Raw genomic sequence first — 87,453 nt, 5'->3', positions numbered from 1 at the left:
CATGCAATATGCGGGCTAGCCGCCCCCTCCTTACCGATCTCAGGCCAGGGTGTCCGACCACGCCCTGGCCCCTTCACCTTCTCCTGGCTGCGGCTCGCCCTGGCTGATGCGAGCGATGTTTTCCGAAAATGACCACCCGGCCCAGAACAGCATGGCGGCCAGGGCCACCACGCCAAGGCAGTGGGCAAGGAACCGGATGACCGAAATGCGGACGCGCATGGGCGGTCTCCTGTCTGCAACGTGTCGCGACGACAGGAAGATCCTGCCGCACCCTGCCCAAATGCAAAGACCATGCTCATTTCCGGAGGAACATTGTCGGCCCGGGCTGGGCATTTGCAGACGGTTGTGGCAGAATGCAGGCATCCTTTCCGAGATTCACCCTTCAGGAGATCGCAACATGCCGACTTTGCTGTACTTGCAAGCATCCCCACGCAGGGAGCGTTCCTACTCCACCCAGGTGGCGAACACGTTCGTGGAAGCCTGGCAGGCGGCCAATCCCGGAGCCGCCATCATCGTCAAAAACCTGTTCGAAGAAGCGCTGATGCCCTTTGACGGGCATGCCTTGCAGGCCCGCTACCATGCCCGGCAGCCCGAGTTGCTCACCCCGCAGGAGCAGGAAGCCTGGGGCCAGGTGGCGCTCCTGGCCGAGGAATTCAAGGCGGCGGATCGCCTGGTCATCGCCTCGCCCATGTGGAATTTCATGATTCCCTACCGCCTCAAGCAGTATCTGGACATCATCATCCAGCCCGGCCTGACCTTCACCGTCACCCCGGACGGCCAGTACCAGGGCCTGGCCACGGGCACCAAGGCGCTGTGCGTGCTGGCCCGCGGCGGGGCATACCCTGCGGGCACGCCGGCGGAAGCCTACGACTTCCAAAGCAAATACCTGCGGTTCGCCCTGGGATTCATCGGGGTGACGGACGTGACGACCCTGTTCGTGGAGCCCACCCTGGCCGGCAAGGAACAGGCCGAGCAGGCGCGCGACGCCATGGCGGCCAAGGCACGGGAAATGGCGACTACATTCTAGGGCACGTTGTTTTTGAAAAGAACTCTCGGGGGAAACCCTTTCGCAAGAAAGGTTCTTCCCCCGCCCCCCTTTCCAAAGACTTTTATAGGGCGTTATATTTTCTTGACCCAGGCCCCGCCGGTATGGCTGAGGAACATGAGCTTGCGGCCCTGATTGCCGCCCACATCCTGTGCGGCCGGTGTGAGGCCTCGTTGCCTGAGCAGCCGGCGGGCCATCTCCACATTGCGCGCCCCCACCTGCAGGGCGGGCCGGCCGTGCAGGGCCGTGTCCCGGTTCATGATCTCCGCCCCGCCAAAGAGCTTGGTTTCCAGGCAGTCCAGTACGGCCCCGCCCTTGCCCATGATTTCCAGCAGGTGTTCCAGGGCGTCGTCCACAAATTTACAGGGCGCTTCGGTGTCGTCGGGATAGTCGGCGCGTGTGGGCAGGAAGGCGTGCGCCACGCCGCCGATCTGGCTGACGGGGTCGAAGATGGTGATGGCCACGCAGGACCCCAGAATGGTGCTCACCAGTGTGGGCGTGCGCGCCACATGGCACTGCTTGGGATCCAGATACAGCAGCGGGAAGTGGGCAGCCAGATGTTTCACGACGAGGTTGCATCCCGTTCGGTCGGGAAGCGATGCACCTGGAAGTGCTTGTCCAGGCGCATGGAATGAATGATATCGAACACCTCATCACGGACGTTGTAGAGTTCCAACGCCCCGCCAGCGCGCTGCAGGGACATGGAAATGCCGATGAGCACGGACAGGCCCACGGAATCCAGGTCCTGCACGCGCGCCAGATCCAGCTGCAGCCGGGTGGCGCCGGAGTCCATGGCCTGTTCCGCTGCCTGCCGCAGGGCCGATACCGTCGCTGCGACAATGTTTTCTGTCATCACCAAACGATGAGTCACCACATGTTGCCCCTGTTGGTGTTGCTGATGGTGCATCCGGACACGCACTACGGCGCAGGCAGGCGCTCCAGCATGTCCCGCATGGCCGCCTGCAACTGCTCCAGCCTGATCGTGAGGCCATGCAGCGCCTCGGCCATGGCAGCCTGATCCTGCTGTTTGGCGGCGTGCTCCAGGGCCAGCGCCGCAAGGCGGGCGGCCTCGGCATCCACCGTGGCGGCAGCTCCCTTGAGGGAATGGGCCTGTTTTTGGAGGGACGCGACGTCGCCGCGCTCAAAGGCGGCGTGGAAGTTGCCGATGCGTGTTTGCAGATCGTCCAGAAAGGTCTTGTATAACAAGGCCAGGAATTCTTCATCGCCATGAATGCGCGCCAGGGTCACCGCCGTATTGAGCACGGGCATGTCATCCCCGGGTGCTGGCTGCTGCTGTCCGTCGTTCATGTTTTCCCCCCCCTGCATCCGGACATCGGACGTAGGTTGTTGGTGCGCAGCGTGGAGCGGATCGGCAACTGGAGCAGACATAGCCGTCCCTGTCTGCGCATGTCGGGCGGATCTCCCCCCCGCCGGGCCATGCAGCCGCCCCTGGTTGCTCTGTCGCTGCGAAATCGCCCCTAGTATATTCAGAAGCTGCTGCCTGTCCAGGGGTTTGGAGATATAATCATCCATGCCGGCCTTGAGAAAGCGTTCCTTGTCCCCCTTCATGGCGTGGGCCGTGAGGGCAATGATGGGGATACTCCTGTCGAATCCCGGCCGGCTGGCAAAGGCGCCGGCGCCGGCGCGGATGCGGCGGGTGGCCTCGATGCCGTCCATGATCGGCATCTGGATGTCCATGAGAATGCAGTCGAAGGTGTGCGATTCCAGGAGTTGCAAGGCTTCCTGACCATTGGCCGCCGTGGCCACGGTGTGGCCTTGCCGCTCGATGAGGCGCGCCGCCAGCAGACTGTTGACCATGTGATCCTCGGCCAGCAGCACGGCCAGACGCCGGCCTGCGACGGGCGCGTGCCCGGCTGCATCCTGGGCCGGCGAGGTTGCCTCCGCCCGGCATGACGCGTCGTCTGCAGGGGCAGGCGGGGATTCCGGCTGTTCTTCCGGCGCGGTGGTCCCCACCAGCACCCGTGCGGAAAAGAGGCTGCCCTGCCCTACCCTGCTGGACACGACGATGTCTCCGCCCATAAGCACCGCCAGCTTGCGGCTGATGGTCAGCCCAAGACCGATCCCCTGATGCGTCCTGGCCAGGGAGGCATCCACCGGGGAGAAGGGGCGGAACAACTTGCCCATCACTTCTTCGGAAATGCCGATGCCCGTGTCCGCCACCTCCAGCACCAGGGGCAGCCGGTCGGCCTGCGGCGCACCGATGCGGATGCGCAGCTCCACCTGGCCGGCAGGGGTAAACTTGATGGCGTTGCCCACAAGATTGATGAGGATCTGCCGCAGCCGGATGGGGTCGCCCACAACGAGGGGGGGGAGGTCCGGCTGCAGATCGACAATGAGCTGCAGGCCCTTGCTGCAGGCCGAGAGCTCGAAGGTATGCCGGACCGTCTCCACGAGCTCGCGCAGGTTGAGGGGCTCCTCGCGAATCTCCAGCATGCCGGCTTCGATTTTGGAGAGATCCAGAATGTCGTTGAGCAGCACCAGCAGGCCCTGGGCGGACTGCTTGAGCAGGCCCATGTAGCCGCTCTGTTCGGCATCCAGCGGCCCGGAGAGCACCAGGTCGGCCATGCCGATGACGCCGCTCAGGGGGGTGCGGATCTCGTGGCTCATGTTGGCAAGAAATTCTGTCTTGGCCAGGGCGGCCTGTTCCGCCTGGCGCTTGGCCTGGGTCAACTCTTCTTCCATGCGTTTGCGCAGGGAGATATCGCGCACGGAGCAGAGCACGCCGGCCACCCGGCCGTCGGCATCGTGCATGGGGGCGCGCAGCAACTGCACCCAGCGCGCGGGCGTGAATTCCAGGTCTTCCACATCCTGCACCGCACCGCAGGTGTCCTGCGCAGCCGCGCCGGCCATGACGCGTTCGTCCGCCGCTTCCAGCAGCAGGGCGGCAGGCAGGGGGAAGAGGTCGCGGTCGGTCTTGCCGATGATCTCCACGTCCGGCCTGCCCAGCAATTCGCAGAAGGCCTTGTTCACCGCGTGGTAGACGAGATTCCTGTCCTTGAGGGCGATGCCGTCGGGGGCGGTGGCGAGGATGGTTTCCAGCAGGGCGCGCTGGGCCTGGGCCTCCTGCTGGGCGGCCTTTATTTCGGTGATGTCTGTCAGGGAAATCACGGCGCCGCCATGCTCCCAGGTCATGGGGGCGGCCTTGAGCAGGGTCCAGGTGCGACCAGAGCTGCCCGGCGCAAGGCAGGCCATCTCCCGGGACACGGTACCGCGCTGGCCGTCCAGCAGCTGGCGGATTTCCTGGGTCAGACTGACGGGGGCATCGTGCATCAGACAGGTTTGCGCAGTGGTCGTGTCCTGCCCGGGACATCCGTCCGTCTCCACTGCGGTCCAGCATTCCAGCACGTTGAGGCCGTGTCGGCCCAGGGTGGCGCACCAGCCGGCATCGCAGCAGGAGCGATCCGGATCCACGTTGGAGGCCAGCACCTGGCCGTGTTTGTCCAGCACGGCCAGATCCGCCGGCAGGGAGTGCAAAATTTCGCGCAGCAGTGCCTCCTGCTGGCGCAGGGTGGCGCAGGCGACATCCAGCTTGCGGGTCTGGGCCACCGCGCTTTCGTAGGTGGAAAGCAGCAGGGTGAACAGCCGGCGGGGATTCTCGGGCACGTCCAGCGTCCGGCCCTGGTAGACGGGCGGGGCCTGGACGCCGCCATGGAGCAGACGGGCGATCTGATCCAGCAGCTGCCCATCGTCATACGGCTTGGTGACGATGGCATCTGCACCGCATTCCATGCCGCGGACAATATCCTTGGGATCGCTCAGGGTGGTGAGCAACAGCACAGGCAGGCAGGCGGTGGCCGGATGCTCGCGCAAGGCCTTGGTGAGTTGATAGCCGTCCAACCAGGGCATGAGGATGTCTGTGATGACGAGTTGCGGCGGTTGCAGGGCTTGCGGATCCGTGGCCAGGCGCAAGGCCTGTTCGCCGTCACTGGCCAGGAGCACCGTGTATCCGGCGTCTTCCAGCAGGAATTGCAGCTTGAGCGCCTGGGTGGGGCTGTCTTCTGCCACCAGGACTACGGGGGTGGCCATTTCGGGCGCAGCGAGTGGGTTCGTATTCATACCGTGTGCCGTATCGCTTGCACGACTGTGCGCCCCGGGTCAAGCTGCGTGTGACGGTGTGGAGCGGCCCAGGGCCAGCCAGTTCAGAAAACCGGCGATCGACTGCAGGGGGAGAACCTTGGTGGCGGCGCCGAGTTTGACAGCCTGCCCCGGCATGCCGAAGACGATGCAGCTGGCCTCGTCCTGCACGATGGTCATGGCGCCGGAGCGCTTCATGGCCTGCAGGCCGGCGGCGCCATCGCGGCCCATGCCCGTCAGCAGCACGCCCACCCCGCGCCTGCCGAACACGGCGGCGCAGGAACGAAAGAGCTTGTTCACCGAGGGTTTGACGCTTTCTTCGGGCGGGGAATCCTCCAGGGCGATGCTCATGGATCGGGTGAGATTCATGTGCCGCTTGTCCGGGGCAAAATAGACCACTCCCTGCTGCAGGAGCTGCCCCGGCGTGGCGATGCGCACCGGCAGACGGGACGTCTGATTGAGCCAGGTCACCAGCCCTTGCAGAAAGCCGGAGGCGATGTGCTGCACCACCAGTACGGGCCAGGGGAAGGCCGGATCCAGCCCGGCGAGGAGCTGTTCCAGAGCCTGGGGACCACCGGTGGACGCACCGATGCATAGAATTTCGTAGGGCAGATGCGTCGCGGAGTCCTGGGCTGCCGCACCGGCAGCACCGCTCTTGCCCGCCGCGGCGGTTCCCGGGCTGCCTGCCTCCGACACGGGAGGCGTCAGGGGAGCGCGCCGGAGGCGTCGCACCACTTTCACTTCGCTCATCAGGCGCACGGTTTCCACCAGATGGGCAACGGACGCGTCGCAGCCGGCATTGCCCAGGCGCGGCTTTTCCAGCAGGGTCAGGGCTCCGGCATCCAGGGCCAGGAACAGGGTGGACGTCTCCTGCGGGTTGAGGACTGCGCTCACCAGGACGATGGGCGTGGGGCATTCCTCCATGATGCGCCGGGTGGCCTCGATACCGTTCATGTCCGGCATTTGAAAATCCATGGTCACCACATCCGGACGCAAGGCCTTGACCTGAGCCAGGGCCTCGATGCCGCTGGCAGCCTGACCCACCACCTTCATGCGCCTGTCGCGTTCCAGCATCTCGCACAGGGCCTCACGGACGCAGGCGGAGTCGTCCACCACCAGGACGCGGATGTCCTCGGGCTCGTCGGGCGGCGCTGCTGTATGCAAAGCGTTCATGGGCAGTGTCCTCGCGGGCTGGCTCAGGCAGTTGGCAGCAGCCTGGAAAGGGTTTGCAGCAGATCGCTTTGGTCGAAACGGCTTTTGACGATGTACGCATCTGCCCCGGCCTGCATGCCGGCCTCCTGATGGACAGGATCTGCCAGGGAGGTGACCAGCACCACCGGGAGCCGGGCCAGGGCGGCATCCGCCCGGATGCGGCGCACCAGCTCCAGGCCGTCCATGCGCGGCATTTCCACATCGCTCACCAGGGCGTCCAGCATGCCTTCCCCGGCATCGGCCGGCTGGCGGCCACGAGGTCCACGAGCATCATGCGCGGCGGCGTGCTGCAGTTTGACAAGGGCTTCCTGCCCGTCCACCGCGGTGAGCACCACATAGCCGGCGGTTTCCAGCACGTTTTTGAGCAGCATGCGGGAGGTGATGGAATCCTCGGCCACCAGGACGCGGCGCGGCCGTCGTGCTGCGCGGGACCGGCCGGATTCCGGCTTGGCTCTGGGACCGGCGGCAGCAGTGCGGGCCATCTGGCGCAAGTCCGCCACATCGAGCACGGGCACCAGTTCGCCATCTCCCAGGAGCACCACGCCGCGCACGCCGCGCAACCCGGTCAGCTGCGGCCCCAGGCTGCGCAGGGTCACGTCCGCCTCGCCCAGGATGGCATCCACCATCAGCCCCAGGGGGCCGGTCTCCGCGCTGCCCGTGGCGCTGGCGTCCGGCTCGCCTGTTTCCCCGGCAATGAGCACGGGACGGCGGATGGCGGCATCGTCCGTGCCTGCGGCAATGTCCAGCCCCAGCAGGCGGGCCATGGCCGCCACCTGGATGAAGGAGCCCTCGGTCACCAGCATGCCCCCTGCCCCAGACCCGCACACCGTGCCCGCCGCCTGCACCACGCGGTGCACCTCGCCCTTGCGCACGATGAATCGCCGGCCGCCGCAGGCCACCACCAAGCCTTCGAAGCGCATGAGGGAAAGCGGCAGATGCAGGGTGACCACGCTGCCCTGACCGGGCGTGGTGCGCAGCTGGGCATTGCCACCCACGCGTTCGAGCTTTTCCCTGACAATGTTCATGCCCAGCCCGCGGCCGGAAATGTGATCCACATGATCCCGGGTGCTGAACTCCGGCCGCCAGATGAGGTCCAGCAGGGCCGGCGTATCCAGCAGGGCGGCGTCTTCTGGCGTGTACATGCCGCGCTGCACGGCCTTGCGGCGCACGGCCTCGCAGTCCACGCCCCGGCCATCGTCAACGATGACGATGCGGGTGCGATCGCCGCCGAGGACCTCAATACGAATGTCGATGCGCCCCTGACCCGGCTTGCCTGCGGCCTCCCGTTCGGTGGGGGATTCGATGCCATGATCCACGGCGTTGCGCAGCAGATGCAAAAAGGCGTCGCCCAACTGCTCCAGGATGCGGCGGTCGATGGAGGCATCTGCCCCCTGCACCGTCAGCTGCACCTGCTTGCCCTGGGAGGCGGCGATATCCTGCACCATGCGCGGATAGCCTTCCAGCAGGGCATCCCACGGCAGCAGCAGGGTCTGGGTAATGGATTCCAACAGCTCATCCACCACGGTGGCGATGATGCGATGATGCCTCGCCAGGGACTTGGCCAGGGTCCGACTCTCCCGGACCAGGCCTTCCAGAACCATGGCGCTGTCGCCCTGCTGTGTGCGCAGGCAGGCGGCCAGGCCTTCCTGCAGGGCCCGCGCCTGGGTCGCATGCAATGCGGCAGCGTTCTTGGAGGTCAGCAATCCTTCCACCTGCCCCAGCAGGCCTTCCAGGGCCGCCGTGGGCAGGCGCACGGTATGCGACTCCAGCCCCGGGCACGACGGGGGCGGTTCCGGGCAGTTCGCTTCCGCAGGCGTGGATGAAGGAGGGGTCGCTGATGCCGGCGTGTCCGGGCGTTCGGCAGGCGGCGGGGCAGGTGACTGGGCAGGTGACTGGGCGGGCTCGCCGTCCAGGCGGCGCAAAAAGGTCTCCACCGTGCCAGCGGAAGGACCAGCCGTGCCGGCGGCCGCCGCAGCCGTCATGGTGCGGATGAGGACCACAGCCTCGCGCAGCAGCTGGATCAGCCGGAACTCCAACGGAGATTCGCCGCGTTTGATGCGCCAGACGCTGGATTCCAGCCCCTGGCACAGGGCCTCCAGCAGGGGCAGATCCACCGTCCGCCCCGCGCCCTTGAGGCTGTGCAGCTCCCGGTACATGCCATCCAGCCGCTGGACGGCCTCGGGATGCTGGCGGTAATCCGGCAAGGCCAGGGCTTCTTCCAGCACGTCCAGGGCCGCCTCCATGGCGACGATGCGCTCGGCGGCCTCCGCCTGAAATGCGGCCCGGAGTTTCTGGAAAAAGCGTGCGTCGTCCATATGGGGAGGTGTCCGCGCTCAGATTTTGTACAGGGACAGCAGGGCCGTCAGCTCGTTTGCCAGGGTTCCCAGGGCATGGAGGGACTGGTCGAGCTGGCGGGCGCTTTCCACATTCTGGTCCGAGGCCTGGCGGATGCTCTCCATGGCCTGGGCCACCTGCTCCATGCCGGCCAGTTCTTCCTGACTGGACGCGGCAATCTGCGCCGCGGCCTGGGCATCCTTGCTGGCCACTTCCACCAGTCCCTGGATGGACTGGGCCGCCTGGGCCACCTGGGTTTCCCCGCGGGCCACGGCCTTGCCGCCTTCCTCGGTGCTGAGCACGGCGGAGGTGGTGGCCTTGCGGATCTCTTCCAGAATGCCGCGGATTTCCGCCGTGGACTGCTTGGACTGCTCGGCAAGGCTGCGAATCTCGCGAGCCACCACGGCAAAGCCGCGGCCCTCTTCCCCGGCCCGGGAGGCCTCGATGGAAGCGTTCACGGCCAGCACGTTGGATTGATCCGCCAGATCGTTCACCGCCAGGATGATATCGCCGATACGCTGGCTTTTTTCCGAAAGCGCGATGATGCCCTGGGCAATGGAATCCATCTTCTCCCGAATCTGGGCCATGGCCTGGAACACGGCGTCCGTGGCAGCCTTGCCTTCCAGGGCCACGCGCACGGCCTCCTTGGAGCGTTCGGACACGCCGCGGGCTTTCTGGTTGGTGAGGGAGGCCGTCTGCCGGACCTCCTCCACCGTGGCGGTGGTTTCGCTCATGGCCGCGGCGGTTTCCGCGGCGCTGGAGGAGAGTTCCGCCGTGGTGACGGAAATCTGACTGATGGATGCCCCCAGGGTGTTCATGGCGTGCTGGATCTGTTCTGTCATCTCGCGCAGGTTGCGGCCCATAGTCCGCAGGCTGGCGCCGAACTCGTCCTTGTTGGAACGCACGGGCACTTCCTGCCGCAGGTCGCCCGCGGCAATGCCTTCCATGACGCCGGCCATCTGCTGCAGGGAGGTGATCATGCGCTGAAAGGCCTTGGCCAGCATGCCCACCTCGTCCTTGCGGACCGTATCCCCGATGGCGGGATGCAGGTCCCCGGTGGCGATGGCGTCCGCCGCCTGCACCACGTTGCTCAAGGGTCTGACGATGCCCCGCCCGATGCCCACGGCCATGAGGATGCCCAGCACCACCGCGGTCATGGCGCCGTACTGGATCATGAGCAGATCCTGGTGGGCAGTCTGGTCGGCCGCGCGGCGCACGGCCTGGGAGACGGCGCTCACCTGCCCTTCCAGCACCCGGAGGTTGCCGCGGAATTTTTCCAGGGCCACCAGGGTCTCGCCCATGAAAATCTGGCGCACCCGAGGCATGGCGGCAGCGCCATCGCGACGGTACAGCTCCTTCATTTCCGTCAGGGAATGATGCATGGCCTTGTGCGGCGCATCCAGGGAGGCAATGGAATCGACCAGCTCGGGATGCTCCGTTTCCAGGACCTTCCGCTCAGGACCGTAGTACCACTTGCCGAATTCACACTGGGTATGATCTGCCTGGGCCGCCACCTGCTCCATGTCTTCCAGGATCAGGCCCTGCGCGACCTCGGTGGACCATGCCAGGTGACTTGTCTCATTCACTTTCAGCAGGTAGATGTCCATGACGGCGTCGGTGACGGAGTGCATGCCTTCCAGCACTTCCTCCGTGCCGCGCACGGCCCGGAAGCCGAGCAGCACCAGCAGCAGCAGCACCGTACCGAAGCCCACCGCCAGTTTGGAGCCGATGGACAAATTTTTCCACTGCATCATGCGCTCTCCTTGCCAGATGGCATCATCGCGTTGCGGCGCCTCATGCGTGTGCCCCGGGTTGCAAGGCCGGGTCCGTCAGCAGGGCATGCATGTCCAAAAAAGTCGTCACCGACGGGGGGGAGGCCAGGTCTCGAACCATGGCGGCCTGCACCACGGCGCGCCGGCAGGTCCCGAGCCGGCCGGCGGCCGGAGGCGGCGCACGCCACAGCGCCCCCCCTGGGAGCGCCTCCCGCGCCAGACCACCCACGCCCAACAGGGCATCCACCTCGAACAACAGCTCCAGCCGGGGGGCCTCCACATCCGGCCCGTGCATGGCCACCACCAGCCGGCCGCGGTCCGACTCAATATCTGCCTCGGCGTCCGTGCCCGACTGCCCCGACTGCAGGCCCAAAAGCTGCGCCAGGCTGTTGACGGCCAGAATGCGGCCCTCCCAGAGCATGACCCCGGCGATGAACGCCGGCGTGCCGGGCAGGGGCAGCAGATGATGCACATGCCCCGCGCCAAGGACAAAGCGCGTATCCACGGCAAAGGCCTGATCCCCCAGGGCGAAAAACAACATTTCCTGGACCGCGACCCGGTCGCACTGTTCCCGGGAAACGGCCGGGCGGGCCAGCTCGCGGGCGCGCCGGGCCAGCACGGCATCGGCATCGGAAGTCAACAGGCAGAGTGTGGTGGACATGATTTGGAATTATTCCATAAACAGGACCTGCTCCACAAGCTCCCTGAGCCGCCCGGCCGAAAGTCCTTCGGCATTGGGGGCCAGGGCATCCGGCGGCAGGCCCTGGAGCTGGTCCAGGAGCACACGAGCGTGCGTGGCCACGGCGGCGACAGCGCCGGCATCGCGCTCCAGACACAGGAGCAGATACCGCGTCATGACCAGGGACGGATCCAGATACAATGCCTTGCGCCAGGCCTTGCGGGCGTCCTCCTCGTTGCCGGCGGCAGCGTGGATGACACCATCGAGATGATGCAGGGCGGGATCCAGCCGCGCCGTCTCCAGGGCCTTGGCCACCCAGCGGCCGGCTTCTTCCAGGCGGCCGGCATCGGCCAGCTGTCGGGCCAGGGATGCGGCACGGGCCGGCCAGTCGCCCTCCATGGCCGGCACGGCGGCGTCCAATCCGACAGGCTCCAGCTTCGCAGCGACCGGAAAGGCGGCCACTTCCGGCTCCGACCCACTCTCCGGCCATTCCCCGTCCGGCAAATATGGTCGCGTGTCCTGCTCCGCATCGGCCTGCTCCAGCATGTTCGCCGACGGCTGCACCTCCGGCAGCAGGCAGGACCACGGCGAACATTCTCCCCCCTTGCGGAACAGGAGGGCGCTTTCCAGCCGCACGGGTTCCAGCAGCTCCAGCTCCATCAAATGCGCCGCCTCGGCCGGGGCCGTGACCAGCCAGCCACCCTGGGCCATGCGGCCCGTGAACCGCGCCGTCACCTCGCGCATGCCGTCCTTGGTGAAATATAGCAGCACGTTGCGGCACAGGATCAGGTCGAATTCGCGGCACATGTCCCTGGGCCAACCCGGGCTGGCCAGGTTGAGCTGCTCGAAGCGGACCATCTTGCGGATGGCAGGGATGATGCGCCGAATCTGACTGGATTCCTGCACGAAATACTCCAGCAGCCAATCCGGGGACCCACGGAAGGACCATTGCCGGTATCCGCCTGCCTGGGCCTTGTGCAGAAACCGCGGATTCAGATCCGTGGCCAGCAGCAGATTCTCCCGCCCGCTGCGCCAGAGCCCGGCGCGGTGCAGCATGATGGCCAGGGTGTACGGCTCCTCCCCGGTGCAGCAGCCGGCGCTCCAGATGCGCAGCCCCCGCTGTTCGCGGTCTGCCTGCTGGGCCAGGGCCGGCAGCACATGGGCCTCCAGCATGGCCAGGGTGCGCATTTCGCGGAAAAAATACGTCTCCGCCACCGCCAGGTGATCGGCCAGCACATCCCACTGGGCGGCCGTGAGTCCGCCGGAGACGATGGCCGAGGCGAACACTCCCAGCTCCTGCCCAAGCTCCCTGGCAGCGGCGTCCAGGCGGCGCTCGAAATCCGTCTGCCGATCCGTCAAGTAGGCCATGCCCGTGCGATCGGCGATGCGCTGCGCCACCTGCCGGTACAGCAGGGGCGACAACACATGGGGCGGCGATGCCGGCGGCGGTTCCTCGCGGGACATGCCTTCCCGCTAGCACAGGCATACCCGGAAGGCCAGCCAAGACATTGGCTTATCCCTGTGGCTCGCCCCGCTTCTCCAGGGCGGCCCGCAGGGCTTCTTCCTCGTCGGGCAAAAAGAAGCGGTCCGGATCATGCAACATGATCATTTCCTCTCCCAGGTGCGCCACGCCGGCCACCAGCTCCAGCCCGGGCCACAAGGGCGCGGTCGCCGGCGAGACAACACCCGTCCACTGGAACACTTCCCCGGCGCCATCCACCTGCATGGCCATGCGCCGACGGGTCGTGCGCAGGATGACCAGCTGCTGATACGGCAACACGCGCATGGGCTGCATGCCGAACCGCACCCGCGGATCCACCACGGGCAGAAAATCCCCGGCCATATCGATGACGCCGCGGACCACGGCCGGCGCGCCCGGCAGGGGGGTGACGGCCACCATGCGCGTCACGCGCTCCACCGCTTCCAGGGGCAGGGCAAAGGTTCGATCATCCAGGAAGAACGGCAGGCAGGCCAGGGACGGCGAGGGAGTCGAAGGCGTGGCAAGGGTGGTCATGGCGTTCACTGCAGGGAGTCGTTGTCCGCGGCATCGCGGCGTTTGGCAAGGCCGTAGCGGGAAATTTTGTATTGCAAGGTGCGCCGGCTGATGCCCAGGGCCTGGGCCGTGCGTTCGCGGTGGCCGCGGTGGGCGTCCAGGGCCTTGACGATGGCCTCGCGCTCCGCCTCCTCCAGCAGGGCCGGGGAGATGACGGCCGCCATGTGCGCCCCGGCACCGGACACTGCGGGGCTGCGCGCCTCCAGCACCCGGGGCGGCAGCTGGGCGGGCTGGAGCATGTCTGTACTGGCGAGGATGAGGGCGCGTTCCAGCACGTTTTCCAGCTCCCGCACATTGCCGGGCCAGGGGTACGGGCGCAGGGCGTCCAGAAACAGGCCGGAGACGGCCGGGGCCGCGCGACGATTCTTCCGGGCCAGCTTGTCCAGCAGGTGACTGGCGAGCAGCGGCACATCCTCCAGGCGTTCCCGCAGGGGAGGCGCGGTGATTTCCAGAATGTTCAGACGGAAGTACAGATCTTCCCGGAATGTGCCCTCGGCAATGGCCTGGGCAAGATCCTTGTTGGTGGCGGCCAGCACCCGCACATCCACGGGCACGGGCTTCACGCCGCCCAGGGGCTCTATCACCCGTTCCTGCAGGGCGCGCAGCAGCTTGGCCTGCACGGCCATGGGCAGCTCGCCGATCTCGTCCAGAAACAGGGTGCCGCCATCGGCCAGGACAAATCGACCGGGCTTGTCTTTCACGGCGCCAGTGAACGCGCCTTTCTTGTAGCCGAAGAGTTCGCTTTCCAGCAGTTGTTCGGGCAGGGCGGCACAGTTGATCTTGATCATGGGCATGGCCGCCCGGCGGCTGGCGGCGTGCAGGGCCTCGGCGATGAGCTCCTTGCCCGTGCCGGACTCGCCCAGGATGAGAATGGTTGCCTCGCTGGGACCAGCCCGGGCGATGAGCTCCTTGACCTCGCGCATGGCCGGACTCTCGCCCACCAGGGTGCGGCAGGGTTCCAGATCCGCGGCCAGGGCGTCCGTGCTTCCCCGGGCCAGGGCGGCACTTTCCGCCAGAAGCCGGCCGTACTCGTGGGCCTTTTCCAGGGTGGCGAGCAGCTCTTCGTTGTCCGCGGGTTTGGTGAGAAAATCGAAGGCCCCGCGCTTCATGGCCTCCACGGCCACATCCACGCTGCCGTACGCCGTGAGCATGACCACGGGCAGCTCCGGCCGCAGGCGTTGCAGGGCGTGCAGGGTCTGGCGGCCGTCCATGCCGGGCATGCGCATGTCCAGCAGCACCACGCCGGACCGTTGCCCAGGCTCCGCGGCATGAAGCTCTTCGCGCAGCAGGCGCAGGCCATCCTCGCCGCTGCCGGCCTCGACCACGTCCCAGCCGGCGTCTTCCATGATGGCGCGAACCATCAAGCGGTGGCCGGGTTCATCGTCGATGATGCACAGACGCTTCATGCGGCTTCCTCTCCGGAGGGAAACGGAAACAGCAGCCGCACCGTGGTCCCCTGGCCCGGGGCGGATTCGATGCGCGCGCTGCCGCCGTGTTCCCGCATGGTTTTCTCCACCAGGGCCAGGCCCAGGCCCGCGCCCCTGGGTTTGGACGTGTAGAAGGGATCGAAGGCATGACGGCGCTCGCTTTCGCGCATGCCGGGGCCGTTGTCCTGCACAAACACTTCCACACCGCCTGCAGTGCCGGAAGTGCCAAAAACAGACACAGCCCCCAGCCGCACCGCCGGATGCGCCGCCGGGGCAGCCGCCTCCCTGCCCTCGCCCAGGGCCTGCAGGCTGTTGAGGATCAGATTGAGCAGGCACTGCTTGATGGCGTCCGCATCCGCATAGCACATCTGCGCCTGAAAATCAGTGGAAAAGACGGCGTCCACGGCGGCGATATCCTGCTCCAGCAGATGGCCCAGCTCCTCGCCCAGGGCCTGCAGATCCACCATCGCCGGCGAGAGCGCCCGGGGACGGGCCAGATTCAGCAGGTCCCCCACCACGCGGTTCAGGCGATCCGCCTCGCTGACCATGGTGTTGGCGTACTGCTCCTCGGGCTGCTTGCCGGCCAGTTTTTTGGCGAAAAACTGCGCAAAGCCGCGCAGGGCGCTCAGGGGGTTGCGGATTTCATGGGCCACGCCGGCGGCCAGCACGCCCACGGTAGCCAGACGGCGGGCGTCGGAAAGGTGTTCTTCCAGCTTCTTGAGTTCGGTACGGTCGCGCAGGAGCACCAGACGTTCACCGCAACCAGGGGAGGCCGTCACGGCACAGGGATGCCCATGAGCGCCGGCGGGGCCGGCCTCATCCATGGTCAGGGACAACACTTCCAAAAACCGCTCCCCGTGCTGCTGCTGCCGCCAGCGCACTGGCCGATGCGCGACGGCGTCGCTTTCGTCGGCCAGCAGGGCGGCGGCCTGGGAGCCAAGGGTCAGGGAATTGCGTCCCACCAGGGCCCCTTCCTCCACGCCCAGCAGGACATGCGCCGCGGGATTGGCGGCCAGCACGGCGCCGTGCCCGTCCAGATGCACAAGGCCGTCGGGGAGATTGTCCAGCAGGCGGGACTGCAGGCGTTCCAGCGTCACGGTTTTGCGGGCCAGCTCTCGCCGATTGAGCAGCACCACGCCCAGCACCCAGAGGCCGGCGGCGGCAAAGAACACCAGACTCGTCTGCAGCAAGGCCGTACGGACAAAGCTGCGGTATGTGGCCAGATGGGGGGACATGTCCAACCCCACCAGCAACACCCGGCGCGCCTGCAGCGGGGGCTGGCGCGGGGGCGGCCTGTCCGGTCCGGGGCGCTCAAAAGGCCCGGCAGACGGGGGCACAGGAAGGCCCGGCAGGCCAAGCCGGTCACGCAGCCTGGGCGGTCCCATATCCCGGCCGTAAACAAACAGTTGCAGGCCGCCGGCCAGTTCCACGCCCTTGAATTCCCCCTCCTCCTGCATCACCTGCACCATGCGCTTCGAGATCTGAAAACGCTGGGCGTCTTCGTCAAACAAGGGCGCAACCAGCCGCTCGCCTTCAGGACCATATACGCCCAGAAAATGGACGCCGCTCTCGGCCCGAAGCTCCTGCATGAAGGCCGCCGCACCGGGGATGAGGGGCAGTTCGCCATCCTGCAGGGGCCTGCGCCGAAGCGCCCCGGCCAGGGCGGCATGCACGGACCGGGCGGCCAGCAGCAGGTGACTGTCCAGGGAGCGGCGCTGCTCCCGCAGGGCCTGCAGGCTGGAGGCGGCCAGAGCCAGGGCGATGAGCAGCAGCGTGGCCAGGGCCAGCAGCAGAGGGCCTTTGTTCTTGGCGGGAAGAAACTGCATGGCGGCATGCTAGCAAATGTGCGGCCAAAGGGCGAGAGACCCCGTGGACACGGACAACCGGCACGGCGCCACCCTGCCCTGCGACGTCCTGGCGTGCAAGGCGTTGCACATGCTCGCAAAACCTGTGCAGTCCTCCCAACATCCTGAAATCAAATATCTTGTCCATCCGTGCCCTGCGGTTTTTCCATGGAGAGACGAAAGACGCAAGAGCTGTGGACAGTGATTCAATAGTGATTTCATATTCACAGCAGCAAAGTGCAGTCTGAGCCTTATGCATCATTTTTTTTGAGCATCATTCACTGTATGAAGAGTTTGCATGTCTTATCGTAGTACATTGATGAAGCATCAAAACATTTTTTTGATTGTCCTCATCATGTGCCGATCACCATGCAAACTATCAGTATCTGGCAACAGAGTTGACATGAATCGTCAGGATGCTATTCTCATGAAGTCAAAGACAGGCCATGCCACATGGCGCATTTCTGCTGCACCGGCACTGCATCCTAGCTTTTCGGTGCTGCGTGGCTCTTTTATTCACTGCTATTTTGGTGCATTGCGCGCCCCGAGCCGTCCTCCGCCCGCCTGATGTTGCGCCACAGGCCCGCGCCGCCGGCTCCCGAGACGAACCATGCACAAGTTGCACATCGAACATGTTTCCAAGGTGTTTGGGACCCATCCCGAACGCGGGCTGGCCCTGCTCAGGCAGGGTGCGTCCAAGGATGAAATTTTCCAGAAAACCCGTTGCGCCGTCGGCGTCCGCGATGCCAGCTTCCATGTGGACGCCGGCGAAATCGTGGTGGTCATGGGACTGTCCGGCAGCGGCAAGTCCACCCTGCTGCGCTGCCTCAACCGACTCATCGAGCCCAGCGCCGGCCGCATCTTCATCGATGGCGAAGACATCACCACCCTGGACCGCGAGGCCCTGCGCCGGGTGCGTCTGAGCAAGCTGGGCATGGTCTTCCAGCATTTCGCCCTCTTTCCTCACCGTACCGTGCGGCAGAACGCCGAATACGGCCTGGAGATTCAGGGCGTGCCACCATCCCGGCGGCGGGAGCTGGCCCAGGCCGCCCTGGAGCAGGTGGGACTGGCCACCCACGGCGATATGATGCCCCGCCAGCTCTCCGGCGGCATGCAGCAGCGCGTGGGCCTGGCCCGGGCCCTGGCTCTGAATCCGGACATCCTGCTCATGGACGAAGCCTTCAGTGCCCTGGATCCCCTCATCCGGCGGGACATGCAAGACGAGCTCATCGCCCTGCAGAAGTCCATGCAGAAGACCATCGTCTTCGTCAGCCACGATCTGGACGAGGCCCTCAAGCTGGGCGACCGCATCGTGCTCATGAAGGATGGCGCCATTGTGCAGGTGGGCACGCCCGAGGATATCCTCACCAATCCCTCCAATGAATATGTGGAGCGGTTTGTGGAGGGTGTGGACATCACCAAGGTGCTGACGGCCGAATCCGTCATGAAGAAAACCGAAGCCGTGGCCTACATTCACCACGATGGTCCCCGCAGCTGCCTGCGCAAGATGCGCCTTTCCGGCCTGTCCAATCTGTTTGTGCTGGACAAGGAACACCGCCTGATCGGCGTCATCAAGGCCGAGGACTGCGTCCGGCTGGTGGAGGACGGCAAGAAGGATCTGGGAGAAATCATCTGCATGGACTGCAAGCACGTGGCCCTTGGCACTCCGGCGTCCGAACTGATTCAGATTCTCTACAACCTGCCCTACCCTCTGGCCGTGGTGGATGACGACCGGCGGCTCAAGGGCGTCATCGTGCGCGGCACCCTGCTGGGGGCCATGGCCGAACGCGGGAGGGCCGCATGAGCTGGCGCGTACCGCTGGGAACGGGCATTGAAGCTCTGCTGGACTGGTTCTCCACCCATTTCGCCTTTGCCACCAAGGCCTTTTCCGTGGTGGCCGGCCAGGGCTTGTCCCTGCTGGAAGGCGGCCTCCTGTGGCTGCCGCCCTGGGCGTTCCTGACGCTGGCGGCGGCGGGCATCTGGCGGCTCACCCGGCGACCCCGGCTGGCCCTGGCCGCTGCCGCCGGGCTGGGGCTCATCTGGAATCTGGGGCTATGGACGGCCATGGTCTCCACCCTGGCCCTGGTGAGCGTGGCCACCTGCCTGGCCATCGGGCTGGGGATTCCCCTGGGTATTGCCGCGGCCATGTCCCGCGCGGCAAACAAGACCATCATGCCTGTGCTGGACATGATGCAGACCATGCCCGCCTTCGTTTATCTCATCCCGGCCATTCCGTTTTTCGGCCTGGGCAAGGTGGCGGCCATCTTTTCCACAGTCATCTTTTCCATGCCCCCGGCCATCCGCCTCACCTGCCTGGGCATCACCCAGACCCCGCGGGAACTGGTGGAATGCGCCGAGGCCTTCGGCTCCAGCCGCTGGCAGAAGCTCATCAAGCTGCAACTGCCCCTGGCTGCGCCCACCATCATGGCCGGCGTGAACCAGACCGTGATGCTGGCCCTGTCCATGGTGGTCATTGCAGCCATGATCGGCGCCAAGGGCCTGGGCGGCGAGGTGTGGAAGGCCATCCAGCGCCTGGAGATGGGCAACGGCTTCGAGGCCGGCATCTGCATCGTGGTGGTGGCCGTCATCCTGGACCGCATCCTCCAGCACGTGGGACGCCGCACCCAGGCATGACACCTTCTCAATTCCCTTCGCAACAACCCTGCAACACAGGAGATCGCATGCAACGACTCGTCTTCAAGCTGCTCATGGTCGCACTGGTGCTTGGCCTTTCGCTCCCCGGCATGGCCCAGGCGGCCAAGGCTCCCAAAGGCTCCGTCAATCTGGTGTATGTGGAATGGTCCTCGGAAGTCGCCTCCACCAACGTGGTCAAGGCGCTGCTGGAACAGGCCGGCTACACTGTGGAGATCACCCCCGTCAGCGCGGCGGCCATGTGGCAGGCCGTGGCCAGCGACAACACCGTGGACGGCATGGTGGCGGCCTGGCTGCCCACCACCCACGGCCACTACCTGGACAAGGTGAAAGACAAGGTGGAGGATCTGGGCCCCAACCTCACCGGCACGCGCATCGGTCTGGTCGTGCCGGAATACGTGACCATCCGCTCCATTGACGAGCTCAATGCCAACGCCGACAAGTTCAAGGGTCAGATCGTGGGCATCGACCCCGGCGCGGGGCTGATGTCCAAGACCGAGACCGCGATCAAGGAATACGCGCTCGACAAATTGACCGTGATGGAAGGCTCCGGCGCCACCATGACCGCAGCCCTGGCCGATGCCGTGAAGAACAAGCAGTGGGTGGTGGTTACCGGCTGGACACCCCATTGGAAGTTCGCCAAGTGGCCCCTGAAGTATCTGGAAGACCCCAAGAACGTCTTCGGCGGCGATGAGTTCATCAACACCATCGTGCGCAAGGACCTGAAGAAAGACAAGCCCGAGGTGCATGCCATCCTGGACCGCTTCGAGTGGACCCCCGAGGACATGGCTGCAGTGATGATCTCGATCGAAGACGGCATGGCCCCCGAGGCTGCCGCCAAGAAATGGCTGGCCGCCCACCCGGACAAGGTCAAGGCCTGGCTGGGCCAGTAGGGCCTGTTATTATTGAAAAGGCTCCCGGGGGAACACCTTTCTGAAGAAAGGCTCTTCCCCCGAACCCCAAAGACTTTTGTTGTGATGCAAGATCACTATGAAAGTTTTGGAAGGGGAGAGCGCGAGNAACCTTTTGCAAAAGGGTTCCCCTCTCGCAATGTTCTTTTCAAAAATTAAAATATTCTATTCCGCCAACAGCGTTTCCGCGTTGCGCCAATAGCGCTCCAGCGTGGCATCGTCCACGCCGGCCCTGGCCTGCAGCGCCTCCATGGACTCCACGGGATCGAACAGCGGATAATCGCTGCCGAAGAGGATTCGATCCGGATCGTGCTTGCGGAGGATGCGCTCCAGCGTCTCCTGCCTGATGAACGGCATGGAGGACGACGTGTCAAACCACACATCGCGCCCGGCCAGGTGCTCCACGGCCCAATCCCAGTGCCGGTAGCCCCCCAGATGCGCGGCCACCACCCGGGCGTCCGGGAATCTGTCCAATATCTTTCCCAGCTTGATGGGACAAGAGGGGTTCTGCTCCGGCGGCGCCGCATCTCCCACATGGAACATCCAGATGAAGTCCTGGCTGGCCTCCAGCAGCGGCAGCAGCATGGGGTCGTCCATCCAGAAGCCCTGGAACTCCGGATGAAATTTCAGCCCCTTGATGCCGGCGGCGCGCAGGCGGTCCAGCTCCTCTTCCCAGCCTGCGCCATGCGGATGCAGGGTGCCGAAGGCTGTGATCTGCGGATAGGTATTCTGCAGATGCATGGCGAAATCGTTGGCTGGCTGCACCTGGGCCGGCACGGTGGCGGCGCACAGGGCCACCACCTGCTCAATGCCCGCGGCCTCGGCCCGGGCCAGCAGATCGTCCACGGTGCCATCGCCCGAAGGCTTGGCGCCATAGTGCTGGTGCAATTGCTCGCACACCTTGGACGCAATCTTGGGATGAAACGCGTGGGTATGGAAATCGGTACGCATGCCCGCGGCCTACACCCGGTTGATTGGCGAGTCAACGCAGTGGGAGTTTGTGGCCGCGATCGTACACGGAGTCTACGGTGTGCGCCAAGTGGTGCGGCGTGAAACCGCCTTGTCACCAGCAGGCCTGCGCCCCTTGACGTCGAGATCAATAATATCTATCATTCATATGTAATTATCATAGTCTATTCAATCGATAGCTTTTGCTGGAGGACACCATGGCCACCGCGCGCATCACCATCTACGGCAAGGCAGGCTGACCCTACACGTCCAACGCCCGTGAGGCCTACAAGGACCATCAGTACGTGGACGTGAAGGCGGATCCGAAGCATCTTTCCAAACTGCTGGATGTGACCAAAGGCGTTCGGCAGGTTCCGGTGATTGTGGACGGCGGGACCATCACCGTCGGCTTTGGGGGGACGTGAGGCGTATAGCGCTTTGCCGGCCGTGCGCCGGCAGCTACCGTGCACTACAGTGCAATGAAAAACAGCCGGCAGGAACATACCATTCCTGCCGGCTGCTGCGTGTTCTGGTGTCGCAGGTCAGATGACTTTTTCCGGCGGCCGGCGCTCGGGCACGTACTGATGCTCGATCTTGTCCTCGTTCCAGGACTTGGAGACGTACAGCCAGCAGAAGCAGGCGCCATAGTCCCGCACATCGGCCTCGCGGTACACGCAGGGGCAGATGATGTCCTTGTCCTTCTCGTATTCCCCGGAAGCCAGGCGACACGGGCAGCTCATGTAGCCGTAGGTTTTCTTGTTTTCCAACAGGCTGTTCATCAAGGCCAGGGTCATTTCCGTGTCCTTGTTGAAGTAGTAGCCCTTGGGCTCCTGGAGCTTGCGCAGGGTTTCGAGCAGCGTTTCCGGAGTCATATGCCGAGCGCCTCCTTGAGCTCATCGCGCTTGAAGCCGATGATCACCCGCTCCCCGCCATCCAGAAGGATGGTGGGGAAGGAACAGGCGGAATTGTGCTTTTTGATTTCCTCAATGACGGCCTTGCGCTCGTCCCCCTCAAGCTTGTCCACATACAAGGATTCATATTCCACGCCGTTGTCTTCCAGATACTTTTTGGCGTTCTTGCAGTGGATGCAGGTGGACAAGGCGTAGAGCATGACCTTGTTTTGCATGGAGGCGCCTTCCTTCAGAGTTCGATTCGCAGCAGGTGGGAACGCCTGCGGCGCGTCTTGCGCAGACGGCTATTCCCTACCTCAGAACCCGCCGCCTGACAAATCCTCTCTTGCCGGCTGCCGGGGAAAAAGTTCATCGCCACCGGCCATTGGTCATGCGCCGTTCCAGGCGCTGGGCCAGCAGGGAAAACGGGTACGTCAGCAGCAGATACAGCACCGCCAGGGGCAGGTAGGCCTCAAAGGTCTTGTAGGTGGTGGCGTTCACCACCTCGGCGGCCTTGGTGAGTTCCCGCACGGCAATGACGGACAGCAGCGAGGAGTCCTTGATGAGGGACACGAACTGCCCCGTCACCGGCGGAATGATGCGCCGGAAGGCCTGCGGGAAGATCACATGGCGCATGGCCTGACTGTAGCGCATGCCTGTGGAGCGCGCTGCCTCCCACTGTCCGGCGTCGATGGACTCCACCCCCGCGCGGACCATCTCCGCAATATAAGCCCCGGAGAAGCAGGCCAGGCAGACCGTGCCGACCACCAGGGCGTTCTGGAGCCGGAGCACCGCCGCCAGGCAGAAGTAAAAGATATAAATCTGCACCAGCAGCGGCGTGCCGCGAAAACAGGCCACATACAGCCCGGCGAGCTCCTGCAGCAGCACATTGGGCCAGACCCGGGCCAGGCCGGCGGCAATGCCCACAGCCAGGCCCAGGCAGATGGCCGTCACAGACACCACCACCGTGTACGCCATACCCTGGAGGTACAGGGAGCGGTACCGCCAGGGCACCTCCCAGTTCCACACGTACTCGATGCCTCCCAGCATCTGCCACAGGACCAGCACCAACGTCGCGCCCAGCAGGGCGCGCACCAGCAGTCGCGTGCGCAAGGCGTTCACGAACGGTTCCCAATGCTCCGGCTAGTTGGCAGGCTTGGGCAGGCCGGCAAAATACTTGTCGTACAACGCATCGTACCGTCCGTCCGCCTTGATGGTCTGCAAGAACCGGTTGGTCCAGTGCCAGAAGTCGAAGTCTCCCTTGTGCATGGCAATGGAATACGGCTCGTAGGTGAAGGGCTTGAGGATGGCCCGGGTGGCGTCGGGGTTCTGCTGCTGGTGTTTGTGGATGGAAATCTGATCGTAGAAGAAGGCGTCGGCGTTGCCGGTCACCACTTCACGCACACAGGCGGTCTCGTCCTTGAAGCGGCGGATCTCGGCCTGGGGGAACATGGCCGTGGCTTTCAGGTCCGCGGTGGTCCCGGTCTTGACGGCCAGCACCTTGCCCTTGGCGTTGAGCTGCTTCACCTCGGCCACGTCGGGCGAACGCTTGACGGACACCAGGGCGCACAGGCCGGTGACGAAATATGGATCCGAGAACGTGATGGATTTGGCGCGTTCCAGGGTGCCGGTCATGCCGGAGATGACCATATCCACCTGCCCGCCCTGCAACGCGGGGATGAGGCCGGTCCACTCCATGTCCTTGATTTCCAGCTTCACGCCCAGTTCCTGGGCCATCAAGGTGGCAATATCCACGTCAAATCCGGTGGGGTTCCCCGTTTCGTCCGCAAATTCGAAGGGCCAGAACTCCACCTCCATGCCCACCACCAGCGTGCCGCGCTGCACCACCTGGTTGAGGGTGGACTGGGTGAAGATATCAAAGGGTTTGGCGGACTGGGCAAAGGCAGCCGCGGAAAAGACCATCGTCAACAGACACGCCAGCAGGGAAAAGAAACGGACGCACCGCATGCTCTACTCCTTGATACTATGGAAAGGGATGTTTGACCTATGCCCGCTTTCGCAACAATGGACAACCCTTTTTGCGAAAAAGCAGACCACTCATTCCGGCAAGGCAAACTGCGCCGTGAGCTGCACCGTGGTGCCCTGCCCTGGCTCGCTCGTCAAAACCACCTTGCCGCCCATGGCCTGGGCCAGTCGTCTGGCCAGCGCCAGCCCCAGGCCCACCCCGGCATGCCGGCGCGAAAAGGAGGCGTCGCCCTGGAAAAACGGCTCGAACAGCTTGCCCACCAACTCCTTGGAAATCCCGGGACCGGTATCCACCACGGTGAACGCCAAACACCGCAGGGCCTGATTCCCTTTGGCCAGCCGCTGCAACAGGGGAAACCGGCACGGTCGCACGGCCACCCGCAACTCCACGGCCCCGGATTCCGTGAACTTCACGGCATTGTCCAGCAACTGGGAAAGGGCCACCACCAGCATGTTCATGTCCCCCGTCAGCACGGGGGGCACATCCGGGGCCACCACCATGCGGAACGCCAACCCCTTTTCCAGGGCCCGGGCCTTGAGGTCGTGCCGCAGCACCTGCAGGCAGTCGTCCAGGGCAAAGGGCTCGCCCAGCCGGGTCTTGCGTTCCCGGGTGTCCAGCCGGGCATATTCCAGCATGAAGGTGAACAGCCGGTGCAGCCGCTCCGCAGACTGGCGGCTGGTGAGCAGGTATTCGCGCTGCTGATCGGAAAGCGCCTCGGCCAGGGCCAGATCCGTCAGGCCCAGGATGCCATTGAGGGGCGTGCGCAGTTCGTGGCTCATGGCGGCCAGAAAGTCGCTCTTGGCCCGCCCCGCCTCCAGCGCTGCCCGCCGGCTGCGCACCAGCAGCCACACCCCGGCCACCAGACCGGCCCCGCCCACGGCCCACACCGCGACAAACCAGCGCTGTACCCCGGCAATGGCCGCCAGGGTGCCGCCTTGCGCGGCATCTGCCGCCAGGGTGATGGCAATGCCGCCGCAAATGGCTCCGGGCTCGCAACGATGTTCCGCATGGCAACGGCCGCAACTCGGCTGGCCTACCAGGGGCGCCATGTATTGGAAGGTGGCGTTCATCCCGCCGTCAGCGTCGGCAGCCTCCGTCCAACGCTCCGTCGCGCCGGCCAGAAACATGCGGAGGGATTCCGTCTCCCAACCACTTGGGGAGTCGCCCCGGGACTCATCCACGGCATCGTCCGGCAACCCCACCATGCGGAACGAATGGTGATTGCCTTGCGCCTGCGCCAGGGCAGCGAATTGACGGGCCATGCAGGCAGGATCGATGCGGTGCAGCGTCTGCCCATCGGCCAGCACCAAGGGCGGCGGGGAGGCCGGGGTTGACGGACAGATGGCGGTGGCAGTGCGCACGAACACGCCGCCATGCTCGGCATTCCAAATCTGGGAAAGGACAATCTGTTCGAACAGCGCCCGGGCTTCCTGCAACAGTTGCTCGCGCGTGGCGCTGCGTTGGATGTCCACGAGCTGCATGCACGCAAAGGCGATGGCCAGGGTCCAAATCGTCAAGACGGCAAGGGGAGCAAGGGTGTCGCGTCGCAGCATAATTCCGTCCGGCACAGGTTGCAGCAGCAAACCTGTCCACATTATCACCGCGCACCGGCGAAAGCCACTGCTGCGAATGATTATTAGGTAGTGCGCATTTCTTCTTCCGTAATGATCTGAAATGCCTTGTTCGCCTTCACCGTGCCGCAGATGCCGTGGTACTTGAGCACGCCCTCGACTTCACCTTCGAGCAGGTCGTCCGTATCCGTGTCCAGCATGATGATGTCGCCGATGTCCAGGTTGAGCAGCTGGCGGCCGGTGAGCTTGGACCGGCCGAAGCGCACCACCATCTCCACCTGGGTTTCCAGAAGTCGTTCCTTGAGGCGCGCCACCCAGGCATGGTCAATCTCCAGGCGTTCCGTCTGAAAACTGGCGTGCAATTTGGAGCGGATGGGCTCCACCGTGGCGTACGGCAGGCACATGACCATGGAGCCGATGGCGTTTTCCAGCTCCACTTCGAACGTGATGACCACCACCACATCCGAGGGCGGCACAATGGCGGCGAACTGCGGGTTGATTTCGCTGCGGATCAGCTCCAGATGCACCTCGTGCACCGGCCGCCAGCTTTCTTCCATGTTTTCCAGGGCAATCTTGATGACCCGCTCAATGATGGCCTGTTCAATGCGTGTGAACTCCCGGCCCTCGATCTTCGGCTGGGAGCCCGCGCCGCCGAAAAAGTTCTCCACCAGGGCGAACACCAGCCGCGAATCCACCACCATGATGGCGTTGCCCCGCAGGGGTTCCATCTTGAAAATGTTGATGGAGGTGGGCACCGGCAGGGACCGCATGAAGTCCCCGAACTTGGTCATGTCGATGGAAATGGGGTTCAGCTCCACGCGCTTGCGCACGGAGTTGGAAAGCGCGTTGGTGCACAGCCGGGCAAAACGGTCGTTGACGATTTCCAGCACCGGCATACGGCCGCGGATGATGCGGTCCTGGTTGGCCAGGTCAAAGGGGACGATGCCGGAATCGTCCTCCACCACATCGGATTCCACCTCGATTTCTCCGCCGGAAAGTCCCCGCAGGAGAATATCCACCTCGTCCTGGGCCAGAATCTTGCTCATGCTCGTGCCTCTTGCTGCCTGCTAGTTGCCTGTCATCATCGTTCATGGAGCCGGGATAAGCAACGGCGACAATGCATTGAACACCACAAACGCCAGGCTGGCAATGATGACCAGCAGGATGATGTCCACCATGGTGATGGTGACGGGTTTCAGCGCAACTTTGGTGATGTAGCCGTCTTCGATGTGCCGGATTTCATAACGCCGGGTGGTGCGTCCGCGAATCTTGTTGCCGATGACCTTGCCCACGCGCAAATCCTTCCTGTCCAGATGGTACAGAAAGTCCTCAATGGTTTCGTGGTTGTCGTACCGATAAAAAAGGATGGTGTCTTCGGGACGCATGCCTGCTCCTGTGCATGATTGGTGCACCGCCACGCCGGCATCGTAGCTGCATCTTCCGGCCCTGGCAACGGCCTTGCGCGCTGCATCAGCACAATGCCACGCCCCATGCCGCCGCCACAAGGCCAAGGCTGCCAAGCCCCAGCGCCCAGCCCACGCCGGGCCGCCGGGTCCACTCGCCAGACCAATGCAGCACCCAGCCCAGCCCCACGCCCGCCGCAAAGCCGAACAGATGCGCCAGCACGTCCGTGCGTCCTGCGTCGTCCGGCTCGCCGCCGCCAGTGCCAAACAACCCCAGCAGAAAAATACCCGCCACCAGCGGGCCGAACACCCGGGCCCAGGCCAGGGCCGGCCGGTCCGCCACCGGGCCTTCCCCGGCCAGCAGCACCAGACTGCGATGCATGGTCAGCGCGCCCAGCAGGCCGAACACCGCCGTGGACGCGCCGATGCTCACATGCATGGAGTCATAAAACCAGGCGTTGAGCATGTTGCCCAGGGTGCCGGAAAGAACGGTCAGGCACAGGGCCACGCCCAGGCCCAGCTCCCGACCGGCCAGGGCCAGGAACACGCCGCCCAGGCAGGCGTTGCCGCCCAGGTGTCCGGGGCCGGCGTGCAGCGTCAACGCGGTGACTGCCCGATACCATTCGCCAAAATGCACCATCAGCCGGGCATCGGCGGCACCCAGACGCATCCAGACCTCATGGACGTCGCTCCCCGAAGGCGCCCCGGTCACCCGGCCCAGGGCACCACCCAGGGCACCACCCAGGGCGCCACCCAGGCCGCCGATGGTGAGGCCGTGCATGCAGATCAACCCCAGCACCACAGCCAGGGCCCCAGGCAGGGCCAGGGCAGACGGCGACCTCGGCGGCAGAAGGCGTCCCCTCCCATGGCGATTCTCGCGTTCAAAGGCGGCTATTTCCTCCTGCGCGTGCGCCGCAAGGGGATCCAGCACCTCCAGACGCCAGCCCAGGGGCACGTCTATGGCATCGCGCAGCCGATGCTCCACGCCGCGAGCCTCCAGCACCAGGGACCACAGGCGCAAGGATTCGCGCAACGGCCGAATGTGGCCGAGGCGTTCAAAAAGGACAGGGAGAATATCCACAAACTCGGGAGGACTTGCCGGCAGGGGGAGAGGGACTCGGGATGCGGATGCACGCCGTGGCGTCACGCGGCGTGGGCGCAAGAGAAACGGCATGGAGGGATCAGACGTCGATGTCGTACGGCGGCGGCTCCTTGGGGCGGCCCTGCTGGCCACGGTGCATGCCGCCATGCATCACATGCACCTGCCCGCGCTGCACGGCGCGCTCGAACCAGCGGACCAGCTGCACCTTGAGCAGCGTCCGGGCTGCCGGCACCAGAAGCGCCAGACCCAGGGCATCGGTGATAAAGCCCGGCGTCACCAGCAGCACGGCAGCCACCAGCACGCAGGCGCCGTCCATGAGCTCGGAGGCCGGCATCACGCCGCGGGCAAGCTGCTCGCGAATGCGCAGCACCACGTTCATGCCCTCACGCCGGGCCAGCCAGGCCCCGGCAAACCCGGACAGGAACACGATGGCCACCGTGGTGAACACGCCAATCTGCGTGCCCACCTTGACCAGCAGATACAGCTCCAGCACCGGAATGAGGGTGAAGGCGAGGAACAGTCGAAGCATCATGCCGGACACTCCCCGGGGAATCTTAGCAAAAAAGGGCCGTGAAGGCCCTTTTTGCACAATGACGATGCAGAAAAATCGTTAAACCTTGGCGCCAGGACCAGGCTTGACCACCACGCCCGTGCGCAGGCACTGGGTGCACACGCACACCTTGCGCACCGTGCCGCCGCTAAAAAGGGCGCGCACCTGCTGCAGGTTGGGCATGAACCGGCGACGGCTCTTGTTGTTGGCATGGCTCACATTGTTGCCCGTTGCGGGGCCTTTGCCGCAGTATTCGCACACCTTGCTCATGTATCTGCTCCTGGAGCGCTGGCTTTGCTTCAGATATAAGGATAGTGACGGAATGAGACGGCCATGCCGCCCGGCCCAGCAGCGCGACATCGACAGCAACAGCCGATGCCCGCCGCATGAAGAGCACGTTCTTTAGCCCCTTCGCCAGGAAAAGGCAAGGGCTTTTTTACAGAAGCAGAGCATTTTTGCTTGACAATGCCCGCCCACCGCGGGTACAGCATCCTCTCTTACGGGGTTGAATATGCGTTCCACTTGGTTGCCTCTTCATGACCTCCCGGCCGAAGGCCGGGACTTTTCTTTTCCAGACACCACCTTATGGTCGGACATCTGGGAGGATTTTGCCATGCCCTGCCGGATGGGTCAGCCTTTGCGGGCCGATCTGCATCTGACCGTGCATGACGCCCTCGCCGGCGGCGGCGTCCACATCCGCGGCAAGATGAGCGGCTCGGTACTTCTGACGTGCGATCGCTGCGCCGAAGATGCCGAGGCCGTTTTTGATGTGGCGCTGGACGACTACGAAGCCCTGGAGGGCGACGAAGAGGAAGTCCTGGGGGATGCTGGCGGCAAAAGCGCTCGCGCCCCGGAAGCGGCACAGGAGGATCCTGTCCCGGATCTGCTGCGGCAGGGACCGTCCGGGCTGGAGTTCGACGTGCAGGGCTACCTGTGGCAGCAATTCATGCTGGCGCTGCCCACCAAGCCGCTGTGCGCGCCCCAATGCAAGGGATTATGCCCGCACTGCGGGACAAACAGAAACGTGGAGCAGTGCCACTGCCAACGCGACGAAGGCGATTCGCGCCTGGCCGTGCTGCGGCAGTTGAAACGCTCCTGACAACATTGTATGGCATGCTCCGGGCATGGCACGGCGGTGGCCGGGCCTTCCCGAAGCGGCAAAACGCTCTGGCTCAAGAGAGGGAAGCATCATGGCTGTGCCCAAGAAACGCAAATCCAAGTCCCGCAAGGGCATGCGCCGCGCCAACCAGCGCGTGGCCATTCCTGCTGTTGTGTTCTGCTCCTGCGGCGAGCCCACCCGCCCGCATACGGTGTGTGCGGCCTGCGGCACGTACAAAGGACGGCAGTTTCTGCAGACCGGAGAGCGCGCTGCGTGACGAGCCTTCGTCGCAAGACCCAGCCCTGGAGCCGGGTGGCTGAGGAGACGCGCGACGGCGTCGTCCCCACCATCGCGGTGGACGCCATGGGCGGGGACTTCGGCCCTTCCGTGATTGTGCCCGGCGCCCTTGCAGCCAGCAAGGCGTGCAATGTGGAGCTCATTCTTGTGGGGGACGAAGTCAAGATTCAGGCAGAGCTCGCCAAATTCAACGGCGAGCTCGGTGCCATTTCTGTTGTCCACACCACGCAGGTGGCCGAGATGGGCGAAAAACCCTCCGAAATCCTGCGTCGGAAAAAGGACTCCTCCATCCAGGTGGCCTTCGAGCTGGTGCGCGAGGGGCGCGCCCATGGCGTGGTGAGCGCGGGACACTCCGGCACCACCGTGGCCTGCGGCATGTTCATCCTTGGCCGCATCGCCGGGGTGGAACGGCCGGCGCTGGCCTCCATCATCTTCACGGAAAAACAGCCCATCACCCTCATTGATGTGGGGGCCAATGTGGACTGCAAACCGTACCACCTCTTCCAATTCGGCCTGATGGCCGACGTGCTGGCCAAGCACGTGCTGGGCATCCCCACCCCCAGCGTGGGGCTGCTCTCCATCGGCGAGGAAGAAGGCAAGGGCAACCTGCAGGTCAAGGAAGCGTTCGAGCTTTTCAAGATGACGAACTCCTTGAACTTTGTTGGAAACATCGAAGGCCGGGACATCTTCACGGGCAACGTGAACGTGATTGTATGCGACGGCTTTGTGGGCAACATCGCCCTGAAGCTCTCCGAGGGCCTGGCCATGTCCATCGCCCGCATGATCAAGGCCGAACTCAAGCGCGACCTGATCTCCAAGATTGGCGGGCTGCTCATCAAAGACGCCATGCGCCGCCTCAAGCGCGTGGTGGATTATTCCGAATACGGCGGCGCGCCGCTGCTGGGGCTCAAGGAAATCGTGGTGGTTTGCCACGGCTCCTCCAGCGCGGGTGCCATCACCAGCGCCATCGACATGGCCGCCACCTTCATCCGCAAAAAAGCCAACGCGCACCTCATCGCGGAGTTGTCCGCCAACGAGGAGCTTTCCCGCTTCGGCAAGGCCGCGATGAAGCTGTAGCTCACGGTTCCGCCCTCGCCCGGTCCCTGCCGTGCCCTGCGCCGCACTGCCGGTTTCGTCCTGCGGACAAGCCCCCATCTGGATCGCCATGACACACAATTCCCGAGTTCCCGCCTCCTGCAGCATGGATATCGTCATTCGTGGCCTCGGCTTCAACGTCCCTTCCCGTGTGCTGACCAATGCGGAGCTGGAGATCATGGTCGAGACCAGCGACGAATGGATCCTCACCCGCACCGGCATCCGGGAGCGCCACATCATCGCCGAGGGAGAAGCCTCCTCCGATCTGGCCATCCCCGCCGTGGAACACGCCCTCAAGGAAGCCGGCTTCACCGCCAAGGACGTCACCCATGTGGTGGTGGCCACCTTCACGCCGGATTTCGTCTGCCCCAATTGCGCCACCACCCTGGCCAACAAAATGGGCATGAACGGGGTGATGGCCATCGACGTCAACGCCGCCTGCTCCGGCTATCTCAACGCCATGCAGGTGGGCCGCGGCCTGGTGTGCCTGGTGGAGAACGCCGTGGTGCTGGTGGTGGCCGTGGACGCGCTGACCAGCCGCACCAACTGGGAAGACCGCACCACCTGCGTGCTCTTTGGTGATGGCGCCGGCGCCGCCGTGCTCACCCGGACCACGGGCGCCGACGATGAAGGCCTCATCCTGGACATGGAATTCCGCTGCGACGGCAATGTGGGCGACCACCTCACCGTCATCGGCGGCGGCTCCAGGCACCCCTACCGGGCCGGGGACGTGGTGGGTCCTGAATATTTCGTGCAGATGAACGGGCGCGAGGTGTTCAAGCACGCCGTGCGCAACATGGACGCCATCTGCAGCAAGGTGCTGAGCAACTGCGGCAAGACCCTGGACGATGTGGATATCTTTATCCCCCATCAGGCCAACCTGCGCATCATCGAGGCCCTGGGCGACCGCATGGGCGTGCCGCGGGAAAAGGTGTTCGTCAATGTGGATCGCTACGGCAACACCTCCGCCGCCTCCGTGGCCATTGCCCTGGCAGAAGCCCGGCAGCTGGGCCGCATCAAGAGGGGCGACCTGGCCCTGCTGACCACCTTCGGCGGCGGCCTCACCTGGGGCGCAGGCCTGGTGCAGTTCTAGGCCCTGGTGCGCGAGCGCAGGCATTTTTTGTTTGCGAACCGCGAAGGTTTGAGGTAGGAGCAACGTGATTCCACGCTGCCAGACGGCACGCAGGGCTGTGGAGATCCCGCCTGCACCGTTTCCCGTATTTGGGAACTGCAACCCTCGCACCTTGCAGCCGGAACCCCCTCGAACTCGACAACCACTGGATAGCGCATGAGCGAATTGCCCAAGACCGCACTGGTGACCGGCGGATCCCGCGGCATTGGCAAGGCCGTGGCCCTGGCGCTGGCTGCTGCCGGACGTCAGGTGTATCTCACCTATGTCAGCCGCCCGGAGCTGGCCGAAGAAGTGGTGGCCACCATCGCCGCTGCCGGCGGCTCGGCCAGGGCCTTTGCCCTGGACGTGTCCGACCAGCCGGCCGTGGCTGCCTTCTTTGCCGAACACATCAAGGAAAAAGTCTTCCTCGACGTGCTGGTGAACAACGGCGGCATCACCAAGGACGGCCTCATCCTGCGCATGAAGCCAGAAGATTTCGAGCGCGTGCTGCAGGTGAATCTCATGGGCGCGTTCTGGTGTCTGCAGGAAGCGGCCAAAATCATGACCAAGCAGCGCGCCGGCAGCATCGTCAACATTGCGTCCGTGGTGGGGCAGACCGGCAACGCCGGCCAGGCCAACTACGTGGCAGCCAAGGCCGGGCTCATCGGCCTGACCAAAACCGCGGCCCAGGAGCTGGCCCCCCGCAACGTCACCGTAAACGCGGTGGCCCCGGGGTATATTGAGACAGACATGACCCACGTGCTTTCCGAGCAGGCCAAGGACGCGTTTTTGTCGCGTGTGCCGCTCAAGCGGGTGGGCACTCCGGACGACGTGGCCCAGGCCGTGGCCTTCCTGGCAAGCGACCAGGCCCGGTACATCACCGGGCAGGTGCTTGCTGTGAACGGCGGCCTGTTCATGTAACATCCCGGCCATTGGCCAAGTTTTTCACCCTCAAACGACGTGCGCAGCATGGAGAATCCTATGTCCGTAGCCGATAAAGTCAAAAAGATCATCGTTGACCAGCTTGGCGTCTCCGAAGATGAAGTCAAACCGGAAGCTGCCTTCGTGGAAGACCTCGGCGCCGACTCCCTGGACCTGACCGAGCTGATCATGGCCATGGAAGAAGAATTCGGCATCGAAATCGACGACGACGACGCCCAGAAGCTGCTCAAGGTTCAGGACGCCATCGACTACATCGGAAGCAAGCAATAGCCGGGGCTGCCTTCTTCGCCTTGGTATTGCCATTGATTCTGGAGACGCCCAGCCCCGGCGCGCCGCCTTGTGCAGGCCTGGCCGCCGGGAGCTGGACGTCATGCATCATGCCAACCCAGCGTTCCCTCGTTGCGCCGGTCTTTGCCAGTTTGCCTTGTTCCGCGGCGTCGAGGATGTTTTTTCATGAGGTGATTCGATGACACGCAGACGAGTCGTCGTCACCGGCCTTGCCGCCGTGACGCCCATTGGCAACGATCTGGAAACCAGCTGGAACAATCTCGTGGCCGGCGTCTCCGGCATCGCGCCCATCACAAGTTTTGACACCACGGACCACGCCACCACCATTGCCGGGGAAGTCAAAGGGTTCAACATGGACCCCTACATCCCGGCCAAAACCGCCAAGCGTCTGGAAAATTTCACCAAGTACGCCGTGGCCTGCTCCCAGATGTGCCTGGCCGATGCCGGCTGGGACATTGCCGAAGAAGAGCTGGACCGCGTGGGCTGTCTGCTGGGCTGCGGCCTGGGCGGACTCAAGTCCCTGGAAGCCTCCCAGACCAAGCTGCTGCAGGAAGGCCCCAAGCGCATCTCGCCGTTCTTCATCCCGGTGCTCATCTCCAACATGGCTCCCGGGCAGGTCTCCATCTTCACCAAGGTGCGCGGCCCCAACCTGGTCACCACCTCGGCCTGCGCCTCGGGACTGCACGGCATCGGCTACGCCTATTCGGACATCGTCCTGGGCCGCGCTGATGCCATGCTCACCGGCGGGACGGAATCCGTCGTCACCCCCCTGGGCGTGGCCGGCTTCAACGCCCTGAAGGCCCTTTCCACCCGCAACGACGACCCCACCAAGGCCTCCCGCCCCTTCGACAAGGACCGCGACGGCTTCGTCATGGGCGAAGGCTGCGGCATCCTGCTGCTGGAAGAGCTGGAACACGCCAAGGCGCGCGGCGCGAAGATCTATGCGGAACTCATCGGCTTCGGCGCCTCCGGCGATGCCTACCACATGACCGCCCCGCCCGAAGACGGCTCCGGTCTGGCCCTGGCCATGCAGGCAGCCCTGCGCGAAGCCGGGCTGCGCCCCGAGGACGTGGAGCACATCAACGCCCACGGCACTTCCACGCCCCTGAATGACCTGTGCGAAACCCGCGCCATCAAAAAGGTCTTCGGCCAGCACGCCTACAAGATGCCCATCACCAGCAACAAGAGCATGACCGGCCACCTTCTGGGCGCAGCCGGCGGGGTGGAAAGCGTCTTCAGCGTGTTGACCCTCAAGCATGAAATCATTCCGCCGACCATCAACCTGGACGCCCCCGACACCGAGTGCGACCTGGATTACACGCCCCACACCGCCCGCCCCCTGGCCGTGCAGAACGTGCTGTGCAACTCGGCCGGCTTCGGCGGCACCAATGCCTCCATCCTGTTCAAACGCTACGAAGGGTAAGGGTGCGCCATGGAAGAACTCTTTATTCAAGATCCCCAGGTCGCCCGCGCGGTGCAGCTGGAAGTCGAGCGCCAGACCGGCAAGCTGGAGCTCATCGCCTCCGAGAACTTCACCTCCCCGGCCGTGCGGCAGACCATGGGCAGCGTGCTCACCCATAAATATGCCGAAGGCTACCCCGGCAAGCGCTATTACGGCGGGTGCGAATACGTGGACGTGGCCGAGAACCTGGCCCGCGACCGCGTGAAGCAGCTCTTTGGCGCCGAATACGCCAACGTGCAGCCCCACGCCGGGTCCCAGGCCAACATGGCCGTGTATTTCGGGGCCCTGCAGCCCGGGGATACCATCCTCGGCATGGACCTCTCCCATGGCGGCCACCTGACCCACGGCAGCCCCGTGAACTTCTCCGGCAAGCTGTACAAGATCGTCTTCTACGGCGTGAAGAAGGAAACCGGCTGCATCGATTACGATCAGGTCCTGGAACTGGCCAAGCAGCACAAGCCCAAGCTCATCGTGGCCGGGGCCAGCGCCTACCCGCGGACTCTGGACTTCGCGCGCTTCCGCGCCATTGCCGACGAAGTCGGCGCGCAACTGATGGTGGACATGGCCCACATCGCCGGGCTGGTGGCTGCGGACCTGCACCCCTCCCCCATCCCGCATGCCCACTTCACCACCTCCACCACGCACAAGACCCTGCGCGGGCCGCGCGGCGGGTTGATCCTCTCCTCCGAAGAATTCGGCAAGGTGCTCAATTCGCAAATCTTCCCCGGCATCCAGGGCGGGCCGCTCATGCACGTCATCGCGGCCAAGGCCGTGGCGTTTGCCGAGGCCCTGCGGCCCGAGTTCAAGTGCTATCAGCAGCAGGTCCTCAAGAATGCCCAGGTGCTGGCCAAGGCCCTCACCGACGCCGGCTACTCTCTGTGCTCCGGCGGCACGGACAACCACCTGATGCTCATCGACCTGACCCAGAAAGACGTCACCGGCAAGGATGCCGAACATGCCCTGGATCTGGCCGGCATCACCGTGAACAAGAATACCGTGCCGTTTGAGACGCGTTCCCCCTTCGTCACCTCCGGCGTGCGCATCGGCCCTGCCGCCCTGACCACCCGCGGCATGAAGGAAGCGGAAATGGAAAAGGTGGCCAGCTGGATTGTGGACGTCCTGGCCAACACCACCAACGAAACGCGGCTGGAAGCCATTCGCAAGGACGTGGAAACCTTCGCCAGAGAATACCCGCTCTTCACCTGGTGCTGACCCATGCAGCCCCTCCCTGACGCCGCCCAGAAGGATCCGCGCCTGCCCTGGCCGGAATACTTTATGCGCATCTGCTTTCTGGTGGCGGAGCGCAGCACCTGCCTCAGGCGCAAGGTGGGGGCCATTGCGGTCAAAGACAAGCGCATCCTGGCCACGGGATACAACGGCGCGCCTTCGGGCACGCCCCACTGCCTGGATGTGGGTTGCCTGCGAGAACAGCTCGGCGTGCCTTCGGGCCAGCGGCATGAAATCTGCCGCGGCCTGCACGCCGAGCAAAACATTCTGGTGCAGGCGGCGGTGCACGGCGTTCCCATCCGGGGCGCGGAAATCTACTGCACCACGCAACCCTGCCTCATCTGCTCGAAATTACTAGCAAACTGCGGCGTGACGGCCATCTACTACGCCCAGCCGTACCCCGATCCCCTTGCCGAGGCCATGCTTCGCGAGGCCGGGGTCTGCTGCCACGTGCTGGCTGCGCATCCCGGCGCATAAGGGGGAGGCATGAACACCTGCGTTGCGGAAACCAGCCCCTGCATCCTGTACATGCGCGAGGCCCTGCGCCTGGGCCGGCGCGGCCGTTTTGTCACGGCGCCCAATCCCTGTGTGGGGGCGGTGCTGGTGCGCAGGGAGCAGATTGTGGGACGCGGCTGGCACACGGCCTACGGCAAGCCCCATGCCGAGGTGGAAGCCATCGCCGACGCCCGCCAGCACGGCGTGAACCTCGCCGAATGCACCTTGTACGTCACCCTGGAGCCATGCAACCACCACGGCAAGACCCCGCCCTGCACCGAGGCCATCCTGGAGGCCGGCATCCGGCGCGTGGTCATCGGCGTGCGGGATCCCAACCCCGTGGCCGCCGGCGGGCTGGAGTTCCTGCAGTCTCACGGCGTGACCGTGGAAACCGGCATCTGCGCCCAGGAATGTCTTGATCTGATTTCCGACTTCCTCGTCTGGCAGCAGCAGTCCCGGGCGGTGTGCCTGCTCAAGCTGGCGTCCACCCTGGATGGCCGCATCGCCACGCGCACCGGGCACTCCCAGTGGATCAGCAGCCCGCCGGCCCGTGAATACGTGCACCGGCTGCGCTCCCAGGTGCAGGCCATCATGATCGGCGGGCAGACCTTCCGGGTGGACAACCCCCTGCTCACCTGCCGGCTGGAAGGGCACGACATGTGCTGCCAGCCCTTTGCCGTGGTGGTGACCTCCTCCCTGCCGCCACCCTCCTCCGCCTGCCAGCTGCTGAATGCGCGCCCCAGCCAGACCATTTTCCTCACGCCCGAATCCATCGCCACCGGCCACGCTGCGACCCAACTGCGCGAATGCGGCGCCACGGTCTGGGGGCTGCCCCTGGCGCCGGGTTCCGTGGGCGGGCTGGATCTGCGCGCCGCCCTGACCCTGCTGCGCACGGAGCTGGGTTGTCATCATGTGCTGTGCGAAGGCGGCGGCAGCCTGGGCCGCTCCCTGCTGGAACAGGGCATGGCCGACGAACTCCTGCTCTTCCTGGCCCCCAAAGTGCTGGGAGACGCCAACGCCGCCCCCGTGCTTTCCGGCCGCGCGCCGCAACACATGGACGAAGCCCTGGCATTGCGGTATACGGATATCCGTCCCGTAGGCCCAGATCTGCTCATCACCTGCAAACCAGTGCTGCCCGGCACTGCCGCCGCACCTGCAACCGATTTGGACAACTCCTGATGTTCACCGGCCTTGTGCAAACTACCGGCCGCCTGCTCCAGGTGCAGGCCCGCGGCGACGAGCGACGCTTCGTCATCGAACCGGCCGCGCCCATGCCGACGCTTACCGTGGGCGAAAGCATCGCCGTGAACGGCGTCTGCCTCACCGTGGAAGCCGGCAGCATTGTGGGCGAACGGCGCTTCGGCCTGTACGCCTCGGGGCAGACCTTGTCCCTGACCACCCTGGGGCAGCTGCGCCAGGGCGACATGGTCAATCTGGAACGCGCCCTCGCCGTGGGCGACCGCCTGGGCGGCCATCTGGTGGCCGGGCATGTGGACTGCATCGCCACGGTGACCGATCGACGGCCCGACGGCGAATCCACCCGCTTCACCCTGGGCTTTCCGCAAGCCTTCGGCCCGCAGGTGGTGGACAAGGGATCCGTGGCCCTGGACGGCATCTCCCTGACCGTCACCGGCTGCGGCGACGACTGGCTTGCCGTGAACATCATCCCCGCCACCATTGCGGAAACCACCATCAGTCGCTGGACGCCGGGCTCCAAGGTGAATATGGAGACGGACGTCATCGCCAAATACGTGCAGAAAATGCTGGCCGCCTGGAACGGGGAGCCAGCCAAACCATCCATTACCGAGGACTTCCTGCGCAGCCACGGGTTTTGATCCCCGCCTGGTTCTTCCAGTCCGCCCGATCCACCCGCCCCAATTGGCCCGCCCAATTCGGCCGCCGCAGCCGCAGATCTCCGACCAGAAGGGAATTCCATGCCAGTTTGCACGCCAGAAGAGGCCATCGAAGAGTTCCGCCAAGGCCGCATGCTCATTTTGGTGGATGATGAAGACCGCGAAAACGAAGGCGATCTCGCCATCGCCGCGGAAAAAGTCACCCCCGAGATCATCAATTTCATGGCCACCCACGGCCGTGGCCTGATCTGCCTGGCCATGGGCCCCCAGCTGGTGGATCGCCTCAAGCTGCCCATGATGGCCACCACCAACTCCTCCAAGTTCGGCACGCCGTTCACCGTGTCCATTGAGGCGCGCGTGGGCGTCACCACGGGCATCTCGGCCTATGACCGCGCCACCACCATCCTCACCGCCGTGGCCGACGACGCCAAGGCCGAAGACATCGTCACCCCCGGCCACATCTTCCCCCTGAAGGCCCAGGCCGGCGGCGTGCTCACCCGCGCCGGCCAGACCGAAGGCAGCGTGGATCTGGCCCGCCTGGCCGGACTCAAGGCCGCCGGGGTGATTTGCGAAATCATGCGCGAAGACGGCAACATGGCCCGCATGCCGGACCTCATCGAATTCGCCAACAAGTGGAACCTCAAAATCGCCACCATCCGCGACCTCATCCGCTACCGCATGCGGCCCGGATCCCTGAGCGTGCGGCGCGTGGCCGAGGCCAATCTGCCCACCTGCTACGGCGGCGACTACAAGGCCATCGCCTTTGAATCCGACATCGACACCCGCACCCATCTGGCCGTGGTCAAGGGCGACATCAGCAGCGACGAACCCGTGCTGGTGCGCGTGCACTCCGAATGCCTTACCGGCGACGTGCTGGGCTCCATGCGCTGCGATTGCGGCGGCCAGCTCCAGCAGGCCATGCGCATGATCGGGCGCGAGGGCAAGGGCGTGCTCCTGTACATGCGCCAGGAAGGCCGGGGCATCGGGCTCTCCAACAAAATCAAGGCCTACGCCTTGCAGGATCAGGGGCTGGACACCGTGGAAGCCAACGAACGCCTGGGCTTCAAGGCAGACCTGCGCGAATACGGCCTGGGCGCCCAGATTCTGGTTGACCTGGGCGTGCGCAAGATGCGCCTGATGACCAACAACCCCAAGAAAATCGTGGGGCTGGAAGGCTACGGCCTGGAGGTGGTGGACCGGGTGCCCATCGAAATGAACGCCTGCGAGACAAATGCAGAATATCTGCTGACCAAAAAGGAAAAGATGGGGCACCTGCTGGATCTGCCCGGCAACGGGACCAATGGCACCTCGGGCGACAGCACGGGCGCGTAATCTTTCATCGAGCACAACAAGGGGACAACCATGTTGCATATCAAGACCGTGGAAGGCATGCTGGATGCCAAGGGCCTCAGGTTCGCCCTGGTGGCCAGCCGCTTCAACGATTTCATTGTGGACAAGCTGGTGGGCGGGGCTGTGGATTATCTGGTGCGCCACGGCGCAGCGCGGGAAGATTTGACCATCATCCGCATTCCCGGCGCTTTCGAAATGCCCCTGGTGACCCGCAAGGTCGCAGCCAGCGGCAAGTACGACGGCGTTGTCTGCCTGGGCGCGGTCATCCGCGGCGCCACACCGCACTTTGACTACGTGTCGGCGGAAGTCTCCAAAGGCATCGCCTCCGTGTCCCTGGATACGGGCGTGCCCGTGGGCTTCGGCGTGCTGACCGTGGACTCCCTGGAGCAGGCCATCGAGCGTGCCGGCTCCAAGGCTGGCAACAAAGGCGTGGAAGCGGCACATGCCGTGCTGGAAACCATTCGGGTGCTGGAGCAGTTGTAGGCAATGACCACCACGTCAGCAGGTCCCTCGGGTCATGCCGGGGGCGGCAAACAGGAATCGCGCAGGTTGGGCCGGCAGCGGGCCTTTCAGGTGTTGTATGGGCTCAATTTTGCCCCCGTCTCCAGCGAACTGGAACTCAAGCGACGCTACCTGAAGGCCCCCCTGGGCGAGCTGAACGCCGACGACCCGGCCGAAGAGTTGCTGCAGCTGGGTCCGCTTTCCCAGGAATTCGGCTGGGAGCTGACGTACGGCGTCTGGGCGCGCATGAAAGAGCTGGACGAAGAAATCGTCCGTCACTCCCAGCACTGGAAACTGGGACGAATTGCCAAGATAGAGTTGACCATCCTGCGCCTCGCGTTGCATGAGATACTCCATCGAAGCGACATTCCCAAGAAAGTCGCCATCAACGAAGCGGTGGAGCTGGCCAAGTCCTTTGGGGACGACAACTCCGGCGCATTCGTCAACGGCATCCTGGATGCTGCCGCAAAGGCGTGAGGCATGGCGAAAATCGGCTTCATCAAGGACGGGCTCCTTGCCCCTCCAGAATATCGGCGGGTGTATGTCAAGGCCATCCCGGGCCTGCGGCAGTTCAGCACCACGGGCTATTCCTCGCCCACGCCCAGGGGAGGGCAAACCTTCGAGCTGGCCTGCGAAGTCCCCCCGGAAATGGACTGCATCGAAGAATGGGCCCCCAAGATGGCCAACACGCTGCAGCACCTGGGCTGGACCCACTGGTGGCTGGACAGCCATACCCTGGGCCGGGCCCTGAACCGCTATATTGTGGAAGTCATGAAGCGCTGGGGCCTGGCCTTCTGGCCCCACTATCACCTGGACAGCGTGGTGCTGGTGCAGGTGGGCATTGAACGACAGGAAATCGCCAAGGGCGTGGCCTTCTGGGAACACCAGTGCGCCCACGTCCGTACGGCGACGGAATACGACTTCGACAAACGGGAACAGGAACTGCTGACCCAGCCCCAAAAGTCCGGCGGCATCCTCTCCTCCCTCTTCAAAAAAGACAAACGCGGACGCTAACGCGCCCGAGCAAAGGTCCCCGCTCATGCAGGAAGGCTACTCTCCAGAGTCCATCGAAGCCAAATGGCAAGGCATTTGGGAAGAACGCAAGGTCTTTCACTGCGAAACAGACCCCTCCAGGCCCAAGTATTACGTCCTGGAGATGTTCCCCTATCCCTCAGGCCGCATCCACATCGGCCATGCCCGGGTCTACTCCATCGGCGATGTCCTTGCCCGCTACAAGCGCATGCAAGGCTTCAACGTGCTGCACCCCATGGGCTGGGACGCCTTCGGCATGCCGGCGGAAAACGCCGCCATCAAGCACGGCGTACACCCCGCCGGCTGGACCTTCGAGAACATCGACACCATGCGCGTCCAGCTCCAGCGCATGGGCTACTCCCTGGACTGGCGGCGCGAGGTGACCACCTGCGTGCCCGAATACTACCGTTGGGAGCAGCTGTTCTTCCTCAAGTTTCTGGAAAAAGGCCTGGCCTACCGCAAGCAGGCGCCTCAAAACTGGTGCGAAACCTGCCACACCGTGCTGGCCAACGAACAGGTCATCGACGGGCAGTGCTGGCGCTGCGATTCGCAGGTGGTCCAGCGGGATCTGACCCAGTGGTTCCTGCGCATCACGGACTATGCCCAGGAATTGCTGGATGATCTGGACACCCTGGAACAGGGCTGGCCCGAGCGCGTGGTCTCCATGCAGCGCAACTGGATCGGCCGCTCCACCGGGGCGTACATCAGCTTTGATCTCGAACGCCCCGCCGAGGACGGTACCGCGAACATCCGCGTCTTCACCACCCGGCCGGACACGCTCTTCGGGGCCACGTTCATGTCCCTGGCGGCGGAACATCCCCTGGTGGAACAGCTCATCAAGGACTCCCCCAACGCCGAGGCCGTGCGCGCCTTCTGCACCAAAGTCAAGAATACCGACCGCCTGCAGCGCGGGGCCGAGGATCAGGAAAAGGAAGGCATCTTCACCGGGGCGTACTGCATCAACCCCCTCACCGGACGGCGCATGCCCATCTGGGTGGCCAACTTCGTGCTCATGGGCTACGGCACCGGTGCGGTGATGGCTGTGCCGGCGCATGATCAGCGCGATTTTGAATTCGCCACCAAGTACGATCTGCCCATGCAGGTGGTCATTCAGCCCGCCGGCGACACCCTGGACCCGGCCGCCATGACCGCGGCCTACGTGGATCCCGGCGTGCTGGTCAATTCCGGCGCCTTCGACGGCCAGCCCAACGAAGAGGCCAAAAAGGCCATCGTGGAGCATCTGCAGAGTCAGGACAAGGCCGAACCGGCCGTCACCTGGCGGCTTCGGGACTGGAACATCTCGCGTCAGCGGTACTGGGGCGCGCCCATCCCCGTACTGTACTGCGACGACTGCGGCGTGGTGCCCGAAAAAGAGGAAAACCTCCCTGTGGTGCTGCCCCTGGACGTCAAAACCCGCGAGGACGGCCGCTCCCCCCTGCCGGACTACGCGCCCTTTGTCCAGGCTCCCTGCCCCCGCTGCGGCAAGCCTGCCCGCCGCGAGACCGATACCATGGACACCTTTGTGGAGTCCTCCTGGTATTACATCCGCTACAGCGCGCCGTGGGAGCACGGCCGGCCCTTTGATCCCGAGGCCCTCAAATACTGGCTGCCCGTGGATCAGTACATCGGCGGCGTGGAGCATGCCATCCTCCACCTGCTGTACTCCCGGTTCTTCGTCAAAGCCCTGCGCGATCTGGGCTGGCTGGAGTTCGACGAGCCCTTCAAGGCCCTGCTGGCCCAGGGCATGGTGCTCAAGGACGGGACCAAGATGAGCAAGTCCAAGGGCAATGTCGTCTCTCCGGACGAGATGACCGCCCGCTACGGCGCCGACGCCGTGCGCTGTTTCCTGCTCTTCGCCGCGCCGCCCGAGCGCGATCTTGACTGGAGCGATACCGGCATTGAGGGCTCCTTCCGCTTCGTGCAGCGCGTCTGGCGGCTCATCGACGAACTCAGGCACTCGCTGCCCGCCCTGTCCGCCGCCGGCTCCACCACGGCCGACGTGGCCGAGGCCGGCCTGCCCGAGGCTGCCGAACTGCGTCACAAGGAACACGTGACCATCCAGAAGGTGGCGGAAGACATCGGGGAGAAGTTCCAGTTCAACACGGCCATTGCCGCCGTCATGGAGCTGGTGAACCAGATCTATCAGGGCAAGGATGCGCTGCTGGCGTCCCCTGCCGGGGCGCGGGTGCTCTCCTCGGCCGTGTCCACCATGCTCACGGTGCTGGCGCCCGTCACCCCGCACCTGTGCGAGGAGTGCTGGTCCCGCCTTGGGCATGCGGATCTGCTGGCCGCCGCCCCCTGGCCCACGGTGGATCCCGCGGCCCTGGTCAAGGACGCCATCACCGTGGTGGTCCAGGTGAACGGCAAGCTGCGCGCCCGCCTGGACGTGGCCCCGGACATCGCCGAAGACGTCATCAAGGCCCTGGCCCTGGCCGAACCCAACGTGCAAAAGCACCTGGACGGCAAGACCGTGCAGAAAGTGGTCTACGTGCCGGGCAAACTGGTCAGCGTGGTGGTGAAGTAGCACGCGCATCGCAATGCATTCGGAGGAGCCGTCCCGTCATGGCCGGCTCCTCCGTCCACCCTGTGGCAGGGGCCGCAAGGGCCGAGTCCTCACCCCATGGCCAAACCACGCCCGCCATATTTCTTCCTCGTCTGTCCGGACAGCCGGCTGCTGCAGGAGCGCATCGAGCAGTTGGCTGCCGGCAATGCCAGCGGCTGGGAGCGTCACGTCTTCTGGGGTGAAGAAGGCCTGGCCGACCGCTTCTGGAATCTCCTGACCCTGGAAAACATGCTCGGCGTGCCACGGCTGCTGGTGGTCCGGCATGCGGAAAAGCTGAAGGTGGACGCCTGGCAGCACCTCAACGCCGCGCTGAACCGCTGCTCCTCCCAGGCCTGGCCGTTCTTCTGCCTGGAAGGCGACTGGGATCGCGGCAAGCCCAAGCTGCCGGAGCCCCTCAAGGACTTCCGCGGCAAGCCGCCCCTGCCCTGCTGGAGCGCCGCTGTGGACCGCGGCTGGATCTGGCAATCCCCCGGACTGACCGCCGCCGACATCCGCCGCCGTCTGCAGGAGTGGGCGCGCGCCGAAGGCCTGACCCTGGACGCCGATGCCCTGCAGGCCCTGCAGGCCGTGCTGCCCCTGAACGCCTCGGCCCTGGAAGGCGAGCTGGAGAAGCTCCTGCTGGCCTCGCGGGAAACGGGCGTCATCACCCCGGCCATGGCGGCCCTGGTGAATGACACCTCCGATCTGGATCTGTTCGCCTTCCTGGAGATGGTCCAGCGCGGCGGCGGCGGCGATGCCGCCGGAGCCGTGACCTTGTGGAAAAAGGTCCTGGAAAACGCCCTGGGCGGGCAGCAATCCATCACCTTCGGGTTTTTGGCCGTGGCCGCGCGGGAACTGCGCATCCTCTGGCAAATCCGCCACGACGAGCCGGTGCAGCTGCCGCCGTTCATCCTCAATAAGAAACTGGCCCTGGCCCGCCGGCTGTCCGAGGCCGCCATTGCCCGGGGCCTGGAACTGCTGCTGGAGGCCGAACGCGGCATCAAAAGCGGCGAGAAGGACGACAGCCAGGCCCTTGAGCTGCTCATCGCCGGACTGGCCCAGGCCCTGGGACCGCCGGCGCGTCAGGCGTCCCCCCGGTCCGGAGGTCGTCCTTGAGCGATGCGCCGCATTATCATGGCCATCGCCAGCGGCTGCGGGAGCGCTTTCTCGCCGGCCCCACCAGCCTGGCCGACTATGAATTGCTGGAATTGCTGCTGACCTACGCCCTGCCCCGGCGGGACACCAAGCCCATCGCCAAGGCCATGCTCGCACGCCTGGGCAACATGGCCGACGTGCTGGCCGCCCAGCCCGAGGATCTGCGCCGCGTGGAAGGCCTGGGCCAGGGCACGGAACTGTTCTGGAAGCTCCTGCAGGAATGCCGCGCCCGGGCAGACCAGCAGCCGCCCAAGGCCCGCATTTCCCTGAGTCACCCTTCCGTGGTGGCAAACATGGCCATGAGCCGCCTGGGAGCCCTCAAGGCCGAGGAATTCTGGGTGGCCCTGGTGGACGCCAAGCTCCGGCTCATCAGTTGGGAGCAGGTGAGCAAGGGCACGGTGGGGCATGCGCCGGTCTATGTGCGGGAGGTGCTCAAGCTCGGCCTGGAGCGTCAGGCCCACGGCATTTTTCTGGTTCACAACCACCCCGGCGGCGATCCCCGGCCCTCGCGCGAAGATGTCGCCATCACCCAGGAGCTGATCCAGGGCGCCCAGGCCGTGGGCCTGCGGGTGCTGGATCACCTCATCGTCACCCAGAACGACTACAGCAGCCTGCAGCAGGAAGGGTTGCTGTAAAGGAGATTCCCATGCCCGCGCGCTATTGTCTCGTCTCCGGTCTGGTTCAGGGGGTGGCCTTCCGCTGGTTCACCAAAGAGACGGCGCTGCGCCTGGGCTTGGCGGGTTGGGTGCGCAATCTGCCCGACGGCCGCGTGGAAACCCTGCTGCAGGGTCCCGACGAGTCCCTGACCCTGGCCATGGACGCCCTGCAGGCCGGCCCGCCCCATGCCCGCGTGGCAACGATGGCCTGCAGCGACCGGCCTGAAGACCCCTCCCTGCGCGGATTTGTTGTCCTGCGCTGAGATTGCACGCCGTTTCCGGCGTTTTTTCGCTCCCCGCTATGGACAGATGCCCTTGTGATGCATACAAATGCCGTTGCATCGCTCTCCTTTTTCGGCAAACCGGGCCTGCTGCGCCCGGAAGTCCTTAAAAAGGCGCACTGCCCCACAGTTTTTTGAGACGGCGAGGAGCCAATCATGAGTCAGGACCATCCCATCACCACCAACGATCCCGATCTCTCCGAGCAGCCCCTGGGCGGCCTCCAGGAAGTGCCCCAGGAAATGCCGGTGCTGCCAGTGCGCGATATCGTCATTTTCACGTATATGATCCTGCCCCTGTTCGTGGGCCGGGACAAGAGCGTGGCCGCGGTGAACGAGGCGCTGAACACGCACCGCTATCTGCTCGTGATCTCCCAGCGTGACGAGCAGGTGGACGATCCCGCGCCGGAAGATCTGTACACCGTGGGCACGGTGTGCCAGATCATGCGCATGCTCAAGATGCCCGACGGCCGGCTCAAGGTGCTGGTGCAGGGCGTCACCCGGGCCACGGTGGAGGAGTTCCGGCAGTCGGAGACCTTCACCTCCGCACGCATTTCCCTGCTGGAAGAGCCAGACATCAAGGAACTTTCCCTGGAGCACGTGGCCCTCATGCGCGCGGCCCGTGAGCAGAGCGAAAAAATTCTCTCCCTGCGCGGCATCGCCCCCGGGGACATCATGGGCGTGCTCAACAGCGTCAACGAGCCCGGCCGCCTGGCCGATCTGGTGGCCTCCAACCTGCGCATGAAGGTGGACGAAGCCCAGCAGATCCTCGAAGCCCGCGATCCCCTGGACCGTCTGCACCTGGTGAACACCCAGCTGGCCCGGGAACTGGAGCTGGCGGCCATGCAGGCCAAGATCCAGACCAGCGCCCGCGAAGGCATGGACAAGGCCCAGAAGGACTACTTCCTGCGCGAACAGCTCAAGGCCATCCGCAAGGAACTGGGCGAGATGGAGGGCGAAAACGAGGAGCTGGAGGAACTGGCCCGGGCCCTGGACAAGGCCGGCCTGCCCAAGGAAGTGAAGGCCGAGGCGGAAAAACAGCTCAAGCGGCTCTCCGCCATGCACAGCGAATCGTCCGAGGCCTCCGTCATCCGCACCTACCTGGAATGGCTGGTGGAATTGCCCTGGAAAAAGCAGAGCCGGGACCGCCTGGACATCAAGGAAGCCAAGCGCATCCTTAACGAGGACCATTTCGGGCTGGACAAGGTCAAGGACCGCATCCTGGAATACCTCTCCGTGCGCAAGCTCAACCCCAAGATGAAGGGGCCCATCCTGTGCTTTGTGGGGCCTCCTGGCGTGGGCAAGACCTCCCTTGGCCGGTCCATTGCCCGGTCCCTGGGCCGGCAGTTCCACCGCATGTCCCTGGGTGGCATGCGGGACGAAGCGGAAATCCGCGGCCATCGCCGCACGTATATCGGAGCCATGCCCGGGCGCATCATCCAGGCCATCAAGCAGGCCAAGACCAAGAACCCGGTGATCATGCTCGATGAAATCGACAAGGTGGGGACGGACTTCCGCGGCGACCCCTCCTCCGCCCTGCTGGAGGTGCTGGACCCGGAACAGAACTTCAGCTTCCAGGACCATTACCTGAACGTGCCCTTCGACCTCTCCAAGGTCATGTTCATCTGCACGGCCAACCAGCTGGACACCATCCCTTCGGCCCTCATGGACCGCATGGAGATCATCCGCATCCCCGGCTACACCATGCAGGAAAAGATCAAGATTGCCCGCAAGTACCTCATCCCCCGTCAGGCCAAGGAAAACGGTCTCGGCGTGAAGGATGTGGAAATGTCCGACTCGGTGCTGCAGCAGGTCGTCAAGGAATACACCCGTGAAGCCGGGTTGCGAAACCTGGAGCGCGAGGTGGGCGCCGTCTTCCGCAAGCTGGCCCGCAAGAAGGCCGAGGGCGAGGGCGGTCCTTTCAAGGTCACCAGCCAGAGCGTGCGCAAGCTGCTGGGCATCCCCCGCTACACGGACGAGAAGGCGGAAACCGATCTGCCTCCCGGCGTGTCCCTGGGACTGGCCTGGACGCCCTACGGCGGCGAGATTCTGCACATCGAAGCCACCACCATGGCCGGCAAGGGCAAGCTGACCCTCACCGGCCAGCTGGGAGAGGTGATGAAGGAATCCGCCCAGGCCGCCCTGTCCTACGCTCGCGGCCATGCCAGGGAGCTGGGCATTGATCCCGAATTCCCGGACAAGGTGGACATCCACATCCACGTGCCGGCCGGGGCCACCCCCAAGGACGGCCCCTCCGCCGGCATCGCCCTGGTGGGCGCGCTGGTGAGTGCCCTTTCCAACCGGCCCCTGAACGGCAACATGGCCATGACCGGTGAAATCACCCTGCGCGGCCGGGTGCTGCCCGTGGGCGGCATCAAGGAAAAAATCCTCGCCGCCGTGGCCCAGGGTCTGGGGCACGTGGCCATCCCCAAGGAAAACGTCAAGGACCTGGAAGACATCCCCGCCGAATTGCGCCGCAAGATCACCGTGCATCCCCTGGAGCGCATCGGCGACGTCTGGCCCCTGGCCCTCACCGAACCCCCGGCGGCCCCTGCGCCGGAACAGGCCCCTGCCCTGGAACAAAGCCCTGCCTGATTCACCCCGGCCCGCGGGTTTCCTCCAGAAAATTTGGGGGAGCCCCGCGGGCCGGACCACCACTTGGGCCACACTCGCCATGCTCATCTACTCCAATGCCACGACCAGCCGCGACGAGACCGGCTTCCTCCTCGACGTGGATGTGAAGCTGGTCTGCAACTTCCGGCACGTCAGCCGGTTGACGGCCCGAAAGCGCGAGGGCGTCATCGACGCCATCGAATACTATGTGGAGGATGAGCGCCGGGAGCGTCGCACCTGGGGCCCGTTCTGCTTCATCGAGCAGACGCAGGAAGCAGAGATCCTGGACGGACCGGGGGTATACTTCTTTCTGGTCAACGCCAAGATCGCCTACTTTGGCCGCTGCGAGGACTTCGCCCAGCGTCTGCAGCACTACTGCGAGATCCCCAAGACCCTGTGCAACGCGCCGCAGCATCAGGCCATCTGCCGCATGAACACCATGCTGTACCGCGCCTTCCAGCGGCGGGACATGGTGCACTGCTTCTTTTATCCCTGCCCCACGACGGAAAACCCACTGGTGCATGCCATGTTGGTGGACATCGTCAAACCGTCCTGGAATCTATTGCAATGACGCCTTGGTGGAACGAATCCAGCCTCAAGCGGGCGCACCCGTTCTATGGCTGCGTCACCGGGCAGGCCCTGTTCTACCTGCTCCAGGAGCACGAGCTGCCAGAGGCGCGCATCCAGGCCCTGCTGGACCAGTTCGAGGCCGGGAAGGCGGTGCTCGTGGACTTGCTGAATGCAGCCCCCCCAACGGTGCGGCTGCGGGTGGCTGCCGGAGCCTGCGCGCAATGCGCCGCCCTGGACGGCATGACGCTGCCCGGCGACCATCCCGAGCTTGTCACCCTGCTCCCGCCGTACGGGCTGGGCTGCCGCGTGACGGCAGAAGCAGTGGACACAGCCGGCAAGGCCGCTTCCGTCATGTCACCCTGTCTCCCGACCATTCCTCGCCCGCATCCCCTGTGCTGCGTCCTGGATCTGCACGGCGCTCCCTGACACAGGGCGCGTAGGGGAACGCAGTTCTCCCTAAAAATTCCTTTTTTTTCTCTGGCTACATCGCGCCCATGGGCTTTTCGGCCATGCCGCAGTAGCCCAGGTCATCTTCCTGGCGATGCTCCGGGTGCTTCCAGCAGAACATCATGCACTGGCTGCCCAGGCAGAATTTCAGCTTGTTGTCCGAGGTGGTCAGCAACGGGCAATACTTGAAACGGGCGTCTTTTTCAGGCAGCAACATGGCGCCTCCTTGCTTTGCTGCATGATGGCCTGCCCTGCAAAACCTGGCAAGACGAAAATTGTGGCATATGGATTGCTCTACGCATGGCAACCCCGGATTCGCATCCGGAAAGGAGCGTGTCATGCGTGCTGCGATTCTCGCCAGTCTTGTTGTATCCTTGATGATTCCCACCCCGATCAGGGCGCAGCAGTTCCGCGTGCCGCTGGGCCTGTACCGTCAGGAAACCGCCGCCGTGGATGGCTGGCAGCTGCTCAAGACCCGATTCCCGGACCTGCTGGAAGGCTGCCTGCCTGAATTGGAGACCGTGGAGACCGAGGCCGGCCCCCTGCTGCGGCTGACCGTGTTCATGGAAGATGCCGCCCAGGCCCGCACCCTGGAACGGGCCATGCAACGCGACGCGCCAGCCATGGAGGCGGAAGCCGAGACCACCCAGCGGCCGCGACTCTCCTCCAACGGCCGCTTCACCGTCACCGCCGGCGGCGTGCCCGGACAGAACGCCGGCTTCGTATTCGACCAGAACCGCATCTATGTAGGCCTGCGGACGGATGCCGGCCGGGTGTCCATCACCCCGGGTCTGGCGGCCAACGCCGAGGGAGACGCCGGCCCCTATGCCGGCATTGAGGTCCGCTGGTAATTTTTTTTCGAAACCCCTGCTGGTCACCCGACAATTGCAGCAGACCTATGCCCGGCTGCTGGGCGAGCGTCGGCTGCTCGTGCGCGAGCGCCTGCAGCGTCTGGAGCAGACTGCCGCCATGGCCCGCCGTCTGGCCGACTTCGCCATGCAGGATGCCCGCCGGCAGCGCCTGCCCCCACGGGAAACCTGGGAGCATGCCGGCACGCTGGCCCTGGCCCTGCTGGACGATGTGTTCCTGGAACCGGGCGTGCTGTGCTTTGTGTACGATGCGCGCATCATCGCGCTGACCTATCCCGAACTCGCCTTGCGAGGGCTGGATCTGTCCCCCTATCGCGACCGTCGCGGCCGCTCCCTGCTGCGCGTGTTGCGAGAGGAAGCCCGGCAGTGGGGGCGCGCCTCGGCGGCGTTCGACTGGAAGGCCCGGGGCGCCGCCCGCATGACGCCGCATCTGGGCATGGCGGTGCATCTGCCGGAATTCAACTGGACCCTGGCCATGTTTCTGGACATGGAGGACGCGGCCCGGCGCGAGCGCGAACTGCGCACGCAGGAAGCCCAGGCCTTGCTGACTCTCCTGGCGCAGACCGACGCGGCGCGGGAGGCAGTCTTTTGTCTGCTGGATCAGCGCGGGCGATTGCTGGGCGCGCCGGTCACGCAGTTGCCGGCCTCCAACCGGCTGGTCCGGGCGGTCACGGCCGCCAACATGCTGGGCAGTCCGGAAGCGCAGTCCCGGCTGCTGCTGACCGCGCTTGTGGAAGGACCGGCGCGGCTGGAAGACCTTCCCGGCGATCCGGGCCCCGTTGAGGTCCTGGGGGTGTCGCATGCCGCCCTGGGCTGGACGCTGGTCCGCATTTCCCCCACGCCGGCCGGGCTGTGGGGCTGGCTGCTGGCGGGCGGCATCCTTGTGGCGGCTGTGTGCATTCTCTTGATCTCTGGCTCTTTACAGCCGGGCAAGGATGGGTCATGAGGTGGAACTGGTTGTTTGATCCGCACTATTGATAGATCTGCCCAGGAGGCACACTGCATGATCGTTGGTATTCCCAAGGAAATCAAAACCATGGAAAACCGCGTGGCCATGACGCCCGGCGCGGTGGGCGCGTTTGTGCGCAATGGCCATACAGTGTTGGTGGAGCGAGGCGCCGGTGTTGGCAGCGGCCTGCGCGACGAGGAGTACGCCGCCGCCGGAGCGCGGTTGGTCTCGGCGGATGACGCCTGGGCCGCAGAAATGGTCATCAAGGTCAAAGAGCCCATCCAGCAGGAATACAAGTACCTGCGCGATGGGCTCCTTCTTTTCACATACCTGCATCTGGCCGCGGACAAGCCGCTGACCGAAGCCCTGCTGGAAAGCAAGACCACCGGCGTGGCCTACGAGACCGTGCAGCTGGACAATGGCGCGCTGCCCCTGCTGGTGCCCATGAGCGAAGTGGCCGGCCGCATGGCCCCGCAGGTGGGGGCGCAGTGCCTGGAAAAGCCCCACGGCGGCCGCGGCATGCTGCTGGGCGGCGTGCCGGGCGTGGAGCCGGCGGAAGTGGTCATCCTCGGCGGCGGGGTGGTGGGGGTGAACGCCACCAAGATTGCCGTGGGCATGGGCGCCCGCGTGACCGTGCTGGACGTGAACCACAGCCGGCTGCAGTATCTGGACGACATCTTCCACAGCCGCGTGGTGACGCTCATGTCGCATGAGGCGAACATCCGTGCTGCCCTGTGCAAGGCGGATCTGGTGATCGGCGCGGTGCTCATCCCCGGGGCCAAGGCGCCGCGGCTGGTCACGCGGGAGATGCTGCCGTGCATGAAGCCCGGCTCGGTCATTGTGGATGTGGCCGTGGACCAGGGCGGCTGCGTGGAGACCATCAAGGCCACCACCCACGCCGATCCCACCTATGTTGTGGATGGCGTGGTCCATTACGGCGTGGCCAACATGCCCGGCGCAGTGCCCCGCACCTCCACCTTTGCCCTGGTGAACCAGACCCTGCCGTATGCCCTGTCCCTGGCCAACAAGGGCTGCAAGGCCCTGAGGGACGATGCCCCCCTGGCCCGTGGCCTGAACACCTGGCAGGGCCAGCTTACCTGCAGCGGTGTGGCCGAGGCCTTCGGCATGAGCTGCGAGTCCCTGTCCGGCGTGGTCCAGGCCCTGTAGGGTCTGGAGCCGTACGTTGCGAGAGGGGAAACCTTTTTGCAAAAGGTTCTCCCCTCTCTCTCGCTCCCCTTCCAGAAAATTGACAGTTCTTTGTAATTATACCCAAAAAAATCTTTGGAAAGGGGGTTCGGGGGAAGAACCTTTCTTTAGAAAGGTTTTCCCCCGAGAACTCCCTTCAAAGATGCCTTGCTTTAGCGCATTCCCGCCGCACAAACGTCGCCTGATCGTCACGGCGCGGCACCTTGTTCATGGCATGACTGTCGCTTCAGTCCATGCATATCATCATAGACAAGGAGTCCGCGCATGCGTCCCTTCGTTCGTCGTCTGGCCCTGGGTTTGGCCTTGGTGTTTGCGGCAGCCCCGGCCGGCGCCGCCTCGCTGCATCTGGAAAAGATCGGTGGCCTCAAACTGGGCGGGGAAGGCGCTGCGGAAATCTGCAGCTTTGATCCCCAGTCCAAATTGCTGTTCGTGGTCAATGCCGGCGAGACGGCCGTGGAAGTGGTGGACCTGAGCAACCCCGCCGCTCCGGTGAAGAAGTCCAGCATCTCCCTCAAGGAGCATGGCGGCGGCATCAACAGCGTGGCCGTGAAGAACGGGCTGGTGGCCGTGGCTGTGGAGGCCGATCCCAAACAGGATTCCGGCAAGATCATCCTCATGAATCTGGACGGCACGGTGCGCAAGCGCTTCGACGTGGGCGCGCTGCCGGACATGGTGGCCTTCACCCCGGACGGCAAGTACGTGCTGGCCGCCTGCGAAGGCGAACCCAACAAAGACTACAGCGTGGACCCCGAAGGCAGCATCGCGGTGATCAGCCTCGCCAAGGGCGTGGACGCCGCCACCTGCACCATGGCCTACTTCCACAGCTTCAACACCCAGAAAGCCCAGCTGCAGGCCAAGGGCGTGCGCATCTCCCATCCCAAGGCCACCGTGTCCCAGGATCTGGAGCCCGAGTATATCGCCGTGTCCCCGGATTCCAAGACCGCCTATGTGGTCCTGCAGGAGAACAACGCCTTCGCCGTGCTGGACGTGGCCACGGCCAAGGTCAAGGACATCAAGCCCCTGGGCATGAAGGACTGGAAAAAGGCCGGCGGCCTGGACGCCAGCGACAAGGACAAGAAGATCAACATCAAGCCCTGGCCGGTGCATGGCCTGTACATGCCGGACTCCGTCGCCGCCTTTGCCGCCAAGGGCAAGGTCTATCTGGTGACGGCCAATGAGGGTGACTCCCGCGATTACGACGGCTACAGCGACGAAGCCCGCCTGGGCAAGGTCTACCTGAACGACCGCATCTTCCCCGACGCCAAATGGCTCACCCGCGACAAGCAGCTTGGCCGCCTCAAGGTGGTCAAGGACATGCTGGACACGGACGGCGACGGCCTGGCCGACCGCATCGTGGCCTATGGCGCGCGCTCCTTCTCCATCTGGAACGCCGCCACCGGGGCGCAGGTGTTCGACAGCGCCGACCAGTTCGAGCGCATCATCGCCAAGGAGGCACCGGAATACTTCAACGCCGAAGAAAAGTTCGACGACCGTAGCGACGACAAGGGCCCCGAGCCCGAGGGCGTGACCGTGGGCGTGGTGGACGGCCGCACCTATGCCTTCGTGGGCCTGGAACGCCAGGGCGGCCTGATGGTGTACGACGTGACCGAGCCGGCCAAGGCCAGCTTCGTGCAGTACATCAACAGCCGCGACTACGCAGCCGACCAGAAATCCGAAGCCGCCGGGGATGTTGCGCCCGAAGGCGTGCTGTTCATCGCCGCCAAGGACAGCCCCACCGGCCAGGCCCTGGTGGTGACGGCCAACGAGGTGAGCGGCACTGTGGCCGTGTTTGCTGCGCGCAAGTAAGCGATTTGTGACGATTTGGAGAACAGGCCGGCCCATGCGCCGGCCTGTTCTTTTTTGGGCAAGGCCGGCATTGTCATCATATTGTCACAGAACTGTTGCCGAATCGTGACGTTTTGTCACGTGGTCACCTTTCTCGGTTGGTATGGTCTGCGGGTGCGAGGGAAATGCGGGCATGCCGCTTCCAGCGCACAGGCCGTGCGGCACCTGCGGCCGGATTCGGCAACCTGAACCTTCCGGGACTTCCAGAAGCGCACATGTCATCGAGCAGTCCATGATCCCAGCGTATGTCATCTTGCTGTTGTTGCTAGCCTTGAGCGCCGTGGCGTACATGCTCGGGCGGAACAGGGCGTTTGCCGTGGCCGGCGGTCCTGCCGGGCTGCGCCACCTGCATTCCCGTCCCGGGTATTACGGGGCGCTCACCGCGCTGTGGTGCTTCGGGCCGGCCATCATCGTGTTTGCACTATGGCAGGCCAGCGAGGGCGGCGTCATCACCGGGCTGGTGGTTTCCCATCTGCCGCCAGAGGTGCAGGCCTTGCCGCCGGATCGGCTCGGGCTGGTGGTCAACGACGTCAAGAATCTGGTGGGCGGCAACATTCTGAGCGGGGATCCCTCGCCGGAACTTCGCAAGGCGGCGGACGAGTTCATCCGGCTGCGCGTGTATTCCCGGGTGCTGCTGCTGGGAGTGTGCGCCATGCTGGCCGCGGGCGGGTTGCTGCTGTCGCGCAAGGGCATCACGCCCCAGCTGCGCGCCCGCAACAAGGTGGAGCGGCTGGTCAAGTGGCTGCTCATCGCCTGTTCAATGCTGGCCATCTTCACCACTGTGGGCATCATTCTTTCGGTGCTGTTCGAGGCCATCCGCTTTTTCAAGATCATTCCGGTGCAGGATTTTCTCTTCGGGCTGGAGTGGAGCCCGCAGATGGCCATCCGGGAAGATCAGGTGGGCGGGTCCGGCGCATTCGGCGCTGTCCCGGTGTTCGTGGGCACGGCGCTCATCTCCATCATCGCCATGGTGGTGGCTGTGCCCATCGGGCTGATGGCGGCCATCTACATGTCTGAATACGCCTCGCGCAAGTTCCGCGCCACGGCCAAGCCGCTCATGGAAATTCTGGCTGGCATCCCCACGGTGGTATACGGCTTCTTCGCCGCTCTTACCGTGGCGCCCATTGTCCGGGATTGGGGCAGCGCCGTGGGGCTGAGTGTTTCTTCGGAAAGCGGGCTGGTGGCCGGGCTGGTGATGGGGATCATGATTATCCCCTTTGTCTCCTCCCTGTCTGATGACGTCATCAACGCCGTGCCGCAATCCCTGCGCGACGGCGCCTTGGCCCTGGGCTCCACGTCCTCGGAAACGGTGCGCAAGGTGGTGTTGCCTGCTGCCCTGCCGGGCATTGTGGGCTCGGTGCTGCTGGCCATGTCCCGCGCCATCGGGGAAACGATGATCGTGGTCATGGCGGCCGGGCTCTCGGCCAATCTGACCCTCAACCCCTTCGAAACCGTGACCACCGTGACGGTGCAGATCGTCACGCTGCTCATCGGGGACCAGGAATTCGACAGCCCGAAGACCCTGGCGGCCTTCGCCCTGGGGCTGGTGCTGTTCCTGGTGACGCTGTGTCTGAACATCTTCGCCCTGCATGTCGTGCGCAAGTATCGGGAACAGTATGAATAACACCACCACCAAGCCGCGCCCCATCGACATTGTCAACGCCGGGCTGGCCAAGCGCTATGCTGCGGAGAAGCGCTTTCGGCTGTACGGCTTCTCGGCCATCGTCATCAGCCTGTGCTTTCTGGGATTGCTGTTCGTGACCATCGTGTACGACGGCTTGCCCGCCTTCACCCAGACGTACCTCAAGCTGGAGGTGGCGCTGCCGGAAGCGGAGTTCGACCGCGAGAATCTGAACGCGGCCAACTATCCATTGTTCATCAAGCAGGCCATCCGCAGCTATTTTCCCGAGGTGACCGAGCGTCGCGAAGTGCGCGATATCGACAACTTCATCAGCAACAGCGCGCCCTTTGATCTGGAAAAGGCCGTCTTTGCGGACCCGTCTCTCATCGGCAAGTCCGTCACCTTGTGGGTGCTGGCCGATGACGACGTGGATCAGCTGGTGAAGGGCCACATCGACCGCGACGTGCCCGAAATCGAGCGCCGCATGAGTGACCGGCAGATTGCCTGGGTGGATTCCCTGAAGAAACGCGGCCTGCTGGAACGGAAGTTCAACACCGTGTTCCTGACCACCGGGGACTCCCGCGAGCCCGAGCAGGCCGGCATCTGGGGCGCGGTGATGGGGTCTTTCTACTCCCTGCTCATCACGCTGCTGCTCTCGTTCCCCATTGGCATCTCCGCGGCGGTGTATCTGGAAGAGTTCGCGCCCAAGAACAAGTGGACGGACCTCATCGAGGTGAACATCAACAACCTGGCCGCCGTGCCCTCCATCGTGTTCGGTCTGCTGGGGCTGGCGGTGTTCCTGAACTTCTTCGAGCTGCCGCGCTCGGCGCCGCTGGTGGGCGGTCTGGTGCTCACCCTGATGACCCTGCCGGTCATCATCATCGCCTCGCGCGCGGCCCTGAAAAGCGTGCCGCCTTCCATCCGGGAGGCAGCCCTGGGCATCGGTTCCTCCCAGTTGCAGACGGTGCTCAACCATGTGCTGCCCCTGGCCATGCCGGGCATGCTCACCGGGGCCATCATCGGCATGGCCCGCGCCCTGGGGGAAACGGCGCCGCTGCTGATGATCGGCATGGTGGCCTTCATCGTGGACGTGCCGCAAGGCATTACGGACGCCGCCACGGCCCTGCCGGTGCAGATCTACCTGTGGTCGGACTCGCCGGAACGCGGCTTCCGGGAAAAGACCAGCGCGGCCATCATCGTGCTGTTGGTCTTCCTGCTGGCCATGAACGCCCTGGCGGTGATTCTGCGCAAGAAATTCGAACGTCGTTGGTAATGGCCGACGGCCTCTGCACTCCGCAGGGCCGCCTGGCAGCTTTGGATATACAGCAACGCAAACAACACACGTGCTTTGCACAATGCTCCTGAGGAGGAACATCATGTTGAAAGGTCTCACCGTCGCAGCGGCTGCTTTGCTGCTGGCCACCAGCGTGAACTTCGCGCACGCCCAGGCCGCCAGGGACACCATCAAGGTCGTGGGTTCTTCCACGGTCTACCCCTTCTCCACCGTGGTTGCGGAAACCTTTGGCAAGGGCGGCAAGTTCAAGACGCCCACCATTGAATCCACCGGCACCGGCGGCGGCATGAAGCTGTTCTGCGCCGGCGTGGGCGTGGGCCACCCCGACATCACCAACGCCTCCCGCCGCATGAAGAAGTCCGAGTGCGAAGACTGCATGAAGAATGGTGTCAAGGAAGTGGTGGAAGTCAAGGTCGGCTACGACGGCATTGTCATCGCCAACTCCAAGAAGACCGGGCTGTTCAAGCTGGCCATCGTGGATTTGTACCGCGCCATGGCCAAGGAAGTGGAAGTTGACGGCAAGATGGTCGCCAACCCCTTCAAGACCTGGAAGGAAGTGAACCCCGCGCTGCCCGCCGCCAAGATCGAAGTGCTCGGGCCCCCTCCCACATCCGGCACCCGTGACGCCTTCCTCGAACTGGTGATGGAAGTCGGCGCCAAGTCCTCCCCCTTCCTGAAGGCCCTGGAAAAGGAAGACGGCAAGAAGTGGAAAGCCTACGCGCACACCATTCGTGAAGACGGCGCCTACATCGACGCTGGCGAAAACGACAACCTCATTGTTCAGAAGCTGGACGCCAACCCCAGCGCCCTGGGCATCTTCGGCTTCTCCTTCCTGGACCAGAACGCCGACAAGATCCAGGGTTCCGAAGTGGATGGCGTTGCCCCCACCTTCGACAACATCGCCTCCGGCAAGTACTCCGTGTCCCGCCCCCTGTACTTCTACGTGAAAAAGGCGCATGCTTCCGTCATTCCCGGCATTCCTGAGTACCTGGCTGAATTCACCAGCGAAAAGGCCTGGGGTAAGGACGGTTACCTGGCCTCCAAGGGCATGATCCCCATGCCCGACGCCGAGCGCAAGGAATTCGCTGCCAAAGCCAAGGGCTTGACCCCCGTTGACTGCGGCGCCCTGAAGTAGGCATTCTTGTCCAGGCGGGCCGGCATGCCAGCGCTGCCGGCCCNCCCGCCTGCCTCTTGTTGCATCACTTTTCACTCTCCATTCAGGAATTCAGACAGGAACACCGCCATGGACGAGCGCACCCCCGACGCATCCTCCGCCACGGCCAAGGCCGGCGCCTCCGGAAAGGGGCCCAAACGCGTCCCCCGCGACAATCGCCAGACCGTCGGGACCCAGCACGTTCCCGAACCGCGCATGCGTTGCGTGGATGTCAACGTCTATTACGGCGACAAGCATGCCATCAACAACGTGTCCATGGACATCGGCAACAACGAGGTCATCGCCATGATCGGTCCCTCGGGCTGCGGGAAGTCCACCTTCCTGCGATGCCTGAACCGCATGAACGACACCATCGACAGCTGCCGCGTCACCGGACTTATTGAACTGGACGGCCGGAACATCTATGATCCCAAGGTGGACGTAGTCCCCCTGCGGGCCCAGGTGGGCATGGTGTTCCAGAAGCCCAACCCGTTCCCAAAATCCATTTATGAAAACATCGCCTATGGGCCGCGCATCCATGGCCTGGTGAACACCAAGAGCGAGATGGACGAGATTGTGGAAACGTCCCTCAAGCGCGCCGGGTTGTGGAACGAGGCCAAGGACCGGCTGGACCAGCCCGGCACCGGGCTTTCCGGCGGGCAGCAGCAGCGCCTGTGCATTGCCCGCACCATCGCCGTGAGTCCGGAAGTCATCCTCATGGATGAGCCGTGCTCCGCCCTGGACCCCATTGCGACGTCGATTATCGAAGACTTGATCGACGAACTGCGCGAACATTTCGCCATCGCAATCGTCACGCATTCCATGCAGCAGGCCTCCCGCGTTTCCCAGCGTACAGCCTATTTTCACCTGGGCGACCTCATCGAAATCGGCCCCACGGAGCAGATTTTCACGAACCCGCTCCATGAATTGACGCACGATTACATCACTGGCCGCTTCGGCTAGGCCATTTGCGAGGAATTGTATGACGGCCAAAGATAAACCGCATATTGTCCGCTCTTTTGACGAAGAGCTGGAAAGCATGACCTCCCTGCTGGTCAGCATGGGAGAGAAGGCCTTGGTGCAGTTGGAGAAAGCGGTGCAGGTCCTGCGCACCCGGGACGCCGATCTGGCCCACGCCATCCTGCGCGCGGACGATCTGGTGGACTCCATGCACGCCCAGGTCAATACCCTGACCGTGGGCCTGCTGGCCACCCGTCAGCCCGTGGCCACAGATCTGCGCCACGTGGTGGCCGCCCTCAAGATGGCCACGGACCTGGAGCGCGTGGCCGACTATGCCGCCAGCGTGGCCGGCAGCTCCCTGGCCATGCCCGCCGCCCCCTCCGATGTGGTGATGGAGAAGGTCGAGGCCCTGGCCGATGTGGCGAAGCAGTTGCTGGCGGACGTGGTGAAGGCCCTGGAGGAAGAAAGCGAGGAAGCCGCCGTGGCCGTGTGGCAAGGCGACGACGCCGTGGATGCGGCCTATCTGGCCCTCATGCAGACGCTGCACGAGGAGATCGCCGCCCATCCGGAGCACTTGGCCGTGAATTCCCAGCTCATCTTCGTGGCCCGCTCCCTGGAACGCCTGGCCGATCACGTCACCAACGTGGCCAGCCATCTCATCTATTCCGTTACCGGAAAAATCTACAAAGGGTAGCCGCCAGGGCTGCCTTGCTACGCACAACAGCCGGCAAGGAGCGGATCCTTCGCCGGCTGTTGTGCGTGCCTCGGCTGCGGGGAGGCTCAGGCGTCCCTGGTCCAGGCGATGCGGGGAGGCTCAGGCGTCCCTGGTCCAGGCGATGCGGGCAAAGGCGTTGTGGTTGTGGATGGATTCCAGGGTCTCCGCGTGCACCCGAAAGGCCTGCACCCGTTCGTCGGCCATGAGGGCCGCCGCGGTGTGGCGGGCCATGTCCTCCACGAAGACGGGATTTTCGTACATGCGCATGGTCACCACGCGCTCGTCGGGCCGCTTGAGCAGGGGATAGACCGGGGAGGAGGCAGCGCCCTCGGCCACGGCAATGCATTCCTCGATGCCCGGCACGTCCCAGCCGCCCTCGGCAGCCCGGCGCGGCGTGATCTCCATGCGGATGCGGCCGCGCTGGTTGTGCGCGCCGTAATCGCTGATGGCCTTGCTGCAGGGGCACAGGGCCGCCACCGGGGCTTCCACGGCCAGGGTGAATTGCGGATCGGCATCGCCGGAACGCACATGGTAGCTGCACGCATAGTCCATGAGGGCCGCGGCGCCGGTATGCGGGGCGCGACGTTCCAGGAAGAAGGGGAACGCCATGTCCAGGGCGGCCTGCCGGGCCTGCAGGCGGCGGCGCAGCTCGTCCAGCAGGGCGGCCAGCCGCTGCGGCGAGAATACCTGGGTGCGGGCTTCCTCCAGCACTTCCACAAACCGGCTCATATGCGAGCCCTTGGCGTCATGCGCCAGGCTGGCGGAAAGGGACAGGGTGGCGGTGACCAGTTGAGGGGCGCGGGCGTTGTCTGCCACGAGCACGGGCAGCCGCAGGCCGCAGACGCCTACGGCGTCGATGAAAATGGGCCATGGCGCGGCCTGGTTCTGGGTGTCTTCCAGCAACAGCGACGAAACATGCGGGGGGTTCACAAGAATCTCCGAAAGCAAAAAGATCAGCCTGGCTGCATCCGTCGCCTGGCTGGCCCCTGTACCGTACCAGCAAGGGCCAGGGGAGGCAAAGAAAACTCCGGGCCGAAAATGGCCCCGCCGTCCGGCAATTCGGTCTTTACAATTTTGCCGCCGGCATGATGATATGACCTGGGGGAACCAGTCATGCGCATGTTTTGTCCGCAGTGCAACATCTTCCTGGCCGTGGGATCCTTGCAGCCCAAAACGGCGTTTCGGTGCCACAACTGCAGCCATCGCATTCTGCCGCCAGCTCCCAACGCGGCGTATTTCGCCTGTCCTCACTGCGGGTTGCGGCGTGAACTGAGCGCCCGACACATTGGCGTGCTGGTCAAGTGTTCGCATTGCGGCCAAGTGAGCCGCACGGATTCCCTGTATTTGCCGAATCAACCGCCGCTCGAAGCGGCCGCGCCGCTTGCGCCGCCCTCCAGGAGTGTCGCCACCCCACAAGAGCGCCGTCGCGCCATGCGCCATGTGTTGCACGACCTCACTGCCTACCTGGGATTGCTGGTGGGCAATGCGGATGTGCAGAACATCAGCGAGACCGGTGCCGGCTTTGCCATCGCATCGCCGGAACGCGAGTTTCAGGTGGGCGAACAACTGTATGCTGATCTGCTGTTCCAACAGGAACTGGTCATCGCAAAAGCGCCGCTGGTGGTGGTGCGGCACAACGCCACTGCGCTGGGCTGTCGCTTTGAGCTGGAGGACTCGTCCCTGCAACGTCGCATCCGCCTGCTCATCGACCAGGGCCTGCTGACCGAACAGTACCTCCGCGATCCCGTGGCCCTGGAATTCGAGAAGCATGCCGGCCGCTTCCAGCTGCGGGAGCATGATTTGTATTAGGGCATTTTCATGTTGAAAAAGGACATTGCGAGAGGGGACACCTGTTGAAAAAGGTTCTCCCCTCTCGCGTTTTCCCCTTTCCAAAGCTACCTTGCCCTACAGCGTCACCTGCACCTGCCCGGCCACGCGGATGGCCTTGGCCTTGGCGTCTTCCACGTCGGTTCCCAGGGCCAGGGCCACGCCCATACGCCGCAGGCCGCGCACCTCGGGTTTGCCGAAGAGACGGATGGCGGTGTCCGGCTCGGCCAGGGCCTCGGGGGCAATGACGTAGCGCGGCGCGGCGGAGTCGCCCTCGGCCAGGATGACCCGCGACGCCGCAGGGCCATACTGCCGGATGGCCGGCACGGGCAGGCCCAGAATGGCCCGGACATGCAGCGCGAATTCCGACAGATCCTGGGAGATGAGCGTCACCATGCCCGTGTCGTGCGGGCGGGGGGAGACCTCGGAGAAGATGACCTCGTCGCCCTTGATGAACAGTTCCACGCCGAAGATGCCGCGCCCGCCCAGGGCGGCGGTGATGGCCTCGGCCATGCGGTGGGCCTCGGCCAGGGCGGCCGGCGTCATGGGGTGCGGCTGCCAGGATTCGCGGTAGTCGCCTTTTTCCTGGCGGTGGCCTATGGGCTGGCAGAAGCATACGCCCTCGGCATGGCGGACCGTGAGCAGGGTGATTTCGTAGTCAAAATCCACGAATCCTTCCACAATCACCCGGCCGGCGCCGGCGCGGCCGGCGGTCTGGGCGTAGTCCCAGGAGGCTTCGGCCTCGGCCTCGTCGCGGGCCACGCTCTGCCCCTTGCCCGAGGAGGACATCACCGGCTTGACCACGCAGGGAAACCCCACCGTGCGGCAGGCGTCCAGAAATTCGGCCCTGGTGTCGGCAAAGCGATACGGCGAGGTCCGCAGCCCCAGCTCCTCGGCGGCCAGACGGCGGATGCCTTCGCGGTCCATGGTCAGCCGGGCGGCTCTGGCCGTGGGGATGACGGTCACGCCCTCGGCCTCCAGCGCCAGCAGCTCTTCGGTGGCGATGGCCTCGATCTCCGGGACCACGAAATCCGGCTGCTCGGCCGTGATGATGTCGCGCAGGGCTGCGGCGTCCAGCATGCTGATCACATGGGACCGGTGCGCCACCTGCATGGCCGGGGCGTTGGGGTAGCGGTCCACGGCGATGACCTCCACGCCCAGCCGCTGGGCCTCGATGGCCACTTCCTTGCCGAGTTCGCCGGCGCCAAGGAGCAGCAGTTTTGTGGCGGAGGATGTCAGGGGCGTGCCGATGCTGGCCATGCGGGTCTCCTTCAAAAAGGTGAGGGGGGAGGCCGGAGGCTACAAGGGAGCGGCGCGAAGGGCAAGGGGGAGGAGGGCGGCCCCGGGGATGCCTTGTGCAAGAAGGCATCCCCCGGACCGGTTGGGGTTGGCGGTGTGCGGCGTCTCGGGCGGGGAAACAATTACGCCTTGGCGCGGGTGGCCACGGTGAGGTCGTGCAGGGGGTAGAGCTCGGCCCCGGCCTGCCGCATGGCCTTGAGGGCCTGGGCGGTATCGTGGGCGACATATGCATTGCAGTGCACGCCAGGGCACACGGCCAGGCCAGATGCCGGGAAGTTTTCCTGGTTGCTGCACATGCCGGCGATGACGGCCGGCCCCTCGTCTGTCTCCACCACCACAGTCTGGCTGCCGGGGGTATGGCCGGGGGTCAGCAGGACCTTGAGACCGGGCAGGATTTCCGCGTCGCCGTCCAGCTCCACCAGATTGACGCCATCGATGTAGGATGCATCATAGCGGTAGTCCACGGGATGCGGATTGCGGCAGGCCTCGGCTTCCAGTGTCTGCACGAAGATTCTGGCGTTGGGAAACAGCGGGTTGTTGCCGCAATGGTCGTCGTGCAGGTGGGTGTTGATGACGCCCCAGACGTCTTCGGGCCTGATGCCCACGGCGGCCAGGGCGTCTTCCATGAGCTGGGCGTCCAGACCGGTTTCGTCAATGAATTCCTGCGGCGGCACAAAGTCTTCAAGGCCGGTGTCCACCAGCAGGATGCGGCCTTCGCCGCCCTTTTCCCTGAGCAGGAAGGACCATATGGGCAGCCAGATGCGCTTGCCGTAGCCGCGCTGCCAGGTCATGATCCCCTGGTCCACATTGCGTACCCCCACCAGCAGGGGCGTGATGGAAAATGACATGCACTCAACTCCTGTTAGAGCAGTGTGTTTTTGAGAAGAGTTCTCGGGGGGACCCCCTCCCAAAGACTTTTTTGGCATCATTGCAAGTGCCATCAACATTTTGGAAGGGGAGAACGCGAGAGGGAAGAACCTGTTGCAAAAGGTTTCCCCTCTCGCACGGATCTTTTTCAAGCGCAATCTTCTCTAGAACGAAAACACTTTCGATTCTTCTGCTAGGTCCAGCATGGCGGCGTCGCTCATCAGGGCCAGGCCGCTGGGCAGGGCCGGGCGGATCCCCAGGCGCTGCCGGGCGCTGTGCACATCCAGCAGGATGGAAGCCCTGGCCTTGCGCAGGAACTGGAAGTGCTGGCACAGGGCATCCGGCGCCACCTCCGGCAGTTTGTCCGGCTGCGAGCAGATGAAGCGTTGGGCCAGCAGCACGGCTTCGTCCATCAGAAACAGGCTGACCTCGTGCCCCTTGAGCACGGCCAGCCGGGCCAGCCGCAGGCAGCGCTCCACGCGGCCGCCGTCTTCGGGTCCCCGGGCCAGGACGAACAGGTATTTGCTCATGGTTTTCTCCCCGTGTGTCTCGATGAGTCGGTCTATGCTTCCCGGGCCACGGGCAGGCGGATGTGGAAGCTCGCGCCGCCGGCCTCGTTGGTGGAGACGTGGATCTGCCCGCCGTGATCCTGGATGATGCCGTAACTGATGGACAACCCCAGCCCCGTGCCCTTGCCCACCTGTTTGGTGGTGAAGAAGGGCTCGAAGATGCGGGCCGCGATGGCCGGCGGCACGCCGCCGCCGGTATCCGAAATGCGCAGGGTCACGTATTCCTGATTGTGCATGGTCTTCACGGTGATGCGGCGTGCTGCCGTGTGGCCGGTCTTTTCCAGCCGTTCGGCGTGCTCCTCAATGGCGTCGCGGGCGTTGAGCAGGAAATTGATGAACACCTGCTCCATGCGGTTGGGTTCGCAGCGCACCAGGGGCAGTTTTTCGTCCAGATCCCAGACCATCTCGATATTGCGCAGGGCCAGCTGCTGGCCGAAGAAATCGAAGGCGCGCCGGAGCACGTCGTTGAGGTTCACGGGCTCCAGGTGCAGTTCTGCCTTGCGGCCAAATTCGCGCATGTGGTTGATGATGCGGGTGGCGCGTTCGATCTGCTGGGTGGCCAGCTCGGTCATGCGCGTGAGCAGGGGCAGTTCCGGCTGCTCGCCCCGGTTGAGGCGGCGGCGGACCAGATCCATGCTTGTCTGGATGACCGAAAGCGGCTGGTTGATTTCATGCGCCACCCCCGTGGCCATCTCGCCCAGGGTGGCCATTTTGGAGGCCTGGATGAGCTGCTGCTCAGCCTCCAGGCGCTTGGTGATGTCGCTGACCGTGGCCAGCAGCACGGTGCGGTCGAAGAATTCCGAGCGGGACACGCTGACACTGACGAAGAATTCGCGGCCGTCGCGGGCGCGCTGGCGGGCCTGATCCAGCCCCCGATGCAGCCCGGACCCGCTGGCGACGGCCTCGGTCAGGCGGGCGCGGTCCTGCTCTGCGGCGAAGAGATCCAGAAAGCGCATGCCCACCAGATCCTGCTTGTCGTGCCCGTAGAGCAGCACGGCGCCGCGGTTGCAGTCCAGGATGGTCAGCTCGCCGGGGTCGGACGGGTCCAGCACAAAGACGGCGCTGGGGATGTTATTGAAGATGTCCACATACTTGCGCTCGGAGCGTTTGAGCTCGCGTTCCAGCTCCTTGCGCTCGGTGATGTCCAGGCACATTTCCATGGCGGCCACGATGTTGCCGTCAGTGTCGTGGATGGGGGCGGTATGGACAATCCAGTGCGCCTTGGAGCCGTCCTTGTAGCAGCCGCTTTCCTCGGTGGTCCAGCAGCGGCCGGTCTCGAAGGTTTTTTCCACGGGGCAATCCGGGCATTTTTCGTCCCGGTTTTTGTAGGCTTTGTAGCAGAACTGGCCCTTGGCCGCGGAGAACCGCTCCTGAAAGGTGCGGTTGAAGCGCAACAGGCGGTAGTCGCGGTCCTGCACGGTCACCAGACAGGGCACACCCTCGAAGAGATCCTGATACAGGTTGCGCTGGCGGGCGAGCTCGCTGTTCTTGGCCACCAGATCGCCGCCCATGGTGCGGATGGTGGCAGCCAGGTGGCCGATTTCATCCTCCTGCACCGCCGGGGGGGCAGGGGGCATCTCTCCGCGGGCAAGGATGGCGGCGTCTTCGATGATGCGCTGGATGGGCCGCTTGATGAGCACCACCACCAGCAAAAAGAGCGCGCCGGCGCAGAGCAGAAAGAGGATGACGGCCAGCCACACCGTCTGGACCATGCTTTCATCCGCCAACGCCTGACTACCCTGGGTGGAGAAGGAGATGTCCAGCACGCCGAGGATCTTGTCTTCCTCATTGTGGAAGTGGCAGCCGGCCGGGTCCGAGCAGCCCGGCTCGTTGGGGATGGGGCTGGCCAGCCGCAACAGGCGCTCGCCGTCCTCCACGTTCTCGCTGTACAGGCGTTGTTCCAGGGAAGGGGTGAGCAGGGCGGGGGTGCTGCCGTGGCAGGTCTGGCACAGGGGCTCGAACTGGGAGAACCGCACGCCCACTTCCCGCGCATCGGTGGAGAACATCATCTGTTGCTGCTTGTTGAAGATGCGGATGCCGCGAATCTCCGGCAGGGTGCCGCAGTTTTCCACAATGGCCCGGATGTCGTCCCGGGAGTTGAGCATCATGGCGTAATGCAGGCCAAGCTGCACGGTGCTGGCCACGCGATCCGCGCTGGCCACGATACTCTGCCGGGCAAAGGCCTGCTGATGGCGGATGTGGTAAAAGCTCCAGGCCAGGATGCAGACGAACAGGATGCAGACGATGGGCGCGGCCAGCTTGAGGGTCAGCCGGGTGCGGGCGTAGGCCGCCATGCGCTGCGCCAGCGAGCGAAGCAGCCGGCCAGGGCGGGGCATCAGGCGCGCTCCCCGGCGCTGCCGCCGCGGGGCAGGGTGATGACGATGCGCGAACCGTGGTCCGGCTCACTTTCCACCAGAATGCGGCCGCCGTGCTGGGCCACAATCTGGTTGGAGATGAACAGCCCCAGGCCTGTGCCGCGGGAACCCTTGGAGGAAAAGAACAGGGTGAACATCTTCTCGCGGGTGTGCTGATCCATGCCCACGCCGTTATCCACAATTTCAAACGCCAACTGGCCGTCCACATCGGCCACATGCAGCCGCACGGCCTTTTCGGCGGGCGGGACCTGCTGCTGGTGGGCGGCCTCGGCGCAGGCGTCCACGGCGTTTTCCAGAAAATTGACCAGGGCGGAGTGCATGGCCGTCTCGTCCATGGCGATCTGGCCGGCCCCGGGGGCAATATCCACGATGCATTGCACGCCGCGGGATGCGGCCTTGGCGCCGGCCACCTCGGCCAGATCCCGGGCAAAGGCGGCGGCATCCACCCGGACGCGTTCCGGCTCGCGGCTCTTGGCGTAGTACAGGATATCCAGGACCATCTTGCGGATGCGGGCGATCTTGTCCCGCACGATGCCCCAACCCTCGCGGACCTTGGCGTCGTTCTCGCGGCGCAGGCCGGCTTCCACCTTGTACACGCCGCCGTCCAGGGAGGTGAGCAGGCCCTTGACGCCGTGGGACATGGAGCCCAGCATCAGCCCCAGGGAGGCCAGATGGTCCTGCAACTGGCGAATCTGGGTGATGTCCGTGGCGATTTCCATTACCTGGTCGATCTCCCCGGCCTCGTTGCGCACGGGCGCGGTCTGGATGAGCACATGCCGTTGCGCACCACTGCGGGTGGCCACCACGGTTTCGCTCTCGTGGGACAGGCCGTCCTCGAAAGTCTCGGCCACGGGGCAGGCCTCGCAAGGGTGGTCCCGATGCCCGAACAGGTCATGACAGCGGCAGGCCTCCCCGCCCCTGGTTTCCCCGAAGTCCTGGCGAAAGCGGCGGTTGGCGTCCACAATGCGGAATTCCCGGTCCACCACGGCGATGGTGGCCGGCACGGCATCGAACAGGCGCTGCCATTTTTCCCGGGCCGCGCGTAGTTCCTCCTGCAGGCGGTTCACTTCCGAGACATCCACCGAAAGCTCCACCACCAACTCCACCTGCCCGTCCTGGTTGAGGATGGGAGCCGTGTGGACGATGACCGGGATCTCCTGGCCGTCCTTGTCCCGCAGGCGTTCGCGGCTGCGCTGGGCCTTGCCGGTCTCGATGGTCTGCCACACCGGGCAGGCGTTGCCGCTGCCGGCGCGGTCGGCGTAGGCTTCCCAGGAATGGTGCCCCACCAGATCGCCCAGGCGGGTTTTGCACAGCTGGTTTGCGGCCACAATCTCCAGATACCTGTTGTGGATGGAGATGAAGCACGGCAGCTCGTTGAAGTAGCTGGGGCCTTCCTCGAAGGCCGCGGCAAGGCTGCGCATGGCCGTGGAGAGGCCCTCCACCACCTGACCCACGGCCAGTTGGCGTTCCAGCTCCACCAGGCGGGCGCTTTTTTCCTTGACGATGCGCTCCAGGTTTTGCGTGTGCTCCCGAAGCTGGCGGCGCATGGCAATCTTTTCCGAGGCCCGCTTGAGGGCGTTCACCAGCAACTCGTCGCGCACGGGCTTGGTGATGAAGTCCATGGCCTCCAGTTGCAGACTCTTGATGGCCAGCTCCATATCCCCGTGCCCGCTGACCATGATGACCTCGATATCCGGCCAGGCCGCCTTGATGCGCTTGAGCAGCTCGATGCCGTCCATGCCGGGCATCTTGATGTCCGTGAGCACGATGCCGGGGCCGAAGGTTTCGCAGGCTGCCAGGGCGGCCTCCCCATGGGCGGCGGTCTGCACGGCGTAGCCCAGGTCGGCCACGGACAGCTCCAGCACCTCCCGGATGGGGGCTTCGTCGTCCACGATCAGAACACGCTCGGGCAACCCGTCTTGCATGCTCGGCTCCTGCGTCGGATGTTGTCGGGGAACCCCTTTCTGTAGAAAGGGGTTCCCCCTCGCGCTTCGGTGTCGCCTGTTCTTACGCGCCCATCATTTCCTTGGCCAGGGCCAGGGTTTTCTGGGGATCCACGGGCTTGGAGAGCACGGGGACGTTCTTGTTAATTGCCGGCGGGCGGGGGCCGACGCCGGAGATGACGATGACCGGAATCTCGGCCAGGGACGGTTCCTGGCGCAGTTTGACATAGAACAGCGTGCCGCCGCGGCCGGGCATGTCCATATCCAGGGTGATGAGGTCCGGGCGATGCACCTGGGCGCGTTCCAGGCCCTCCACCCCGTTGGAGGCCACGAACGTGGTGAAGCCGGCCTCGTCGAACACGTCCTTCAGGTAGGACACGATATCCGGATCGTCGTCGATGATGAGAATTTTCTTGGACATATGCACCTCGTGATTCACCGTGTACGCTGGTGGATTACTTCAGTTTCTGGAGAGACTTTGCCATTTGCAGGCCCACGCCCAGACCCTCGCGCAGTTCGGGGTCGCGCATGGCGGCGAGCATGCCCCGGAAGCCGAGGGGCTCGGCGTCCTTCAGGTTCATACTGGCCGGCATCTCTGCGTTTCTGAGCTGCCTATGCGGCAGTGAACCGTACGTTGACCCCACTGGCACATATCTGGACTTTCTGAGCTGCCTATGCGGCAGTGAACTGAGGCAGTTTAGCTTGAACCACATCATATTTCAAGACAAACTGCCTCTTACTCATCAGGGACCCTTTTTCGAGTGGCATTCGCAATGCCCTGAAATCATTGTCCGCATTTGCCCGGTCAAAAAAAGGGTCAAAACCAGGGGATGGTGGCCCCACGGCTCAAGCCGTATGCGTTAAACTCCCCATTTCGCGCTTCCGCTTCCACTGGCCCGTATTGAAAAAAGAGGCGAAAACGCTGCCCCGAGCTCTGGCTTGCCACCTGCACATATGGCAGCTTGAGCACCTCCACCGCGTTGTCTGGAATCTGCCGGGCGGCGGCTTCCGCATCCACCCCGTGGCGCTTCATCCTGCGACGACGCAACCGCTCAGGATTGCTTTTCGCCTGCACCCGATACAAGGCGCGATACCTGGCCCCAGCAGGCACAGGCTGCACCGGCGATTGAGCCACATGATCACGGATGCCAGCCGTCCAGTTGCCCTGCATCAGACGGCCCAAGGCAGCAGCAGTGCCATGCAGCCGCAACCGTGTGCCGAGGGTGCGACAGTTGTCCCCATCCGGAAAGCTGACCCCGATATCATCACACCCTCGTTCAGCCAGGGCAAGATGCAGCTTGCCAAACAGCACATTCATGAGCTGGGCCGGCGCGAATTCCGGGTCTTCCAGCAGACGAAATTCAATGTAATGATCCATGGATTACTCCTTGTCGCCAAACACACCGCCCCGGATCAACACAGCCATGACAAAATGCTGCTGCTCCAACGCAGGCACCTTGTCCTTCAGCATCCAGTTGTCGAGCAGGGTGTAAAAATCCACCTTGTCCTTTGGTTGGCGATAGGCCTTGCCCTGAGTCGTCACAGAACCATATGGCTCCACGGCAATGGGCCCAAGTTCGTCAGCCCCGGGATACCAAGTGTCGATGGAACGGATGGCATTGCCGACCTTTTGCGAATGGATGCCTGCAACACCGCTGACATCATACAAGGTTTTGCTCTTGTCGCCCCTGCCTCGATCCAGAATGAGTTCCTGCGACGGGAACACTTCCTGCCCCATGCCCAGGCGGGCAAAGGCCGTCACCTGCAGCAGCACGTGGGTTTCTCCCCGCAGCCCCTGGGCAATCAATGCGCCCAGTTCATCGACCGCAGCGTTTCCCGCTGCAGGAGCGTCAAAGGAACGCAACGGGAACTGCAAGGCATCCACCGTCCAGGTGACGCTGGGCTGCCCGTTCTCCAGCCGTTGGATGCAGACTTCCACCTGCTCGGCGCCCATGCGATTGCGCCAGAGGAACCTGCCATTGGCCAGATTGAAGGCGTAACGACGTCCCAACTCCGCAAAGGTATGCTCCCTGGCATAGGCTTCCACCGTGGCCAGGAGCTTGGCGCGATAGGCGGGCTCGTTGCATGCCGAAGGCTGACCCGTGCCAGGAAGCACCCGTACCGTAAAGCTGACCTTCAGGGTGTCCTGTCCTGCAGCAAGCGTGGCAACATCCACAGTCTGCAGGTTGGGATTTTCAATGGCCGCATCCAGCTTGGCCGCGTCTTTTTCCTTGTCCTTATCCTTGAGGTGCAGCCGGTTCGAGATGGTGCCGCGCACGGATTTTTCCCGGATGGCAATGGCCCCCCAGGCTTTTTCCGTATTGCGTGTCTCCCAGTTTCCAGAAAACAATATGGCATCGGAGGGCTCAAGTTTCCGTTCAAAAGCCAGAACAGAGGCGGTTTTCAAGGCCGTGCTCATGAGAATCTCCTTGTGGTGATGCGTTCATCACAAATATTGTGTGAAATCATTGCAGCAGCGGTACATGCCTGCGGCATCGTCTGCAGAGGAATACCAAAGCATCTGGTGCATGTTCTTCAAGCGATGCGCGCCAACCCACTGCCCGATGCCGTATATGCTTTCGACAAATCGAAACGGCGTGGTGGTATCGCGGGCATTCAGCACCGTGCCCGGCGCTTCCAGGTCGGCCAGACCTGCATAGCCAAGGGGGATGGGCACAACCCAGCCGTCGGTCCGGTCGTGCTGCCAGGTCACCGTTTCCGTACCGTTTTCATCCTGGGCCACAACGGAGCGCCAATTGGTCCGGGCCAGATCCAGCCAGGCATCCAGGCGCGATGTTGCCGGGGTTGTGGCTTGAAGCTGCTGATGCCGGCGCTCCAGCAGATCATTGCGCTCCACAAGGCAGGAGCCAGGCAACAGCATGCGACGAACGGCATGAATCTGCGCTGCCTGCTTTTCCTCATCCTCTTCCAGGGCAATCAGTTGTGGCGAACGAGGGGAGACGCCGGGCAACACCGTTCCGCCGGCCACGCGCATCCGGGCCAACAGCCCGGCAATGTGCGCCGCCGCGGCCTCCCGTTCTGTGGTGGAGGCCATCAGAATGTCGCCAACGACGCCGAACACCAGGGTCACTTCCAGATGCACGCGCCCTTCCTCGACAATGGAGGCCGAACCGCCGTCTTTCCCCACCGGATTGCGGGTCAGGCAGAAGGATTTGGTGAAGCCTCCGCGGCTCACCTGGGGCTCGAAGGCGTGGCACACCACGCCTATTCCATTGAACACCACCGCAATGTCCCCTGCCAGCAGACGTTCCAGCTTCCACATGAGGCCCAGAAACGCCGTCATGGAAGGGAAGCCCCAGGTCATGGGCGAGGAAATGGCATTGGCGTTCTGGATGCGCAGGCGCGGCACAATCAACAGGCCATCAATTTGCGGCAGCTTAGGCATGTGGCGCCTCCTTTTCGAGCATGCGCCGATCAGCATCCAACTGACGCCGCCACCGTTCATCATCGAACAGGTCTGCCCAATAGACATGCTCCACATCCCCCAGGGGCAGCTTGTCGCCAAGGGCGGCGTTGAGCCAGTTTCCAAAGCGACGCTTGATTTCGTCCCGCCACGCCGTATGCAGCCAGATGTCGGCAAACTCGGCATCCATGGCAGCGCGTTGTGGATCGAGCCAACATTGCTGGGCCTCCACAAGACGGCAGCGAGGGTCCGCACTCCAGCCAGGAGGGAGTGCACGATACCGCTCGGCAAACTGATGCAACTCGCCAAGGATCTGGAAAAGCAGCTCATCACGATGCTGGCGCGTGGCCAGGGTGGCAGCAGGCTCGGACGCAAGAAACTCCGCCAAGACGCGCACCAGGGCCTTCGCGTCCCGCTGCCGCCCGAACCCGACAAACACGGATTCGACACCGAATGGCGGCCTGACGGGCTGGGGGGACCACACTGGCGGGCACGACGCCAGCAGATAGTTGACGCCCTTGCGTTCACTGTTGAGCTGGCTGATGTTCTGCGGTTTTGTTCCCCCAAACTTTTGCACCGCAAGTTCCCGATACTCATGCAGGCCGTGCTCGCAGGGGGAATTGCTTTTTTTTGCTTCGCGGGCCGCTTTTGTCTCGTCACTAAACCGGTGTGCCTGGATGGTCAGATACACACGGTGCGCCAGGGAGCTGGCATACAGGGGGGCGAGGAGATGATACTGCGCATCATCGCGTGGGTCATCCCCGGTCAGCCAGTAGAGTTGCTTGGCCAGGGTGTGGGAGACGCGGACGGCCGGGGTGCGAGTCAACCCCAGAAAGGCCTGCAGCCATTGGCGGGCCAGGGCGGCATCCTCAACTGCAAAGGCGGCCAGAACGGCGGCCTCGTCCTCCTGCATCCAGGCCAGCAGGGTCTTGCCTTGATACTCCTGGGTCAGGAATTTGTTGACGTCAAGGGCTGCAGCATTGCCGATTACATCTGCTGCGCACCCCTCTCCCAGCAGATGACTGCCGACCAGTGCATGCTCCGGCAGCGCATCCGCCTTGCAGTACAAATTGGTGCCGCGCGCATCCGGATGCATGGGCTTCACGGTGTGGGTTGCCGCCTGAATCTGGCCGACCCGCCGGGCGGCATCGGCAAGCCAGGCGGGGCGCTCGTATTGCGCGCTCACCTCCTCTCGTTTGGGGTCATCGGGCTTGAGCTTCTCCAGCTTGGCATCCCGCCGGACGACGAGGAAGCCATCCATGACCTGCTGCAGGCCGCGTATTCGTTCTGGATCTGGTTTACTCATGTTGTCTCCTGGTTTATTAATGCTTCATAAATATCCTCTTCCTTCATTGAGTCATACAGAATTTTTTAACATATTTCAACCAATGGAAAGATATTTTCATCAACTGCCTGTTCGGCAGTAAACATACGGCAACATCTTTCACCCAATTTTCTGAGCTACCTGTACGGCAGTGGTCAAAAGACCTTACTGCCCAGCGGGTTAGAATTCAAGCGGCTATTTATCAACCCCAAACCCCAAAGCCGGATGGAAGGAATACGTCCCATCGCTTTTCAGTTCCGGCAACGTCACGGTGCCGAACTTTTTGGCGCATACCTCAAGAGGCATGTCCAACGATTCCGCCAGTTCCTTCAGAGCAGCCAGATAGTCCACCTGCCCCCAGGGCTGCACCTGCGGGGAGGACGCAAGGTCAGGACTTTTCAGGCGGGAGGCCCGAGACTCGAACGAACGCTGCCCATGCTCCTCCTTGATCTCGTGCAGCACCCAGTCATCCTCGTCCTCATTGGGGAGCAGGACAAGCTCCACTTCAGGACGGGTCTGTTTCCGAAACGGCTGTTCGCGCTGCAGCAGACCGGTGAGCATGCCGCGCGGCTGCCGCCACCAGCTATAGGCCCCCACGGGGGCAACGGCCTTGCCCCCGGCACGCTGCTCGCGCGGGGTGAGCACCGGCACCGCCGGCTGCTGCATGAGCCGGGCAAGCCGCGCGTGCTCAAGATCAACCAGACTTTCGGCAGGGCGCAGCACCTCTGGCGCGAGAATGCGGGGGCGGGCGTCAATGACTGCATACTGCTCCGGCCGCAGTAGTTCCTCCAACTCATGGCTGTTAAGTGCGAAGCCGTGTGCTGTCTCGAATCCAGGTTTCTGAAAGGCGGGCTCTCCAGGGTGTTCCAGGCTTCTGATGTTGCGTGAGAGCATGAGGATGTTGGGCGAGGTGCACAGAAGGAGTCGGTGCCGGAGGATGCGCCCGGCAAGCTGGATGAGCGAACGCATGGAAGACGGCTCGACCACGGCCCAGTCGTAGTCATGGTCCCGTCCGACCTCCGTCACCGGCGAACCAAGCACCAGAAAGATGTGCTCACAGGCTGGACTGGCATCCAGACGCTGGCGGACGTCCGACAATTTGAAGACGGCAAGGGGATCCTTGCGCTGCAGCGCCTTGTCCAGAAGCTGTTCAATGCCCGAACGCATCAGCAGCGGATACTGGGAATGATACACACACACATGGATGCGGATATTTTCTGGAAGTTCGAGCTGGTACAAGGCCTGGGCCACCTCGCGCAGGGGGCCGATATTGGCCATGCGCACCAGCCCGAAGCTGACGCGGGCGCCGCTGACGGGATCCGGCATATGGTGCTGCGCATGCAATTGCAGGACGCCCCCCAGAATGATGCGGGCGTATTCCTGGCGGATCTTTTCCGACTGTCCGCAGGCAATGGACACGGGGAGCACGGCAGCACGACGGATGGCGGGGGCCCGACCGATCCTTTCCCCACGTTTGGTGGCAAACGCGATGTGGGCCTGGGCAAAGGCGTCCATGGTGGCGCAGTCCTTGGCCGTGGCCTGGAATTCATCAATCCAGACGCAGCACATGTCCGGCGCTTCACCGGGGCGTTGCCCCCGATTGTGTTGGAACACGCGGCGGCCTTCACGGTAGGCCTCGAACATGCCCTGCACCAGGGCAGGCGGCAGGGTGGCCGAGGAAATGAGCACCCGGGAGCCAAGCATGCCGGCCCAGTGCACCAGCCTTGCCACGGCAGGCAAATCCTCAATGCCGTAGTCGTCCAGTTCGTCCAGCACAAGATCACTGCTCAGCAGCCGGAGCATGGGGAGCAGTTGATGCCCTCCCCGCAGACTCTCCGTGGCCGGGACCAGATGATCAATGGTGCAGGTCAACAGCGGCGCAGTCAGCAGTGCCCGGGAGTTGGGCTCGTTCAGCATCCGCCGCAGCACCGGGTGGGCATCCGCTGCCCCTTCGAAAAAGACCTGTCCATCCTCGGGAAGCAGGCGCTGTGCAGACTCGCTGCCGGAATCTTCCTGGCCCTGATTGCCCTGATGGTCTTGATGGCCTTGATGGTCGGGCAACTCCCAGAGGGCCCCGCCACCGACCCGGATGGCCACGACGTCTTCGCCCAGGTGCAGGCGTTCGCGATACTCGCGCCCGGTTTGCAGGGTCAGGGTGCGCAACCCCAGCGCAAACACACAGCGCATGCCTTTGGCGGGATCGGCAAGAGCATGAAGGATGCGCGCATTGGCCAGGGTTTTGCCGCAGCCGGTGGAAGCCATGTTGACGAGAAAGGCCCCCTGGGTTGCCGTGCGTTCACGGATGCCTTCCGCCAAATCCGCCGCCTTGTTTTGCCACCGAAAGCGTTCAACGGCCGTGCGTTGGCGCAATCCCCTATGCCGGGCCAGTCGCGGCAGCTCCTCGGCCAGCCTGGGCAGGGCATAGGCAATATCCCCGCAGCACTTTTCCACGCCGAGCAGGTGTTCCTCCAGCGGCTGCTTCAACTGCCGAGACTTGTTCGTGTTGGCATAGAGAAGGCTCTCTGACTTCCTGGAATTTCGATCTTCACTGGATTCTCGGCTCGAATATTCATGATCGGCCAGGGTCAGCGCCAACCGGGACAGATGCATGACATACGGGTTGTCCAGGCTATGTGCCCACTGCTCTGCCGGGAGCTCCAGCAGCCGGCGCGCGTGTTTGGCCGCCCGTTCCCTCCAGGCCGGCAGGTCCATGGGCAGGCCATGCTTGAACTGCCAATACGCCTTGAGCGCTGTTGCATCAGACCTGTCCACACGCTCGTTCCACTCGGCAGTGATGTTGCCTGGAATATCCTCAAGCATTGCCGCCTGAAACCCTTGGCGGGATTCCTTGGGCAGTTGAGGCAGTCGGTGATGCGTCACGATCAGCCAGCCTACCGCCTGGGCCAGGGGAGGCATATTGCGGAACGGCGCCGGCGATGTCGCCGTCAGGCCGTCAGCCTGCACAGCGTGCAACAACTGTTTTGAAGCAATAATGTCCTGCCTGGCCAGTCGATCCAGCCAGTCTTGATCACTGCCCTTGCCAACGAATGCCTGGAAAATCCGCAGAGCAATCCATTCATGCCGCAGCAGATTGCGCGTGGGAATCGCTTTCTGCCGCAGTCGCTTTTGAAATTCGTCGCACGCCTTGCCCAGGTCATGCCACAGGGCCGCCAGGGCAGACAGTAGATAGATCTGGCGCAACGTGTGCCAATCATTTTCATCTCTGGAACGGAGGATGTTGCGGGTTGTTTCATTGGTCGGAACAACCCCCTGGGCATTGAACCGATCTGTTGCCCCGACAATCCACAGGAGCTCGGAATGATCTATTCCACGAATCCAGTAGCAGGCCACTGCAGTATTTTTGCGCGCCGTTTTGCGCAGCAGACGATGCAGCGTCTCCAACCCTGCATGCGTGATGGCCGTCTGCCATGTTCGGGAGCCCCGGCGTTCGGAAAACTGATCCAGAATCCGCTGCGTTTCCTTGATGGCATTTCCAGTACATTCGGACACAATGAGGATATTCATGCCACGCTCTTCGCCGTTTGCAGGGCAACCTTCTTGAGTGTCTCGATCATAAAGTCCAACGCCTCGCAACGGGCAAACACATCAATGCATGCCTGGCGAAAGGTTTGCTCCTCATCGCCGCGCATGGCCGAGATAAAGGCCTGCGGCAAGACCACGGCATCCTTGATCAGATCGGCCACATCAAACACCAATCCGCCACGCCTTGTCTTGCCGTGCATGACGGCCAACCCATGCGGGATGCCCAGCACCCAGGTTGCGGTAGCGCCCAACCCATAGGCCAGGTAGTTGCCATGATCGAGAAATCTGTTGGCTGAATCCGTGCCGGCTCCCCGCTTGGCCCGAGAAAACTGGCCATACCCAACAGCATGTGCAGCCAGTTTATACAGTGATTTGGCTAGGTGCGCCTCTTCGGTCAAAAGCACCATCGAATCCGAAGCCCGCTGCATGGCATTGCGGGCAGACTCCAGGACAAGTCCCAGTTGTGTGCCCTCGACATTAAACTCCGCATCGCCGAATGTTTTCGGTGTGGTCCAAAATTGTTCAACACATCGAAGCCGTTCGTATTGGAACGCCTTTGCTGCGCTGAGACGCGCTGCATCGTTGAACCAGAATTGCACCCAAGACTGAAGGTACTCTGTCGGGCGATATTCGCTTTGGGGAGACATCCAGGAGACGGCAACTTCCACTTCATTGGCGCTGAACAACGGTGTCCCACCACCGCCACAGAATCCGACGAGGACGCCGGCCTTCCCCAATTCACGCATGGCCGCCTGGGTGATGGAGGTTCCTGTGCCAAGCAGCAGGGTTGTGGTGTTGGCGATGGGAATATTCCAGTAGAGCGACTTCTTCCCGGCATCCGTCACATATTCTACGCGCCCACCATGGACGAGCACACGGCAATGTTCAAGATAGTACAAATTGGCCCGCTTGGAGTGCATGATCGTCTTGAGATCCGAGGCAACCATGTCGTTTTTCATCTTGAGCCCCTCATTGCATTTAGAGCATTTTATCTTTGAGAAGAGTTCCTGGGGGAGCCCCATCCCCAAAGACTTTTTTTATAATTACAAAATACTATCAAAGTTTTGGAAGGGGAGAGCGCGAGNAACCTTTTGCAAAAAGGTTTCCCCTCTCGCAATGTCCTTTTGCAAAATTAAAATGATCTAGCTCCAACTGCTCAATACGCCACCCGCATATATCGGATATAAAATACACCCCAAGAGCGCAAGCCTGCCGCCCCTCCCATCCGTCCCCATCCGGCCATCCAAGCGGACATTTCGCCAGACATCCTCTCTGGTTTACACGCGGATAGTTACGCTGTATAAAGCAGTTATGGACGCATCGTTCCCTGTCATGCAAGCGGACATCATCCCCCCAGATCGCGGCGAAAGCATCGCCCTGATGGAGCCCCTGCTCGTGCCCTCGGGCGCGGCGCGGCGTGGCGAGTTGCTGGACAAGATTCTGGTGCTAGCCCAGCAGTCCGCTGGCCTGCGCCGGAGTCTGCCAGGCCATCTGGCGACCTCCCTGGCCGGGCTCGTGCGGTCCATGAACTGCTATTACAGCAACCTGATCGAGGGGCACGACACCCACCCCGTGGACATCGAACGCGCCCTGCGCCAGGACTTCAGCGCCGACGCCCGGCAGCGTAATCTGCAGCTGGAGGCGCGGGCCCATGTGGAGGTCCAGGCCTGGATCGACGCGGGCGGGCTGCGCGGCCGGGCCTTCACCCTGGAGGGCCTGCTGGAACTCCACCGGCAGTTCTGCGAGCGGCTGCCCGGGGAACTGCTGTGGACGGTCGGGGATGGAAATCAGGCAGAAGAACGCGTCAGGGTGCAGCCCGGCACCCTACGCACGCGGGATGTGCGGGTGGGACGGCACGTGGCCGTCAGCCCCGGCGCAGTGCCGCGGTTTCTGCACCGGTTTGTCCAGGCATACTCAGGACTTGGCAAGGCGGACACCATCCTGGCCGCGGCCTGCGCGCACCATCGGCTGCTGTGGATCCATCCCTTCCTCGACGGCAACGGCCGCGTCGCCCGTCTGCTGTCCCACGCCGTCCTGCTGGAGAGCCTGGACACGGGCGCCCTCTGGTCCGTGGCCCGCGGGCTGGCCCGCAACGTGGAGGCCTACAAGCGGCATCTGGCAGCCTGCGATCTCCCCCGCCAGGGAGACACCGACGGCCGCGGCAGCCTCAGCCAGGCGGCCCTCGTGGAGTTTGTGGCTTTCTTTCTGGACATTTGCCTGGACCAGGTGGCCTTCATGGAACGCCTGATCCAGCCTGAGCAGCTGCGCACCCGCATTGCCCTCTGGGCCGAGGAATGCATCCGCCTGGGGCAACTCCCGCACCATGCCATGGCCGTCCTGGAGGCCCTGCTCTATCGCGGCGAACTGCCTCGGAGCGACGTGCCCACCGTGACCGGCCTGGGCGACCGCCAGGCGCGGCGGGTGGTGGCGGCCCTGCAGGATCAGGGCGTGGTCATCTCCGAAAGCTCCCGGGCCCCCCTCCGACTCGCCTTCCCCGCCCGCCTGGCCCCACGCTGGATGCCCGGCCTGTTCCCCGAGTTCCCGGACGCGCCCGGTGGGCAGGAATAGAGCCTATCTTGCAGCGCCGCAACACGATCATAATCAATGTTTGCAGTCAGATGCAACATATTGACAGCAATGCGGAACCACTTGACTCAGTGCTGTTGACCGGCCAGCATGTTGCACAATCTTGGATGCTATGATTGGATATCGATGGTGATCCCAATCAGGGAGCCCAATTCATGGCCTGCACGCTGGGGGCATACAAAAAAACATGCCAATAAATGATATAATTTCAAGTAATAATGTCTGTTGTACGAATCCCTCTCCCTCCGCCACATAGTTGATTACACCCGTCTTCAGGACGGGTTTTTTTGTGTATAAACTCCTTTTATTGCTAGTAATTATTGTCTGCTTCTGTTTTTTCGTGTCTTTTCCCGTCTGTTGACTGCCTGCCCGTGTGTCTCGCTAACAACACTTCGCATCGAGAGCTTGCGAATTCGCGCGTGAGGTTGCCAGGCCAGCACGTATCGATTGTAATGAGCGCAACCACCCGCGGACAAAGAACGTCGGAATGGAGTTGCCGCAAAAGCCGTTGGCCCGGGCGTCAACAAATGATGTGTCCTGAATGTATTGGTGCGCCCGGAGGGATTCGAACCCCCGGCCAAGAGCTTAGAAGGCTCCTGCTCTGTCCAACTGAGCTACGGGCGCGCACAAGGACCGACGGAAGCGCCGACATGCGGCGCTGGTGGAAACTCCAGACTTTACCCCGTTCCGTCCTTCTTGTAAATCCGATTCCGTGTCCCTCACCTTGTGCGCCGGTCGCGGCATTGCGTGCATGCATGACAGATTCCCTGAATGCTTCCGTCGTCCCCCCTCCCCTCCCGGCCCTCCTGACGTCTGCCGCCGAGGTGGATGCCTGGCTGGCGTCCTGCGGTTTTTTCCACATGGAACTGACCCTGGACCGCATCCGCCACTGCCTCACGGCCCTGGGGCTGGATGTGTCCCACGCTCCCACGGTGCAGGTGGTGGGCACCAACGGCAAGGGATCCACGGCTTGTTTTCTGGCCCATATCGCCGCGGCCCAGGGGCTGCAGGTGGGCCTGTTCACCTCGCCGCACCTGCTCCACCCGCGCGAACGCATGGTGCTGGTGGACGATTTTGGCCTGGAGCCCATCCCCGCGGAAAGCTGGGTGGACGCGGCCAACGCCGTGCTGCAGACTCCCACCGGCCCCTCCCTCACCTATTTTGAACGCACCCTGGCCATGGCCTTGTGGTGGTTCCGGGAAGAGGAGGTGGATCTCATCGTCCTGGAAGCCGGCCTGGGCGGCGGCGGCGACGCCACCACCGCAGCGCCACGAGAGATGCTCCTCGTCGCGCCCATCGGGCTGGATCATGCCGATGTCATCGGCCCGTCCCTGTCGGCCATCGCGGCAGACAAGGCCCGGGCCGTGCCGAAAAATGGCCTCGTCCTCGCCGTACCGCAGGATCCGCGGGCCATCTTTCGGCTGGAGCGCGTGGCCGCGGCGCGCAAGGCGCAGCTGTTCGAGGTCCGAATGCCTCGGGGATTCGATCCCGATTTCGGCTTCTACCCCCTGCCCGATCCCCTGGCCGGCGAAGGCCCTGCGCCCCTGACCCTGGGGCTGCCCGGCCCGCATCAAACCATAAACGCCCGGCTGGCCATGGCCGCCTGGCTGGTGCTGGCCAGCCGGCACGACTGGCCGCTGGATGCGGCCGCCTCCCGGGAGGGGCTCACCCGCACCTGGCTGCCCGGCCGCCTGCAGCACGCGCCCGCCGTCCCCGGCAGGTATCCCGCCATGCTGCTGGATGCCGCCCACAACGCCCCGGCCCTGGCCATTCTGGAACAGGCCCTGGCCAGACCCACTCGCGGCTTCCGCAGGCCCGAGCACCTCGTCTTCACCTGCCTGAAGGACAAGGACCTGTCGGCCATGACGCCTCTGCTGGCCCGGATTGTACCCGGCCGATGCATCGTACCGGAGCTGCCCGGGTCCTCCCGGTCCTTGCCGGCGGCGGAGGTGGTGGCCAGACTGCGGCCGGCGTTTGGAGACCGAATCCAGGCCGGCGGCAGCCTGGCGGACGTGCTGGCCGGGATGGCGAGCCCCGGCGCGCCAATTTCGACGGCGCCGGTCTTGTGCTGTGGCTCCTTGTATTTGCTGGCGGAGTTCTTTAAGCTCGCTCCCCACCTGCTGGGTCCCTGGCAGGCAGACCCCTAGCCCGCGAGAGCCGCGCCACTGCCATGTCCACACCCGCTGCCCTGTTCCGCCACCTGCCGTCCACCGATGCCGCCCTGCAGTATCTGGAGGCCGATCCCCTCCTGGCTGCCCTGCCCCGCGACCTGCGCAAGGATGCCGCCACCGCGTTTCTGGACATGCTGCGCGCCGCCATCAAGGACGGCCGGATAGACAACGCCGCCCATCTGGCCGACGCCGTGCTCTTCCCGCAGCTCGCGGCCTTCGTGCGCCGGGCCGGGCAGCCGCACTTTTGCCGCGTGCTCAACGCCACGGGCGTGGTGGTGCACACCAACCTGGGCCGCTCCCTGCTGGCCGAGGAAGCCATCCAGGCCGTGACCCAGGCCAACCGCTACTATTCCAATCTGGAATTCGACCTGGACTCCGGCGAGCGTGGCAGCCGCTACAGCCATGTGGAGGCCCTGATCTGCCGTCTCACCGGAGCCGAAGCCGCCCTGGTGGTAAACAACAACGCCGCGGCCGTGCTGCTCATGCTGGCCACGTTGTGCCAGGGGCAGGAAGTGATCGTCTCCCGTGGCCAGCTGGTGGAAATCGGCGGGTCCTTCCGCATTCCGGATGTCATGGCCCGGTCCGGCGCCATCCTCAAGGAAGTGGGCGCCACCAACCGCACCCATCCCCGGGACTACGAAAACGCCATCACCGACCAGACTGCCGCCCTGCTCAAGGTCCATACGTCCAACTTCCGCATCATCGGTTTCACCAGGGAAGTGAGCCTGGCCGAACTGCGCGAGATCGGCGGCCGCCACGGCCTGCCTGTGCTGGAAGATCTGGGCAGCGGCACGTTCTTTGATTTCTCCACCATCGGCCTGCACGGCGAACCCACGGTACGCGAGGTCCTGGCCCAGGGGGCGGACGTGGTCACCTGCAGCGGGGACAAGGTCCTCGGCGGACCGCAGGCCGGGATCATCATGGGCCGCAAGCAATTCATCGATCCCATCAAGAAGAACCCCCTCAACCGGGCGCTGCGCATCGACAAGATGACCCTCGCCGCCCTGGAAGCCACCCTGCGGCTGTACCTGGACCCTGCCCAAGCCCGCGAGCGCATCCCCACCCTGCGCATGCTGGCCATGACTCACGAGGCCCTGCGGCAGAAGGCCGGCCGGCTGGCCCGCAGGCTGCGCAAGGAGCTGGGCGCCGGGGTGCGCGTCTCCACCTGTCCTGGCGCATCCCGTGTGGGCGGCGGGGCCTTTCCCGAACGCGACCTGCCCACCACCCTGGTGGAGCTGGACACCACCGGCATGGGCCTTTCCCCGGACGAACTCCAGCGCCGCCTGCTGGAAAGCGACCCGCCCCTTGTCGGGCGCATCGAACGTAACCGCTTCTGCCTGGATCCGCGCACCCTGCTGGACGAGGAACTGCCCCTCGCCACCACGGTGCTGCGCTCGGCAATCATCTCATAAGGAATCATCATGGCTGACAATCCGCTGTTCCATACCCCAAAGAGCGCCTGGGAGCGCTACGCCTCCCCCGAAGACCGCCAAGCCATGGAAGACATGGCCCTGCGCTACCTCGCCTTCCTCACCGCCTGCAAGACCGAGCGCGAAACCGTCCGCTACCTCGTGGACCGCGCCGCCGCCGCCGGCTATGTGGAGAACCTGGATTCCGAGACCTATCTTCGTCCCTGGCGCGGCAAGACGGTGCTCCTGGCCCGCAAGGGCCGCCGGCCGCTTGCCGAAGGCTTCCGGCTCCTCGGCGCGCACGGCGACACCCCCCGCCTGGACCTCAAGCAGCGGCCCTTCACCGAGGATTGTGATCTGCTGCGCGCCAAGACCCACTATTACGGCGGCATCCGCAAGTACCAGTGGCTGGCCATCCCCCTGGCCCTGCACGGCGTGGTCGTGCTGGCCGACGGCCGCGTGGTGGATATTGTGCTGGGCGAAGACGACGACTTCGCCTTTGCCATCCCGGATCTGCTCCCCCACCTGGCCCAGAAGCACAACGAGCAGAAAATTTCCGACGGCTTCGAGGCGGAAAAGCTGAATATCATCCTGGGGCACGAGCCCGCGGGCAAGCCTTCCCCCGAGGCCGAGGCCCCCAAGGATCCCGTCAAGACCCGCATCCTCGCCATGCTGCACGAGCGCTACGGCATCGCCGAGGCCGACTTCCTCTCCGCCGAACTGCAGGCCGTGCCTGCCGGGCCGGCCCGGTTCATCGGGCTGGACAAGGCCCTGATCGGCAGCTACGGCCAGGACGACCGCGCCTGCGTCTTCTGCGCCCTGGAAGCCCTGCTCCAGGCCCAAGCCCCCGAATACACCACCCTGGTGCTGATCTGGGACAAGGAGGAAATCGGCTCCGACGGCGCCACCGGCGCGCAGTCCCGCTTTCTGGAATACTGCCTGGAAGACCTGATCGCCGCCTGGAACCCCGGCACGGCCCTGCGCACCGCCATGCTGGCCGGCAAGGCCCTCTCCGCCGACGTCCACGCCCCCGTGGACCCGGACTTCCAGGAGCTGCACGACGCCAAGAACAGCGCCCGCCTGGGCTACGGCCCCAGCTTCTCCAAATTCACCGGCCACCGCGGCAAATACGGCGCCAGCGAGGCCGACGCCGAATACGTGGGCTGGCTGCGCGGCGTGCTGGACGCCCGGGGCATCCCCTGGCAAATGGCCGAGCTGGGCAAGGTGGATCTGGGCGGCGGCGGCACCGTGGCCAAGTTCCTGGCCCAGTACGGCATGGACGTCATCGACGTCGGCCCCTGCGTGCTCTCCATGCACAGCCCCCTGGAACTCTCCAGCAAGGCGGACATCTTCGCCACCACGGAGGCCTTCCGGGCCTTCCTGGAAAGCTGAGGCCGCCATGCGCCCCGTCATCATGGGCACCGCCGGGCACATCGACCACGGCAAAACCACGCTGGTGAAAGCCCTCACCGGCATCGACTGCGACCGGCTCGTGGAAGAAAAAAAGCGCGGCATCACCATCGAGCTGGGCTTTGCCTTCCTGGATCTGGAGGGGCAACGGCTGTCCATCGTGGACGTGCCCGGGCACGAAAAATTCGTCAAGAACATGGTGGCCGGGGCCACCGGCATCGACTTTGTGCTGCTGGTGGTGGCCGCGGACGAGGGCGTGATGCCCCAGACGCGGGAGCACCTGGAAATCTGCCAGCTCCTGGGCATCTCCGGCGGCCTCGTCGCCCTGACCAAGTGCGACATGGTGGACGAAGACTGGCTGGCCCTGGCCACGGAGGACGTGGCCGGGTTCCTGCACGGCACCTTCCTGGAAAACGCCCCCATCTTCCCCGTCTCCGCCCATACCGGGCAGGGGCTGCCGGAACTCAAGGCCGCCCTGGCCGCGCAGGTGGCCGCCTTTGCCCCCACCCGCCGGCCGGATCTGGCCCGCCTGCCCATCGATCGCGTCTTCACCATGAAAGGCCACGGCACCGTGGTCACGGGCACGCTCATTGCCGGACAACTGGTCCTGGGCGAGGATGTGGTGTTGTATCCATCTGGCACAACCTCCAAAATACGCAGCCTGCAAAGCCACGGCGCCCCGACGGACACCGCCCCCGCCGGCCGGCGCACGGCCGTGAACCTGGCCGGTCTGGACGTGGCAGACATCCACCGCGGCGATGTGCTGGGCCGGCCCGGGCAGCTCTTCCCGCATCTGGGCTGGGATGTGGAACTGACCTGCCTGTCCTCCTCGCCCAAGGCCCTGAAGCATCGGCTGGAGGTGCACTTCCATCACGGCGCGCGGGAGACCCAGGCGCGCATCCATCTCTTCGACCGCGACCGCCTGGCCCCGGGCGAACGCTGCATCTGCCAGATCCGCTTCGAGGAACCCATGGTGGGCGTGTACGGCGACCGCTTCGTCATCCGCAGCTTCGCCCCCCTGCGCACCGTGGCCGGCGGACGGGTGCTGAACCCGCTGCCCAGACCGCGGACATTCAAGGTCCGCCGCTTCAACGAGGCCGACCTGCAACGCCTCGATCCCCTGCTGACCGGCAATCCCGAAGCACTCGTGGCCACCCAACTGGCCATGGCCGGCGTGCTGGGCCGCAGTCTGGCCGAGCTCAAGGCCGGCGCCAATCTGGATACCAAACAACTGGACGCCGTGCTGCAAGCCATGTCCGGCCGGCAAACCGCCCTGCTCTTCGACAAGGAAGAACGCCGCTACGTGGCCGGAGACACGGTGCAGCAGCTGTCCGCCGCCACCCTGGCCTTCGTCAAGGCCTTCCATGCCCGGGAGCCCATGAAGCTCGGCCTCTCTCGTGGGGCGCTTTCCGCTGCCTGGCCCGCCGCCACGCCGCCCAGGCTGGGGCATCTGGTGGTGGAACGGCTCCTCAAGCAAAAAGACCTGGAAACTGAGGGCGATGTGCTCAAGCTGGCCGGGCACGCCGTGTCCATGGCCTCGGACGTGGCCGGATTCTCCCAGACGCTGCTGGCGGCCTACGTGGCCGGCGGGCTCACCCCGCCCAACCTCAAGGACGTGCTGGAACCCCTGGCCGTGACACCCAAGCAGGCCCAGCCGGTGCTCACCCTGCTGCAGGAACAGGGCACGCTGGTGAAGGTGAAGGAAGACATGTACTTCCACGCCCCGGCCCTGGCCGAGCTCGTGACCCGCGTGCGCGCCTGGTTTCAGGATCCGGACACCCCCCGCGAGGAGATGGGGCCAGACAAATTCCGCGAACTCACCGGCCTGACCCGCAAATACCTCATCCCCCTGCTGGAGTGGCTGGACAAGGAAAAGATCACCGTCCGCGTGGGAGACAAACGCCGACTCCGGCGGCAATAGGCATTTCCATTGCCAATGGCCCCGCAGATGCGCTAGGATCGCTCCCTTCGCGCCACCCTTTCCAGGAATCCGCCATGCTCCCGCATTTCCAGCATATCCTGTTCGCCAGCGACCTTTCGGACGTCTGCCGCCACGCCATGGGCTACGCCTTCTCCCTGGCCCAGGCGTACAATGCGCGGCTGACGGTATTGCACACCCTGCCGGACCTGGCCGTCGAACTCTCCCAGCGCGCCGTCCTGGACCCGGCGTCCCTCATCGGGCCCGGCAGCAGCCTCGGCAGCAACCTGGACTGGCTGGATCGCGAACAACAAATCGCAACGACGGATGTGGAAGCGCAACTTCAACAACTGTGTCAGGAAATGCAGGCCGAGGCTGCGGCGGATCTGTCACAGCAGCTGGAAATTCTGGTCAAGGCCGGCGATCCTGTGGAAACCATTCTGGACTGCGCGCATGACGGCGAGTTTGACTGCATCGTCGTCGGGTCCCACGGGCAAGGCATGGTTTCGCGGCTGCTGGTGGGCAGCGTGGCCGAAGGCGTAATCCGGTCCAGCCGCATCCCCGTGCTTGTGGCCCCGGTGCACGAAGACGAGCCGGAATAATCGCGGGAAAACCCCGTCTCACACTACCGGTTCTTCTGCTGCTCCCGGGCCAGGGCGGCCAGCCACTTGCGCAGCTGTTCCAAATC

General features: G+C 64.3%; 82 protein-coding genes and 1 tRNA gene (1 of these 83 running past the window's edge). 43 read left to right on the top strand and 40 right to left on the bottom strand.

The features are described from left to right. Positions 1-39: 39 nt before the first annotated feature. On the bottom strand, positions 40-219 hold the full coding sequence (locus tag DGI_RS09030; protein ID WP_021760612.1) for a hypothetical protein: 180 nt from the start codon (positions 217-219) through the stop codon (positions 40-42). A 178-nt stretch (positions 220-397) separates the two neighbouring features. On the opposite strand from DGI_RS09030, the gene DGI_RS09025 reads away from it, so the two are divergent. After that, complete coding sequence (locus DGI_RS09025; protein ID WP_021760611.1) at positions 398-1,027, top strand: FMN-dependent NADH-azoreductase; 630 nt, start codon at positions 398-400, stop codon at positions 1,025-1,027. Positions 1,028-1,119: 92 nt separating this feature from the next. Here DGI_RS09025 and DGI_RS09020 read toward each other — a convergent pair whose 3' ends face one another. Genes DGI_RS09020 through DGI_RS19430 form a run of 11 tightly spaced genes read right to left on the bottom strand, consistent with a single transcriptional unit; the run spans position 1,120 to position 16,443 of the window. Further along, entirely contained in the window at positions 1,120-1,611 is a 492-nt protein-coding gene (locus DGI_RS09020) for a chemotaxis protein CheD (RefSeq protein WP_021760610.1), read from the bottom strand. Beyond that, positions 1,608-1,916 carry an STAS domain-containing protein gene (locus DGI_RS09015; protein WP_158407308.1) on the bottom strand — a complete coding sequence of 103 codons (309 nt, stop codon included), beginning with the start codon at positions 1,914-1,916 and terminating at the stop codon, positions 1,608-1,610. Before DGI_RS09015 ends, DGI_RS09020 begins: the two co-directional genes overlap by 4 nt. A gap of 47 nt (positions 1,917-1,963) precedes the next feature. Further along, positions 1,964-5,122: a response regulator gene (locus tag DGI_RS17165; protein ID WP_081696870.1), complete on the bottom strand. Its 3,159-nt coding sequence runs from the start codon at positions 5,120-5,122 to the stop codon at positions 1,964-1,966. 39 nt (positions 5,123-5,161) lie between these two features. Next, positions 5,162-6,313: a chemotaxis-specific protein-glutamate methyltransferase CheB gene (gene cheB / locus DGI_RS09005; protein WP_051286573.1), complete on the bottom strand. Its 1,152-nt coding sequence runs from the start codon at positions 6,311-6,313 to the stop codon at positions 5,162-5,164. Positions 6,314-6,336: 23 nt separating this feature from the next. Then, on the bottom strand, positions 6,337-8,667 hold the full coding sequence (locus DGI_RS09000) for a hybrid sensor histidine kinase/response regulator (protein ID WP_021760606.1): 2,331 nt from the start codon (positions 8,665-8,667) through the stop codon (positions 6,337-6,339). A gap of 18 nt (positions 8,668-8,685) precedes the next feature. Next, positions 8,686-10,440: a methyl-accepting chemotaxis protein gene (locus DGI_RS08995; RefSeq protein WP_051286576.1), complete on the bottom strand. Its 1,755-nt coding sequence runs from the start codon at positions 10,438-10,440 to the stop codon at positions 8,686-8,688. A gap of 40 nt (positions 10,441-10,480) precedes the next feature. Continuing rightward, entirely contained in the window at positions 10,481-11,119 is a 639-nt protein-coding gene (locus tag DGI_RS17160; protein ID WP_021760604.1) for a chemotaxis protein CheW, read from the bottom strand. Positions 11,120-11,128: 9 nt separating this feature from the next. Next, positions 11,129-12,601 carry a CheR family methyltransferase gene (locus DGI_RS08985; protein WP_027193167.1) on the bottom strand — a complete coding sequence of 491 codons (1,473 nt, stop codon included), beginning with the start codon at positions 12,599-12,601 and terminating at the stop codon, positions 11,129-11,131. A 49-nt stretch (positions 12,602-12,650) separates the two neighbouring features. Beyond that, entirely contained in the window at positions 12,651-13,151 is a 501-nt protein-coding gene (locus tag DGI_RS08980; RefSeq protein ID WP_021760602.1) for a chemotaxis protein CheW, read from the bottom strand. 5 nt (positions 13,152-13,156) lie between these two features. Next, the gene (locus tag DGI_RS08975) at positions 13,157-14,596 is read right to left on the bottom strand and encodes a sigma-54-dependent transcriptional regulator (protein WP_021760601.1); all 1,440 of its coding nucleotides are present in this window, start codon (positions 14,594-14,596) and stop codon (positions 13,157-13,159) included. Beyond that, a complete protein-coding gene (locus DGI_RS19430; protein ID WP_021760600.1) occupies positions 14,593-16,443 on the bottom strand; it encodes a two-component system sensor histidine kinase NtrB in 1,851 nt (616 codons plus the stop codon). Before DGI_RS19430 ends, DGI_RS08975 begins: the two co-directional genes overlap by 4 nt. Before the next feature lie 628 nt (positions 16,444-17,071). Between DGI_RS19430 and DGI_RS08965 the strand changes: the two genes are divergently transcribed. Genes DGI_RS08965 through DGI_RS08955 form a run of 3 tightly spaced genes read left to right on the top strand, consistent with a single transcriptional unit; the run spans position 17,072 to position 20,006 of the window. Beyond that, on the top strand, positions 17,072-18,265 hold the full coding sequence (locus DGI_RS08965; protein ID WP_021760598.1) for a quaternary amine ABC transporter ATP-binding protein: 1,194 nt from the start codon (positions 17,072-17,074) through the stop codon (positions 18,263-18,265). Continuing rightward, the gene (locus tag DGI_RS08960; RefSeq protein WP_021760597.1) at positions 18,262-19,095 is read left to right on the top strand and encodes an ABC transporter permease; all 834 of its coding nucleotides are present in this window, start codon (positions 18,262-18,264) and stop codon (positions 19,093-19,095) included. The genes DGI_RS08965 and DGI_RS08960 overlap by 4 nt, the downstream gene beginning before the upstream one ends. 47 nt (positions 19,096-19,142) lie before the next feature. Beyond that, complete coding sequence (locus tag DGI_RS08955; protein WP_021760596.1) at positions 19,143-20,006, top strand: glycine betaine ABC transporter substrate-binding protein; 864 nt, start codon at positions 19,143-19,145, stop codon at positions 20,004-20,006. Positions 20,007-20,189: 183 nt separating this feature from the next. Here the strand turns inward: DGI_RS08955 and DGI_RS08950 are convergent, their stop codons facing one another. Beyond that, positions 20,190-20,975: an amidohydrolase family protein gene (locus tag DGI_RS08950; RefSeq protein WP_021760595.1), complete on the bottom strand. Its 786-nt coding sequence runs from the start codon at positions 20,973-20,975 to the stop codon at positions 20,190-20,192. A gap of 215 nt (positions 20,976-21,190) precedes the next feature. On the opposite strand from DGI_RS08950, the gene uxx1 reads away from it, so the two are divergent. Then, positions 21,191-21,397: a UXX-star selenoprotein family 1 gene (gene uxx1, locus DGI_RS19425; RefSeq protein WP_268741851.1), complete on the top strand. Its 207-nt coding sequence runs from the start codon at positions 21,191-21,193 to the stop codon at positions 21,395-21,397. A 117-nt stretch (positions 21,398-21,514) separates the two neighbouring features. On the opposite strand, the gene DGI_RS08945 is transcribed toward uxx1, so the two are convergent. The 10 genes from DGI_RS08945 to rpmB form a co-directional block, all read right to left on the bottom strand. Next, positions 21,515-21,844, bottom strand: coding sequence for a ferredoxin-thioredoxin reductase catalytic domain-containing protein (locus DGI_RS08945; protein WP_021760593.1), 330 nt, complete (start codon positions 21,842-21,844; stop codon positions 21,515-21,517). Further along, positions 21,841-22,098 (bottom strand): glutaredoxin family protein, encoded by a 258-nt coding sequence (locus tag DGI_RS08940; protein WP_021760592.1) that lies wholly within the window; start codon positions 22,096-22,098, stop codon positions 21,841-21,843. The genes DGI_RS08945 and DGI_RS08940 overlap by 4 nt, the downstream gene beginning before the upstream one ends. A 133-nt stretch (positions 22,099-22,231) precedes the next feature. Beyond that, positions 22,232-22,984 (bottom strand): amino acid ABC transporter permease, encoded by a 753-nt coding sequence (locus DGI_RS08935; RefSeq protein WP_034607677.1) that lies wholly within the window; start codon positions 22,982-22,984, stop codon positions 22,232-22,234. Positions 22,985-23,005: 21 nt separating this feature from the next. Next, on the bottom strand, positions 23,006-23,830 hold the full coding sequence (locus DGI_RS08930; protein ID WP_021760590.1) for a transporter substrate-binding domain-containing protein: 825 nt from the start codon (positions 23,828-23,830) through the stop codon (positions 23,006-23,008). Between the two features lie 90 nt (positions 23,831-23,920). Next, a complete protein-coding gene (locus DGI_RS08925) occupies positions 23,921-25,402 on the bottom strand; it encodes an ATP-binding protein (RefSeq protein WP_027193170.1) in 1,482 nt (493 codons plus the stop codon). Between the two features lie 83 nt (positions 25,403-25,485). Continuing rightward, positions 25,486-26,466 (bottom strand): flagellar motor switch protein FliM, encoded by a 981-nt coding sequence (fliM, locus tag DGI_RS08920; protein ID WP_021760588.1) that lies wholly within the window; start codon positions 26,464-26,466, stop codon positions 25,486-25,488. 42 nt (positions 26,467-26,508) lie between these two features. Beyond that, positions 26,509-26,805 carry a hypothetical protein gene (locus DGI_RS08915; RefSeq protein ID WP_021760587.1) on the bottom strand — a complete coding sequence of 99 codons (297 nt, stop codon included), beginning with the start codon at positions 26,803-26,805 and terminating at the stop codon, positions 26,509-26,511. Between the two features lie 85 nt (positions 26,806-26,890). Then, complete coding sequence (locus DGI_RS08910) at positions 26,891-27,904, bottom strand: rhomboid family intramembrane serine protease (protein ID WP_051286578.1); 1,014 nt, start codon at positions 27,902-27,904, stop codon at positions 26,891-26,893. 100 nt (positions 27,905-28,004) lie between these two features. Continuing rightward, the gene (locus tag DGI_RS08905) at positions 28,005-28,457 is read right to left on the bottom strand and encodes an FxsA family protein (RefSeq protein WP_021760584.1); all 453 of its coding nucleotides are present in this window, start codon (positions 28,455-28,457) and stop codon (positions 28,005-28,007) included. Positions 28,458-28,535: 78 nt separating this feature from the next. Next, positions 28,536-28,745 carry a 50S ribosomal protein L28 gene (rpmB, locus tag DGI_RS08900; RefSeq protein WP_021760582.1) on the bottom strand — a complete coding sequence of 70 codons (210 nt, stop codon included), beginning with the start codon at positions 28,743-28,745 and terminating at the stop codon, positions 28,536-28,538. A 343-nt stretch (positions 28,746-29,088) separates the two neighbouring features. Between rpmB and DGI_RS08895 the strand changes: the two genes are divergently transcribed. The 22 genes from DGI_RS08895 (at position 29,089) to DGI_RS17155 (ending at position 49,467) form a co-directional block, all read left to right on the top strand. Then, positions 29,089-29,574, top strand: coding sequence for a YceD family protein (locus DGI_RS08895; RefSeq protein ID WP_235619949.1), 486 nt, complete (start codon positions 29,089-29,091; stop codon positions 29,572-29,574). A 91-nt stretch (positions 29,575-29,665) separates the two neighbouring features. Next, positions 29,666-29,851, top strand: coding sequence for a 50S ribosomal protein L32 (rpmF, locus tag DGI_RS08890; RefSeq protein WP_021760578.1), 186 nt, complete (start codon positions 29,666-29,668; stop codon positions 29,849-29,851). Positions 29,852-29,922: 71 nt separating this feature from the next. Then, a complete protein-coding gene (gene plsX / locus DGI_RS08885; protein ID WP_027193171.1) occupies positions 29,923-30,948 on the top strand; it encodes a phosphate acyltransferase PlsX in 1,026 nt (341 codons plus the stop codon). An 88-nt stretch (positions 30,949-31,036) separates the two neighbouring features. Then, positions 31,037-32,059: a beta-ketoacyl-ACP synthase III gene (locus DGI_RS08880; RefSeq protein WP_235619950.1), complete on the top strand. Its 1,023-nt coding sequence runs from the start codon at positions 31,037-31,039 to the stop codon at positions 32,057-32,059. Positions 32,060-32,254: 195 nt separating this feature from the next. Then, the gene (gene fabG / locus DGI_RS08875; protein WP_021760572.1) at positions 32,255-32,998 is read left to right on the top strand and encodes a 3-oxoacyl-[acyl-carrier-protein] reductase; all 744 of its coding nucleotides are present in this window, start codon (positions 32,255-32,257) and stop codon (positions 32,996-32,998) included. A gap of 60 nt (positions 32,999-33,058) precedes the next feature. Continuing rightward, entirely contained in the window at positions 33,059-33,289 is a 231-nt protein-coding gene (gene acpP / locus DGI_RS08870; RefSeq protein WP_021760570.1) for an acyl carrier protein, read from the top strand. A gap of 196 nt (positions 33,290-33,485) precedes the next feature. After that, a complete protein-coding gene (fabF, locus tag DGI_RS08865) occupies positions 33,486-34,730 on the top strand; it encodes a beta-ketoacyl-ACP synthase II (protein WP_021760568.1) in 1,245 nt (414 codons plus the stop codon). 9 nt (positions 34,731-34,739) lie between these two features. Continuing rightward, positions 34,740-35,981, top strand: coding sequence for a serine hydroxymethyltransferase (gene glyA / locus DGI_RS08860; protein WP_021760567.1), 1,242 nt, complete (start codon positions 34,740-34,742; stop codon positions 35,979-35,981). Positions 35,982-35,984: 3 nt separating this feature from the next. Continuing rightward, positions 35,985-36,473: a deoxycytidylate deaminase gene (locus DGI_RS08855; RefSeq protein WP_021760565.1), complete on the top strand. Its 489-nt coding sequence runs from the start codon at positions 35,985-35,987 to the stop codon at positions 36,471-36,473. A gap of 9 nt (positions 36,474-36,482) precedes the next feature. Continuing rightward, entirely contained in the window at positions 36,483-37,670 is a 1,188-nt protein-coding gene (gene ribD, locus DGI_RS08850; protein WP_021760563.1) for a bifunctional diaminohydroxyphosphoribosylaminopyrimidine deaminase/5-amino-6-(5-phosphoribosylamino)uracil reductase RibD, read from the top strand. Further along, a complete protein-coding gene (locus DGI_RS08845) occupies positions 37,670-38,326 on the top strand; it encodes a riboflavin synthase (protein ID WP_021760561.1) in 657 nt (218 codons plus the stop codon). Before ribD ends, DGI_RS08845 begins: the two co-directional genes overlap by 1 nt. 99 nt (positions 38,327-38,425) lie before the next feature. Further along, complete coding sequence (locus DGI_RS08840; protein ID WP_021760559.1) at positions 38,426-39,676, top strand: bifunctional 3,4-dihydroxy-2-butanone-4-phosphate synthase/GTP cyclohydrolase II; 1,251 nt, start codon at positions 38,426-38,428, stop codon at positions 39,674-39,676. Between the two features lie 30 nt (positions 39,677-39,706). Then, a complete protein-coding gene (gene ribH, locus DGI_RS08835) occupies positions 39,707-40,177 on the top strand; it encodes a 6,7-dimethyl-8-ribityllumazine synthase (protein WP_021760558.1) in 471 nt (156 codons plus the stop codon). A 3-nt stretch (positions 40,178-40,180) separates the two neighbouring features. Further along, positions 40,181-40,672 (top strand): transcription antitermination factor NusB, encoded by a 492-nt coding sequence (gene nusB, locus DGI_RS08830; RefSeq protein ID WP_021760557.1) that lies wholly within the window; start codon positions 40,181-40,183, stop codon positions 40,670-40,672. A 3-nt stretch (positions 40,673-40,675) separates the two neighbouring features. Next, the gene (locus DGI_RS08825; RefSeq protein WP_021760556.1) at positions 40,676-41,209 is read left to right on the top strand and encodes a hypothetical protein; all 534 of its coding nucleotides are present in this window, start codon (positions 40,676-40,678) and stop codon (positions 41,207-41,209) included. Between the two features lie 25 nt (positions 41,210-41,234). Then, the gene (leuS, locus tag DGI_RS08820) at positions 41,235-43,751 is read left to right on the top strand and encodes a leucine--tRNA ligase (protein WP_021760555.1); all 2,517 of its coding nucleotides are present in this window, start codon (positions 41,235-41,237) and stop codon (positions 43,749-43,751) included. Between the two features lie 96 nt (positions 43,752-43,847). Continuing rightward, positions 43,848-44,885: a DNA polymerase III subunit delta gene (holA, locus tag DGI_RS08815; protein ID WP_021760554.1), complete on the top strand. Its 1,038-nt coding sequence runs from the start codon at positions 43,848-43,850 to the stop codon at positions 44,883-44,885. Next, complete coding sequence (radC, locus tag DGI_RS08810; protein ID WP_021760553.1) at positions 44,882-45,559, top strand: RadC family protein; 678 nt, start codon at positions 44,882-44,884, stop codon at positions 45,557-45,559. Before holA ends, radC begins: the two co-directional genes overlap by 4 nt. A gap of 11 nt (positions 45,560-45,570) precedes the next feature. After that, a complete protein-coding gene (locus tag DGI_RS08805; protein WP_021760552.1) occupies positions 45,571-45,843 on the top strand; it encodes an acylphosphatase in 273 nt (90 codons plus the stop codon). A 174-nt stretch (positions 45,844-46,017) separates the two neighbouring features. Then, a complete protein-coding gene (gene lon, locus DGI_RS08800; RefSeq protein ID WP_021760551.1) occupies positions 46,018-48,453 on the top strand; it encodes an endopeptidase La in 2,436 nt (811 codons plus the stop codon). Between the two features lie 79 nt (positions 48,454-48,532). Continuing rightward, positions 48,533-49,042, top strand: coding sequence for a GIY-YIG nuclease family protein (locus tag DGI_RS08795; protein ID WP_021760550.1), 510 nt, complete (start codon positions 48,533-48,535; stop codon positions 49,040-49,042). Further along, positions 49,039-49,467: a hypothetical protein gene (locus DGI_RS17155; RefSeq protein ID WP_021760549.1), complete on the top strand. Its 429-nt coding sequence runs from the start codon at positions 49,039-49,041 to the stop codon at positions 49,465-49,467. The genes DGI_RS08795 and DGI_RS17155 overlap by 4 nt, the downstream gene beginning before the upstream one ends. A 55-nt stretch (positions 49,468-49,522) precedes the next feature. Here the strand turns inward: DGI_RS17155 and DGI_RS08785 are convergent, their stop codons facing one another. Beyond that, the gene (locus DGI_RS08785) at positions 49,523-49,705 is read right to left on the bottom strand and encodes a hypothetical protein (RefSeq protein WP_021760548.1); all 183 of its coding nucleotides are present in this window, start codon (positions 49,703-49,705) and stop codon (positions 49,523-49,525) included. Positions 49,706-49,826: 121 nt separating this feature from the next. Here DGI_RS08785 and DGI_RS08780 point away from each other — a divergent pair, with 121 nt between their 5' ends. The 9 genes from DGI_RS08780 (at position 49,827) to phoU (ending at position 60,079) form a co-directional block, all read left to right on the top strand. Further along, the gene (locus DGI_RS08780; protein ID WP_021760547.1) at positions 49,827-50,339 is read left to right on the top strand and encodes a hypothetical protein; all 513 of its coding nucleotides are present in this window, start codon (positions 49,827-49,829) and stop codon (positions 50,337-50,339) included. A 34-nt stretch (positions 50,340-50,373) separates the two neighbouring features. Beyond that, entirely contained in the window at positions 50,374-51,303 is a 930-nt protein-coding gene (locus DGI_RS08775; RefSeq protein WP_158407307.1) for a cache domain-containing protein, read from the top strand. Between the two features lie 57 nt (positions 51,304-51,360). Further along, positions 51,361-52,473 (top strand): alanine dehydrogenase, encoded by a 1,113-nt coding sequence (ald, locus tag DGI_RS08770; protein WP_021760469.1) that lies wholly within the window; start codon positions 51,361-51,363, stop codon positions 52,471-52,473. Between the two features lie 303 nt (positions 52,474-52,776). Beyond that, positions 52,777-54,318, top strand: coding sequence for a choice-of-anchor I family protein (locus DGI_RS08765; RefSeq protein ID WP_021760470.1), 1,542 nt, complete (start codon positions 52,777-52,779; stop codon positions 54,316-54,318). A gap of 271 nt (positions 54,319-54,589) precedes the next feature. After that, a complete protein-coding gene (gene pstC, locus DGI_RS08760) occupies positions 54,590-55,981 on the top strand; it encodes a phosphate ABC transporter permease subunit PstC (RefSeq protein WP_021760545.1) in 1,392 nt (463 codons plus the stop codon). Then, a complete protein-coding gene (pstA, locus tag DGI_RS08755) occupies positions 55,974-57,251 on the top strand; it encodes a phosphate ABC transporter permease PstA (RefSeq protein WP_021760472.1) in 1,278 nt (425 codons plus the stop codon). Before pstC ends, pstA begins: the two co-directional genes overlap by 8 nt. A 103-nt stretch (positions 57,252-57,354) precedes the next feature. Next, complete coding sequence (locus DGI_RS08750) at positions 57,355-58,407, top strand: substrate-binding domain-containing protein (protein WP_034607239.1); 1,053 nt, start codon at positions 57,355-57,357, stop codon at positions 58,405-58,407. 234 nt (positions 58,408-58,641) lie between these two features. Next, the gene (gene pstB, locus DGI_RS08745) at positions 58,642-59,388 is read left to right on the top strand and encodes a phosphate ABC transporter ATP-binding protein PstB (RefSeq protein ID WP_235619919.1); all 747 of its coding nucleotides are present in this window, start codon (positions 58,642-58,644) and stop codon (positions 59,386-59,388) included. A 19-nt stretch (positions 59,389-59,407) separates the two neighbouring features. Next, positions 59,408-60,079: a phosphate signaling complex protein PhoU gene (gene phoU, locus DGI_RS08740; protein ID WP_021760475.1), complete on the top strand. Its 672-nt coding sequence runs from the start codon at positions 59,408-59,410 to the stop codon at positions 60,077-60,079. 120 nt (positions 60,080-60,199) lie between these two features. On the opposite strand, the gene folE2 is transcribed toward phoU, so the two are convergent. After that, positions 60,200-61,030 carry a GTP cyclohydrolase FolE2 gene (gene folE2, locus DGI_RS08735; RefSeq protein ID WP_202961821.1) on the bottom strand — a complete coding sequence of 277 codons (831 nt, stop codon included), beginning with the start codon at positions 61,028-61,030 and terminating at the stop codon, positions 60,200-60,202. 183 nt (positions 61,031-61,213) lie between these two features. Here folE2 and DGI_RS19035 point away from each other — a divergent pair, with 183 nt between their 5' ends. Continuing rightward, a complete protein-coding gene (locus tag DGI_RS19035; protein ID WP_021760477.1) occupies positions 61,214-61,909 on the top strand; it encodes a PilZ domain-containing protein in 696 nt (231 codons plus the stop codon). A 96-nt stretch (positions 61,910-62,005) separates the two neighbouring features. Here the strand turns inward: DGI_RS19035 and purT are convergent, their stop codons facing one another. From purT to cas1f, 13 genes are all read right to left on the bottom strand, one after another. Then, complete coding sequence (purT, locus tag DGI_RS08725) at positions 62,006-63,187, bottom strand: formate-dependent phosphoribosylglycinamide formyltransferase (protein WP_021760478.1); 1,182 nt, start codon at positions 63,185-63,187, stop codon at positions 62,006-62,008. Between the two features lie 161 nt (positions 63,188-63,348). Continuing rightward, complete coding sequence (locus DGI_RS08720; protein WP_021760479.1) at positions 63,349-64,074, bottom strand: N-acyl homoserine lactonase family protein; 726 nt, start codon at positions 64,072-64,074, stop codon at positions 63,349-63,351. A gap of 183 nt (positions 64,075-64,257) precedes the next feature. Next, positions 64,258-64,623 carry a DsrE family protein gene (locus DGI_RS08715; RefSeq protein WP_021760480.1) on the bottom strand — a complete coding sequence of 122 codons (366 nt, stop codon included), beginning with the start codon at positions 64,621-64,623 and terminating at the stop codon, positions 64,258-64,260. A 32-nt stretch (positions 64,624-64,655) separates the two neighbouring features. Beyond that, positions 64,656-66,998: a PAS domain S-box protein gene (locus DGI_RS08710; RefSeq protein ID WP_081696779.1), complete on the bottom strand. Its 2,343-nt coding sequence runs from the start codon at positions 66,996-66,998 to the stop codon at positions 64,656-64,658. Next, complete coding sequence (locus DGI_RS08705) at positions 66,998-68,962, bottom strand: response regulator (RefSeq protein WP_051286361.1); 1,965 nt, start codon at positions 68,960-68,962, stop codon at positions 66,998-67,000. Before DGI_RS08705 ends, DGI_RS08710 begins: the two co-directional genes overlap by 1 nt. A gap of 82 nt (positions 68,963-69,044) precedes the next feature. Beyond that, positions 69,045-69,401, bottom strand: coding sequence for a response regulator (locus DGI_RS08700; RefSeq protein WP_021760544.1), 357 nt, complete (start codon positions 69,399-69,401; stop codon positions 69,045-69,047). Positions 69,402-69,435: 34 nt separating this feature from the next. Further along, the gene (locus tag DGI_RS18755) at positions 69,436-69,561 is read right to left on the bottom strand and encodes a DUF1641 domain-containing protein (protein WP_158407306.1); all 126 of its coding nucleotides are present in this window, start codon (positions 69,559-69,561) and stop codon (positions 69,436-69,438) included. A 236-nt stretch (positions 69,562-69,797) separates the two neighbouring features. Continuing rightward, positions 69,798-70,358, bottom strand: coding sequence for a type I-F CRISPR-associated endoribonuclease Cas6/Csy4 (gene cas6f, locus DGI_RS08695; RefSeq protein WP_021760543.1), 561 nt, complete (start codon positions 70,356-70,358; stop codon positions 69,798-69,800). Between the two features lie 3 nt (positions 70,359-70,361). Next, a complete protein-coding gene (csy3, locus tag DGI_RS08690) occupies positions 70,362-71,399 on the bottom strand; it encodes a type I-F CRISPR-associated protein Csy3 (protein WP_021760542.1) in 1,038 nt (345 codons plus the stop codon). Between the two features lie 27 nt (positions 71,400-71,426). Next, a complete protein-coding gene (gene csy2, locus DGI_RS08685; RefSeq protein WP_027193500.1) occupies positions 71,427-72,386 on the bottom strand; it encodes a type I-F CRISPR-associated protein Csy2 in 960 nt (319 codons plus the stop codon). After that, positions 72,379-73,710, bottom strand: a complete 1,332-nt coding sequence (gene csy1, locus DGI_RS08680; RefSeq protein ID WP_021760540.1) for a type I-F CRISPR-associated protein Csy1 — start codon at positions 73,708-73,710, stop codon at positions 72,379-72,381. The genes csy2 and csy1 overlap by 8 nt, the downstream gene beginning before the upstream one ends. 213 nt (positions 73,711-73,923) lie before the next feature. Further along, a complete protein-coding gene (cas3f, locus tag DGI_RS08675) occupies positions 73,924-77,253 on the bottom strand; it encodes a type I-F CRISPR-associated helicase Cas3f (RefSeq protein ID WP_021760539.1) in 3,330 nt (1,109 codons plus the stop codon). Continuing rightward, entirely contained in the window at positions 77,250-78,230 is a 981-nt protein-coding gene (gene cas1f / locus DGI_RS08670) for a type I-F CRISPR-associated endonuclease Cas1f (RefSeq protein ID WP_021760538.1), read from the bottom strand. Before cas1f ends, cas3f begins: the two co-directional genes overlap by 4 nt. 373 nt (positions 78,231-78,603) lie before the next feature. Here cas1f and DGI_RS08665 point away from each other — a divergent pair, with 373 nt between their 5' ends. Continuing rightward, positions 78,604-79,839, top strand: a complete 1,236-nt coding sequence (locus tag DGI_RS08665; protein ID WP_041725605.1) for a Fic family protein — start codon at positions 78,604-78,606, stop codon at positions 79,837-79,839. A gap of 565 nt (positions 79,840-80,404) precedes the next feature. On the opposite strand, the gene DGI_RS08660 is transcribed toward DGI_RS08665, so the two are convergent. Continuing rightward, positions 80,405-80,481, bottom strand: a tRNA-Arg gene (locus DGI_RS08660). Between the two features lie 131 nt (positions 80,482-80,612). Between DGI_RS08660 and DGI_RS08655 the strand changes: the two genes are divergently transcribed. The 5 genes from DGI_RS08655 to DGI_RS08635 all read left to right on the top strand — a co-directional run bounded on the left by DGI_RS08655 (position 80,613) and on the right by DGI_RS08635 (position 87,367). Beyond that, positions 80,613-82,004: a bifunctional folylpolyglutamate synthase/dihydrofolate synthase gene (locus tag DGI_RS08655; RefSeq protein WP_021760536.1), complete on the top strand. Its 1,392-nt coding sequence runs from the start codon at positions 80,613-80,615 to the stop codon at positions 82,002-82,004. A 23-nt stretch (positions 82,005-82,027) separates the two neighbouring features. Continuing rightward, entirely contained in the window at positions 82,028-83,440 is a 1,413-nt protein-coding gene (gene selA / locus DGI_RS08650; RefSeq protein ID WP_021760535.1) for an L-seryl-tRNA(Sec) selenium transferase, read from the top strand. Between the two features lie 9 nt (positions 83,441-83,449). Next, a complete protein-coding gene (locus DGI_RS08645; RefSeq protein WP_021760534.1) occupies positions 83,450-84,829 on the top strand; it encodes an aminopeptidase in 1,380 nt (459 codons plus the stop codon). Positions 84,830-84,836: 7 nt separating this feature from the next. Beyond that, a complete protein-coding gene (gene selB / locus DGI_RS08640; protein WP_021760533.1) occupies positions 84,837-86,768 on the top strand; it encodes a selenocysteine-specific translation elongation factor in 1,932 nt (643 codons plus the stop codon). 74 nt (positions 86,769-86,842) lie between these two features. Continuing rightward, a complete protein-coding gene (locus tag DGI_RS08635) occupies positions 86,843-87,367 on the top strand; it encodes a universal stress protein (protein ID WP_021760532.1) in 525 nt (174 codons plus the stop codon). Positions 87,368-87,390: 23 nt separating this feature from the next. Here the strand turns inward: DGI_RS08635 and DGI_RS17150 are convergent, their stop codons facing one another. Then, positions 87,391-87,453, bottom strand: the end of a protein-coding gene (locus tag DGI_RS17150; protein ID WP_021760531.1) for a putative MerR family transcriptional regulator. Its footprint extends 576 nt past the window's final position; the window shows 63 of its 639 coding nt (coding positions 577-639); its start codon lies beyond the right edge, outside the window; it ends in the stop codon at positions 87,391-87,393.

It is taken from the genome of Megalodesulfovibrio gigas DSM 1382 = ATCC 19364 (genome assembly GCF_000468495.1).
GTDB lineage: Bacteria > Desulfobacterota > Desulfovibrionia > Desulfovibrionales > Desulfovibrionaceae > Megalodesulfovibrio > Megalodesulfovibrio gigas.
The sequence above is the reverse complement of the archived record's forward strand: the minus strand, read 5'-3'. Positions and strand labels throughout refer to the sequence as shown.

What these genes read in the sequence shown, in the direction of transcription:
- DGI_RS09030 (WP_021760612.1), bottom strand. Translation starts at nt 219, where the DNA reads ATGCGCGTCCGCATTTCGGTCATCCGGTTCCTTGCCCACTGCCTTGGC.
- DGI_RS09025 (WP_021760611.1), top strand. Translation starts at nt 398, where the DNA reads ATGCCGACTTTGCTGTACTTGCAAGCATCCCCACGCAGGGAGCGTTCC.
- DGI_RS17165 (WP_081696870.1), bottom strand. Translation starts at nt 5,122, where the DNA reads ATGAATACGAACCCACTCGCTGCGCCCGAAATGGCCACCCCCGTAGTC.
- cheB (WP_051286573.1), bottom strand. Translation starts at nt 6,313, where the DNA reads ATGAACGCTTTGCATACAGCAGCGCCGCCCGACGAGCCCGAGGACATC.
- DGI_RS09000 (WP_021760606.1), bottom strand. Translation starts at nt 8,667, where the DNA reads ATGGACGACGCACGCTTTTTCCAGAAACTCCGGGCCGCATTTCAGGCG.
- DGI_RS08995 (WP_051286576.1), bottom strand. Translation starts at nt 10,440, where the DNA reads ATGATGCAGTGGAAAAATTTGTCCATCGGCTCCAAACTGGCGGTGGGC.
- DGI_RS17160 (WP_021760604.1), bottom strand. Translation starts at nt 11,119, where the DNA reads ATGTCCACCACACTCTGCCTGTTGACTTCCGATGCCGATGCCGTGCTG.
- DGI_RS08985 (WP_027193167.1), bottom strand. Translation starts at nt 12,601, where the DNA reads ATGTCCCGCGAGGAACCGCCGCCGGCATCGCCGCCCCATGTGTTGTCG.
- DGI_RS08980 (WP_021760602.1), bottom strand. Translation starts at nt 13,151, where the DNA reads ATGACCACCCTTGCCACGCCTTCGACTCCCTCGCCGTCCCTGGCCTGC.
- DGI_RS08975 (WP_021760601.1), bottom strand. Translation starts at nt 14,596, where the DNA reads ATGAAGCGTCTGTGCATCATCGACGATGAACCCGGCCACCGCTTGATG.
- DGI_RS19430 (WP_021760600.1), bottom strand. Translation starts at nt 16,443, where the DNA reads ATGCAGTTTCTTCCCGCCAAGAACAAAGGCCCTCTGCTGCTGGCCCTG.
- DGI_RS08965 (WP_021760598.1), top strand. Translation starts at nt 17,072, where the DNA reads ATGCACAAGTTGCACATCGAACATGTTTCCAAGGTGTTTGGGACCCAT.
- DGI_RS08960 (WP_021760597.1), top strand. Translation starts at nt 18,262, where the DNA reads ATGAGCTGGCGCGTACCGCTGGGAACGGGCATTGAAGCTCTGCTGGAC.
- DGI_RS08955 (WP_021760596.1), top strand. Translation starts at nt 19,143, where the DNA reads ATGCAACGACTCGTCTTCAAGCTGCTCATGGTCGCACTGGTGCTTGGC.
- DGI_RS08950 (WP_021760595.1), bottom strand. Translation starts at nt 20,975, where the DNA reads ATGCGTACCGATTTCCATACCCACGCGTTTCATCCCAAGATTGCGTCC.
- DGI_RS08945 (WP_021760593.1), bottom strand. Translation starts at nt 21,844, where the DNA reads ATGACTCCGGAAACGCTGCTCGAAACCCTGCGCAAGCTCCAGGAGCCC.
- DGI_RS08940 (WP_021760592.1), bottom strand. Translation starts at nt 22,098, where the DNA reads ATGCAAAACAAGGTCATGCTCTACGCCTTGTCCACCTGCATCCACTGC.
- DGI_RS08930 (WP_021760590.1), bottom strand. Translation starts at nt 23,830, where the DNA reads ATGCGGTGCGTCCGTTTCTTTTCCCTGCTGGCGTGTCTGTTGACGATG.
- DGI_RS08925 (WP_027193170.1), bottom strand. Translation starts at nt 25,402, where the DNA reads ATGCTGCGACGCGACACCCTTGCTCCCCTTGCCGTCTTGACGATTTGG.
- fliM (WP_021760588.1), bottom strand. Translation starts at nt 26,466, where the DNA reads ATGAGCAAGATTCTGGCCCAGGACGAGGTGGATATTCTCCTGCGGGGA.
- DGI_RS08915 (WP_021760587.1), bottom strand. Translation starts at nt 26,805, where the DNA reads ATGCGTCCCGAAGACACCATCCTTTTTTATCGGTACGACAACCACGAA.
- DGI_RS08905 (WP_021760584.1), bottom strand. Translation starts at nt 28,457, where the DNA reads ATGATGCTTCGACTGTTCCTCGCCTTCACCCTCATTCCGGTGCTGGAG.
- rpmB (WP_021760582.1), bottom strand. Translation starts at nt 28,745, where the DNA reads ATGAGCAAGGTGTGCGAATACTGCGGCAAAGGCCCCGCAACGGGCAAC.
- DGI_RS08895 (WP_235619949.1), top strand. Translation starts at nt 29,089, where the DNA reads ATGCCCTGCCGGATGGGTCAGCCTTTGCGGGCCGATCTGCATCTGACC.
- rpmF (WP_021760578.1), top strand. Translation starts at nt 29,666, where the DNA reads ATGGCTGTGCCCAAGAAACGCAAATCCAAGTCCCGCAAGGGCATGCGC.
- DGI_RS08880 (WP_235619950.1), top strand. Translation starts at nt 31,037, where the DNA reads ATGACACACAATTCCCGAGTTCCCGCCTCCTGCAGCATGGATATCGTC.
- fabG (WP_021760572.1), top strand. Translation starts at nt 32,255, where the DNA reads ATGAGCGAATTGCCCAAGACCGCACTGGTGACCGGCGGATCCCGCGGC.
- acpP (WP_021760570.1), top strand. Translation starts at nt 33,059, where the DNA reads ATGTCCGTAGCCGATAAAGTCAAAAAGATCATCGTTGACCAGCTTGGC.
- fabF (WP_021760568.1), top strand. Translation starts at nt 33,486, where the DNA reads ATGACACGCAGACGAGTCGTCGTCACCGGCCTTGCCGCCGTGACGCCC.
- glyA (WP_021760567.1), top strand. Translation starts at nt 34,740, where the DNA reads ATGGAAGAACTCTTTATTCAAGATCCCCAGGTCGCCCGCGCGGTGCAG.
- DGI_RS08855 (WP_021760565.1), top strand. Translation starts at nt 35,985, where the DNA reads ATGCAGCCCCTCCCTGACGCCGCCCAGAAGGATCCGCGCCTGCCCTGG.
- ribD (WP_021760563.1), top strand. Translation starts at nt 36,483, where the DNA reads ATGAACACCTGCGTTGCGGAAACCAGCCCCTGCATCCTGTACATGCGC.
- DGI_RS08845 (WP_021760561.1), top strand. Translation starts at nt 37,670, where the DNA reads ATGTTCACCGGCCTTGTGCAAACTACCGGCCGCCTGCTCCAGGTGCAG.
- DGI_RS08840 (WP_021760559.1), top strand. Translation starts at nt 38,426, where the DNA reads ATGCCAGTTTGCACGCCAGAAGAGGCCATCGAAGAGTTCCGCCAAGGC.
- ribH (WP_021760558.1), top strand. Translation starts at nt 39,707, where the DNA reads ATGTTGCATATCAAGACCGTGGAAGGCATGCTGGATGCCAAGGGCCTC.
- nusB (WP_021760557.1), top strand. Translation starts at nt 40,181, where the DNA reads ATGACCACCACGTCAGCAGGTCCCTCGGGTCATGCCGGGGGCGGCAAA.
- DGI_RS08825 (WP_021760556.1), top strand. Translation starts at nt 40,676, where the DNA reads ATGGCGAAAATCGGCTTCATCAAGGACGGGCTCCTTGCCCCTCCAGAA.
- leuS (WP_021760555.1), top strand. Translation starts at nt 41,235, where the DNA reads ATGCAGGAAGGCTACTCTCCAGAGTCCATCGAAGCCAAATGGCAAGGC.
- holA (WP_021760554.1), top strand. Translation starts at nt 43,848, where the DNA reads ATGGCCAAACCACGCCCGCCATATTTCTTCCTCGTCTGTCCGGACAGC.
- DGI_RS08805 (WP_021760552.1), top strand. Translation starts at nt 45,571, where the DNA reads ATGCCCGCGCGCTATTGTCTCGTCTCCGGTCTGGTTCAGGGGGTGGCC.
- lon (WP_021760551.1), top strand. Translation starts at nt 46,018, where the DNA reads ATGAGTCAGGACCATCCCATCACCACCAACGATCCCGATCTCTCCGAG.
- DGI_RS08795 (WP_021760550.1), top strand. Translation starts at nt 48,533, where the DNA reads ATGCTCATCTACTCCAATGCCACGACCAGCCGCGACGAGACCGGCTTC.
- DGI_RS17155 (WP_021760549.1), top strand. Translation starts at nt 49,039, where the DNA reads ATGACGCCTTGGTGGAACGAATCCAGCCTCAAGCGGGCGCACCCGTTC.
- DGI_RS08785 (WP_021760548.1), bottom strand. Translation starts at nt 49,705, where the DNA reads ATGTTGCTGCCTGAAAAAGACGCCCGTTTCAAGTATTGCCCGTTGCTG.
- DGI_RS08780 (WP_021760547.1), top strand. Translation starts at nt 49,827, where the DNA reads ATGCGTGCTGCGATTCTCGCCAGTCTTGTTGTATCCTTGATGATTCCC.
- ald (WP_021760469.1), top strand. Translation starts at nt 51,361, where the DNA reads ATGATCGTTGGTATTCCCAAGGAAATCAAAACCATGGAAAACCGCGTG.
- DGI_RS08765 (WP_021760470.1), top strand. Translation starts at nt 52,777, where the DNA reads ATGCGTCCCTTCGTTCGTCGTCTGGCCCTGGGTTTGGCCTTGGTGTTT.
- pstC (WP_021760545.1), top strand. Translation starts at nt 54,590, where the DNA reads ATGATCCCAGCGTATGTCATCTTGCTGTTGTTGCTAGCCTTGAGCGCC.
- pstA (WP_021760472.1), top strand. Translation starts at nt 55,974, where the DNA reads ATGAATAACACCACCACCAAGCCGCGCCCCATCGACATTGTCAACGCC.
- DGI_RS08750 (WP_034607239.1), top strand. Translation starts at nt 57,355, where the DNA reads ATGTTGAAAGGTCTCACCGTCGCAGCGGCTGCTTTGCTGCTGGCCACC.
- pstB (WP_235619919.1), top strand. Translation starts at nt 58,642, where the DNA reads ATGCGTTGCGTGGATGTCAACGTCTATTACGGCGACAAGCATGCCATC.
- phoU (WP_021760475.1), top strand. Translation starts at nt 59,408, where the DNA reads ATGACGGCCAAAGATAAACCGCATATTGTCCGCTCTTTTGACGAAGAG.
- DGI_RS19035 (WP_021760477.1), top strand. Translation starts at nt 61,214, where the DNA reads ATGCGCATGTTTTGTCCGCAGTGCAACATCTTCCTGGCCGTGGGATCC.
- purT (WP_021760478.1), bottom strand. Translation starts at nt 63,187, where the DNA reads ATGGCCAGCATCGGCACGCCCCTGACATCCTCCGCCACAAAACTGCTG.
- DGI_RS08720 (WP_021760479.1), bottom strand. Translation starts at nt 64,074, where the DNA reads ATGTCATTTTCCATCACGCCCCTGCTGGTGGGGGTACGCAATGTGGAC.
- DGI_RS08715 (WP_021760480.1), bottom strand. Translation starts at nt 64,623, where the DNA reads ATGAGCAAATACCTGTTCGTCCTGGCCCGGGGACCCGAAGACGGCGGC.
- DGI_RS08710 (WP_081696779.1), bottom strand. Translation starts at nt 66,998, where the DNA reads ATGCCCCGCCCTGGCCGGCTGCTTCGCTCGCTGGCGCAGCGCATGGCG.
- DGI_RS08705 (WP_051286361.1), bottom strand. Translation starts at nt 68,962, where the DNA reads ATGCAAGACGGGTTGCCCGAGCGTGTTCTGATCGTGGACGACGAAGCC.
- DGI_RS08700 (WP_021760544.1), bottom strand. Translation starts at nt 69,401, where the DNA reads ATGTCCAAGAAAATTCTCATCATCGACGACGATCCGGATATCGTGTCC.
- DGI_RS18755 (WP_158407306.1), bottom strand. Translation starts at nt 69,561, where the DNA reads ATGAACCTGAAGGACGCCGAGCCCCTCGGCTTCCGGGGCATGCTCGCC.
- cas6f (WP_021760543.1), bottom strand. Translation starts at nt 70,358, where the DNA reads ATGGATCATTACATTGAATTTCGTCTGCTGGAAGACCCGGAATTCGCG.
- csy3 (WP_021760542.1), bottom strand. Translation starts at nt 71,399, where the DNA reads ATGAGCACGGCCTTGAAAACCGCCTCTGTTCTGGCTTTTGAACGGAAA.
- csy2 (WP_027193500.1), bottom strand. Translation starts at nt 72,386, where the DNA reads ATGCCTAAGCTGCCGCAAATTGATGGCCTGTTGATTGTGCCGCGCCTG.
- csy1 (WP_021760540.1), bottom strand. Translation starts at nt 73,710, where the DNA reads ATGAGTAAACCAGATCCAGAACGAATACGCGGCCTGCAGCAGGTCATG.
- cas3f (WP_021760539.1), bottom strand. Translation starts at nt 77,253, where the DNA reads ATGAATATCCTCATTGTGTCCGAATGTACTGGAAATGCCATCAAGGAA.
- cas1f (WP_021760538.1), bottom strand. Translation starts at nt 78,230, where the DNA reads ATGAAAAACGACATGGTTGCCTCGGATCTCAAGACGATCATGCACTCC.
- DGI_RS08665 (WP_041725605.1), top strand. Translation starts at nt 78,604, where the DNA reads ATGCAAGCGGACATCATCCCCCCAGATCGCGGCGAAAGCATCGCCCTG.
- DGI_RS08655 (WP_021760536.1), top strand. Translation starts at nt 80,613, where the DNA reads ATGACAGATTCCCTGAATGCTTCCGTCGTCCCCCCTCCCCTCCCGGCC.
- selA (WP_021760535.1), top strand. Translation starts at nt 82,028, where the DNA reads ATGTCCACACCCGCTGCCCTGTTCCGCCACCTGCCGTCCACCGATGCC.
- DGI_RS08645 (WP_021760534.1), top strand. Translation starts at nt 83,450, where the DNA reads ATGGCTGACAATCCGCTGTTCCATACCCCAAAGAGCGCCTGGGAGCGC.
- selB (WP_021760533.1), top strand. Translation starts at nt 84,837, where the DNA reads ATGCGCCCCGTCATCATGGGCACCGCCGGGCACATCGACCACGGCAAA.
- DGI_RS08635 (WP_021760532.1), top strand. Translation starts at nt 86,843, where the DNA reads ATGCTCCCGCATTTCCAGCATATCCTGTTCGCCAGCGACCTTTCGGAC.